The sequence below is a fragment of the Pseudomonas salomonii genome (genome assembly GCF_900107155.1).
GTDB lineage: Bacteria > Pseudomonadota > Gammaproteobacteria > Pseudomonadales > Pseudomonadaceae > Aquipseudomonas > Aquipseudomonas salomonii.
The window spans coordinates 154201-244034 of record NZ_FNOX01000012.1 but is presented as its reverse complement, the minus strand read 5'-3'; the positions used below and the strand labels follow the sequence as shown (position 1 = coordinate 244034).

Below are 89834 nucleotides of genomic sequence, written 5' to 3'. Positions count from 1 at the left end.
GCCCCGAATGGCACTTACTTAACGGCTAACCGGCTGATCTGACTACAAAAAAATGAAAAAAGGCCGCCCTTGGTCTACGGTGATAGTTGCGAACACACACCACTAGAACAAGGACAGCCCGCGTGAATCGTAGACGTCAAATCGTCAGGCATCAACAGCAGCGCATTCAGCAGCACGCAAAAAACAGCAATGCCCATGCGTTCTTTAAGCTGCTAGCCGATCCGGCGCTGCTACAGCGTGTCGAGTCAGTGATGCCCAAGCATCGTCAACGGTTGTTCCCGCCGACTGAAACGCTGTCGATGTTTCTGGCTCAAGCCATGAATGCCGACCGTTCTTGTCAGAAGGCCGTGAATGATTTTTCGATCAAACGCTGCTGTGATGGGCTAAGCCCCAGCAGCGTGTACACCGGCGCTTATTGCAAAGCACGGGCGCGGTTACCGGTAGAGATGGTTTCAACATTGTTGCGCTCCACGGGATCAACGATGAGTAACAACGCGTCACCATCCTGGCGCTGGATGGGGCGTCCGGTGCGCCTCGTAGATGGCACCACGGTGACCCTGCCAGACACTGCGGCGAACCAAGCTGCCTATCCGCAATCGCGTGGTCAGAAAGCAGGACTGGGTTTCCCCATCTGCCGTTTGGTAGGAATCATTTGCCTGGCCAGCGGTGCTGTTTTAGATGCCTCGCTGGGACGTTTTCGAGGCAAAGGTGGCGATGAGCAGACGTTGCTCAGGACGATGCTCGACACTCTGAATCAAGGCGACATTGTGTTGGGCGATGCCTACTACGCAACGTACTTTTTGCTGTGCGAACTGCAACGTCGTGGGATCGACGGTGTTTTCGAACAATATGGCGCTAGGCGACGCAGTACCGACTTTCGGCTCGGGCAATCGCTGGGGCCGGAAGATCATTTGGTTGAGCTGACAAAACCTAGGAATCGACCTTCCTGGATGAGCCAAACTTATTACGACGATGCGCCTGAAACACTGACAGTACGTGAGCTGAAAACCGGCGGAAAAATCCTGGTAACCACCTTGAACTGCCCGCAGCAAGTACCCAAAGCTGGGCTCAAATCACTGTACAAAGACCGTTGGCATGTTGAGCTGGATCTGCGCAATATCAAGACAACGCTGGGGCTTGAAACGTTGAGCTGCAAGACGCCTGGCATGGCTGTAAAAGAGTTATGGGTGTATCTGCTGGCGCATAATTTGATTCGGATGATCATGGCCAAATCCGCGCTATTAGCTGATTGCTTGCCACGCGAGCTTAGCTTTAAACATAGCCTTCAATTATTCCTTGCGATGCGGCAGTACAGCTGCGACGAACAAGACGATAGGGTGCAGGATTTACTCAAGTTGATCGCTAGGAAACGTGTCGGAAACCGGCCGGGACGGATTGAGCCTCGCGCCATAAAACGAAGGCCCAAGCCTTACCCGATGTTGATGCAGACGCGCTCGGCGGCAAGGGCCGAGGTCAGGAAAAATGGACACCCGAAGAAGGTTAAGTAAGTGCCATTCCCTCCGGCCCCCTATAAATACACCCACTTGTACATGTCTCGTGAATACGTATTGCGGATAGTTCGGGAAGCAATGGCTTTAGCTCCTGCCAAACCCAAACAGCTAAAACCTCGCTCGTCGGATTTTCCAGTCCGGGAATTTCATTAAGATAATTGTGATCTAAGCGTTCATACAGAGGCGCGAAAATTTCTTTTATCTCGGAAAAATCCCGGACCCAACCCGACGTTCTATCGACAGGGCCATCAATATATATTGCAATACGAAAGGAATGACCATGCAGACGCCCACATTTGTGCCCTTCTGGCACATTGGGCAGTCGATGAGCGGCCTCAAAAACGAACTCTTTAAAAATCTCCACTGATTCCTCCCGTATCTCACGCGACAAAAAACCAAACAGCTAGACTAAACCTTCCAAGACTCAAGATCGACGCATAACGTTTCAAACAAAAACTCTACAACTTTGGCTCGCCCCTCACCAAGCGCTGATGCAATGGTGATCACGGAAACCAAAATGGAGTTAACAGTGTGCAAATCGGTTACATCACTCAAACAATTCAATATTTCTTCGAATTTCCCCAACATAGCAGTTTGGGAAAAATCTAATGCCTGCACCACATGGGTAGATGGCGTCAGGTAGAGAATATTCGCACGCGTCCGCAAACCGTAAGCTTCAGTCAGCATGCCATACCCTTCCGAAGGGAAAGCTTCGTCCTGCCCTGCAAGCCTTCTCAATGCCTCCTGAAAAGCCATGGACAGATGAAGAATGACTTCTGAGAACTCTTTTACACTGGCGTCACTGGCCAGGGCTGGAGCCAGATCCGAGGAAACCAAAGTAGTCATAATGCCTCCTAAATATTAGTAATGAGCACCAGTTAGCTAGGTACGAGTTCCGAACTTCGAACCACCCTGGTCAAATGATCAGTCAAAAGATGAATATCACCATGTAAATTCTGAACTCCATTCCATGGCCGGTTGCCTGTTTTAAAGGACCACTCTCCCGAATCGAGCGTCCAAGCTGTATATCCTTGTAGCTTTCTAAGGCCTAACTTGAATACTGGGGCCAGTGGCGCTCCTGTAGCACACAACTGCTCCATGACGAACCCCATGGAAATAATCCCCGCGCTATGGACGAGACGAGAGCTTTTAGGTGTGTGACCATGCCAAGCATTTCCGAACACCTCCTGGACCGCCTGGAAAAACTCACTGATGGCCAAGAAACACCGATCCTCACCTCCCGACAACTCAATCACCTCCCGACAGTAACCGTCAGATAAGGAATTCATTACCAGTTTCTGGAGCGACGTATCACCGATGACCCCTGAGGGGTTGGTATGCTGCTTAATCTGTCCTTGCAAAGAAGATCGATCGTCATAATTCAGCATTTCCACGATGCGGGCTGCGCGGGCGCGGGAAGTCATTCTGAATGGAAGGCCGCTGACAGACGGGAGCAGTTCATATACCAGCGACTTCGGTAATGGACTGGTGTTGTTGACGAGAATGAATTGCCGGCGAAGCTCTTCCTGATTTTCACACACAAGAGCAGACACCAGTAACTGGAACGAACTCCCCTCGAGCCCAGCTAACGCAGATAGGCGCTGCTGACCATCCACAACGAACCCAGGAGGGCCGGATGAAATATCCACCTCAATTTCTGCATAGGCTCCATTTCCTTCCACCACCCGGACCCCACTGGTAAACGCTAACACCACAGCATTGGGCATTACCGCATCGGGACGGGAGAGGTAGTCGCGAATCTCTCGTATGTGCTTGGATACCTGTGGCCGCTGAAAGCCATGAAGGGCGCCACGATCATCACGCTTGACTCGGTCGATGCTAGCGATCGCCAAAATCTGCTCAACGGTAGCCGCAAACGATACCACTTGGTGGGTTGGGCTCTGTAACGCCTTGATTGCGCTGAACTTAAGCAATGAGTCTCTTCCTTCATCGAGCGGCCCCCAGAAAGAGGGTAGCAGCAGTATTGAGGCTCTTATACCAACCCTTCCGCATAAAAACTAGCCTAAGCGCATTGGCCCATACAGTTATTAAATGGTAAATTGTCAGCCTCAGATAAATGCAACACCCATCAAAACAGGCCTACAGTTTTCCCATGAGAACCGTCATCATCACCAACTGCACCAATCGAAAACGTCTCGACGGCCTGCCGCCGGTGGTGCTGAACGACGAGTGTTATTCATCGATTGCTGCCATGGCAAAGGCGTGGAAGGGGCAAATAGACGAGCGTCCCACCACTCTGATGGCATCTTCACTTTACGTGGGTAGAAGCGTTTCTGACGCGAGGCGCGTAGCAACGAAGTTGGACGCAAAGCTAATGTTTGCGTCGACCGGCTTAGGGTTGATTGAAGGCGATCAGAGATGTCCACCGTACAACCTGACGGTGGCTCAGGATCCGAATTCTATCATCCCACGTCTCGAAAAATTGGGTGTGTGCGCATCAGATTGGTGGGAAGCCGTGAATGTCACCCAATCAAAGGGAAGCGCCCTAGCGGACCTCGTCAGCCAACCCGACATCGACTTGGTGCTCATTGCCCTCTCTTCAAACTATGTCCAGTTGATAGGCGAAGACCTTGGAAAAATCGGGGACACGCAGATCGACAAGCTCAGAATATTCACTTCGCGCCCAGGCATCGAGATGCTTCCCAGCCATTTACGACGCATCGCGATGCCCTATGACGAACGCCTTGAAACCTCAACACTACCAGGCACTCGCAACGATTTCCCTCAGAGAGCCCTGCGTCATTTCATTGAGATTCTTGAACTGTCGAGTGCTCCTGCTGAGATCGCTCGAAAGAGCGTCAGCGCGGCGATGGATCTTTTATCCCTAGCAAAAACGACCATCCGGCGGCGCGCATCGGACAGTGAAATTGCCTACATGCTTGAGTGTGTGTGGGCTGACTACCAAGGCAGTTCCACCCGATTGTTACGCTACTTAAGGGACGACGCCCTGGTGTCGTGCGAGCAATCGCGCTTTCGGAGGATCTGGCAGGACATCAAAGGTCAAGACAGCATAGAGAGCAAAGCATGACGAGCGAAGATGCGATTGTGGTGCGTGCACTACGCACCACGCAAGGCGACAACCTTGATGTGTATGCATTATTCATCAGGGGATCTGACCTGGTCCGAATTGCCGACATCAGCCGCCTGTCGCGCGAAGACAGCAGCCCCCTCAAGGGTTTTCAGCGCCCCGAGATTAAGAGTCATGTCAAAGGGATCACTGAGTACCTCAATCAGGGAAATGTACTTTTTCCCAATGCAATTATCTTAGCGCTGTCTCCTGACCTGCGTTTTGTTGCAGCACGCGGAAGCAAGCCGACAGGCGACGCGGGGCTTTCGCAAGCGGGTACGCTGACGATCCCTATCAGGGAGGAAGGAATGAGGTCTGCCTGGATCGTGGACGGGCAACAACGCTCATTGGCGTTGGCGAAAGCGGCCAATTCGGATCTTCCTGTGCCAGTGATCGGTTTTGTATCCGACAGCCTGACCACCCAACGCGAGCAATTTATTTTGGTCAACAAGGCCAAACCCTTGCCCACTCGACTGATCAACGAACTACTGCCGGAGACAGGCAGCATCCTTTTGCCCCGCGAACTGAGTGCTCGCAAGGCACCAGCTGAGTTGTGCGGGCTTCTTAGCCGCGATCCCAACTCCCCTTTCCATAAACTCATAAAGCGGTCGTCCGAGCAAAATAGCAAAGCAGTGATCACTGACACCGCTGTAATAACGATGATCCGCAATAGCATCAGTAATCCGTTGGGGGCGTTGGCTCCCTACACCTCCAGCACCGACGGTGCGGCGAACGTTGAGTCCATGTACAACCTACTGACGACCTTCTGGCGGGCAGTGCGTGATACGTTTCCAGAGGCGTGGGCACTTGAATCCAAGAGCAGTCGACTCATGCACTCAGCGGGGATCATCGCCATGGGCGTGCTTATGGATCGGATCTACGCCAAAATCGGTGGTCAGCGCGAAACCTACGAAGCCGTGCTACAAGAACTGGCCAGAGTAGCCCCTTATTGCGCATGGACAACAGGTCAGTGGCCGATGATTAATGTCCAGTGGAATGAAATCCAAAGCACCCCTCAAGATATCAAGGCGCTGCAAGAAACCTTGATCCGCCTCTATATGACCAGCGCTCACCAATGAAATTTTTATACGCCGACACCCAAGACTACGTAGACCCGGACTACGATTTCATCAACGATCGAAATGCGCCGGGCCGGAAGAGATACTGGGATGACCAGTATGCGCACGAAATGATGACCCCCGTCCCTTATGATGGGCTCTTGGTCTCGATGAGCGCAGTGCGACCTGCAAATGGCGTCGCTAATTCAAAGGTTCGGTACTCGACTTCCGAGCAGCAGCGCTTCCTCAGAGAAGGCGCGCGCAAATTTCTACGACTCGATGGCATCCAGTTCAAAGATACGATGGTCCTAGGTGACTGCGGGGCTTTCGCCTATGTAGAGCACCCTACCCCTGCGTATAGCCCAAGCGAAGTAGTAGAGTTCTACTCAGACGCGGGATTCACCCACGGCTGCTCGCCGGACCACATCATATTCAACTGCGACTCCAGCAATCCTCCAGCATTGAGCCAGTCGGAAGATGTGCTGTTTCGGTACGAAATCACGCTCAAAAATGCGCAAGAGTTTCTGCGTTTAGTGAAGGAGGCGGAATGGCCTTTCGAACCTCTTGGAGCGGTACAGGGTTGGTCTCCTCAAAGCATGGCGAACGCTGCAAAACAACTCGAAGACATGGGTTATCGCTACTTGGCGATCGGAGGTCTAGTACCTTTGAAAGTCGATCAAATCCATGAGGTTCTGAAAGAGCTTCGAGCGGTCCTTAAGCCCGAGACAAATATTCATCTACTGGGGTTTGCTAAAGCCGAGAACATCCATGAATTCACCGGATATGGCATTACCAGTTTTGACTCAACCTCCCCCCTTATACGCGCATTTAAAGATGCGAAGTGTAATTATTACATGGGCAACAATACAAGCAAACTGGACTACTACACAGCTATCCGCATTCCTCAGGCGATTGAAAATCCGCGCCTGATGCAAGGAATAAAAAAAGGCACTCTGAGCGCAGAAGATTTACAAATCAAAGAAAAAGCGGCGTTGCTAGCGATCCGCGACTACGATAAAAACCTGCTCGACTTTGATTCAACTTTAGCCGTGCTAGTAGACTATCTCCGACTGACTCTTTCCGGATCGATATCATCATCAATAGAGATGGAAAAAGAAATCGCCAAGCATGTCCGACTAATCTCACCCACGCTGAGAGATAAACCGTGGCAAAAATGCCAATGTTCGATTTGTCAGTCAGCGGGTATTGAAACTATTATCTTTCGAGCCAGCAATCGAAACAAAAGACGCGGATTTCACAACTTAGGCGTGTACCACCGCCACCTTCAGAAAACTCTGGAACTTTCGAAACAATGATCTATCGATTTAAGGGTGTGCGCGCCCAACAGGCCTCCGGGCATGATGTATTTTCGTTTGCGGCCACTCCAAATGAAATTTTAGATTTTTCTGAAATTGAGAGAGTCGGCCGCGACGAAGAAGGCCACCTCAAAGGCTTTCAACGCCATCAAGTCGCGTCGCACATCAGAGATATTCGCGACTATCTTCAGCGCGACGATGCATTGCTCCCCAACGCAATTATCCTGGCTTTTCTCGACGGAGTCACGATCAAAGACCTTGGTGAGGGTATTGTAGAAATCGTTATTGATGCTACCGAAGCCAAACCAGGCTTCGTGGTCGATGGACAGCAACGACTGAGCGCCCTTGCGACGATGGAGAAACCGGGATTCCAGGTATTCGTATCGGCATTGATTTGTAAAGACTACAACGAACTGCGACAGCAGTTTGTACTCGTTAACAATACGCGACCGCTGCCAAAATCGCTGATCTATGAGCTTTTACCGACTGTTGACGGCCTGCCTGAACGGTTCACCAGTCGTAAGTTTGCTGCTCGCATTATTGATTTATTGAATTTTTTACCTAACTCCTCCTTATTTGGTGAGATCAAGCAACATACGAATCCTAGAGGAGTACTAAGCGACATGGCGATGCAAAAGTTCGTGATGAACTCTGCTAATGATGGCGCGATTCGTAGCTTCATGAAGTTTGATGACTTTGAGGGGCGCAGCATCGAACTCATCAACAACTTTTTCCATGCAGTTCGTGTAGTTTTCAAATCGGAATGGGAAGGACTAGCGCCCAGGAATTCACGTTTGAAGCATGGAGCGGGCCTGGTTTCTTTGAGCTTCGTTATGGAGTTGCTTTACTCCGATCAAGGCACGACCAGCAAGGAAGGCTTTATCAAAGGTCTAAAACTTTTGAAACCTCATACGGCATGGACAAGTGGCGATTGGCACATTTCTGAAACCGACCGCCGCCCCTGGAATGGTATCCAGAACACGCCCACTGATATCGGACTACTAACTAAATATCTGACCGAAAAACTCAAGCAAGAACTGAAACGGCGCTAAATCCAGACCCAACTCCGAGGAGAAAAGTATGCACACCAAAGCCTTAGTTTTATTCTCAGGCGGACAAGACTCAACCACTTGCCTCGCTTGGGCCTTGGAACGGTACGAGCACGTCGAGACCATTGGCTTCGACTATGGTCAAAGACATCGAATCGAACTCGAATGTCGGCTGAATATCCTGCAGGAGATACGTAACAGATTTCCGAATTGGGCCCAGCGACTCGGAGAGGATCATGTGCTCGACCTCAAGTTGCTCGGCCAAATCAGCGATACGGCAATGACCGCTGAGAAAACCATAGAATTTGAAGAAAATGGGCTTCCCAATACATTTGTACCCGGAAGAAATCTGCTGTTTTTGACGTTCGCAGCCACTATTGCGTACCGACGGGGCCTCACAGTGCTAGTCGGGGGAATGTGCGAAACCGACTACTCAGGCTACCCAGACTGCCGGGACAACGCCCTCAAGGCCACCCAGGTGGCCTTGAGCCTCGGAATGGATGCTCCGGTGATCATTGAAACTCCCTTGATGTGGCTCAATAAAGCTCAGACCTGGCGTTTGGCTGAAGACCTAGGCAGTCAAGATTTTGTCAAACTGATTCAAGAAGAGTCCCATACCTGCTACCTGGGAACTCGACAGCAGAAACATGAATGGGGCTACGGGTGTGGAACGTGCCCAGCTTGCGAACTGCGCAAAACTGGATATGAGCAGTACATTCAAGAACGAGATTGACGATGGTTCAGCGGTGGTGGATCAAAAAACCCGCCACCCATCTGAATCAGGTGAGTAAACCAAATGACTTACAGTATCAAAGAAATGTTTTACACCCTTCAGGGGGAAGGTAACCAAGCGGGTCGACCTTCGGTATTCTGCCGATTTTCAGGATGTAACCTCTGGTCGGGCCGGGAACAGGACAGAGCAAACGCGGTCTGCACATTCTGCGACACCGACTTTGTGGGAACAGATGGTGAAGGCGGGGGTAAATTCAAGAACGCTGAAGCCCTCGCCCATGCCATTGATTCGTTCTGGCCTATATCCCATCAAGATCATAAGTACGTGGTATTGACGGGGGGAGAACCACTGCTTCAGGTAGATGACGCATTGATAAACGCACTGTACAATCTTAACTTCTGCATTGCTGTTGAAACCAATGGCACCATCGTAGCTCCCTTAGGTATAGATTGGCTTTGTGTAAGCCCCAAATCGAATGCTGCACTTAAAATAACTACTGGAGACGAACTTAAACTTGTCTACCCACAAAAAAACTCAACACCAAGCATGTTTGAACATTTAGATTTCAAACACTTTTATCTTCAGCCTATGGACGGATTGAAAATCGTAGAAAACACTGAGACGGCGATACGATATTGCAAAAGCAATCCTAAATGGAAGCTTAGCTTACAATGTCACAAAATCTTAGCCATTCCTTAACCCCGACACTGCCCCCATAACAAAAAACACTAATTGCTCTCGCGATAGCCCCGCCTTCAAAAACACCGACTCCGTAGAAGCAACGAAAGCAATATATCCACTTTAGACTATCTACTATTAAAAACCATTACCTAAATAAACCAGTAAAAATCAACCCTCCACGCTCCAAAACGAACTTAAATAACCTAGATAGCAACATCGCGTAATTCAACATGAAAAACATCGTAGCGTGGAGTTTCACTAAAACGCTCCATAAAGATCATAACCGAGAGAAATTGAGCCTAAGAGATAATACTGCCTATTCGAAAATACATTTAAGATTTAGCTCAATTACCCCCTTGAATGTACCTATTTTTCGTGACTCCCAGACACCCCGAATTCTGGGTACAACCTTCGATTGGTAATGCCGGACTGCAACCCGCTCACACCGGAATCGCATCATAGCCACTGGTCACTACTGCGGATTCCACAATGGGTGATAGGACTGTAATGAAGCTTCGCTATTGAGGTCGCAACCCTTTTTTGATAAATTGGGAACCGAATACCGCCGAAATACCAAGTAACTATAAATCAACTTTTAAAAGCTCAATATAACTGCCATCAAAAGAGATTTTACGAATGCCTTTTCAGAAACCTCTATCCAGAATACTTACAACTTTAGGATCTTGGGCATTAACAATGGCAAAAAAACTCGCCCTGAACAATGCTCAGGAGGAGTTCAAAAATCGATTACGACATAAGCTATGGTTTGTCGTAGACATACCTCTTTTTATTGATGAAAAAGCCGTAAAAAAATTACACGACGCACTAAACCGCCCAGAATTCGAGATAAAATCAAGAAAGGCAAACATATCATCAGTAAACATGACCGAATACAATAGTGAAATTACAGGGGGTGGTGAAATAGGCCTCGCCCCCTTCATGAAGTCGTCAACCACTACAAAGTTTGGCCAAAAACGAAGCTCCAGCACAAGCAAAGGCGCCGAGATCAGCCAAGAAAAAAACGATTCCGCTGAAATGCAATTTGAAAAGATAATAAATTTTTATGCAAACAACTATCCAAACAGAATTTTTTGGGCAAAAACCGATCTTACGGAAGTGTTCAACACCGAAGGACTTTCTCTTTCGTGGACAGAAGTATCAGAACTAATAAATACTCCCGCCCCGCGCCCTCTCATAATATTTGAGGTACCTATCGGATCCAAAATAGTACCCATGGCGGCAGAAACAGAGGATGGTAAACTTATAGAAATCTATAAGGACTTTATAAACAACACAAAAAACGGCAAAAAAATCCCCCAATACAGTTCCATCCCTGCACAAGCACAGATATATTGGGGAAGTTTAGAAAAACACTTCGAGTCATCAGTCGCAATGAAATCCGTAGAAAACGCGACAAAAGACGGGGGCCGAATTGACTGGATAGACTATCGACTTATTTCTCGAGTTGGAAATCAAATTATACCAATTCATCTACACTTAGCCCCAAAAGGAGGATACAGTACTGGTACGTTCGCATATCAAACAATACGTCGCGGACATAAACATGGAATCAAGATAATCGGCACCCTAAAGCAAGGTGAAGACATTAACGTATTAGCAATTTACGAGAATTAAACATGACTATTCTCTGGGTAAGCGATGCTGACAATACTCTTTGGGACACTGATAATATTTATGCTGCAGCACAATTAAAATTACTATCAGAAATCGAAGAAAACCTTGGCATAAAATTCGATAAAGCCAACAAACTTAGTTATATAAGAGAAGTAGATCAGCATATTTCAAAACGACATCACCTAGGGCTAAGGTATCCTACAGAGCTATTGATATCGGCACTAAAAAAAAGACTTATCGGTACTCCCATACAGGCAGCAGTTAAGTACTCATTGGCTTCAGGGTTAGAAAGTAGCGATAGCTTTTCTAAACACACAGCCCAAATATTTTACAATGACATAAGCGTTACTCCACCATTAAGAAACGGGGTAACGGAGGGATTAGAAGCACTTCACAGTAACGGGGCGACAGTAGTTATTGCCACGGAAGGATCTATAACAAGAATCAAACGACATCTTAACGAACATAACATTTCGCACCTTGTGGCACTATCCCTTGAAGGCACCAAATCCGCAGTATTTTATCAAAGGATCGCCAAGCTATATCAAAGCAAAGAAGCATGGTCCATAGGTGATCAACTAACACGTGATGTTATCCCTGCATTGGAAGCCGGCTTTAACACAATTTATTTTCCTGGCGGCTTTAACCCTTTCTGGCAAAAAAATCACACTCTGCCGAATGAAACCATAGCAGTTACTAGTTACAATTCCGGCGTACAATCGGCAATAAACCCTTAAGTCAAATTATCTAAAAATATTAATTATCATTACCTCCCACAACTTGCAAAATAACTCTAGCCTCCTTCGAATAAAATCGTCAAAGACTAGTGCCGTAAAAACGGTTCGACGGACGCAGTTCGAATGAGCATTAGAATACCACTAAAAAACGCAACTAATTTGTATTGCTTGTGCTGCTCTCACCTTGCCCCCCCGATGCACAGCATGCCGCCTGTTATCTACAAGCATCTTTCGGGCTAGTGGCCCTCATCTCAATTGCTCAAGTTCGCTCATAACACAACTCAAGATGCTAGCACTTCCCTTCCCCATCGGGAGCAGGGTTTGCCGACTGCCACGTGCATCCTTCGCCGCATAATAAGCTTGGTGTTTGCTGCTCTTCCAAGCAAAGACGAAGATATCCGCGTTCGCCGCGAGATGCTTAAGCTTATCGGTTGCCGCCAAGTCCGCGTTCACTTCCACACGCGCCAAAGGCAAGAGTTTTCGAAGAAATTGCCGTGCGCGTTGCCCAGCGGGTTCAGTCAAGGTATAGATACCAATTAAACCGTCGAACTCAGAATACTCTGCTGTTTCGGCGCCCCCCTCTTCCTGAAAGGAGAAAGCCGTTAGCAAGTCGGCGCAACCGTAATCCTTTGCCAGCAGGGACAAGATCGCATGTTGCGCTTGATTGAGACGGTGAGTGTGGGTGCGTGCTAGCTCCACGACTGCCATAAAGAAACGCAATCGCGACTCATTGTCTAAGGAGACATATAGGGCGAGTACTTCAGTTGCATTGAGCGCCCAGTCGATGTTTCCAGGCGCGTTGTTAGCGTTAAGTATCTCTGTGTAGGCATCAAGCGCTTCGACGTAATCATCCCTCGACGGACCAAGACTGACCAACGCCTGCATGACGACAGAAGCCAACTCGAGTTCATTGGCCGACACCACCCCATTCCATGCGACGATGCGGATTAACATGGTGTAAAGCGGTATGAAGCCACGCACAGGATGTGCCTGGCGATCGACGAAGAACTCCACTAATGCACCGAAGGCATCGCGAAACACACATTCTGCCTCACCGCTCGCGTTGCCGATCTTCTCGGCCAACTGACGGCAGGCCTCTGGATTCGAAGCATAGGCCTCAGCACTCCAACGCGTGAGTGCCTCCTCCAGGATCTGCAGCGGAGGGCGCTCACAGCGCCCGGCTTCAACATAGCGAACCCAGGACATCCAATCGGTGTCAGGACGCTCTCGCGACGCTTCTGACGGCTCTGACTGCAACTGCTGCAGTCTGCTCAGATCACGTTTTGTCCATGTTACCCGCGCGGCTTTGGGTGCATTACCCACCGCTTCGAGCACTCGCCGAGTGGTTTCAATATCCTCTAGTTCCACTGCGCAACGCAGCATGGCAGTGTACGTCCAAGCGCTGGGGAAGGATTCAAAGGACAACTGCAGCGCCAACTCATAGTCGTCATCAGCTAAGGCCTGACGTGCCAATTCAAAGACATCGGAACACAACGACGGGGCAGACACCAAACGACTGGACCAATACTCGATCAGTTCTGGCCCGGCTTGAACCGGATAAGCGGCAGCAATGGCCCCGCAACGCGCCACATTTGGTTCGTCCTGCACAAGTTCATAAAGCAGGAAGGCCTTCAGTACATTAGGTTGACGAACACCTTTCCGTTCCTTAAACAGCAGGCCGAAGTGACGCACGATGTCATTTCGAAAAACTGTCAGGATGGCTTCGACATTCGGGTCATCCTCGATGGCTGCGATATAAGTTGCATAAAGCGCCTCGACCAAGTCGGTGATGGTCTGAGCAGGTAAAGACAGACCTAGAACAGACTTGATCAGCGAGTAATCGTGCGCCAGTTGATATTGGCGACCGAGACCGGCCAGCGTGCGAATATCCAAATACTTGTGCTGCTCAACATCAATACGGCCACTGGCAACCAATTCGTGGCGTAAACGTTGAGCATCTGCCTCGTTACCGGCCAGTAGCGCCCGATCAAACTCAGCACGGATCTTGCCGAACGGACGTTGCGTGCGGTCAGGGATGTCTGGGCGGCGGCGCAGCAAACTAAGATACAACTGCAAGGATTGTGTAACATCGCCGCGCGCTGCCGCATTCACTGGCCGCAAGCAGAATACGAAACGGCCAAAGCGTTTCTGCAAGGCACACTCGATTTCGTCGCCACAATCGACCTGCAGTGGTTGGCCACGGAAATCGCTGTAACTTGGGCCGACAACAGCTGTCAACTCCTGCACCAATGCAACTGCCGATGCCTCATTGCTAGCCATTGCATACCAATGAGACGGCCCATCAGCATCGAATACAGGCAGCACAATAGGCGATTGGTAGCCTTGAGTAACAAAAGTTGCGATCCACGGGTTTACCTGTTCCAGCCATGCCGCCGACGCGCTACCACCGACAATAGCTTCCCAGTGCAGGGCATTGCGCCCAAAGAAAAAACGCCCTAGCCAGGACTTTTCCTGAGAGGGCAAGACGTCAATCATGCAGCCTCCCTGTAGCGGGCGAATTCAAGGCGGGTTCGACCAAGATCGTGCTGATCGAGCGAGAACTCGACCCATTCGTCATTGATCATCATGCCGTTGTAAGTCAGGTTCATTGAACCCATCAACAGGCAACGCGTGAGCAGGATGCCCTTGGTATGCAATTGCCCGTGGATGTGCACCGCGAGTTGATCTTCCAGACTATGCTCACGAGTCAAATCGGCGATCCGGGTACGGAAGGCATCGTTGCTGGCTTCGCTCCGGGTGACGATATGCACCTTCGTACCGTAATTCATCAGTGTCACAAGGACATCGGCGAGGCGGATCTCTCGCCGCCCCCATTCGGGATTGAGGGCATCAAAGCTACCGGACCGATTGTCGATCAAGACAACATTGCTGATCCAAGGAGAAACGATCCAAATCTCGTGGCCGGGTTGTAACACTTCGGCCACGAACATAGTCTGCAATAATTCCTGGATCGTGGTGACGCCAGTGGTTTGCGTCTTGAAAATGCGCCGATGGAGAATGTTCATTGCACTGCCTCGACGAGTTCAATATCAGCTTCGATCATTGATTGGGTTTGGCGGATGCCCTGAAGGCGGGCATAAGCGCGCAAGTAGCCGGATTCGACCGGATTGGTTACCAGTGCATTGAGTGCGGAAGCTAGGCGAGCACGTTCGGTTTCCGGACAGGTCAACGTAACTTGGCGGCCGGCGTTGAGTTGTTCGGCGGCTCGCAGCAACCAGTCACGGTCCAGCAGCGAAATGCAGACACGGTCGTCGCCGATGGATTCCACCACCAAGAGGCGCTCGATCAAAGGCAATTCAATAAAGGGATTTCTTATCTTCAGTGCGGACTGGCGAATCGCCCGACCGCGGGGCCATAAGAGGCCATAGATAGCGCCAATGCGCCAGGCCGCGCGGTCGTTGCCTGGGGGGGAGCCGATGTCGGACACAATACGATCGATATCGTCCGATTGGCTTAGGTAATAACTCATAACGCGCAGATCGATCTCTATGCCGATACGCGCCTCCTCACCCTGCCAATGATCAAGCACTCGGAAAAGGTAGAGATCCGTCGCCGCGCCCGATCCCGGTCGCAGAACACGGTTACCAAGCGCCACTAAAAAGCCGTGGAAGGGGGAAAAACCTTCCTGCAACAACTTCCGACGTAAGCGTTGGAAGGACTGTGTCATTTCTTCCTGGCTGGCGGCGGCACGGAATTGGCGCGCCAGTGCGGCGCTTTCCGAATCTCCGTTACCATTGTCCTCGGCCAGCACGGTGACCATTTGTTTGAGTTGATGGTCGATCAACTCAAACTCGCCCATGCTCAGATTGGCGCGCACGGTAGCGAAGAAGCGGCGCGGGTCTTCCGCGTAGCGCCGCATAAATTCCTCGATCAGTCCGTTGCCCCCCGGACTACGCTCGGTAAACCACGCCTCCACCACTTCTGAGTCAAAGCCGACGGCTTGGCCGGGAAGTGCCGGGCCGCGTTCTAAGTCGACCGTCAGGTCTTCCGGATCGATGCTCGGGCATAGGTCGGTAATCGAACGTAGAAGTGCTGCAGCAAGCGTGGAATGGTAGACCCCACGTAGCCAAGGTTCCCAGCCGGAATCGATTGGCTCCCAAAGCATGGCGCCAAACTCGTGCAATTCCGCAATCACGATGGGATCGCGCAGATAGGCATCCAGTTCCTGGCGTAACTTTTCTGGACTGCCCACCGTCTCGTCGCCGCCCTGCACCTCGACCACTTGCGACTGAAATAACAGGCCCAGCACATCTGGAAGCGAGATCGATGCCTGACCCTGTCGAATAGAGGCATCGGCCTCGGCCAAGCCGATCTGTCGGTGCATCGCTTCATAGGTCATGGCAGACAGGTAGATCTGTGCTAACCACTCGCGCATGAAGGGGCTCGCAATCATGGCCAAACGCTCACCGCGCCAAGCAAGGTCAATGAACCGAGCGCTGCGTACTGCGCGCCACTTCGCTTCGTCGCCCAGAATCTGGCGTAGGTGCAAATCGGGGGGGATATCGATCTGGAACACCATACCGTCAGCGGCAAATTGCGCTCCCAGCCCCACCGCTTGGTTCTGACGTTGAAACACCGTGTCGGTCCGCACCTTCTCCGCGCCAACACCAATCTCCGCCGAAGCGCCCACCGCGAAGCGTCGAATCTCTACTGGAGCATGGCGCGAGTGCGTAAAAAAGCCGATACGGGTGACGATCTCTGCCCACCGGCTGCCTGCGGGCGGCGTCAGCCAGCCCGGTTCGATGGTGGCGACGATTTGGCTATGCCATTCCAAGGAGGCATTCGAAGAGTCTTTAACTGCCGCCGGGGGGGATTGCGGCGCCAGGCGTACCGGGCGGTAAACTGGCAGAGCTACCGTTTTACCGCCCCGGCGTACCAGATACTCCCCTAGCAGCACGTGGTTACCGATGGCATCGACATCGAGGCCGAAGACATCGCTGCAGATGCCCGATCCGCTTTGGAAGTCCGGCGACGGTGCGATCCAGTGGCGCTCAGTACGATAGCGCACGCCATAGCGCCGGCTGACGCGACCGGGCGCGAACTCGCGCAGTGCGGCGAATACTGACATAACAGATGCATTGGAAGGACTTGCCGAGTGCGACTCTGGCAGATCGATGGCGACCTCGGCTAAATTGAGGTCAGCGAAAAGAGAACCCGGAATAAAGTCCGGTAACGGAGTGTTGAAGGCTTTGTAATCCTCCTGCGGGTTACCGTCTGCACTCCAGTGGCTCGCTAGACGCCGGAGCGCGGTCGGCAGCACAGTTGTCAGCAACGGTCGCGGGTACTCCCACAGTATTGCCGACAACTCCTCGTCAGACAGGCGCAGCGCGCGGCGCAAATAGTCGGAGAGACGCCGGCTACCCGCTTCGGTTTCAAGAATACTACGCAGTTCACGTATTAGGCGCTGACGACGCTGCGCATTAAGCTTGTCGCCACCGCTCAGGTCGCTCCAAACGCTACCTGCAGGACCGTCCTGCAGTCGCAATGCCAGATAATCTATGGTGGCATACACTGCTTGCATTCGGGTGATGTATCGGTTCGCCAAGGGCAATGTACGGACAGGCAGTTCCGGATCGAACAGCAAATCGTAACTCTGGTAAGCAGCGCGATCGCGACCATAATCAGACAGCACGACCGCCGTCCAGGGCCGCATGCCGCGGGTGCGGCCGCCGCGGCCCTTACGCTGCAGAAAGCCCGCGATTCCGCGCGGCGCCTTGTGCTGGATCACTGCACCAACGACCGGATCGTCGAAACCCACTTCCAGGACGGCAGTGGCGACAATAACTTCCGCGCTGGCGTCAACACCACGATCCTGGGAGCTAACCCGCTTGATCACTAAACGGTGCTTGAGGCCCTTATGCAAGTCTTGGCAGAAGCGCCAGTCTTGCCCGTTGGCATAGCGCAAGAGAGAGGAGCCGGCCTCGCGCAGCACTGCCAAACCGCCGTCAGGCGCATGGCGCATGTCAGGGTCGCCATAGCTATTGCGTCCTTCAGCACTGAGCAAGTCGAAATACAAACGATTGATCACATCTAGGTTATCGGTGAAGACGAAGGTGCGCTGGCCAAAGACGCCGCGACTGACCGACTGTTCCGGCTGCGCGGCTTTTGGATCGAGGCAGCGCTGCAGCACCATGGCGGTCTGAATGGTTGTGGACAGCAATGCCGTGCGAGAGACCGGATCGCCGCGCAGGGCAATCATATACTCGGCACCTTCGGATTCGATCTCGTCAGCACGCGGTGACACTTCATCTACAAGGTTCGCGCGACAACCTGTTAGCGCCGCGAAGAACTGTGAAGCTTCGCGCAAGGTCGCCGACAAGCCGACGAAGCGCAACGATTGATCGAGTAGCCGCTGCCAGCGCCGCATCAGATATGCGACTTGCGCACCGTGCTTACCTTCGTAAGTATGCACTTCATCCATCAACACCAGTTCCGGTGCATGCAGCGCCTTGGGGCCAACGCCGAAAAGATGCATCATCGAGTTGTCCGAGAGGCGCTGGTTCAGCATCTCGGTGGTGGTGAACAGGATGTCCGGTACGGAGTGCTTGAGCGATTCCCGGGTCAGCGGGAACACAGTGCCGTCCAACACTGCTTCACAAACAGCGCACACCAAACGTTCGCGTCCCTCCTTACGATCCTTGTGCAACCAGCGCAACTCACCGCCACAGTCGAGACAGGCAAGAGTCGGACAGACCTGATCATTACCTATTTTTGTCCACTCACAGAACTGTGCGGAAAACGGGGTATCTCCATAGAGCGCACCAACGCGAATCGACACCTGATCCTTTTGCGGTAAACCTGCTTGAAGGCTACGGATGCGCTGCAAGACTTCGCGCAACTGATCCTTAAGCAGTTCGGTGCGGGGATACAAGGCGACCGCCTTGACCCAGCGCTCGGCCTTGCCTTCCACCAGCACATGGCGGTAAATCGACGCTAGCGCCGGTATGTAAAAGGCGAGAGTCTTACCACTGCCAGTACCCGCGCAAACGATGGTCGCCAAATCCTTCCCAGTTTCGATCGCGCGCAAAATGCGCTGGGCAGCGCGTACCTGGAAGCCGGACAGACGGACAGTACGATCGGGGGGCGTTAGCAGCGCTTTTACAGCTGCTAGCAGCGCCGGACTTGAGGCTGCCTCACCTATCATGGTCAACGCCTGCTCGACGGAGATGTCTCGCGCCGGATAACGACGACGACGGCGCAGAAAACGGAAGTCGGCAACTAAGCTAGGGGCCTGCTGCCATCCACTTGATCCTGAGTGTTTCGGGAACAGTTGCCGCAAGCGCTGCAGTAAGCGCACGGTTTCCGCCATGCGTGATCGGTAACCGATTGCGCCACCACTCCTGGGCACCTCGGCAATCCATTTGCGTCGTCGTAGTTCCTCCAGGACATCCTCAGCAGAGAAAAAGTCCTCGATGCCATCGTCGATGGCTTCGTCGATCAGGGGATTGAGCAAGTCGCTGAGCTCTTCATGACTGAAGACACCATCGACGATGCCCCAGACCAACAACCTTGCTTCACGCTCTTCGATGCGATCCAGCACCAAGGCAAGAAAACGTCCGCGTGCTTCCAAGATGACTCCGTTCAATTAGCGTGCCCGCACTACATAGTTAGCCAACATGTTATTCGTGCGCAGCCATTCAATGACTTCTTGGGTCAGCAGGTCGAGGTTAGCTCCGTTCCCAGTGGCGGTGGCATCAAAGAACGCCTTAACCGGAACTGGCACGTCGTCACTCTCGACAAACTGGATGTTCGCTAAGTCCTTCGAACACGCGAGCACCTCGCGCAAAGCCTCAACAGTAGCAGGCACGAGATTACGGTATTGATTGAAACGCTGATACAGGCGCGTATAACGATCCAAAGATATCTGGTTCTCCGGCAGTGCCTGCAGAATGGTCTGCTTGCGTTGCTCGGGAGGGACTCCACCAAACAACTTGCTGCTGAAGTAGACTTTCCAGTCCTGCTTCTGCTGTGCCTCTGCCGAAGCTCTGAACTCGGTTAGCGTCGACACCAACTTACTCCAGCGCTGCTTGTTCACCAAGGTAGTGGCCTTAGGTGACTCGACAAAGCGGGCATTGATCTGACTGATCAGTTGTTTCGCCTTATCGATGGCCTCAATTCGCGACAGGGGAACGTTCTCCTCCCGAAGCAAGGTGTTTCGGCGTGCCACGGTCACGATCCGGTTGGCCAGCTCCTGCAGTTCATTCCGCTTTGCCGCCAACGCCTCAGCTTCCTCGATGCCACTGCTGGCGGCTTCAGCATGCATCAAACGCACGCGGACATTTCGTGCATCGTTTAAGAGCATGCGGTTGCTCCTTCCAATTCCAGAGCATTCATTTCACTCATGAGGTTTTCGAACAAGATCTGGATCTCGCTAGCCTGCGCCTGGGGGTCCACGTCCTGGAACTGGTCCTCCAATCCCTTAGCGCGCTTCTCGGAAGCGCGTACCACCTTGCCCGCTGCTTCGACGAACCGCGACGCCACGATGAGCGGATGGACGTCAAAACGCCCCATACGACTGACCAACTGGCCATCGCTCTCCCCCGCTTCCCCTTCTCCGGAATTCACAAGCACGGACAGTGCCTCGAGCAGCGCGCCGCTGCGGAACTCTTCGCACAAATTCTTGAAGGCCAGGTGGCCCATGCCAATTTCATCCAAGTTCCAGACACCGGACTCCTTCAACTGATCTGCGAGCGCCTTGAGTTCTACTGCAATTTCTTGCTTGTCGAAGTTTTCGCCGAGTTCTGATGTTAATTTTGCTCGAATATTACCCGCCCCCTGTAATACTCTGCGCACTAGGAGCTTCACACGCGCTTCGCTCATCACCGCGAGCGCCTGCTTCAGCTCGGTAGAGATCAAGTCAAGCGAGTTCAGATTGGTCACTTCGCTCTCAGGCAGCAAGTAGTCGGTTACCCTCGCCATGTCTATGGCATATGGCGTCTTACCAGCGCCTTGGAAGCTGCCGCAGTAGAAGGCAACGAGTTGGAGTAACTCGGGACGTATTCGTAACGCCTGCTCCTGCAAGGCGCGCCAATCGCCGAATTCTGCAGGTACCCCGTCAGGCAAACGTTGGGGGATACTTGGCGCACCGAACAAGAATGCAGCGAGACTGGCTGGGGTGCGGTAGCGCTCCATAAGACCGAGAATCCTGCTATTTATGGATAGCAATCGTACTGCCATGCCGAGTTTCTGCCGTATTTTAGCCCGCAGGAGCGCCAGCGCCTGCGGCATCAGTCGGTCAACAAGATTGCCGATCCAAACCAGGTCGTCGTCAGCCCCTTCGTAGTACATCTTCCCGTCATTCAAATCGTAAAAACGAACCACGGCGGCCAGTTCTGTTCGCAATTGGCCGGAGGGATCAGTGTGATCGTCTGCCACCAATAACGCGTTTTCCCCCTTGTTACCTCCCCCCCCGGCGTTTGGTATGAATACATCCGTGTGCATAATAGGCGACTTGATGCAACGTTCGGCTGACCAATCGATCCGCTCATTGAGAGCGGACGCAATCGATTTCCGGATTTGGTTAGCAACTGGTTGCTGGGGTAGACGCTCACTCTTTTGCGCCCATCTCTCAAGAGCCTCAGTGAGGTACTCGTCCTTTGGCTTTGGTTGTGAATTCAGAGACGGTTGAATCGGATCAATCTTCGGCTTACGTTGTAGGGCACTGCGGAACTCGATGTTTGGCCGACTCAGCTTGAAGGCGTCGAATACCTCCTTCGGAATGCTGCCGATCTCCTCCGACGTACGAGGAGCATTGCCCCAGATCGCGACGACACGCCGGTAGCGCTCCCGCACTTCTTCAGACACTGGAAGCGAAGCTAGCCACTGCGTGACCTCCGCATTCGTCCCAGGGGCATTGATGTCAGGTGGCGGAAATTGCCCACGTTCGAATGCTGGCCTGCCTGGCAAAAGCAAGCCACGCAAAATATTGTCAATAATGAAACGTGGAGTAAAGACCAGGGCATTGTTCCGGGTGAGCACAGACCGCGCAAATTGTTCAATGGCTTGCTCCGTGTATGGGAATAGAGGAATCTCGCCTTCTTTCCCAAAAGCGGCCAACACACGGGCATCGCTGGTATCCTCATGGTCGGCATATGGCCCGATCCAGGTTTCCTGTCCGGCACGCGCACCACCGTTGATCTCAAAGTGATGCACTAACTCACGGTAGCCCCAGCGCGCAGCATTCAAGTAAGAAGCAACCAGCGCCTTAGTGCGGCGCAAGACTTCCTGCTCGCTGGATAATTCGCTTTCCACCTTCCACTCACGCTTCGCACGTGTTGCGATTGTGTCCTCGGAATCTAGATAGCCATCTGTCACTGCGATGACAGAACGCATCGTCGCCAACTCCCTAACCCCGTTGCGCACACCTTCCTGGATCAGCACCTTTAGCAATATATCCTGGATACCGGTGAGTGCCTTGAAGTCTTCCACAAAGATCACCAGTTCGCGCTGTTGCTGAAGTAACAGGCGGCGAATCTCCTGGATGACTTCTTGCAAAGTCATACCACCCAAGGATTGGTGCAAATTGAATAGCTGGCGAATCGCTTGGTCGACAACCTTGCTCTCGTTGAGCAGGCGAGTAGCTGTACGCATGCCTTCACCTTCCCGAACTAACAATGTCCGAGTGTAATAAGCGTGCGTGGGCGAAGCGGCCTTGCTGATGTCTATGGCATCTGGCAGTTGGAAGTCGCCTGCATCAAAGTCCTTGACGTATGCCTCCTGCTCAGCCTGATTCTGACCAGCGATAGCTCGCTGCACGAACCTTGGAAATACTTTCTCGCGAAAATAATCGACAAGTACTGGATCACCCATGAACTTAGGTAAATTAGCAGCATGGCCCCATTGCTCTTTCAATGCCGAATCTCGAGGATTAGCCCTAACACGAGCCTCTAACCCTTTCGTTAATTCGCCCAAAGCGATCTCTAGCTCTCTTTGGAACCTGATAACTGCAGTTTCGATGTTGAGTTCTTCAGTGAACGCCTTAGAAAACTCTGCCTTGACTGGCGCGTACTCCTCCCCCGGCAGTTTTTCCAGGATCAGTTCCACAACTCTCCGCAGACTGGCGCTCTTTGGGATGCGGATGATCACATACCGGTCATCCTCATTCGTGCTCTGCAGACGAGCCGTTAATATACGCACCATGTGCGATTTGCCGACACCGGATGCCCCTGTGATGGGAACAACGTGGACTCCGGAGGGTACATCCTTTGTGATCAAGTATTGGAATAGATCTTCTTCGCTAGCTTCGAACTTTACGCCCGAAGAAATCTGCTTATAACTTAGTGGCGAGGGTTTGTGTACAGCTAGCAAGACGGCATCGTGGGCGCCCTCAGCTTCGTGTTTGATGCAGTCATTAATTTCGTCAGCAGTAGGCCAATAACTCAGCAAACTCATGATGCGTCCCTCAACAAGCTGATATGGGTAAAGCTTTCCCATGTCCGCCCCCCCTGCCCGACGAGCGTTAGTCGTGAACCGGCATCAGCCAGAGTCACCAAGCCGATCATTCCCTGCTTCTGCAAACGCCGCAAAGCGAATGACAGCGCAGTCGACAAGTGTCCGGTAGCAGGTGCTGTCCAACTCTCAGGCCTCAGAACCTGTTCCACTTCAAGACGGTAGACGCCAGAATCCAACACCGGCAAACGTATGGCCAAGCGCGACACGAACTCGGCCGCAGGCACTGTTTCGCCCTTTCGAATCACCTCTTTTAATTCCGAGCGCACCGCTACTGTCGGGTCGAAGAAAAAGCTGGAGTCGTCGCCAGTGGCAAAGCCAAGGAATCTCGCCCAAGACCGGAAACCAGCCCAACGTGTGTCGTTCAGAAAGATGAATCGTCCTGTTTGCACCTGGGTTGTAATCAAACTTTCGATTTCACCATGCGTGCTTGGTAGCGCGTAGATATCCTGAGTCAGGCACCAGGCCAAACCGCGGCACAGGTCGGCCGTGCGCCCAACATCCTCTTCCGAAATGCTGCCATTGGCGGGCCACATGGGCATCCCGTACTCCAAGCGCAAGGCAAGGCCGCGGCAAATGGCGGGCAGGCGCTCCGTAAATGCGTCAACAGACTCCCCCCGTGTCAATTCAATATCCAAACGAACTTGGTCGCGGTCTTCGGCGAACAATCCGAGAGCGACCCAACGGAGCAGCGTTGCACGAGCCCGGGATGCCAGGTCCTTGCGTTTGTCGTTATCGGTTTCTTTGCCGCTTTCCTTATCGATGCCGGAATGCGGGACGCAGACATTAATCAGATCATCGCGAGAAATGGCTTTGTCTCGGGCGACCATTCTGGCCAGAGTCAGGAGTATCGGATGGAGACCATCGTTTTCACGGTTAAGAATGCTCATTGGGTTATCACTTGAATTAGTTTTTCCAGATACAGCGCATTCGGGGTGACGTCGGCAAGACGGCGCAAGCTATTACCAGGATCCGGCATGCCGAGCGGTAGCAGCACAACATGGAAGGGCCGCTGCAACATCTGGGTATCCATGATGAGTTCAGGGGAGGAGTCCGGTTCCAGCACCGTCAAACGGGCCAGCGGGGAGTAAGGCTCCAGATCGGAGTCCAAAACCGACCGATTTAGCAGTACCCGGTCGCGCGCGAACTGATATAACCGGGTCCACTCGGGAAGGCACACCAGTGGCGATTCAGGGTGGGCTGCCAACTCACGTACGCCGCATGACTGCACCAGCCATCTAGCGAATTGCAGGATGGCTTGTCGGACGCCGTCCCTGGGTCGACTCTCGTCGTAGAAGACATAGGCAAAAGCGGGGTCCACCCAAGGAAAATTTTTCCGCCAGGCGTCGGCCGACGACGATAAGACACGACTCACCGGCACGACGACCGGTTCGGCATAGTGCCTGCGATCCTCAGTGTCGAAGCGATCCGCCGGACAGCCGCCGCAAACCTGCGTTACCTGAACCGGCCAGCGCAACGACCGAATACGGTACAACTGTGTAAGCGTGGCACCGACTTCTTGACCGATCTGCTGGTCCAGGCCGCTGGACCGGGGCAGCAGTTTCCGCATCATTTGCAAGTTCCGCTCAGCCGCCTCCAGCGTCTTGTTTCGCGAGGCTCTGATCGCGTCTTCCCAGACTTTGGAAATAAGATGGCCGTCGTTTCGAATTCGTACGCGCACGTTTGCCATTGCCGCTAGCATTGACGAAGCATCCTCGCCCGGTTCGGTATCCTGCTCGTCGCGATTGACCTCTAGTTCGAGAGTTATTAGGCCAGCACGCGCCATCAGGATGAGGGTTCGCATGTTCCAGTTAACATTATGTTCGCTTCCCCCCGGTAAACCTTCGCGCACGGCGTCGATATTGATGCCCCACAAGTCCTCTTCAGTAGTTGGCTGGCGTGACAGGTACATGGCCTTCCAGCGGCTGAAGCCAAGCTCATCGGAAATTATCTTGGGCTTTGCGAGTCGCTCCGGCAAAGCCCAGTCGGTATCGTCGAATACCAACAGGCTGACCGATGACTTGCCGTCACGGCCACCGCGCCCCACTTCTTGATAGAAGCGATCCAGAGTTTCCGGAATCGTCGCGTGGATCACCGTGCGCACATCAGTCTTATCGAGACCAACGCCAAAAGCTGACGTGGCAACAATGCCATCGAGGCGATTGGCTGCCCACTCCAAAATGATTCGCTGCCGTTCGCGATCGGGCGTCCCACCGTCAAACGTGGCTAGGCGGCGCAGGCCTCCGCGAGAACGCAACACTGTGTTCCAAGACGCGATTTCTTCTCGCTTAGTGACGTAAAGAATGAACGGTCGCGGCGCATGTCGCAGTGCCTCAAGTACGCGTTCTTGCTTTTCGTACGTCGATGCAGCCTTGTAGAACCAATATTGCGGTTCCGGGCGAAGATGTACCGCCGATACCATTTGTACCCGTTCGGGGGGGCCGAATAGGCTAGCCAATGTTTCTACCGTTTCATCCGTGAAGGTGGCACTCATTAGCAAGGTTCGAAAACCACGCGGCGCCAACCGAAGCAGGCTGTGACGCAGACCTGCCAAGGCCTGAAAGGAAGGACGGAACTCGTCTCCCCACTGGGTGACCAGGTGAGCCTCATCAATCACGAAGTACCGCAACATGCCGTCGGTGGTGGCATCCGACACAACACGTAGTAGCGAAGTGGTGAGCGCTTCTGGTGAGGTGAACAGGATTCGCTGGGTACCATTGCGCAGACGCTGCCGAATCTCGGCACGCTTTTCTTTCGATAAGCCGCCGTACCAAGCCAGCGGCCAGTCGGGGCGGGAAGGACCATTACTTCGAAACAGTTGCTGCATAGCGCGCTCCTGGTCGAGAGCAAGGGCGACCGTCGGCACGACGAAGATGGTCAGATGGCCATCCTCTTTATTTACTAAAGCGGGGGCCTGCCCGACCAAGCTTTTTCCAGAGCCCGTCGGTAAATTGACCATCAGGGTATCGCCTTCTGGGATCAGAAAGGCGGCACGCACCGCCTCGCGTTGACCCGGAGACGAATAGTTCGTAAAGCCGGTTCCATCATGAATGAAGGGATCCACCTCGCAATGCACCATCCGACGTACTTTCTTGTCGGAAAAGGTATCGGCGAACACGCCATGTTCTCCGCTACCAAGCCACTCTGGATGCCACTCTCGAGCTGTTAGCAGATATGCAGTGGGTCCCGCTTCCATCGCTTCCACCCCATGGGCAGTCCAACTTGCCCGATCGGGCCACCCCCGACCGGCAGGCACACGCAGCCTCATATTCTTGCCCGCGCCGTCGCTGGCGCGGAGCAAAACATGCCGCAACAAGGGTTGCAGGTCGGCATGCCATGTTATGTCGCTAGGCTGGGCTTGCGCCGCACTCAACAACTGGAAAATCCGCTCCAGCAAGCTGTCATCTGCCTTTTCCGACCAATCAGTGGCTACTGGCCAAATCCCGAGGACAGTCTGTAATTCATCGAAACCGAAACTCATGCGCCTTCCTGTATGAAGCGTTGGATAAGGGATACAGGTTCGCTAGAGAGGAAGACCACGCCGGCGACGTCGACCTTTATCGAAGGGGACAAGATGCCCTGATGGAGAGCGCGGTTAAGCTCCTGTTCTAACATAAGCTGGTGTGCCTCGGCCTGCGCCTCCCGACCTTGCAAGGACTGGATACGGGTCTGCAACTGGGCGTAGCGTATCTCGTCTTCGGCCACCGCCCGATCCAGCGCGCGGTGCTGCCGCCCCTTCAATTCCGGCCTCGCCATCACAATACCCAGCGCGCGGTCGCGCATCCGCTCACAGCGCTCCTCCCAGTTGGCAAAAGTATCCGGCGCCACCCTCCGAAAAGCACGTAAGTAAGGTGTCTCAAGATTCTTGTCGATGTATCCCTTACCACCCTTTTTTGCATACTTAGCAATCAAAAAGCGCTCAATAAAATGTTGCGGCAGTTCATCTCCGTCCTCGTCCACCCAGACCTGCACCACCGCAGGGCTAAATAAGGAGTCTCCACGTCTTGCCAGTACAGCCTGTGCTGCTTCGCCCGATTGGCCATGATCGGCAGTCAGAACCGCGATGGCATTATCCAAGCACGCCTCCACCACAAAGTCGAAGCGGAAACAAAGTCGGATTTCTGAAGGCGAAAAATGGTCGAACACTTGCCGCCACATCACATAACTACGGCCACGGTCGTCCAAATCCGAAAATGACATGACAGCCTCGATAAACGCTGTTCCGTAACGCAATGGGCTCACTCTGCGCCTGACGGCAGTAGGACGGTGTACAGCATACGGATAGGATTTCGGTAGGGCAGCACGACTGCCTGGTGCTTCAAAATCAATAGCGCCCAAAAAATCGTTAATGAATCCAGACGAGGGAATGAGTGTCGGTGACTGATTGTTGCCATCCGGCGGGTAGTAGTGAAAGCGGAACGGATCGTCCACCGAATGCGTACCAGGAGTTCGCGGTTCATCTTCCTTGCGGAACAGAAGCGTATCTTCGATCCAATACATCATCGAGTCACGGATGGTCCTCCAATCCCCATCTACTTCGAACAAGTCGTCTAGATCCGCTTCAGGCAACGGCGACAGTTGGTCCAGCGCGTCTTGCTGATCAATCAGTTTGAGTTCGCGGGCCACTAAGCCGGAGGAACCCGCCAAACGATCACGCAACGCGTCAAGTGCTTCTACGCCGCCATGGATAAGTGCCCCCCTCAAAACATCTAGTTCAGCCTCAACCAGGTACTGCAGGCTCGAGATGGACTGGTTAAAAACGCCCCATCCCTGGTCGAGAATGCCGAACCATGCGGCTTGGAGCGGCGCGTCTTCATCGAGCAATACGTATGACTGCACCGAAGTGCCGGCGCCATAGCGGTCAACACGCCCCATGCGCTGTTCGATACGATTTGGTTGTAGGGGGAGGTCAAAATGCACCACGACCTTATCCCCGCCCTGCAGGTTGATGCCCTCTTCTGCCTGGCGGTCGCAGACAATGACCCGAATCGCGGAATTGGTTAGAAATTCTCGCCAACAATTAACCCCATCACTAACCTCGCCAACATCATGTCGTATCAGGCCGAGGTTGCTGCTCCTTAAGTGAGCAAAGACTTTGTCGGCGACACTCTCGCTGGCGCAGAAAACTACCGCCTTGGTCGACTCCGGCAACGTTCGCAACCCCACATACAACCGGTCGAGGCGGGTCTCCATCCACTCCTCGTCCTCAATCGCACGGATGACGGTCCTGAGGAGTACCTCCTCTCCGATAAAAGACTTAGACGCGTCGCTCTCTATACTGCGTTGGCGCTCCGCGCAAAGTTGGCGAAGGACACCTAGATCCTCCAAAATAGCGCAAGTCACGGTCCAGTAGAACGCCACGAGCCCCTGCGCCACAGCGGCATCCGCTGAGCCGATCGACAGCGAGGCACTAACGCGCCAGTCCTCTACAACTGATTCGAGACGCTTCATCGCTGAATCCTTAACCGCCCAGACTTGCGCTCCTTTGCGGTCGGGCGTTAAACCCTCTACTTGGCTACGGCGGTTGCGCAGGATGCGGCGATTGAGGCGGTAAGTCTCGGAGATATGAGCTCGCAGGTGCCGCACAGCAATGCAAAATTGCGCGTCATCCTCGTCGGGCAACTCGAGCAACTTCTCCTTCAGAGCTCGAGTCAACTGCGCCAAACGCAGGTCGTTCGGAATACGCTCAGTCAAATCATCGAGCGCAGCATCCATGAAAAAGAAATTGCTCGGATCTAGGGCAGCGACCGTCTCAGCGAGCGCCTGTCGATTGACGATCTTGGCATGAAAGTTCTCTAGATCATCGAGTTGGTAAACCACCGGATCCAGCAGATGAAGCATGCGCAGAAAGCCTTCCTCGTTACGCAAAATCGGCGTCGCCGACAGCAGGAGCAAACGGTCAGTACTCTGCGCCACTTCGCTAATTAGACGGTACAAGTCTTGCTTTGCATCGTCAGCGTGAGGGTCGGCCAAATGATGCGCTTCGTCGATGACAAGCAAAGATAGGTTGGACAGAACGTCGCGCAAACCCTCGTTATCTTCCTGGGGCAGCACAAATACCGATTCATCGATGAAATCGCGCAATCCAAAGCGAACGATTAACTCATCCCGCCATTGGGTCACCAAGGCATGCGGGACTAGCACGAGGACTCGATGCTTACGCAAATCATCGAGCACAACTTGGCGGATGATAACTCCCGCCTCGATCGTCTTACCGAGGCCAACCTCGTCCGCAAGCAGATAACGCTGGGAGTGATCGGTCAAAACGCGTCGCACTACATTAATCTGGTGAGATTCCAATTCGATAGCAGAGGACAGCAAGGCAGAAATGCCAAACGCAGCGCCTCGTTGATGAAGGTAATTCTGTAGGAAGCCAGACCGCGCATCAGCAAAGCGAGGCGTTTCGGTAACAAAGTTACCAAGGAAACTGACCGGGTCTTGGACCGGTCGCTTCCATCGAACAAAGACCTGCTCGTAGCCAAGATAAACGTCGACTTTGTCAGCCAAGCGGATCTCGACGCCTTCACCGTCGTCCTCGCGTACTCGCCCGATACGCCACTGACCATCTAGTTCGTCGTACGTAAAAACTCGGGTATTTCGTCCCAAGCGCTTTTGCTTGATTGAGGATAGAGGTACGTGAACCCGGTGTCGCATCGCGCTGGTCGGACAATCGAAATACTCAACGACACCTATCGAACCATCACGGTCAACGAGTTTACCCAAGCCATCACTTTGAAAATTTTTCACTAAACAGAACATGACACCTCTTGTCCGTGCAATAGGACACCGCAAGAGAAATGTCTTCAGCACTTCCTTGGCTGCCTCCAACGTTCGCGTTGAATTACCTCAAAGAGGATACAACCGCCACCAGTCAGAGTGAACGGATTTTTCAACGCATTAGTACCTGCTAACTGGGTCGTGCCACTTTCAGCCAAACACCATCATTGGGGAATCGGTCGGTGCTTTGACACCACCAAGCGCCATCCCGCGCCGCTCGTGGGATGGGTTCTGGCCTGCGTGTTGAGTAAGACGAAACCATCACCGCTCATTGCCTCTTTGTGTCGACAGTTGGGCATGTCGGAAAAATCCACGAACACAGCCTGGCGCAAGTTAGCAGCCAGCTCTTCCCTTTGTGATGAGATTCGAGCCGGTCCTCATAAAAGGAAAAGGACCCGAAGGTCCTGATTTCAATCGCCAACAGAATTCAGTGGAACTCAGCAGCGCAATATTTGGAGCGAGAAACGAAATTCGAACTGGCACCCCATATACAGACTTGCATCGCGACAGATGGTCCAATTTTTTCGTGGGGGTAAATGTGGGGGTATTTTTTAGACATGAAAAAGCCCAACCGTTTCAGATTGGGCTAAATCATTGAAAAATATGGTCGGGACGGAGTGATTCGAACACTCGACCCCTAGCACCCCATGCTAGTGCGCTACCGGACTGCGCTACGCCCCGACTAGGCGTGTTACTGGGTTTGCTTCGTAACGAAGCGATCCGGAATATACCGCAAGCTTTTGAAATGTGGAAGTATTTTAAAAGCTTGTATCACTTCTTCAACACCACCAGCACATCTTCGAGTTCGGAGATCATCTGGCGGATCAGTTGTTTGTATTGGGTGGTGTCGTCTTTGGCTTCATCACCGGACATACGCTGGCGTGCGCCGCTGATGGTGAACCCCTGGTCGTACAGCAACGCACGGATCTGTCGGATCATCAGCACATCCTGGCGCTGATAATACCGACGGTTCCCGGTGCGTTTGACGGGGTTGAGTTGAGGAAACTCCTGCTCCCAATAGCGCAGCACGTGCGGTTTGACCGCACAAAGCTCGCTGACTTCACCAATGGTGAAGTAGCGTTTGCCTGGGATGACGGGTAGTTCGTCGTTATGACTTGGTTCCAGCATAAGCCTCAACTCGGGCCTTCAACTTCTGCCCTGGACGAAAGGTGACCACACGGCGAGCCGTGATCGGGATTTCTTCTCCCGTTTTTGGATTGCGGCCAGGCCGCTGGCGTTTGTCCCGCAGGTCAAAATTGCCGAAACCGGACAATTTGACCTGTTCGTTGTCTTCCAGAGCGTGCCGAATTTCTTCAAAGAACAGTTCGACCAATTCCTTGGCTTCGCGTTTGTTCAGACCCAACTCTTCGTACAGACGTTCCGCCATCTCAGCTTTCGTCAAAGCCCCCATACGTCACTTCCTTAACGTGGCGTTCAACCTTTGTTCGAGCGAGGTGAGGATATTTTGTGTCGTGGTATTCACCTCATCGTCATTAAGAGTGCGCGATGGATGCTGCCAGGTCAAGCCAACTGCAAGGCTTTTTCTATGCGGATCAATGCCTTTACCCTGATAGACGTCAAATAGCCTGAGGTCTGTCAGCCATTCCCCTGCATTTTCACGGATTACGTCCAGAACGGCAGTGGCGGCCACTTCACGGTCGGCGATCAGCGCGAGGTCACGACGCACTTCAGGGAAGCGCGACAACTCGCTGAATTTAGGCATCTTGCCCGACGCCACTTCAGCCAGAACCAGCTCAAAAACGAATACCGGACGGTCCAGACCCAGGGTTTTCGACAGCTCTGGGTGGATGGCACCGACAAAACCCACCAAACGCCCTTCGCGCTCGATACGTGCAGTCTGGCCCGGGTGCAATGCCGGGTGGCTACCAGGCACAAACGTGAAGTCATCCAGTGCACCGGCAAAGCCCAGCACCGCTTCCACATCGGCTTTAACGTCGAAGAAGTCCACGCCATCGCGGCCCTGTGCCCAGCCTTCTGGCAGGCGGCTACCGCAGACAACACCCGCCAGCATCGGCTCTTGCTTGAGGCCGTCGAGTTGGCCGACAAAACGCAGGCCGCTTTCGAACATGCGCACGCGGTCTTGCTGACGGTTCAGGTTATGGGACAGTGCCTTGACCAGACCCGGCCACAGCGACGAACGCATGGCGGCCATGTCATTGGAGATCGGGTTGGCCAACAGCAACGGCTCAACACCTGGGTTGAACAGTTCAAACTGCTTTGGATCGATGAAGCTGTAAGTCACCGCTTCCTGGTAGCCACGGGCAACCAGCAGGCGACGCAACTCCGGCAGGTGCGCACGCGCTTCGGCCTTGGGTTGCGGTGCCAAACGCGCTTGCGGGTAGCGAACCGGCAGGCGGTTGTAGCCGTACAGGCGGGCCAGCTCTTCGATCAGGTCGACTTCCAGGCTGATGTCGAAACGATGGCTTGGCACTTCTACGTGCCACTGCCCTTCCCCACCGGCGGAAATACCCAGGCCGAGTGCGGACAGCAGTTGCTCGATTTGTGCAGGATCAATCACCAGGCCAAGCATTTGCTCGACGCTTTTGGCACGCAGAGTGATCGGTGCAACCGACGGCAGGAACTGCTCGTTGACGGTTTCGGTGATCGGGCCGGCTTCGCCGCCGGTGATTTCCAGCAGCAGGCCAGTGGCGCGCTCCATGGCTTCACGGGCCAGCTTCCAGTCCACACCACGCTCATAGCGGTGCGACGCATCGGTGTGCAGGCCGTAGGAACGGGCCTTGCCAGCGATGGCGATCTGGTCGAAGAACGCGCTCTCAAGAAAAATATCGCGGGTGGTTTCGGACACACCGCTGTGCTCGCCACCCATCACGCCGGCAATCGCCAGGGCGCGGGAATGGTCGGCAATTACCAGGGTATCGGCGCGCAGGCTGACTTCCTGGCCGTCGAGCAGTACCAGCTTTTCACCTTCTTCGGCCATGCGCACGCGGATGCCGCCATTGATTTCGGCGAGATCGAAGGCGTGCAGCGGTTGGCCCAGCTCCAGCATCACGTAGTTGGTGATGTCCACGGCAGCATCGATGCTGCGCACGTCGGCGCGACGCAGGCGCTCAACCATCCACAGCGGGGTTGGCTTGGACAGGTCGACGTTGCGGATCACACGACCCAGGTAACGTGGGCAGGCGTTTGGCGCCAGTACGTCGATAGGGCGCACTTCGTCATGCACTGCGGCGACTGCGGCAACCACTGGGCGGGTGACCGGGGCGTTGTACAGCGCGCCCACTTCACGGGCCAGACCAGCGAGAGACAGGCAGTCACCCCGGTTTGGGGTCAGGTCGACCTCAATGCTGGCGTCTTCCAGTTCCAGGTAGACACGAATGTCCTGGCCCACTGGCGCATCGGCCGGCAGTTCCATCAGGCCATCATTGCCCTCGCCGACTTGCAGTTCAGCCTGGGAGCACAGCATGCCGTTGGACTCAACGCCACGCAGCTTGGCTTTCTTGATTTTGAAGTCGCCCGGCAGTTCGGCGCCGATCATGGCAAAAGGGATCTTCAGGCCCGGGCGCACGTTAGGCGCTCCGCACACGACCTGGAAGGTTTCTGCGCCGTTACTGACCTGGCACACACGCAGCTTATCGGCATCGGGGTGCTGCTCGGTGCTCAGCACCTCGCCCACCACCACGCCGGTGAAAACACCGGCGGCCGGCGTGACGCTATCGACCTCAAGGCCGGCCATCGACAGACGAGCAACCAACTCGTCGCGATCTACCTGCGGGCTTACCCAGCCACGCAGCCATTGTTCACTGAATTTCATCCTGCTCTCCTAAAGATTCGTTACGACTAGCGAAATTGCGCGAGGAACCGCAAGTCGTTGTCGAAGAACAGACGCAAGTCGTTCACGCCGTAACGCAGCATGGCCAGGCGCTCAACGCCCATGCCGAAGGCAAAGCCCGAGAACTCTTCCGGGTCGATCCCGGACATGCGCAGCACGTTAGGGTGAACCATGCCGCAGCCCATCACTTCCAGCCAGCCGGTCTGCTTGCAGACGCGGCAGCCTTTGCCGCTGCACATCACGCATTCCATGTCGACTTCAGCGGATGGCTCGGTGAACGGGAAGAACGATGGACGGAAACGCACCGCCAGCTCTTTCTCGAAGAACACCCGCAGGAACTCTTCGATGGTGCCCTTGAGGTCGGCGAAATTGATGTCGCGATCGACCAGCAGGCCTTCGACCTGGTGGAACATCGGCGAGTGGGTGATATCCGAGTCGCTGCGGTACACACGGCCTGGGCAGACGATGCGGATCGGCGGTTTGTTCGCTTCCATGGTGCGGACCTGTACCGGCGAGGTATGGGTGCGCAACAGCATGTTCGCGTTGAAATAGAAGGTGTCGTGCATCGACCGGGCCGGGTGATGGCCTGGGATGTTGAGCGCCTCGAAGTTGTGATAGTCGTCTTCGACCTCGGGGCCTTCAGCAATGCCGTAGCCGATGTGGGTGAAGAACTGCTCGATACGTTCCAGAGTCCGGGTGATCGGATGCAGACCGCCCGAGGCCTGGCCACGACCAGGCAGGGTGACGTCAATGGACTCGGCGGCGAGCTTGGCCGCAAGATCGGCCTCCTCGAGCGACGCCTTGCGCGCATTGAGCACCTCGGTGACACGCTCCTTGGCAACGTTGATCAGCGCGCCGACTTGCGGGCGCTCTTCAGCCGGCAAATTCCCCAGGGTCTTCATCACCTGAGTCAATTCACCTTTTTTGCCAAGGTAGTGAACCCGGATTTGCTCCAGGGCATTTACATCTTCAGCGCTATGCACAGCCTCAAGAGCTTGGGCAACGAGCGCATCCAGGTTTTCCATGTACAGACTCCAGATACAAAATAGGGGAAGAGCTTGAAGGCTCTTCCCCTATTTATGACGTTTACCACCTTGGGCTACAGGAGCAGCCCAGGGTGACTGTCGGGGGTACTTAAGCCAAAGTGGCTTTAGCTTTCTCGACAATCGCAGCAAACACCGCTTTTTCGTTCACGGCCAGTTCAGCCAGAACCTTACGGTCGATTTCGATGGACGCTTTTTTCAGGCCAGCGATGAAACGGCTGTAGGACAGACCGTTAACACGTGCACCAGCGTTGATACGAGCGATCCACAGAGCGCGGAACTGACGTTTTTTCTGACGACGGTCGCGGTAGGCGTATTGGCCTGCCTTGATTACCGCTTGCTTGGCAACACGGAATACGCGTGAACGCGCGCCGTAGTAGCCTTTAGCAAGTTTCAGAATTTTTTTGTGACGCTTACGGGCAATGACGCCACGCTTTACACGAGCCATGAGTTATTCCTCTATTCTTGACTAAAATTAACGAAGGCGCAGCATGCGCTCGACTTTTGCCACGTCAGACGGATGCAGCAAGCTGCTACCGCGCAGTTGACGCTTACGCTTGGTCGACATTTTGGTCAGAATGTGGCTCTTGAAAGCGTGCTTGTGCTTGATACCGTTAGCAGTTTTCAGAAACCGCTTAGCAGCACCACTTTTAGTTTTCATCTTTGGCATGTTCGGTACTCCGCATTCAGTTGATAAACATAATCAGAAGGCCTGCCGTGCCCTGTTGATTACTTCTTCTTTTTCGGGGCGATGACCATAATAAGCTGGCGTCCTTCCATCTTAGGATGCTGTTCGACCGAACCGTACTCGAGCAGGTCAGCTTCAACCCGCTTGAGGAGTTCCATCCCCAGCTCCTGGTGGGCCATCTCACGGCCGCGGAATCGCAAGGATACCTTGGCCCTGTCCCCATCACTCAGGAAACGTACCAGGTTGCGCAGTTTTACCTGGTAATCCCCTTCCTCCGTCCCTGGACGAAACTTGATTTCTTTTACTTGAATCTGCTTCTGGTTCTTCTTCGCTGCGGCAACCTGTTTCTTCTTCTCGAAGATCGATTTGCCGTAGTCCATCACCCGACAAACAGGTGGGATTGCATCGGCGGAGATTTCCACCAGGTCCAATTTGGACTCTTCAGCAATACGAAGCGCTTCATCAATCGAGACGATGCCAATCTGCTCGCCGTCAGCGCCAATTAACCGAACCTCGCGTGCCGAGATATTCTCGTTGATCGGGGCTTTCGGTGCAGCTCGTTTATCTTGTCTCATTTCACGCTTAATAATAATTACTCCGAATCTGGGCGACCACGCCGGGAAACCGCTTGCGCGAGGAACTCAGCGAACTGGGCGACGGGCATCGAGCCCAGGTCAGCACCTTCACGAGTACGCACAGCGACAGTCTGCATCTCGACTTCCCGATCTCCGATAACCAAAAGATAGGGAACCTTGAGCAAAGTATGCTCACGGATTTTAAAGCCGATCTTTTCATTTCTCAAGTCGGACTTGGCACGAAATCCGCTTTCGTTGAGAGTTTTTTCAACTTCAGCGGCAAAATCGGCCTGTTTATCAGTGATATTCATGATCACTGCCTGGGTCGGAGCCAGCCACGCAGGGAATGCACCCTCGTAGTGCTCGATCAGGATACCGACGAACCGTTCGAACGAGCCGAGGATCGCCCGGTGCAGCATAACCGGGTGCTTACGGCTGTTATCTTCGGAGACGTATTCGGCTCCCAAACGGATCGGCAGGTTAAAATCGAGCTGCAGGGTACCACACTGCCAGACGCGACCAAGGCAATCTTTCAGCGAGAACTCGATCTTCGGACCGTAGAAGGCGCCCTCACCCGGCTGCAGATCGTACGCAAGGCCCGCGCTGTCTAGCGCAGCGGCCAGTGCGGATTCAGCGCGATCCCACAGTTCGTCGGAGCCAACACGTTTTTCCGGACGAGTGGACAGCTTCATCTCGACTTCGGTGAAGCCGAAATCGCGGTAAACGTCCATGGTCAGCTTGATGAACGCGGCGGATTCGGCCTGCATCTGCTCTTCGGTGCAGAAAATGTGGGCGTCGTCCTGGGTGAAGCCACGCACACGCATGATGCCGTGCAGCGCACCCGACGGCTCGTTACGGTGGCAGGCACCGAATTCGGCCAGGCGCATCGGCAACTCGCGGTAGCTCTTCAGGCCCTGATTGAACACCTGCACGTGGCACGGGCAGTTCATCGGCTTGATGGCGTAGTCGCGGTTTTCCGACTGAGTGGTGAACATGTTGTCGGCGTAGTTGGCCCAGTGCCCGGATTTCTCCCACAGGCTACGGTCAACAACCTGAGGCGTCTTGATCTCCAGGTAGCCGTTGTCGCGCTGAACCTTGCGCATGTACTGCTCGAGCACCTGGTACAGGGTCCAGCCGTTCGGGTGCCAGAACACCATGCCCGGCGCTTCTTCCTGGAGGTGGAACAGGTTCAGGCGCTTGCCGATTTTGCGGTGGTCGCGCTTTTCAGCTTCTTCGATGCGCTGGATGTAGGCCGCCAGCTGCTTCTTGTCAGCCCAGGCCGTGCCGTAGATCCGCTGCAATTGCTCGTTCTTCGCGTCACCGCGCCAGTAGGCACCCGACAGCTTGGTCAGCTTAAACGACTTGAGAAAGCGCGTGTTCGGCACGTGCGGGCCACGGCACATGTCGACATATTCTTCGTGGTAATACAGGCCCATGGCCTGCTCGTCCGGCATGTCTTCCACCAGACGCAGCTTGTAGTCTTCGCCACGGGCGGTAAACACGTCGATGACTTCGGCGCGTGGCGTGACCTTCTTGATCACGTCGTAATCTTTTTCGATCAGCGCGTGCATGCGCGCTTCGATAGCCGCCAGGTCGTCCGGAGTGAAGGGACGCTCATAGGCGATATCGTAATAGAAGCCTTCGTCAATGACGGGGCCGATCACCATTTTTGCCGTCGGGTAAAGCTGCTTGACCGCATGGCCGATCAGGTGCGCACAAGAGTGGCGAATGATCTCCAGCCCCTCTTGATCCTTGGGCGTGATGATTTGCAGACTGGCATCAGTGGTAATCAGGTCGCTGGCATCCACCAGCTTGCCGTCGACCTTGCCGGCCACGGTGGCCTTGGCAAGACCTGCACCAATGGATGCGGCGACCTCGGCTACGGAAACCGAATGATCGAATGAACGTTGACTGCCGTCGGGAAGAGTAATAGTTGGCATGGCGCCTCCTCTCCTAGTGGTGACCCCTACCAAAGGTCACGTGGGTTGGGATGAGCCAGTACAAGATCCAACACCAGGCCGTTCAGTGATGAACGCCTGCCTTACAGCGGCAGGAGCCTTTCGGCCAACCGATAATCGAACCAGAGTGACTGGAGTGAACTCAAAGAACATGGCAAGGCGGCAATGGGCGCGCCTGGAAATAGCCAAGCCGAGGATGCTAGCACAGATGAACGGTCATCGCGCCTGCCGCGCCTGATGAAACATAAAATCCCGTGTTTGATGCCTGCAAAAGTGAACTTGGGCTGTACGAAAGCCCTCAAACCCGCTGAGAATCGCTGTTTGCCCACGAATCAAAGGAGCACTTCATGATGCGCTTTACCTCGACCCTCGCTCTCGCCGCTTCCCTGACCCTCCTTTCCCTCGGCGCGCAGGCTGCCGCCCCGTCGAACTGGCCAGCCGGTGCCCGCGACAGCTTCATTGCAGATTGCAGTGCCGCCGCCAGCCAGAACGTTGATGCCAAAACCGCCAAAGACCATTGCGAATGCGGCGCCGACAAGATCAACGCCGAATTGAGCACTGCCGAAATCAAGGAACTCATGACCAACCAGAACGCCAAGCCGGAGCTGAAAAACAAAGCTGTCGCGGCGATTTCGTCCTGCAAAGTCGTGAAGAAAAAATAACCACGACCTCTGATCAGACGGCCATTTGACTGAAAAAACAGCCTGAAAACTGCCATTTCGCACAAATTACGCAGCTTTTACGGCTTTTTTTAACAGCTGATATTTCGCAGCAAAGCCCCGTAAATCGGGGCTTTCAGCCGACCAAGGCACTAAACGCAACGCTATTGATTAGCAAACAATGCCTTGGGGGGGCTTACAAGCCGAACATTTCGACTATGATACCCCGGTGTGCCCAGTTGGCCTGAGCAGCACAGCACTACTGAAAATATATGTTTCTTGGAGATACACCATGTCTAATCGCCAAACCGGCACCGTTAAATGGTTCAACGATGAAAAAGGCTTCGGCTTCATCACTCCTCAAGGTGGCGGTGACGACCTGTTCGTACACTTCAAAGCTATCGAAAGCGACGGTTTCAAAAGCCTGAAAGAAGGCCAAACCGTTTCCTTCGTGGCTGAGAAAGGCCAAAAGGGTATGCAAGCTGCACAGGTTCGCGGCGAGTAATTCTCCGCTGAGCTAAAAAAACCCCGTCCATGTGACGGGGTTTTTTATGGGCGCTGCAAAAGCCGCAGGGCGATCAGCCGCAGTTGACCCGCGTGATCACCAGGTTGTCGTCGGTGTTCAGGTTCAGACGGTCGGAGCGGTATTCCAGGGTGATCATGTCGTTAGGCTTGAGGATCCGTGCGTTCTGCGCGCCGGCACGGGTACGTGCCTGCTCCAGCAATTGAGGCGAGGCTTTCTGGCCGATGGCGAATTCGGCGGCCTTCGATTCGCAGCGGGTGTGACCTGCATCGGCAACGGCGGCATCTTTGCCTGGCTCAGGGGCACCCGGGGTGCTGCAACCCGCCAACGCGAGTGCTGCCAACAAAGTACCGAATGATGCGAGCTTCCAAGGCATGAAGCCTCCTATGAAAAAAATGGACAGAGATCGTGCGACAGCGATCTGGCGGTTTGGTTTCAAGACGTAAATCGCCGAAGGGTAAGTCTGCCTGACTCACGGCGAGCATTCGCCCGATCAATCGTCACCAGATATGAACGAATTCAGTAGATATCGATGTAGTCAAACGGTGGCTTTGGCCAGTTCTGCTGGAGCGCATTGAAAATCTGCCGGACCCAGACCTCATCGCTGGCGGCGACGTTACCAACATAACCCGAACCTTTGGCCCAGGTCTCGAGGCGAAACAGCAGGCCGTCGATGTCGACTCCGCCTACGGCCGTCCCGGACGAAATATAGGCGATTCCGCCCTTGGTCACGCGCAACTGGGTATGTTCGTCGTCACTGGCGCTGGCGAGCAATTGGCGCACGGCGTCCAGCGTGAGGTTATCGGGGTTGTTCAAATCGATCTGCACCTGGTGTCCCCGGTAGTTGAATAGGGCAACAGTGTCGCACAGCATCGGCCTCATCCCGAAACGTCTCATGCCTAAGTAGCACTGCCAAACGCTGCGCAAAAATGGTTAACTGCCCCGGTTAGAAGCGCGCTCCAGCGCACTGTCCAGCATTCCAGCCCCGCGAGCCCCGACCATGAGCACCGTAACCCTCCAAGCCGACATCAAAGCCAAGTGGCCTCAAGGACAAAGCTCCTACAGCCCCGGAAGCACGGAGGAGTTGGCCATCATCGGAATCGACCTGCTGGTCAAGGAACTCGGCACGCAAGCCGCACAGGCCTTCATCGGCCAGGTATTCGAGAAATACCCGGCCGACCACATGGGCGCCCACAACCCCGAGCGCGAATAAGACCCGGCCGGCGAGCGCCGACCGGCAAACAGCTTACTTCAGACGGGCCAGGCGCTCGGTCAGCAGATCGAAGAAGCCTTGGGCGTCGCCGTTCTCAACCCAAAATGCGTTCTTCGGCTGCTTGAGGCCGTCATACCAGTCGACGACGGTCTGGCCGAAGGTCGGGCCTTCGCGGCTGTCGATCACCACGTTGACTTCACGGCCGCTGAACAGGGAAGGCTTGAGCAGGTAGGCAATCACGGTAGCGTCATGCACCGGGCCACCCGGGATGCCGTAGTGTTCCATGTCGCCCTTGACGTATTCATTGAGAATATCGCCCACCACCTTGCTCGCATTGTTCTTGATGTCGGCAATCTGTTTCAGACGCGCATCACTGGTCAGTACTTTGTGGGTCACGTCCAGCGGCAGGTAAGTCAGCTTGACGCCACTCTTGAGCACGATTTCAGCCGCAACAGGGTCTGCGAACAGGTTGAACTCAGCTACCGGGGTGATATTGCCGCCATTAAAATGCGCCCCGCCCATCACCACCACTTCCTTGATGCCTTGGGTGATCTCCGGCGCCTGGGTCAACGCCAGTGCCAGGTTGGTCTGTGGGCCGAGCATGGCGATGGTGATGCTGTGAGGTTTGGCGGTGCTCAGGGTCTTGATCAGGTAGTCAACGGCATTGCCTTCGGCCAGGCCTTTTTTCGGCTCATGCACGGCGACACCGGAAATACCTTCCTTGCCGTGGATGTTCTCCGCATAGATCGGCGTGCGCAGCATGGGTTTTGGCGCGCCGGCGTATACCGGGATGTCCTCGCGCCCTGCCCACTCGCGGGCCAAGCGCGCGTTGCGGGAGGTCTTGTCGAGGCGCACATTGCCGGCAACGGTGGTCAGCGCACGAATGCTCAGCTCTTGCGGTGACGCCATGGCAAACAGCAACGCCACGACGTCATCGGCGCCTGGGTCGGTGTCGATGATCAGGTCGATTTTTTCCGCCGCTTGGGCGCTGGCTGCGGTGAGTGCGGACAAAAGCAGGACACTCCTAAACAGGTTTTTCAGGATTGGGAGACCACGTTGCATGAAGCACTCCTTGTCGTAGGGAAACTCTAGAAGGTAACGCCGGACACCAGCGCGATATTGCAATACGGCTGGCACTCGCCCGTGCGCACCACCGCGCGGGCCTTGCGGCTGAGCTGCTTGAACTCTTCATGGCTGACCAAACGACGCTCGCCCAGGGCGGCCTGTTCGGTCAACACATTGAGTGGCGTCAACGCAGGTGGCTGCTTGAGCAGGATTTCTTCAGCCAACACGTGGCTCTCTACCTGCATTTCGCTCAGCACGATGCGCAAGGTGCTGATGAAATCCGGAATGCCCTGGGTCAGCGCCAGGTCGATCAGCTCCACGCCCGGCGGTACCGGCAGGCCAGCATCACCGATCACCAGAATGTCACCATGGCCAAGGGATGCGATCACGCGCGACAGCGCAATATTGAGCAATGGTGTCTTTTTCATGAGGGCATAAAACCTTGTACGTCCTGCAGCGTAGGAATAGAGGGTTGCGCACCGGCCCGCGTGACCGACAGCGCGGCAGCCACCTGGCCGAACCGGATGGCCTCGGCTTCGCTTTTGCCGTTGGCCAGCGCCGCGGCAAAACCACCGACAAAGGTGTCACCGGCAGCCGTGGTGTCCACCGCCTTGACCTTGGGCGCCTGCAAATGCTCGAAGCCTTTGCCATCGGCAAACAACGCGCCCTGGGCACCCAGGGTGATGATGACTTTGCCGGCGCCCGCCTTGAGCAGCTGCGTCGCAGCCACCTTGGCGCTGTCGAGGGAATCGACCGTCACGCCACTCAGGGCGCTGGCTTCGCTTTCGTTGGGGATCAGGTAATCGATCGAGGCATACCATTCCTCCGGCAGCGGGCCACTGGCCGGCGCCGGGTTGAGGATCACGGTCTTGCCCAACTCATGACCGCGCTTGAGCGCCTGACCAACCGTGTCCATCGGCACTTCCAGCTGACAGACGATGACGTCTGCCGCCTGCACGACCGCATCAGCTGCCTGCAACGACGCAGGCGTGAGCTCACCGTTGCTGCCGGCCACGATCACAATCGCGTTCTGGCTGCTGTCATCGACCACGATCAACGCCACGCCGCTGGAGCCATCCACCGTGCTGACGGCCTGGCAATCGATACCCTCCACCAGCAACGCGTCACGCAATTGCGCGCCGTAGGCGTCCGTGCCCACACAGCCGATCATCGCCACCTCAGCGCCAAGGCGTGCAGAGGCCACCGCCTGGTTGGCGCCCTTGCCACCCGGAACGGTGGAGAACGTCTGGCCGATCAGGGTTTCACCGGCGCGCGGCAAGCGACTGGCGCGGGTCACCAGGTCCATGTTCAAGCTGCCTATTACCACTACTTTTGCTGGCATACATCAGTACTCATCAATTCGGTTCAGCGGTATTGGGCGAACACACCGGCAAACGACGCCGTCGACTCACGCAAAACAATGCTCGGCGTCACGATGCGCTGATCGATCGGCAGTTGGGGTGTTGCAATTCGTCGCAGTAAAAGCTCGGCCGCCGTCTCGCCCAGTTGCACGATCGACTGCCCGACCGTCGTCAGCGCCGGGTACACGTAACGGCCCATTTGAATATCGTCAAAACCAATCACCGACAGCTCGCCTGGCACGCGAATATTGCGTTCGGCTGCTGCACGCAACACGCCGAAACCAATCATATCGTTACTGGCGAAAATCGCGCTGGGCGGGTTTTCCGACAGCAGCTGTACCGCCGCCGCATAACCACCGGTGCTGGTGAAGTCGCTTTCCTGGGTGCGATTGGCTGCCACTTCCACGCCCGCCTCACGCAGCGCACGGTGATAGCCGGCCAGGCGCATTTGCGCCACGCGTGTATGACTGGGGCCACCAATGCAGGCGATGTCGCGGTGACCGAGCTCCAGCAAATGCCGGGTCGCCAGGTAGGCACCCTGCTCATGGTCAATGCGCACCAGGTCGACATCAATGCCGTCCAGTGCGCGGTCGACAATCACCATGGGCGTGCGCACCGCGCTCAAGCCTGCGGCGAGGCCACTGTCGTCGCCGCCTACCGAAGTCACGATCAGGCCGTCGATGCGCTTTTCCAGCAACACGCGCAAATAGCTGCGCTGCTTTTCGGCGTTGTCGTCGGAGTTGCAGAGGATCACGCAATAGCCATTACGCTCGCAGTAATCCTCGATACCCCGCGCCAGCTCGGCAAAATACGGGTTAAGGCTGTTGGGTACCAGCAGGCCGATGGTCGCAGTGGTCTTGGCCTTGAGCGAGCGCGCGACGGCACTCGGCACGTAGTCCAGTTGCTTGATCGCCGCTTCCACCTTGATGCGCACAGGCTCGCTGACCGGCCGCGTCTTGTTCACCACATGGGACACGGTGGTGTAGGAAATACCTGCAAGCGCGGCCACATCCTTGATCGTTGCCATGGTTCAGCCCCGCCGACTGGCGCGCTGGCTGCGGTAGGTGTCGAGGACCACGGCAATCACGATTACCGCGCCGGTAATGATGCGTTTGGTGGGCTCCGTCGCGCCGATCTGCGCAAGGCCGGCGGCCAGCACCGAAATAATCAGCACACCGAAGAAGGTGCTGATAACCGACCCACGCCCACCCATCAGGCTGGTGCCGCCGATCACCACGGCGGCGATCACTTGCAGCTCCAGGCCGGAGCCGGCATTCGGGTCTGCCGCTTCCAGTCGGGAAATCTGGAACAGTGCCGCGACCCCGGCCAACAGGCCCATCAGGCTGAACACCAGGATCTTGTAGGGCTTGGGGTTGATACCGGCCAGGCGCACGGCTTCTTCGTTGGTGCCGATGCCGATCAGGTAACGACCGAATACCGTACGGGTCAACACCAGCTGAGCGGCGATGATCACCAACAGGGCAATGATGAACGACGGCGAAATCCCGAAAGCCACCGGGTTTGACAGCCAGGCATAGGAGTCACCGATATAGGCGGTGCGCGAGCCGGTCATCTGGTAGGCCACGCCACGCGCCATTTCCAGCACACCAAGGGACACGATAAACGACGGAATGCGCCAGGCCACGGTAATCGAACCGGTGATGGTGCCTGCCAGTGCGGCGCAGCCCATCCCCAACAACGCGGCCGGCAACACACTCCAGCCCCAGCCGAGAATCGCCACACTGACCGCCGAGGCAGCCAATGCCAGCACCGAGCCCACCGACAGGTCGATGCCGCCGATGATCAGGATGAACGTCATGCCCACGGCCAGCACCATCAGGTCCGGGATCTGGTTGGCCAGGGTGCTGAAGGTGTCATAGGACAGGAAGTGGTCGCTGAGCACCGAGAACAGCGCAATCATCGCGAGCAAGGCGCCGGCCAGCCCCAGGTAGGTGCCCAGGCCGTAGAAGTTGCCGCCGGTTTTGCCCGGGGAAGAGGTGGTTTTCATGGGGTTTCCCTAAGCACTGCGTCGTTGAGCAGCGCGTCACGTTTCTGATAGCCGGCAAAGGCGGCGGCGAGCAATTCGTCCTGGGTCCAGCTGTCGCGCTCGAAGGTCTCGATCAGGCGCCCGGCGGACAGCACACCGATGCGATCACAGATCAACATCAATTCGCGCAGGTCACTCGATACCACCACCAGCGCTTTGCCCTGGCGCGTCAATTCGCCGAGCAAGGCATAAATGTCGAACTTGGCGCCGACGTCGATGCCACGGGTTGGCTCATCGAACAGCATGACCGCGCAGTCGCGCTCCAGCCAGCGGCCAATCACGACCTTCTGCTGGTTGCCGCCCGACAACTCGGACACCAACTGCGCCGGGCTGGAACTGCGGATGCGCATGGCGTCGATCTGGCGCTTGGCCAGGGCGGTTTCGTCGCGGCTGTTGACCACGCCGCCACCGGAGATTTCCGGCATGTTACCCAAGGCAATGTTGGCGCTGATGGATTGGGTCAGCAGCAGGCCTTCGCCCTTGCGGTCTTCGGTGATCAGCGCGATGCCATGGCCCACTGCGTCCACCGGCGAGCGAATGCTCACCACCTGGGCTGGCGAACCCAGAGCCACGGTGCCGCTGTCGGCCAGGTCGGCACCAAAGATAAGACGCAGCAACTCCGTACGGCCGGCGCCGATCAGGCCGGAAATGCCATAGATCTCACCGGCACGCACCTCAAAGGACACATCGCGAACCCTGTCCGAACGGGTCAAGCCTTTGACCGTCAGCGCCGGGCCGCCGATGGTGCGCGGCCCCAGGTCGATGTGCTCACCCAGCTCGCGGCCGACCATCAAGGTCACCAGCTGCTCGCTGTTGTAATTGGCCATCGGCTCGACGCACACCAGCTTGCCGTCGCGCAGTACTGCGATGCGCTGGGCAACCCGGGCGAGTTCTTCAAGCCGGTGGGAAATATAAATAATCGCCACGCCCCGAGCCTGCAGACGGGTGATTTGTTCAAAAAGCATCTCGACTTCACGGGCCGTGAGCATGGCCGTGGGCTCGTCGAGGATCAGTACATGGCAGTCGCCGATCAGGTTGCGGGCGATCTCGACCATCTGTTGATGGCCAATGCCCAGCGTCCCCACCAGGGTGTCCGGGTCGATCGCATCCAGGCCCACCTGGGCCATGGCTTCAATTGCGGCTTTACGCAGTTGTTTGCGGTTGATCCAGCCACAGTTGCGGGGCAGGTTGTCCAGGAACAGGTTTTCGGCCACGGTCAGGGTCGGCAACAGGTTGAGTTCCTGCATGACCATGCGCACGCCCAGCTCTTCAGCCTGGGTGCGGCTGCCGGGCCGGTAATCCTGGCCATTGAACTGCATGTGCCCGGTAGTCGGCGTGACCAGCCCGCCGATGATTTTCGACAAGGTGCTTTTACCTGCGCCGTTCTCACCGGTCAGCGCCAGCACTTCCCCGCGTTTGAGCGTCAGGGTGATGTCGGACAGCACCGGTTGGGCATAGGTCTTGCCGATACCGCTGACCGAGAGGACAGCGTTCGGGGCGGAAGATGACATAGGAAAATCTCCAGGCGCCCGCTCAGGACGAGCGGGCGCTGTTGGGTGCTGCCAGGATTACTTCTTGAGGACGAGTTCGACCGGGGTTTCGATCATGCCGTCAACCGCGTCGACTTTTTCACCCTTGATCAGCTTCAGCGCGTTCTGGATACCGAACACCGCTTGCTGGGCAGCAGCCTGGTCGGCCGTTGCGAGTACACGGCCGTCTTGCAGCATCGGCTTGATAGCTTCAATGTTGTCATAGCCTACAACCAGTACTTTGCCTGCCTTGCCTGCGCCACGCACGGCGGAGACGGCGCCCAGTGCCATGTTGTCGTTACCGGCCAGCAGTGCCTTGATGTTCGGGTTTGCCTGGAGCATCGCCGCGGCAATCGAGTTGCCCTTGTCGATTTCCCACTCACCGGACTGGGTAGACACGATTTTCATGCCAGCGGCATCCATCGCATCCTTGAACCCCGCGGTGCGTTGCTGGGCGTTGGTGGTGGTGGATACGCCTTCGATGATGGCAACTTCATCACCCTTGGTGAGGTGCTTGGCCAGTTCTTCACCGACCAGGCGCGCGCCCTTGCGGTTGTCAGGGCCTACGAAGGGGATATTCAAGGATTTGCTTTTCAGCACGTCGACATCCAGGCGGTTATCGATGTTGACGATTTTGATGCCTTTATCGGAGGCCTTTTTCAACACGGTGACCAGCGCCTTGGAATCAGCCGGAGCGATCACGATGGCGTTTACTTTGGCGAGGATCATCTGGTTGACGATATCGATCTGCGCGCTGGTGTCGGTTTCGTTCTTGATCCCGTTGGTGATCATGTCGAAATCGGCAGCGTGTTCTTTCTGATAAGTCTTGGCGCCGTCCTGCATGGTCACGAAAAATTCGTTGGCCAGGGACTTCATCACCAGGCCGACCTTGGGTTTGGCGGCGGCGTCATCGGCAAAGGCAGAGGAAAGGGGCAGAGCAGCGGATGCGGCGGCAAGCACAGCGACAGCAAGAAGACGTCCAGCAAATGGCAGCTTCATGGGTTCACTCCGATCTTATGATTATTGTGAGCAACGCTTGCACTGTGAAACATCTCGCAAACGTTTGCGTTGTTCAAACTATGAGAACCTTGTCGAGATTTGTCAACGGGTGAAAAGCGTCTTTCATCCAGACGCTCCTTTAGTTTCCCTTACACCCTGCGGGTCGCAGGATTAAACCTCAGCCTCTCCCCGTCCTTGTCTAAAACGACAGGCTATGGCGCCCAAGTCACACACTCACCGTTGATATTCCATCAGGGTTTTCGGACAACCGAACGCAATACCACCCTGCTGTTCGGAATGCCGGACGAGCATGTCGCCCACCCAGATTAAAATTCAATATAAGTTGTTTTAAATCAACACGTTAATTTATGACCGCGAACATCATGGGCTTGGTACAAATCCTGCTCTTTCCAAGCACCTCGTGGCATTCAGAACGGCCCGGGTGTTCTCGATGAACCTGCTACAGCACTCATCAAAAACCAGAGAGAAAAATAATGAAATCTGCACTGAAGACTTTTGTTCCGGGCGCCCTCGCCCTCCTGCTGCTGTTCCCCGTTGCCGCCCAGGCAAAGGAAGTTGAAACCAAGACCAAACTGTCCAATGTGGTAATCCTCGCCACCGGCGGCACCATTGCTGGCGCCGGCGCCAGTGCGGCCAACAGTGCCACGTACCAGGCGGCCAAAGTCGGCATCGAACAACTGATCGCCGGCGTTCCTGAGCTTAGTCAGATCGCCAACGTACGCGGCGAACAAGTGATGCAAATTGCGTCCGAAAGCATCAACAACGAAAATCTGCTGCAGCTGGGCCGCCGCGTTGCCGAGCTGGCCGACAGCAAGGACGTGGACGGTATCGTGATCACCCACGGCACCGACACCCTGGAAGAAACCGCTTACTTCCTCAACCTGGTGGAAAAAACCGACAAGCCAATCGTGGTGGTCGGTTCCATGCGCCCAGGCACCGCCATGTCGGCGGACGGCATGCTCAACCTGTACAACGCCGTGGCCGTTGCCGGCAGCAAAGACGCGCGCGGCAAGGGCGTGCTGGTGACCATGAACGACGAGATCCAATCGGGTCGCGACGTCAGCAAAATGATCAACATCAAGACTGAAGCGTTCAAGAGCCCATGGGGCCCGCTGGGCATGGTGGTTGAAGGCAAATCCTACTGGTTCCGCTTGCCTGCCAAGCGTCACACCATGGATTCCGAATTCGACATCAAGACCATCAAGAGCCTGCCGGATGTGGAAATCGCCTACGGTTACGGCAACGTGAGCGACAGCGCGGTCAAAGCCCTGGCCCAGGCCGGTGCCAAAGCCATCATCCATGCCGGTACCGGCAATGGTTCGGTGTCTTCCAAGGTCGTGCCGGCCCTGCAGGAACTGCGCAAGCAAGGCGTGCAGATCATTCGTTCTTCCCACGTGAATGCCGGCGGTTTCGTTCTGCGCAATGCCGAACAGCCTGACGACAAGTACGACTGGGTCGCCGCACATGATCTGAACCCACAAAAAGCCCGGATTCTGGCGATGGTTGCCCTGACCAAGACCCAGGACAGCAAAGAGCTGCAACGGATGTTCTGGGAATACTGATCCCCGGTAACACGGGTAGAGGCGGGTTCACCCGCTTCTACCTTTGCTCTTACACCTCGATACAACTCCCCGCGCTCAATCACCTCGCTGAAAACGCTGCCAGACAAACCTCCTGAATTTTAAGCAGTTGCGAAAATCGTAACAGTTAAATACTGTATGCCCGTACAGCACACTAAGGAATACTCCGTGGCAACGTCCTCTTCTGCAGCGCCAACCCCTGACGCGTACGCACGCCTTGCCGTTCGCGTGCAAAAAATCATCAATTCGACCAATGCCCAGAAAGCCAAGGCAGCCTTGATCTTCCGCTTGCCGGATGAGCCTGAGGAGGAATGGGCGCGCTTGCTGGAGGAGATTGCGGAGAACGACAACGTCACCCTCGCCTACCGGGATGACGGCGGCGTGCAGATTTTCTGGGTTGTGCCGAAGGAAGATTGATTCAATGAGTGGCCGTTTTATTGCTGTTTTTTGCCTGTTTTTTGCCGTTACCGCCAACGCCCAGGCGCCTCGAACCTTCAGCGAGGCCAAGAAAGTCGCCTGGAAGCTCTACGCCCCGCAATCCACGGAGTTCTACTGTGGCTGCAAATACACCGGTAACCGCGTGGATTTGAAAGCCTGCGGTTACGTACCGCGCAAAAATGCCAACCGGGCCGCACGCATCGAATGGGAACATATCGTCCCGGCCTGGCAGATCGGCCATCAACGCCAGTGCTGGCAAGCCGGCGGGCGCAAAAACTGCACGCGTCATGATGATGTGTTCAAGCGCGCCGAGGCCGACCTGCACAACCTGGTGCCGAGCATTGGCGAGGTCAATGGCGACCGTAACAACTTCAGTTTCGGCTGGCTGCCGGCGCAACGTGGGCAGTACGGTTCATGCCTGACCCAGGTAGATTTCAAGGCCAAAAAAGTCATGCCGCGCCCGTCTATTCGCGGAATGATCGCCCGAACGTATTTTTACATGAGCAAACAATACGGCTTGCGCCTGTCAAAACAGGACCGCCAGTTGTATGAAGCCTGGAACAAGACCTACCCGGTGCAACCCTGGGAGCGCCAGCGCAACCAGACTGTGGCGTGCGTGATGGGGCGCGGTAACGAATTTGTCGGCCCGGTGAACCTTAAGACCTGCGGTTAAGCGTGGGCGGGGTTGCCGCCCACTCTGCCTGTTATTGCGCAGCCTTGTGCTCGATAACCTCGGATTCGGTATCGTTTTTCTTGGCACGTGCGAGCTTTTCGGTCAGCAGCGCCTGCTTGGCTTCAGCCTCGGCCTTGCTCGCGAACGGGCCTAGATACACCTCGTCCTTGCCGTCTGTTTTGACGATATAAAAATTGAAACCATGTTCGAGCAACCAGGCGGTCAGGTCGGTGATTGCTTGCAGCTTATGGCCCGGCGGGCCTACCCACACGTCCCATTCCTGAGCGGCAATCGCCCCGGTTTGTGGCTGGCTTTCGGTCACGGCAGGCTTGGCCTTGGGAGCGTCGACCGGTTTACCTTCCCCGCAACCGGCCAACGCCAACACCGCAATTGCCATCGCTACTTTACGCACTGCCCTGCTCCTTTAAGGATAAAGAGGCAACTTTATCATTCACTGTCTATTCTGGCCGTCATAAACGTTGGCTTAAACAATGCGAATGATGTATCGCAGACCTGTATGATGCCGCCATGGGAATTAATGTCGCCTCTATGCGTCCTAAAAGAGGCAGTCACAGGGAAGCGCTTAGCAGTAAGCTACACACATCCGACACCTGCCCTGTCTGAAACATGTGTCCTTAAAAGTAATCAAGGAGAAGTCCATGCTGATACTCACCCGCAAAGTTGGTGAAAGCATAAACATCGGTGATGACATTACGATCACCATCCTGGGCGTCAGCGGCCAGCAAGTACGAATCGGCATCAACGCCCCCAAGGATGTTGCCGTGCATCGCGAGGAGATCTACCAGCGCATTCAGGCTGGCCTGACCGCTCCGGACAAAAACCAGACTCCTTGACGCTTCACTCAGTAGCCAGCCTTTTCGTTCACTGTGATGGCTGGCGAAAACCCTTCCTCACGCTCGCGGTTCCTGTATGACCGGCGCGCTCTGTGCTTTCAGCTACGCTGCAAGATGAAACCGTCTTGGCGACTGGAACTTGTTGCGTAATTCGCGGCCGAATCCACTGACTATAACCCTACCATCAGTGTGCGTTCAGGAGCACGTCGATGAGGCCGATTGCAAAACAACCGCTTGTCTCCAAGTCCTGGGGGATTGCCCTGCTGATTGGGCTGGCCTTCGTGGTGCTGGGATATGGCGTGAAGTTCGAGATCGAAACAGTCAGTGACCCCGGCAAGCGTTCGTCGATGGAACTTACACTCTTCTTGTGCGGTTACCTGTTCGTGTTCTGCCTGCAACCTATCCAGAAAGCCATTTTGCGCAAATTATGCCAGCGTGCCGCGCAACGCGAGCATCCGAAAACCGCACGTTGATGGCCGCGAATCTGCTATCAGATTGCCGGTATTTACAGGTCGGCGGCAGGATCTATGCTTGGGCTTGCACGGTTTCTGAAAGGCGTTGACGCAGATGGATACCCTGAGCAAATCTCAAATCGAAGCGGCCCTGGCGGCGCGTTTGCCCAGCTATGCGGTCACCTGCACGTTACACGCTGACGGCACCCTTTCCGCCATCCTGAGTGGCCCGGAAACCGACCATTTTGCGATTACCGGCATCGTGCGCGCGCACTACCGTGGCCCCGAGGCGATTGCCCGGCTTGCCAATGAAATCCTCAGGGAAATGGTGCTATCGCGCCAAGGCATGAAGAGCAGCCGACTGCAGGCGCCACCCCACTCCCCTTCCTGCTCACAAAGCCGAGACCGATAACGGGCTCGGCTTTTTCGTTTCAGCCTTCCAGACGCTGCAAGCGCAACGTGCCCTCAGAGTCGCGCAGAACCTGCAGCCGCTGATAGTCGTTAATGCAGGCATGCGCCGTGGCGATCGGCGTCAGGTGTGTAGCGGTGACGACCAGCACATCCGCGCCGGCCGCCTCCCCGGCACGAATCCCCACCGCAGCGTCTTCGAACACCAGGCAATCCTGCACCGGCACACCCAGACGCTGGGCGCCCAACACGTAACAAGCAGGATCCGGCTTGCCGCTGGCAACGTCCTCGGCCGTTACCAGCACAACTGGGGGCGCGATACCTGCCGCTGCCAGGCGACGTAACGCCAGCTCCTTGGGCGCAGACGTGACCAGTGCCCATTGATCACCGGGCACGCTATTGAGAAACTCGACAGCACCGGGAATCGCCACCACGCCCTCGACATCGTTGATTTCCGCCTCGGTAATCCACTGCGCTTCAACGTCGGGATCCACACCTGGCAGCGCCTGACGGGTAATGGTGTCAATGGCGCGTGCGCCATGAATGGTGGTCAGGAACGCCGCCACCTCCAGACCGTGGCGTTCAGCCCAGATGCTCCACACACGCTCGGCGGCGGCAATGGAGTTGAGCAAGGTACCGTCCATATCGAACAGGAAGGCGCGGTAACGCTGGTTAAACACAACTGAACCTCGGATGGACACTGCGTGGCTTCCTCATAGGCGGTAACAAATAATCGGCCCGATGCAATCTACGGGGCACCTTCTCGCTTGTAAACGCCAGTAGCACCTGGCGGACCTGGCGTTTGGATTACCGGTTTGTAATGAACCTGTAAGCGTTGTCAGCACCCTCGCTTCATACAGTGGCGTCGTCAGTCACCCGCACCGGGTGACACAACTTCCCACTGATGATGAAGGGCCGCACGATGAAAACTGCCAGCAAACTCTGCCTGATCGCCGCCAGCCTGTTGATGCTGGGCACCGGCACCGCCATGGCCGGCACTGTCGCGCCGGTCAAGGCCAACAACGTGGTGCTGGTGCACGGCTCCTGGGCTGACGGCTCGAGCTGGTCCGAGGTGATTACGCGCCTGCAGGCCGCCGGGCTGCATGTGACCGCCGTCCAGAACCCACTGACTTCGGTGGCCGATGACGTCGCTGCCACCAACCGCGTGCTGGACCAACAGGACGGCCCTACCGTGCTGGTCGGTCACTCCTACGCCGGCACCGTGGTCAGCGATGCCGGGGCGAACCCCAGGGTCAGCTCACTGGTGTATGTGGCCGCCCGCGCACCGGACGCCAACGAAGACTTCGTCGCCCTGTCTGCCAAGTACCCCAGCACGCCGGTGCGTGCCGGTGTCGTCGAGCACGACGGTTACCTGACGCTGAACCAGGACGCCTTCCTCAAGTACTTCGCCGCCGACGTGCCGCGCGCCAAAGCCCTGGAGCTGTACGCGGTACAACAGCCGATCGCCAAGACCCTGTTCAGCGGCCGCACGGTGAATGCCGCCTGGCACACCAAACCGTCCTGGTACGCGGTGTCGAGCAATGACCAGACCATCAACCCGGACCTTGAGCGTTTTCTGGCCAAGCGCATGAACGCCACCACCATCGAACTGCCGTCGAGCCACTTGTCGCTGGTGTCCCACGCCAAGGAAATCACCGACCTGATCCTTGAAGCGTCCGGCCGCCAGCCTTAAGCCACGCATTACAAACTTGTCATCATCCTGTTGGTTGGCTGTTTGGGGTGCCTGGTTACTGTGAACTCACTGCCAGCCCCGGCAGCCCACCCTTAAAGAGAGCTACTGCCATGAAACTGTTTATTTTCGGCTTTGCCGCTTTGCTTGCCACCGGTTCCGCGTTCGCTGCCGACACCGCCCCCGACACTAACGTGATCCACGACAAAACCGGCTTCTTCGTGCACCTGGACGTGGCCAAAGTGCTGTCGAGCACCGACACCTACGGCCAATGCGGAATCGTCCCGGCGCAACTCAAATACCTCGACTCCCAGGACCGCGAACACGTGCTGGACTACCAGGTACAAGGCATCGGTTGCCCCAGTGACAATTGATCCGGCTACACTTGCGCAACGCAACGAACCAGGGCATTTCCCATGAACATCCTCGTAGTCGAAGACGAACCCAAGGCCGGCAATTACCTGCTCAATGGCCTGCAGGAACTGGGGTACTCGGTGAGCCTCGCCCGCGACGGCGTAGACGGCTTGCACCAGGCACTGGAAACGCCCTTCGACGTGATCGTGCTGGATGTGATGATGCCGAAAATGGACGGCTGGGAAGTGCTGCGCCGCCTGCGCAAAGAGGCCGACACGCCGGTGCTGTTCCTCACCGCTCGCGATGACATCGCCGACCGCATCAAAGGCCTGGAACTGGGCGCCGACGATTACCTGATCAAGCCCTTCTCCTTCGCCGAACTGGTCGCGCGCTTGCGTACCCTGACGCGTCGCGGCCCGAGTCGCGAAGAAGAACAGCTGCACATCGCCGACCTGCAGATCGACGTGCTCAAGCGCCGCGTCACCCGCAGCGGCACGCGCATAACGCTGACCAACAAGGAGTTCGCCCTGTTGCACCTGTTCGCCACGCATCAGGACCAGGTGTTATCACGCTCGATGATTGCTTCGCGGGTCTGGGACATGAACTTCGACAGCGACACCAATGTGGTCGACGTCGCCGTGCGGCGCCTGCGCCTGAAAATCGACGACCCGTTCCAGCTCAAGTTGATCCACAGCGTGCGGGGCATCGGCTACCGCTTCGACACCCAGCCATGAACCGTCGCCGCCATTATTCGCTGACCCTGCGCCTGGCGTTGATCTTCGCCCTGCTCGCCTTTGCCCTGCTCGCCACCTTGGGCGTTGCGTTGTACCGCGAGCTTGAGCGTGAACTGATCAAGCGTGACGACGCCGCGCTGATCTATCGCGCCGACCAGTTGCGCAACCTGCTCAAGGACAGCAACACCCTGGACCTGATCAAGACCAAGCCGGAGCTGTTCCAGAACATGCTGGGCAACAGCGAGTCGGTGCTGAGCATCGCGGCGCCGGGGCAAAAGCCGTTGCTGCTGGTAAACCCGGGCAATATTGCAATGCCGGATGTGCCGCCTGTGCCCACCAACCGTGAACTGGGCTTTGCCGACGTGCACCATTTACCCGGTATCAATGGCGTGCCCTTCGCCACCGTGGCCGCGTCTATCGCCTCGGGCGACCTGGGCAGCCTGCAAGTCACCACCGGGCGCCTGATGACCGAACGCACGGCGATGCTCGCCAGCTATCGCTTAAGCGTGTTTATCCTCGCCAGCATCGCTGCAGTCATCCTCGCCATCGTCAGCTACCTGCTGGTGCACCGCGGGCTGGTGCCGCTGCGACGCCTGGCCGTGCACACCCAGGGCATCGGCGTGGGCAACCTGGCCGAACGCCTCGACAGCCACGGGGCGCCCAAAGAGCTGCTGCCGATGATCGACGCCTTCAACACCATGCTTGAACGGTTGGCCAAGGGCTTTGTACAACTGGGCCAGGTGTCCACCGACATGGCCCACGAGCTGCGCACGCCGATCAACAACTTGCTGGGAGAAACCCAGGTTGCCCTGCAACAGAGCCGTAACGTCGAGAGCTACCAGCAACTGCTGGCGTCCAATGTCGAAGAACTCGAACGCCTGGCGCGAATGCTCGACAACATGCTGTTTCTCGCCCGTACCGACCCGGCCAGCGCACTGCGCCAACGCCAGGAACTGAATGCGGCGGATGAAGTGGAGCGTATAGCGGACTACTTCGAAGGGTTGGCGAGCGATGTGGATATTCACATTCAGGCCGAGGGCGAAGGCCTGATCTGGGCCGAACCGATGCTGTTGCGCCGCGCCTTGGCAAATCTATGTGCAAACGCCATCAAGTACGGCGCACCCCGTTCGCAGTTGCTGATTCAGGCCATTCCAGAGGCCAAGGGTATCAACCTGCGCGTCAGCAACCAGGGGCAAACCATTCCCGCCGAGCATTTGCCGCGCCTGTTCGAGCGTTTTTACCGGGTGGATGAGTCGCGGGAACGTTCAGCCCAATCCAACGGGCTGGGGCTGTCGATCGTGGCGACCATCATGCAGCTGCACAACGGTCGCTACAGTGTCACCAGCGAGGCCGGAGTGACCTGTTTTGAGTTGTTTTTCCCCAGGCGCGAAGCCTGAACACCGCGAGCCGGGTCAACTGACCTGGCCACCGGCCTGCACCACATCCACCTGTGTGCTCCATGCCACCTGCACCGCCAGGCGCAGGCCTTCAACCGTTGTCACCAATGGCATCGATGCCAGCCCGGTTCCCACCACCTGCTCCGGCAGGTTCGGCACATGGATGAAGCCACTGCGCACGCCCGTGCCGGCCAGCGCATGCTGCAACAGATAAAACACCTGATTGCACACAAAAGTGCCCGCCGTCTGCGAAACCGCCGCAGGCACACCGGCCTCGCGCAGCGCCTTGACCATGGCCTTGATCGGCAATGTGCTGAAGTACGCGGCCGGCCCATCGACCACCACCGGCGTATCGACGGGTTGCGCACCCAGGTTGTCAGGGATGCGCGCGTCGTTAACGTTGATCGCCACCCGCTCCATGGAAATGCTGTCGCGCCCAGGCCCAAGCCCCGTGGCGATCACCATCGCCGGGCGCAATTGGGTGATCCACTCAGCCAGGCACTCCTCCACCAAGGCAAATGCACAAGGCAGTCGGCGCGCAACAATCTGCACACCCTCACCCAATAGCATCCCATCCAACTGGCGCACGGCCTCCCAGGACGGGTTGACCGGGTCTTGATCAAAGGGCTCGAAGCCCATCAACAGTAACGTTTGCATCCTCGCCTCACATCAACAGGTAGAGCAGCACAATATTGACCACCAGCATCATCAGTGCCGTGGGCAGCTGCGCCTTGATGACCGCGTTCTTGTCGGGCAACTCCAGCAAGGCTGCCGGGACAATATTGAAGTTGGCCGCCATCGGCGTCATCAACGTGCCGCAATAGCCGGAGAACATGCCAATCGCCGCCGGGTTGCCGCCATAGATGCCCACCAGCACCGGCACGCCGACACCGCCGGTCATCACCGGGAACGCGGCAAAACCATTGCCCATGATCACCGTAAACAGCGCCATGCCCAATACATACACCATCACCGCCACCAGCTTGAAATCCAGGTTGATGTAGGTGGTGGTGACATGGGCAACCGCGGTGCCGACCCCGGCCTCATTGAACAGCAAGCCGAGCATGGCGAGCATTTGCGGGAGCACCATGGCCCAGCCCAAGGCTTCGGTCAGGCGCCGGGACTCGCGCAAGGCTTGCACCGGTGTGTCGCGGGTCAACCAGCAGGCCAGGCCGAGGGCGATCAAGCAACCAATGCCCAGGGAGACAAACGTAGTGTTTTTCGGATCCAGCAGCGGCACACCGCCGATTTCGGTGTGCTTGAGCAATACCGAGCCAATCACGGTGGTCAGCGGAATGGCCAACGCCGGGATAAACAGCTTGTGGCCAAGCCGACCGGCACTGGCGCGGGCAGACTTGTCATGCAACTGGGCATGCGTACCACGCCCCACGCCGCCCAAACCTGCGATCAAGGCCATGATCACCACGCCCACGCCGATAACCACCGGTGGCAAACGCTCCCCGACCACGAACGGAATGGCGAATAACAGCCAGAACACCGCGCTGGACCAGCGTTTGGGATGAGTTCGATCCAGCAGAATCATGCCGGCGGTAATCAACAACAGAATGCCGGCCAGCCAGTACAGGTAATTGATGGAGATGATCATTGCGCAGCCTCCATCGGAGCAGCCGCGGGTGACATCTCGCGAGTCAGCCTGCGGTCAAATCGATGCAGACGAATCGCGTGGATGATAAACGCACAAATCGCCGTCGGAATGCCCCATACCGCAATGTGTAAAGGCTCCACATCAATTCCCGAACCGAGCAGGAAGGTGTGCATCAGCGCAATCGCACCAAAGGCGACAAAAATGTCTTCGCCGAAAAACAGCCCGACGTTGTCGGTCGCCGCACACATCGCCAACACCTTGTGGCGCACCTTGTCCGGCAGCTTGCCGTAGCGTTTTTCCGCGGCGCCCTCAGCCATCGGCGCCAACAACGGGCGCACCATCTGCGGATGCCCGCCCAGGCTGGTGAGGCCCATGGCTGCCGTGGACTCGCGCACAAATAGATACATGATCAACAAGCGCCCCACCGTGGCGCGCTCGAAGCGGGCGATCCAGTTCTGCGCATGCAGGCGCAGGCCATGGCGCTCCAGCAGGCCAATGACGGCCAGGGGCAGCAACAGGATCAATTGCAGGGCGCGGGTCTGAAGGAAACCTTCGCCCATGCTGGCGAGGATTTTTTCCAGCGGGAAGTGGGCGGCAAGCCCGGTGGCGATGGCGGCTGCGGTCACCACCAGCAACGGATTGAAGCGCAGGACGAAGCCAACCACGATGACAAGTACGCCGATCAACGGCCATAGGTTCACAACAGTTTGCATGACGATAAAGTCCTAGAATGCGCGCTGCGGCGCCATGACGGCAGGATGTGAACAAAGGGTTCACAGCATGAAAGTGGCGTGCAGCCCGACGTGGTTTTTTATTGTTGACCTGGAAGGTCGAGCGTCAGTGGCGGCAACTGTGCTGCTTGGGGGCGGGAGGTGTCCAACAAGAAAAATTGTTGCTGCAAACCAATAAATTTTGTCGGTGATTGGCGCCGGATGGCCCGGCGCTTTGCGGGCGTTCAGCTCAAGCGCTTGTGGAAAAAATGGCGTTTATGGCCCGGCGGGAAATCGGCAATGTGGCCAAACTCAGTGAAGCCCTGCTTGCGATAAAACCCGGGCGCCTGGAAGCTGAAAGTGTCCAGCCAGATGCCCTCGCATCCGCGCTCACGGGCCAAGTCCTCCGCCGCACGCATCAATCGTGTGCCCGTACCTTGGGTGCGCATCTGGTCGGGAATGCTCAAGAGCTCAATGAACAACCATCCAAAGGAAATCTCGCCGTAAAGACCGCCGACCACCTCTTGAGAAGCGGGATCACGCAGCAGAATGCCGACTGTTTCGGACGGCATCTTGCCGGTGTGGCTGCGGTTGTAAGCCCTCAGCGGCTTGAGGATGGCCTCACGCTCCTGCGCCGTCACGTCGAACGATACTTCCATTGCCAATGCCATCACAGACTCCCTGGGTTGAACTCAATCGCCGCTTAGTATGCCTTGGGCGCGGCAAACCTGGGTGGAACTGCGCCAGATTCATTAACCCAGCGGCGCTCAATAACCTTAAGTCGGCTCCACAGCATGGATCTCGTTCCATACCTATACTCAGCAGGGTGCTGCGCGATACGGCGCAGTAGTACCGACGGAGGCAAACGCTATGTACGCCGGACAACAAAGTATGGCGACAACAAATGGTGAGATACGCTGCCAGATGTTTGCACAGATTATCTGCCTGTTATCGGTGGCGACGCTTTTCTGTTAATCCACGTTTCAACGCAGTAACCCGCCAAGCGGTCCGGGCAGGTATTGCCAAAATTCCAGCCCAAAAAAAGAGCCCACCGTTCGGTGAGCCCTTCAACACTCAAGGTTTTGCACGTGCCGCAGATGCGAAACTCAGGCCAGCTCGGCCAAGTCTTTTACGTCAAAAGGCTTCAAGTCGGCCGAGTTACCCGATCGGATTTTCCTTACCCACTGCGCGTCACTCAGCAGTGCCCGTCCGACAGCGATCAAGTCAAACTCCTCGTTCTCCAATCGCTTTACCAAATTGTCGATCGCTGCCGGTTGGGAACTTTCGCCGCTGAAGGCGCCGAGGAAGTCGCCGGACAAGCCCACAGAGCCGACACTGATAGTCGCAGCGCCCGTCAGCTTTTTGGCCCAGCCCGCAAAATTCAAACCCTGTTCGCCGTCCAGTTCCGGAAATTCGGCTTCCCAGAAGCGCCGTTGAGAGCAATGCAAAACGTCCGCGCCGGCTTCCACCAGCGGCACCAGCCAATCGGACATGCTTTCAGGGGTTGTCGCCAAACGGGCGCTGTAATCCTGCTGCTTCCACTGACTCAGACGCAGAATCACCGGGAAATCCGGGCCTACGGCTGCGCGAATGGCCTTGACCACTTCCGCTGCGAACCGTGAGCGCTCCTTGATCGTTACGCCATTGAAACGGTCGGCGCGTTCGTTCGTACCCGGCCAGAAAAACTGGTCCAACAGGTATCCGTGGGCCCCATGTATTTCGACCGTATCAAAACCCAGTCGCTTGGAATCAGCGGCGGCCTTGGCGAACGCCGCAATGGTGTCGGCAATCGCCTCATCATTCATGGCCTGCCCCAATGGTTTCTGCGGGCCGGCAAGCCCGGACGGGCTCTCAAACCCACCGGCGGGTGCCCAGTCTTCCTGGAAACTGGGCGCAGCCCCTACGTGCCAAATCTGCGGCCCCATTTTGCCACCGGCACTGTGAACACTGTCGATGACTGCCTTCCAGCCGGCGAGTGATTCATCGCCATGGAAAAACGGAATCCCCGACATGTTACGCGCGCCAGGACGATCCACGACGGTCCCCTCAGACAGAATCAACCCGACCTGGTTTTCCGCGCGCTTGCGGTAATAGGCGGCAATTTGCTCGTCAGGCACACCGCCCTTGGCGAAAGCCCGCGTCATAGGGGCCATTACAATTCGATTCTTCAGGCTCAAAGACTTGATCGTGAACGGCTGAAACAGAGAGTCGAGCTGGGTAGAACTCATGGAAAGATGCTCCGAGCGAAAAGGAGATCTGATGGTATAAGATGTATACCTAATATCAATAAGGCACTTATAAGTGCTCAGGTTTACGCGAGGAAACCACATGCAGGAACAAGGTATTCAGGCGCTGGAACAAAACCGGAGCTCTCCCGTCGTCTACGCCGCTGATTGCTCAAGCCGGGTATTGCTCGATCAGATCGCGGACAAGTGGTCCGTATTGATACTGGCAACGCTGTGTAAAAGCCCGCTGCGCTTCAACGAAATCAAACGTCGACTCGATGGCATAACGCAAAAAGCGCTCACGCAAAGCCTGCGTCGCCTGGAGCGTAATGGCATTTTGTCGCGCCGGGTCATTCCTTCCTCTCAGGTGGCCGTCGAATACAGCGTTACCGACCTGGGGCATACGCTGGAGGAGCCATTTCGTGCGTTGTACAGGTGGACGCTCCAGTATTCTGACGCGGTCAAGAACGCCCAGGATGCCTTCGATAAGCGTGCAGAAGAGCAGTAACACGACGGGTAAACGCTTAACGATGGCGGCGCGAGTGCTGAGAAGGGAGTTTTACAAATCGCAGACAACAAAAAAGGGCTCACCTTTCGGTGAGCCCTTCCAGACCGCCCAGCAGAGCGGATTTTGTTTGGTAGGCGCGATTGGACTCGAACCAACGACCCCCACCATGTCAAGGTGGTGCTCTAACCAACTGAGCTACGTGCCTGCTGTGAGGCGGCATTCTACGGAATTCCGAAGGTGTGTCAACCTCTTTTTTGCAGCTAACCCTATGAATATGCAAATTTTTTATTTGTGAAAGGCATGCCTGGGATTTTTGGATGGCTGGCAGGCAATTTTCAACTCAGGTAGGATCGGCGCACTCGTAAAAAATATAAAACAGAGGTTCCAGGATGGCGAACACCCCCTACCCCCAGTCGTATTACGCCGCGTCCGCGAATGCGGCTCCGCCACGCCCGGTGCTGCAAGGTGAAGTCGAAACCGATGTGTGCGTGATTGGCGCCGGTTACACCGGCCTGTCCAGCGCGCTGTTTCTGCTGGAGAACGGTTTTCGCGTAACGGTACTGGAAGCCGCCAAGGTCGGGTTTGGCGCCTCGGGCCGTAATGGCGGGCAGATCGTCAACAGCTATAGCCGCGACATCGACGTGATCGAACGCAGCGTTGGCCCCAAGCAGGCGCAACTGTTGGGGCAGATGGCGTTTGAGGGCGGCAGGATCATTCGTGAGCGCGTGACCAAGTACCAGATCCAGTGCGACTTGAAGGACGGCGGCGTGTTCGCTGCACTCAACAGCAAGCACATGGGCCACCTGGAGTCGCAGCAGCGCCTGTGGGAGCGCTACGGCCATACGCAGCTTGAGCTGCTGGATGAGCGCCGTATCCGCGAAGTGGTGGCCTGTGACAACTATGTCGGCGGCCTGCTGGACATGAGCGGCGGGCACATTCACCCGCTCAACCTGGCACTGGGCGAAGCCGCGGCGGTGGAATCCCTGGGCGGCACGATTTACGAGCAATCGGCGGCGGTGCGCATCGAGCGCGGCGCCAACCCGGTGGTGCACACCGCCGAGGGCAAGGTCAGGGCCAAGTTCATCATCGTGGCGGGCAATGCCTACCTGGGCAATCTGGTGCCGGAGCTGGCGGCCAAGTCGATGCCGTGCGGCACCCAGGTCATCACCACCGCGCCGCTGGGCGATGAACTGGCCAAGACCTTGCTGCCGCAGGATTACTGCGTCGAGGACTGCAACTACTTGCTGGACTACTACCGCCTCACCAGTGACAAGCGCCTGATCTTCGGCGGCGGCGTGGTGTATGGCGCACGCGACCCGGCCAACATCGAAGCGATCATCCGCCCGAAGATGCTCAAGGCCTTCCCGCAGCTCAAAGATGTGAAGATTGACTACGCCTGGACCGGTAACTTCCTGCTGACCCTGTCGCGCCTGCCACAGGTGGGTCGCCTGGGCGACAACATCTATTATTCCCAGGGCTGCAGTGGCCACGGCGTGACCTACACGCACCTGGCTGGCAAGGTGCTGGCAGAGGCGTTGAGAGGCCAGGCAGAGCGTTTTGATGCGTTTGCCGACCTGCCGCATTACCCCTTCCCCGGTGGGCAACTGTTGCGCACACCGTTTGCGGCGCTGGGCGCGTGGTATTACGGGCTGCGGGATAAGTTGGGGTTCTGAGGCAATCCAACTGTGGGAGCGGCGGTGCGCCGCTCCCACATAAAGCCAAATCGCAGACACAAAAAACCCCGGTCTTTCGACCAGGGTGTTTGCTATCGGATCAAAGCAGCTTAACGCTTGCTTTGTGTTCCAAGGCGTTCAGTGGGCCTTGAAACAGATATGGCGCAGCGGACGGGACTCGAACCCGCGACCCCCGGCGTGACAGGCCGGTATTCTAACCGACTGAACTACCGCTGCGTATCGCTTGACCAGTTGAGCCTGAACGCTCAACCGTCTTTGAACATCTGACTGATCAGCCCAAGCTGTTCAATCTCAAACCCGACAAATCGGACCTGGAAAATATGGCGCAGCGGACGGGACTCGAACCCGCGACCCCCGGCGTGACAGGCCGGTATTCTAACCGACTGAACTACCGCTGCGCGTCGGTGCAACCTTTAACGTTGCGTCTTGCCCGAAGGCAAAACTCTCAAGAAGTGGTGGGTGATGACGGGATCGAACCGCCGACCCTCTGCTTGTAAGGCAGATGCTCTCCCAGCTGAGCTAATCACCCTTTGCTTCGTTGAGGCCGCGAAATTTACGCAGGTAGCGGACCTAAGTCAATAGCCCGCTTGAAGTTTTTCTGAAAAAGACAAAATTGCTTCAAGACGGCTACCCGCCCTACTCGCTGTAAATCATCTTCTTGCTCATGCCGCCGTCGACCACAAACTCTTGCCCGGTGACAAACCCCGCCTGACGCGACAGCAGCCACGCCACCATCGCCGCCACGTCCTCAACCGTGCCCACCCTGCCCGCCGGATGCTGGGCATGATCGGCATCGGTCAAAGGCTCGGCACGCCGCGCCGCAGGGTCACGCGCATCGATCCAGCCAGGGCTGACGGCATTGACCCGCACCTCCGGCCCAAGACTCATGGCCAAGGCATGCGTCAGGGCCAGCAGTCCGCCCTTGCTCGCCGCGTAGGCCTCGGTGTCGGGCTCCGATTGACGCGCGCGGGTCGAGGCCAGGTTGACGATCGCGCCGCCATGGGCACGCAGGTACGGCGCGCAGTGCTTGGCCAGCAGCATCGGCCCGCTGAGGTTTACCGCCAGTACGCGGTTCCAGTACGCCAGGTCGAGGCTTTCGAGGGTGATATTGCGCGGGTCGGCGACCGCTGCGTTGCACACCAACGCATCCAGGCGCCCAAACTGGCCGAGCACTTCGGCAACGCCCTGGGCGACCTGCTTCTCGTCGGCCACGTCCATGGTGATAAACCAGGCGTTGTCACCCAGCACCTTGGACACCTTGGAACCGCGCTCGCGGTCCAGGTCGGTCAACACCACCTGCCAGCCTTCGCTGATCAACCACGCCGCGATCCCGAGACCAATGCCCCGGGCGGCGCCCGTCACCAGCGCAACACGGCCGTTACCGGCCGCTGCCGTTTCCATGGACCACTCGATCACAAGGCCGCCAGCCCGCGAGCCAGGTCAGCTTGCAGGTCGGCTACGTCTTCCAGGCCGACGGCGATGCGGATCAGGCTGTCACGGATGCCCGCCGCTTCACGCTCCTGTGGCGCCAGGCGCCCGTGTGAGGTAGTGCTCGGGTGGGTGATGGTAGTTTTGCTGTCACCCAGGTTGGCCGTGATGGAGATCAGGCGCGTCGCGTCGATAAAGCGCCAGGCGCCGTCTTTGCCGCCTTTTACTTCAAAGCTCACCACCGCGCCGAAACCACGCTGCTGACGCTGGGCCAACGCGTGTTGCGGGTGGCTCTTGAGACCGGCGTAATGGACTTTCTCAATCCCGTCCTGCTGCTCCAGCCACTCGGCCAGGGCCTGGGCGTTGGCGCAATGGGCCTTCATCCGCAGGCTGAGGGTTTCCAGGCCTTTGAGGAAAATCCAGGCGTTAAACGGGCTCAGGGTCGGCCCGGCGGTGCGCAGGAAACCCACCACTTCCTTCATCTGCTCGCTGCGGCCGGCGACTACGCCGCCCATGCAACGGCCCTGGCCGTCGATGAACTTGGTGGCCGAGTGCACAACAATGTCCGCGCCCAGCTTCAACGGCTGTTGCAGCGCCGGCGTGCAGAAGCAGTTGTCGACCACCAGCATCGCGCCCTTGGCGTGGGCCACTTCGGACAACGCGGCGATATCCACCAACTCGGCCAGCGGGTTGGAAGGCGACTCGACGAACAACAACCTGGTGTTAGCCTTGATCGCCGCATCCCAGCCGGACAGGTCCGCCAGGGGCACATAATCCACTTCGATGCCGAAGCGCTTGAAGTACTTCTCGAACAGGCTGATGGTGGAGCCGAACACACTGCGCGACACCAGCACATGGTCGCCAGCACTGCACAGGCTCATCACCACTGCCAGGATCGCGGCCATGCCGGTCGCCGTGGCCACCGCCTGCTCGGCACCCTCAAGGGCGGCGATACGTTCTTCGAACGCACGCACGGTCGGGTTGGTGTAACGCGAATAGACGTTGCCCGGCACTTCACCGGCGAAGCGCGCAGCCGCGTCGGCAGCAGTGCGGAATACATAGCTGGAGGTGAAGAACATCGGGTCACCGTGCTCACCTTCCGGGGTGCGGTGCTGACCGGCGCGCACAGCCAGGGTATCGAAAGCTACGCCATCGAGGTCGCTGTCCAACCGACCGGCATCCCATTCCTGACTCATGCTGCGACTCCTTACTCAATACTCTGTTTAAGATACAAAACCGGCCCCTCAGGGCCGGTGTTTACTCAGTTGTTGTACAGATCGATGATCGCGCTGACCGCCTGGGTCTTGATCTTCGATGAATCGTTACGCGCCTGCTCGATCTTGTTCAGGTAGGCCTCGTCAACATCACCCGTCACGTACTTGCCGTCGAACACGGCGCAGTCAAACTCGGCGATCTTGATCTTGCCACCACCGACCGCCTCGATCAGGTCCGGCAGGTCCTGATAGATCAACCAGTCAGCACCGATCAGGTCGGCCACATCCTGGGTCGAACGGTTGTGAGCGATCAACTCGTGGGCGCTCGGCATGTCGATACCGTAAACGTTCGGATAACGCACGGCAGGTGCGGCGGAACAGAAGTACACGTTCTTCGCACCGGCTTCGCGGGCCATCTGGATGATCTGCTTGCAGGTGGTGCCGCGCACGATGGAATCGTCGACCAGCATCACGTTCTTGCCGCGGAATTCCAGCTCGATGGCGTTGAGCTTCTGGCGCACCGATTTCTTGCGGGCTGCCTGGCCAGGCATGATGAAGGTACGGCCGATGTAACGGTTCTTGACGAAGCCTTCGCGGAACTTGACGCCCAAGTGGTTGGCCAGCTCCAGCGCAGCGGTACGGCTGGTGTCCGGGATCGGGATCACCACGTCGATATCGTGCTCGGGACGCTCGCGCAGGATCTTCTCGGCCAGCTTCTCGCCCATGCGCAGGCGCGCCTTGTACACCGAAACACCGTCGATGATCGAGTCCGGACGCGCCAGGTAGACGTGTTCGAAGATGCACGGGGTGAGTTTCGGCGCAATCGCGCACTGACGGGTGTGCAGCTTGCCGTCTTCGGTGATGTACACCGCTTCGCCCGGCGCGAGGTCGCGGATCAGGGTGAAGCCCAGCACATCCAGGGACACGCTTTCGGAGGCAATCATGTACTCGACGCCTTCGTCGGTGTGACGCTGGCCGAACACGATTGGACGAATGCCGTGCGGGTCACGGAAACCGACGATGCCATAACCTGTGATCATTGCGACGACGGCATAACCACCGACACAACGGTTGTGCACGTCGGTCACGGCAGCGAACACATCTTCTTCGGTCGGCTGCAGCTTGCCGCGCTGGGCCAGCTCGTGGGCGAACACGTTGAGCAGCACTTCCGAATCGGAGTTGGTGTTGACGTGGCGCAGGTCAGATTCGTAAATCTCCTTGGCCAGCTGTTCAACGTTGGTCAGGTTACCGTTGTGCGCCAGGGTGATGCCGTAAGGCGAGTTGACGTAAAACGGTTGAGCTTCGGCCGAGGTCGAGCTACCGGCAGTCGGGTAACGCACATGACCAATGCCCATGTGCCCGACGAGGCGCTGCATGTGACGCTGATGGAACACGTCACGCACCAGGCCATTGTCCTTGCGCAGGAATAACCGGCCGTCGTGGCTGGTCACAATACCGGCAGCGTCCTGGCCGCGGTGCTGGAGGACGGTTAGCGCGTCATACAGCGCCTGATTGACGTTCGACTTACCGACGATACCGACGATGCCACACATGCGACGCAACCCCTACTTAATGAATCTTGACTGAACACTACTTACTGAGGCGTTTTGGCCGGCAAGAGGTGTTCCTTGAACGGAAGATCAGCGGGTACGCTGATTCCGCTGGCCAGCCACTGACTGCTCCACCCCAATATGAGGTTCTTGGACCAATCTGCAACCAATAGAAATTTTGGCACGAGTACCGACTCCTGCCACCACGAATCCTGCTGTACCGGCCCCAGGCTCAACAGCCCGACCGCCACAACCACCAGCAAGCCGCCACGTGCGGCGCCGAAGGCCATGCCGAGAAATCGATCGGTCCCTTCGATGCCGGTGACACGTATCAACTCGCCAATAAGATAATTGACCATTGCCCCCACCAACAGCGTGGCGATGAACATGATGGCGCAGCCCGCGATGACGCGAGCCGAAGGTGTTTCGATATACCCGGCCAGGTAAACCGACAGTGAACCACCGAACATCCAGGCTACAACTCCTGCGATGATCCAGGTCAGCAACGACAGTGCTTCTTTTACGAAGCCGCGGCTTAGACTGATCAAAGCGGAGATGGCGACGATTGCTACGATCGCCCAATCAACCCAGGTAAATGGCACAGTGAAGCCTACGTACGGATAAGGCGGCGCATTTTAGCAGAGCGCCGGGCTATCGGTAAGCTGTGATTGTGGGTGCTTTGCAAATCAATGGGTTGAGCAATCTCAACACCACCCAAACGCTGTGGGCGCTGGGCTTGTGTGGGAGCTGGCTCCCACATTTGGCCAGCATTCCAACCAGAAATCGGCAGTTACTCAGCCGCGCTCAGGCTGGAACCGCACCACAAACCCATTCAGGTTCTGCTGACGCCCCAGCAGGTCACGCAGGCGATCCGCCTCGGCGCGCTCGATCAGCGGTCCGATAAATACGCGATTTTTGCCGTCGGCACTGCGGATATAGGCGTTATAGCCCTGGGCACGCAGTTTTTTCTGCAAGGCATCGGCGCTTTCACGGTTGGCCAGGCTGGCGAGCTGGATCGACCAACTGATCGGCAGGCCATTCGGGTCGATACGGCTTTGACCGACATCCGGCTTGCCCGGCGCAGCAGGTTGTGGCGCTACCGGCTTGGGTGCAGGGGCTGGCGCTGCTGGCTTGGCAGCCACCACCGGAGCCGCTGGAGCGGGCGCCGGCTTGACCACCGGCACGCTCTGTTGCACCGGCGCTGCTGGCGCCGCTTGAGGCGTTTGCGCAGCCACCTCGTCATCGCTCGGCACAGGCTCTTCAGGCAGTGCCTGCGGCTCGGGCACCACCACCGGCTCTACCTGCACCTGCGGCATCGCCGGCGCCTGTGGCGCTGCCGGTGCCTCGACCACGACCTGACGCTGTTCGTCCTGGCGCGAAAACAGCATCGGCAGGAAAATCACCGCCAATGCCACCAATACCAGCGCTCCGACCATTCGCTGCTTGTATGCGCTATCCAGTAATGCCATGTGCAGCTTCCTCCGTGGAGCGCCGGGCCAACCACTCAAGCGCCTCGGCAACACAATAAAATGATCCGAACAACAGAATCTCGTCCTCGGCCGTCGCCACCGCACATTGCGCTTCAAGCGCTGCAGTGACGCTTGCATACGACGCCACCGGGGCGCCAAGGTTCTGCAAGGCCACTTGCAGTTCGGCAGCCGGGCGACTGCGCGGCGTGTCCAGCGGCCCTACCGCCCAAGCCTGGACATTGCCGAGTAACGGCGCAACCACACCGTCCAGGTCCTTGTCGGCCAACAAGCCGAACACCGCCAGGCGCCGACCCACTGGCGGCGTGCGCGCCAGGCGTTGCGCCAGGTATTCGGCGGCGTGCGGGTTGTGCCCCACATCCAGCAACAAGTTCAGGCGCTTGCCTTCCCACTCGAATGTGCGCCGATCCAGGCGCCCCACGACACGGGTAGCCAGCAACGTGGCAGCGAGCTGCTCGGGGTTCCACGGCAGGTCCATCAACAAATAGGCTTGCAGCGCCAGGGCGGCGTTTTCCATCGGCAGGTTCAGCAGCGGCAAATCCCGCAGCTCAACCACCTGACCGCGCGCATCACGCCCGCGCCACTGCCAATGCTGGTCGCCAACTTCGAGATTGAATTCGCGGCCGCGCAGGTAAAACGGGCAATCCAGCTCGCGCACCTTGTCCAGCAAAGGCTGGGGCGGGTCCAGGTCACCACACAGCGCCGGCTTGCCCTGACGGAAGATCCCGGCCTTTTCATAAGACACCGACTCGCGGGTGTTGCCCAGATAGTCCGCATGGTCGACGCCAATACTGGTCACCAGCGCAATATCGGCGTCCACCACGTTGACCGTATCCAGGCGCCCGCCAAGCCCGACTTCCAGCACGACCACATCCAACTGCGCACGCTCGAACAGCCAGAACGCCGCCAAGGTGCCCATTTCGAAGTAGGTCAGGGAAATTTCGCCACGCCCGGCCTCCAGTGCGGCGAAGGCTTCGCAGAGCTGCGCGTCAGTGGCTTCGACGCCATTGAGCTGCACCCGCTCGTTATAACGCAGCAGGTGCGGAGAATTGTAGACGCCTACTTTAAGCCCCTGGGCTTGCAGCAGCGCCGCGACAAAGGCACAGGTAGAGCCTTTGCCGTTGGTGCCGGTCACCGTGATCACACGCGGCGCCGGCCGGCCCAACCCGAGGCGGGCCGCTACCTGTTGCGAGCGCTCCAGGCCCATGTCGATGGCGGACGGATGCAACTGCTCAAGGTAGGCGAGCCATTCGCCCAGGGTACGTTGGGTCATAGGTTTGCTGGCACCGGCGGAACAACGATAGGTTCGATTTTTGGTGCGACATACACAGGCGTCGGCAAACCCATCATTTGCGCCAGCAGGTTACCCAGGCGTGGACGCAGTTCACCGCGCGGGATGATCAGGTCGATCGCACCATGTTCCAGCAGGAACTCGCTGCGCTGGAAGCCTTCCGGCAGTTTTTCACGCACGGTCTGCTCGATCACGCGTGGGCCGGCAAAGCCGATCAGTGCTTTGGGCTCGCCGACGATCACGTCGCCCAGCATCGCCAGGCTGGCGGAAACGCCGCCGTAAACCGGGTCGGTCAGCACCGAGATGAACGGGATGCCTTCTTCACGCAGACGCGCCAGCACCGCAGAGGTCTTGGCCATTTGCATCAGGGAGATCAGCGCTTCCTGCATGCGCGCACCACCGGAGGCGGCGAAGCAGATCATCGGGCAACGGTTTTCCAGCGCGTAGTTGGCGGCACGTACAAAACGCTCGCCGACGATGGCCCCCATGGAACCGCCCATGAAGGAGAACTCGAACGCGGACACCACAACCGGCATGCCCAGCAGCTTGCCGCTGACCGAAATCAGCGCGTCTTTTTCGCCGGTCTGCTTCTGCGCAGCGGTCAGGCGGTCCTTGTACTTCTTGCCGTCGCGGAACTTGAGACGGTCAACCGGCTCCAGGTCTGCGCCCAGCTCGTTACGGCCGTCGGCATCAAGGAAGATGTCGATGCGCGCGCGGGCGCCGATACGCATGTGGTGGTTGCACTTAGGGCAAACGTCCAGGGTCTTTTCCAGCTCCGGGCGGTACAGCACCGCGTCGCAGGATGGGCACTTGTGCCACAGACCTTCAGGAACCGAGCTTTTCTTCACCTCGGAACGCATGATCGAAGGGATCAGTTTGTCTACTAACCAGTTGCTCATGCTTTCTTTCTCCAGTACCGGTGGCTTGAACACAGCCCCGCGTATGCCCTTGAGCTAAATTCATATGTGGCGATGACACAGGCTGGACGGGGTCAGACGTTCGACCGGCCATTTCCCGCCTGTATCCTCAGCCTTCCAGACAACCTGCCAAAGCACGGTTGCCACTTCATTTCCGGGCCTCCCGCAGGCGGCGCCGGTGCTGTTCTACACAGTGGTAGTTATGGACGGCGGCAGACTGCCAGCCGTCACATCGCGCCCCTGCTGTTGCGCACGGCCTGCATGAATGCGCGAATCTTGTGGTGATCCTTGATGCCCTTGCCCTGCTCCACTCCGCCGCTGACGTCCACCGCATAAGGCCGGACCTGCTCGATGGCCGCCGCGACATTCGCGGGGTTGAGCCCTCCCGCGAGGATGATCGGCGTGCTCAAACCTTCCGGAATCAGCGTCCAGTCGAACGCCTCACCCGTACCGCCGGGCACGCCTTCGACATAGGTATCCAGCAAAATGCCGCGAGCGCCAGTATAGGCGGCGCACGCAGCAGCAATGTCATCCCCGGCCTTGACGCGCAGCGCCTTGATGTACGGGCGCTGATAGCTTTCGCATTCATCGGGGCTTTCGTCACCGTGAAATTGCAGCATATCCAGCGGCACGGCATCCAGGGTTTCGTTGAGTTCGCAACGGCTGGCGTTGACGAACAGCCCCACGGTGGTCACGAACGGCGGCAGTGCAGCGATGATCGCCCGCGCCTGCAACACATTCACCGCCCGCGGGCTCTTGGCATAGAACACGAAACCGATGGCATCCGCCCCCGCTTCGACTGCCGCCAGCGCGTCTTCTATGCGGGTAATCCCGCAAATCTTGCTGCGAACGGCTGGCATGGCGTGGAAACCTCAGGGGTTGGGCCGAGAAAGTCCCGGATGGTAACAAAAGCGCTTGCAGGCGTCAGCCGTCAAGTTCGCTGAAACCTGTGAGGAAATGTGGACCGATAAAGCGCTGCGGCAATTCAAACTCGTCGCGGTACTCCACATCCACCAGGTACAGGCCGAACGGATGCGCCGTGACGCCGCCGGTGCGGCGGACGCGGCTTTCGAGCACTTCCCGCGCCCACTCCACCGGGCGCTCGCCAGTGCCGATGGTCATCAGCACACCGGCAATATTGCGCACCATATGGTGCAGGAAGGCGCCGGCACGAATATCCAGCACGATCATCTTGCCGTGACGGGTCACGCGCAGGTGGTGGACTTCCTTGATGGGCGACTTGGCCTGGCACTGGCCTGCACGGAAGGCGCTGAAATCATGCACGCCGACCAGATGCCGGGCAGCCTCGGCCATGCGCTCGGCATCCAGCGGGCGGTGGTTCCAGGTAATTTCCTGATTCAGGTGCGCCGGGCGGATCTGATCGTTGTAGATCACGTAGCGGTAGCGCCGGGCAATGGCCTTGAAGCGCGCATGAAAATGCGCAGGCATGACCTTGGCCCAAGTCACGCTGACGTCATGGGGCAAATTGATATTGGCGCCCATCACCCAGGCTTTCAGCGTGCGCTCGGCCTGGGTGTCAAAGTGCACCACCTGGCCACAGGCGTGCACACCGGCATCGGTACGCCCGGCACACATCAGTGAAACCGGCGAATCCGCCACCTTCGACAATGCGTTTTCGAGGGTTTCCTGCACGGTCAGCACACCTGAAGCCTGGCGCTGCCAGCCGCGATAGCGCGAGCCTTTGTATTCCACGCCCAAGGCGATGCGATTAAAGCCTGCGGCCGCCATTTCGGCGGCCGCGTTATCTATATTTGCCAAGAACTGAGAGCCCGATGAGTTGCGCGAAGAGGCCATTATAAAGGCGGTGGAGAATATGCGCAGGCCTAATGTGGGAGCGGGCTGGCTCTCGAAGACGGCGTGTCAGTCGATGTATTCGTCAACTGGTACACCGCTTTCGCGAGCAAGCCCGCTCCCACAGGGGTTTTGCAGCGCCCTTTAGATCTTGCCGAGCATTTCCTTGGCTTCATCGCGCTGTTCTGCAGTGCCGCCGGTCAGCACCTCCTCCAGGATTTCCTTTGCACCATCCGTATCGCCCATGTCGATGTAGGCCTGAGCCAAGTCCAGCTTGGTGGCGACTTCGTCGGTACCGGAAAGGAAGTCGAATTCCGGCTCATCAGCACCCAACGCCGCATCTTCAGCGGTGAAGGAAGGCTCGATCGGCGGATGCTCCAGGCTCTGGGACAAGCGATCGAGTTCTGCGTTGACGTCATCGAGTTCCGAGGCGAAGGCATCCGGCTTGGCAGCGGCCGGGGCTTGTGGCTCATCGGCCAGAGACAGGTCGAAATCTTCCGGCAGGTCAAAATCGTCCAGCGCAGCAGGCGCCAGGGTCGGCGGCTCGACGGCCGGCACGTCCTTCATTTGATCTTCCAGGCCTGACAGGAAGTCGTCATCGGCCTGCGAAGACGGCGCCTCGAGTTGCAGATCAAGGTCGAAGTCCGACAGCTCATCCGGGCTGGTCTTGGCTTCGGTCTGCTGTTGCAGCACCGACTCAAAGCTCGGCGCGTCTTTCGGGCTGACCACCGCGGGTGACGCGGCTTCCAGGTCATCCAGGCTAAGGTCGAAGTCTGTGTCAAACGCTTCAGGCTCCGGGGCCGGCGCGGCGGGTTTGTCTTCGAGCAAGTCCTTGACGTACTGAGCATCCAGGGCCGCCGCTGCCACCGCAGCACTGACGCCCGCCGCCAACACAGCCATGGCCGGGAAGCGGTTTTTCAGCTGCTCGACCTGGGCATGGTTTTCACCATTGGCCACCAGTTGACGCTCCTGGGTGACGAAACCGTCCTTGTCGCCTTGCAGGCCATAGACTTCCATCAACTTCAGGCGCAGGTCGCTGCGCTTGGGTTCGCGTTTGATCGCCTGCTCCAGCACATCGGCGGCCTGGTTCAGGTGGCCACGGTCGATATGGGATTGCGCTTGCGCCAGTGCATCACTGGAGTTTACCGGGGCGACGGCAACGGCCAACGGCGCGAGTACGGAAGCGACCGATGGCACCACCACGGGCTCAGCAACAGCCGCCGGCGCGGGAGTGGCGGCCAATTTAACGTTCGGTGCTGCCACTTCAAGGCCTTCGAAGCTGTCCGCAGGCAGATCGTGATCCACATTTGGCGTAAATGCCGGCTCTTCGGCCAGCGCGCGCGCCATGCGCAGGTGCTTTTCCTCTTCGAGGCGCGCATTGCGATGGCGCGCCCACAGCAGCAGGAGCAACAACACCAGCAAGCCGGCCGCACCGCCGATCACACCGAGGACGATCGGGTTGGTCAGCAGCTCGTTGAACTTGCCTTCGCTGGTGGCTGGCGCGTCCTGCGCCTTGATTGGCTCGGGCGCGGGTGCTGCGGCAACGGGCGCAGCCTCAGCGGGTGCTGGCACAGGCGCAGGTTCAGTTGCCAATTGAGCCGGCATCGCCGCTGTCGCCGGTGCCGCAGGCTCCCCGTTACCGGCCTGCAACCTGGCGAGTTGATCGTTTTTCAGTTGAATGAGTTTTTGCAGCTTGTCCAGTTGGCTTTGCAGGTCGGCCGCACGGCTTTTGAGCTCTTCATTGTCGCGCCGGGTGGTGTCCAACTGCTCCTGGGTCATCGCCAGTTTGTCGCTCACCGCCCGGCTATCACCGGCCTTGCCCTTCGCGCCTTTTTTGGCCGACTCCGCCGACACCAGGCTCAAGTTGTCTTTGGCCGTGGTGCTCGACGGCGCATTGCCGGCCTGGGTGCGCTTGGTCGCGTCCAGCTGTTGCTTGCCCGCTACCGGGTTACTGGCTGTGCGACGGCCTTCGCGCCAGGCAGCATTTTGCGCAGTCACTTCGGCAATCGCCTCCGGCTGCGGCAAGCTGGTGGCTTGCTGGCGATCCGGCAGGCGCAGGACCTGGCCGGTTTTCAGGCGGTTGATGTTGCCGTCGACAAAGGCGTCAGGATTAAGCGCCTGAATGGCCAGCATGGTTTGCTGCACCGACGCACCGTTGCGGTTCTTTTCGGCAATTTCCCACAAGGTATCGTGAGAAGTCGTGGTGTGTTGAGCGGATTTGCTGGCCTTCGCTGTGGTGGGCGCCGTGCTGGCGGGCGCAGTGGTGGTCGGCGCGCTCAAACGCGGCGTGGGCGCGCTGGTGGCGGGCGCCGATTGCTCAAATTTGGCCGGGTCGAGCAAAACGCTGTAATCGCGCATGAGGCGGCCATTGGGCCACTTCACCTGCAGCAGGAAACGTACGTAGGAATCGGGCAGCGGTTTGCTGGAGGTGACGCGCACCACACTGCGGCCGCTGGGGTTGACCACCGGGGTAAACGTCAGGTCATTGAGGAACGCCCGGCGGTCCACGCCTGCATCGACAAACGCCTGGTCGGAGGCCAGGCTCGGGGTGATCTCGGCAGCCGTGAGGCCGCCCACGTCGAGCAATTCGATTTCCACCGACAACGGCTGGTTCAGCTGCGACTTGAGGGTCATCTCCCCAAGTTGCAGCGCCTGCGCCATACCGGAGGACAGCGCCGAGGCGGCCGCTATTGCTAACACCAGTTTGCGAACTTGAACCATAGCCTCATCCTTTGTCTGAACACTCCCCGGCCTGCGAGAAGGTTGGTAACCGCTGCCATAAGGCATGGCGAGCCGATAGGTTACCGACGCGCTTCTTTACCGCTTGGGACCAAGCATAGCGCCTGGCTAGAATCAATCTACAAATTGCCGCCAAGTATCTTTTACACAAGGCCTTTTATCAACAACTGCGCCAACTGTACGGCGTTGAGTGCCGCGCCCTTGCGTACGTTATCTGACGTCAGCCACAGATTTAGTTCCGCCGGGTCATCCACACCCGCACGCACACGGCCGACGTAGACCACATCCTGGCCGACCGCATCGCCCACCGCCGTGGGGTAATCGCCCTCTTCAACCAGCTCAATGCCCGGCGCCGCTTCCAATGCACGGTTCACCGCCGCCAGGTCGACCGGCGCGCCCAATTGCAGCGATACCGTCAGGCTATCGCCAAAAAATACCGGGGCTTGAACGCAGGTTGCAGAAATCTTCAGCAATGGAGTCTCCAGCACCGCGCGCAGTTCGTGTATGAGACGTTTCTCCAGAGCTGTATGACCTTTCGCATCTGGCGTACCGACTTGTGCCAAGAGGTTGAAGGCCATCTGCCGATCAAAGAACTGGGGTTCCAGCGGGCGCACGTTCAGCAGTTCGGCGGTCTGTCGCGCCAGCTCGCTGACGGCTTCACGGCCCTGGGCCGATACCGCCAGGTTGGCGGTGACGCTGACACGCTGGATCTCCAACAATTCACGCAACGGCGCCAGCACCACGGCCAGGTTGGTCGCCGATGGGCTTGGGCTGCTCAGTTGGAAGGGCTTTTTCAAACTGTCCAGGACATGGGCATTGGCTTCCGGCACCACATGAGGCGCCTGTTCAGCGGGCAAGGCGCCAGACAGGTCGATCACCGCGCAACCTGCAGCGGTGGCGCGCGGGGCGAAGCTCAAGGTAACGGCCGGGCCGGCCGCAAAGAAGGCGAGCTGCGCTTTTTTGAAATCGAATTCATCGACTTCCTTGACCCGCACGTTCTTGCCGCGAAACGGCACGGAGGCGCCGGCCGAATTGCTGCCCGCCAGCAGATAGAGGGTGCCCACCGGAAAATCCAGCTCTTCGAGAATCTGCACCAGGGTTTCACCGACGGTACCGGTGGCGCCGATCACGGCGATTTCAAAGGTCTGGGTCATGGGGGCTGCCTCGGGCATTGCGGGGGGAGCGGCACTTTACCGGCTGGTTCGGGGCGAGGCAATTAAGCTGGCCTTTGGTGTGTAGCTGGCTTGCCTGTGATGGCGGCCTCAAGGGCAAAAAAAAGCCCGCGCCTGTCACCAGAGCGCGGGTTTCTCTTACCGCTTCAAGCGATCAACGCTCGAGCAAGATCCGCAGCATGCGGCGCAACGGCTCGGCCGCGCCCCACAGCAGCTGGTCGCCAACGGTGAACGCGCCGAGGAACTGGCTGCCCATGTTCAGCTTGCGCAGACGGCCCACCGGTACATTCAGGGTGCCGGTGACCTTGGTCGGGCTCAGCTCCTGCATGCTGATGTCGCGGTTGTTCGGCACCAGCTTGACCCATGGGTTGTGCTGGCTGATCAGCCCTTCGATATCGGCGATCGGTACGTCTTTGTTCAGCTTGATGGTCAGCGCCTGGCTGTGGCAGCGCATGGCGCCGATGCGCACGCAGATGCCGTCCACCGGAATCGGGTTCTTGAAACGACCCAGAATCTTGTTGGTCTCGGCCTGGGCCTTCCACTCTTCGCGGCTCTGGCCGTTTGGCAGTTCCTTGTCGATCCACGGGATCAGGCTGCCGGCCAATGGCACACCGAAGTTTTCGGTCGGGTAAGCCTCGCTGCGCATGGCTTCGGCCACACGGCGGTCGATGTCGAGGATCGCGCTGGCAGGGTCGGCCAGTTGATCGGCGACAGCGGCGTGGGTGGCGCCCATTTGCTTGATCAGCTCGCGCATGTTCTGCGCGCCGGCGCCGGACGCCGCCTGATACGTCATGGCGCTCATCCACTCAACCAGGCCGGCTTCGAACAAGCCGCCCAAGCCCATCAGCATCAGGCTGACGGTGCAGTTGCCGCCGACGTAGTTCCTGGTGCCGGCATCCAGTTGCTGGTCGATGACCTTGCGGTTCACCGGGTCGAGGATGATCACCGCGTCGTCCTGCATGCGCAGGCTCGAGGCGGCGTCGATCCAGTAACCCTGCCAGCCGGCTTCACGCAGCTTGGGGAAAACTTCGCTGGTGTAGTCGCCACCCTGGCAGGTCAGAATCACGTCGAGGGTTTTCAGCTCTTCAATGCTGTAGGCGTCCTTGAGCGGGGCGATATCCTTGCCCACGGACGGCCCTTGGCCACCTACGTTCGAAGTGGTGAAAAACACCGGCTCAATAAGATCGAAATCCTGCTCTTCCAGCATCCGCTGCATGAGCACGGAACCGACCATACCGCGCCAACCGATCAGACCTACACGTTTCATCGCAACTACACCTTGTTAAAAAGTGGGCCGCCTTGCAGCAACAACTGCAAGCGGGCCGGAGAGATTACAGATTCCGCAGCGCGGCGACTACTGCGTCGCCCATTTCTTGCGTGCCGATTTTGCTGCAACCCTGTGACCAAATGTCACCGGTGCGCAAACCTTGATCCAGCACCAGGCTGACGGCCTTCTCGATGGCATCCGCCGCTTCGCTCAGGTTGAAGCTGTAACGCAGCATCATCGAGACCGACAAAATCGTCGCCAGCGGGTTGGCAATGCCTTGCCCGGCGATGTCCGGCGCCGAGCCGTGGCACGGCTCGTACATGCCTTTATTGTTGGTGTCCAGGGACGCCGACGGCAGCATGCCGATGGAGCCGGTGAGCATCGAGGCCTGGTCGGACAGGATGTCGCCGAACAGGTTGTCGGTAACGATCACGTCAAACTGCTTGGGCGCACGCACCAGTTGCATGGCAGCGTTGTCGACGTACATGTGGCTCAGCTCGACGTCCGGGTAGTCCTTGGCGACTTCCTCAACGATTTCGCGCCACAGTTGGCTGGAGGCCAGTACGTTGGCTTTATCCACCGAGCAGACCTTTTTGCCGCGCACCCGGGCCATGTCGAAACCGACACGGGCGATACGGCGGATTTCACTCTCGCTGTACGGCAGGGTGTCGTAGGCCTGACGCTCGCCATTTTCCAACTCGCGCACGCCCCGTGGCGAGCCGAAATAGATACCGCCGGTCAGTTCACGCACGATCAGGATGTCCAGGCCCGCCACCACTTCCGGCTTGAGGCTCGACGCGTCGGCCAGTTGCGGGTAGAGGATGGCCGGGCGCAGGTTGCCGAACAGGCCCAGTTGCGCGCGGATTTTCAGCAGGCCGCGCTCCGGGCGGATATCACGTTCGATCTTGTCCCATTTCGGGCCACCCACGGCGCCGAGCAGCACAGCATCGACCGCACGGGCGCGCTCCAGGGTTTCATCGGCCAGCGGCACGCCGTGCTTGTCGATGGCTGCGCCGCCGATCACATCGTGGCTCAGCTCAAAGCCCAGGTTGTACTTGCTGTTGGCCAGTTCCAGAACCTTGACCGCTTCGGCCATGATTTCCGGACCAATACCGTCGCCAGGGAGAATCAGAATCTGCTTGCTCATGCGTTCCTCATTTCATCAAGCGACCCGCCCGTGGGCAGGTCGGGAAAAATCAATCAGCGTTCAGCGAACACCACCAGCACGTCGGTGCTGAAGGTGCCGTCGGCTTGAATCTCGTAGTAATCGCGCACTTCCTGGCCCATTGCCTGTTGCAGCGCAAGGATCGCGGCGCGCAACACCTCTGGTGTGCGCATGCGCTCGACCCACGAGGTGTATTCCAGGCGCAGGCGCTGACGGCTGCTGGTGCGCACATGCAAGCCGGCTTCGCTGAGCTGTTGCATCCATTCGGCGGCGCAGTAATCGCGCACGTGGCTGGTGTCGCGCAGCACTTCGACGGTTTGCAGGTAAGTGTCCAACAGCGGGCTGCCCGGTGACAAGACGTCCACAAAGGCGGCCACGCCACCCGGTTTGAGCACCCGGCGCACTTCACGCAGCGCCAGGCCCAGGTCGCTCCAGTGGTGGGCCGAGTAGCGGCTGAACACGAAATCGAACTCGCCATCGGCGAATGGCAGGCGCTCGGCGGCACCGTGTACGGTGCGGATGTTGGCCAGATTGCGATCCAGCGCTGCACCCGCTACTACGTCGAGCATCTGTTGGGACAGGTCGTAGGCCACCACTTCTTTGACCAGCGGCGCTACATGGAAGCTCACATGACCGGCACCGCAGCCTAAATCCAGCAGTCGTGCAGCGCCCTGCCCGGCCAGTTCGGCCTGGAGCAGCGCGAATTCGGTGCCTTGGGCGTGCACGGCACTGCTCAGGTAGGCCGAGGCTTGCTCGCCGAATTGTTTTTGCACGACTTGGGTGTGGGCGGTGGTGGTCATGGTGGCTTTCCTTGGGTTTTGGGGTGGTTGTACGGGCGCTATCGCAGGCAAGCCAGCTCCCACAGTTGGAATGCATTCCAAGGTGGGAGTCGGGCTTGCCCGCGATGGGGCCGGCACGGTTACCGCCAATCAGGCGTCGCGAAACAACCAGGGCTGGCTCGCCCGGTGTTTGGCTTCAAACGCGGCAATCGCATCACCGTCCTGCAAGGTCAGGCCAATGTCGTCCAGGCCATTGATCAGGCAGTGCTTGCGGAACGCATCCACCTCAAAGTGATACACCTTGCCGTCCGGACGGGTCACGGTTTGCGCCGCCAGGTCAACGGTCAACTGGTAGCCCACATCGGCTTCCACCTGCTTGAACAACTCATCCACTTCGGCATCGCTCAAGATGATCGGCAGCAAGCCGTTCTTGAAGCTGTTGTTGAAGAAGATGTCGGCGTAGCTCGGCGCGATGATGCTGCGAAAGCCATATTCTTCCAGGGCCCACGGCGCATGTTCACGGCTGGAGCCGCAGCCGAAGTTCTCCCGCGCCAGCAATACACTGGCGCCCTGGTAGCGCTCGGCGTTGAGCACAAAATCCTTGTTCAGCGGGCGCTTGGAGTTGTCCTGGTAGGCGTAGCCCACGTCCAGGTAGCGCCACTCGTCGAACAGGTTTGGGCCGAAACCGGTGCGCTTGATCGACTTCAAGAACTGCTTGGGGATGATCTGGTCGGTGTCGACGTTGGCGCGATCCAAAGGGGCGACAAGGCCGGTGTGTTGGGTAAAAGCTCTCATCGGGTATTCCTCAGATCAATTCGCGAACGTCGATGAAACGACCGTTGACGGCAGCCGCAGCGGCCATGGCCGGGCTGACCAGGTGGGTACGGCCACCAGCGCCCTGACGCCCTTCGAAGTTACGGTTGGACGTGGACGCGCAATGCTCGCCCGACTCCAAACGATCCGGGTTCATCGCCAGGCACATCGAGCAGCCCGGCTCACGCCATTCAAAACCGGCTTCGAGGAAGATCTTGTCCAGGCCTTCGGCTTCAGCTTGAGCCTTCACCAGGCCTGAACCCGGCACCACGATGGCTTGCTTGATGGTCGAAGCCACTTTACGGCCCTTGGCGATCACCGCCGCAGCGCGCAGGTCTTCGATCCGCGAGTTGGTGCAGGAGCCGATAAACACGCGGTCCAGCTGGATGTCGGTGATCGCCTGGTTGGCCTTCAAGCCCATGTACTTCAGGGCGCGTTCGATGGAGCCACGCTTGACCAGGTCGGTTTCTTTAGCCGGGTCCGGCACGTTCTGGTCCACCGCCAGGACCATTTCCGGCGAGGTGCCCCAACTGACTTGCGGCTTGATCTGGGCCGCGTCGAGCTCGACCACGGTGTCGAACACCGCGTCGGCGTCGGAGACCAGGTCTTTCCAGGCCTCGACCGCAGCGTCCCAATCGGCGCCCGCCGGAGCAAATGGGCGACCTTTGACGTATTCAACGGTTTTTTCGTCCGCCGCCACCATGCCCACGCGGGCACCGGCTTCGATGGACATGTTGCAGATGGTCATGCGGCCTTCGATGGACAGGTCGCGAATCGCGCTGCCGGCAAACTCGATGGCGTGGCCATTACCGCCGGCGGTGCCGATCTTGCCGATCACGGCCAGCACGATGTCTTTGGCGGTCACGCCGAAGGGCAAGGTGCCTTCGACTTTGACCAACATATTTTTCATCTTTTTGGCGACCAGGCACTGGGTGGCGAACACATGTTCGACCTCCGAGGTGCCGATGCCATGGGCCAAAGCGCCGAATGCACCGTGGGTAGAGGTGTGGGAGTCGCCGCAGACCACGGTCATGCCCGGCAAGGTGGCGCCCTGCTCCGGGCCGATCACGTGGACGATGCCTTGACGCACGTCATTCATCTTGAATTCGGTGATGCCATATTCGTCGCAGTAGTCGTCGAGGGTCTGCACCTGAAGGCGCGACACGGTGTCGACAATGGCGTCGATCCCGCCTTTGCGTTCCGGGGTGGTCGGCACGTTGTGGTCCGGGGTGGCGATGATCGAGTCGACGCGCCAAGGCTTGCGCCCGGCCAGTCGCAGGCCTTCGAACGCTTGGGGCGAGGTCACTTCATGGATGATGTGACGGTCGATATAGATCAGCGACGAGCCATCGTCGCGCCGTTTCACTTCATGGGAATCCCAAAGCTTGTCGTAAAGCGTTTTGCCGGCCATCAGTCGGTCCTCATCACAGGTGCATCTATACGCCGGGCTTTTCAATAACCCTTTGGCTTGTGAGGCTGATGGTATGGCGCTACATTAAATAACTCAAATTCATATTTTTTATGCTTTGGATTACCAATTGGAATACCACCATGGACCTGGCCAACCTCAACGCCTTTATTGCCATCGCCGAGACCGGCAGCTTCTCCGGCGCCGGAGAACGCCTGCACCTGACACAGCCGGCGATCAGCAAACGCATCGCCGGGCTGGAGCAGCAACTAAAGGTGCGCCTGTTCGATCGCCTGGGCCGTGAAGTCGGCCTGACCGAGGCCGGACGCGCCCTGCTGCCGCGCGCTTATCAGATTCTGAATGTACTGGACGATACGCGCCGCGCGCTGACCAACCTGACCGGCGAAGTCAGCGGACGGCTGACATTGGCCACCAGCCATCACATCGGCCTGCACCGCCTGCCGCCGATTCTGCGCACCTTTACCCGGCAATATCCCAATGTGGCACTGGATATTCAGTTCCTTGATTCGGAAGTGGCCTACGAAGAAATCCTCCACGGCCGCGCCGAAGTGGCGGTCATCACCCTGGCGCCTGAACCGCACAACCTGGTGCGCGCCACGCCGGTGTGGGACGACCCGCTGGATTTTGTGGTGGCGCCGGAACACAGCTTGACCGGCAACGGCACGGTCAGCCTGGCCGACATTGCCAAACACCCGGCGGTTTTTCCCGGCGGCAACACCTTCACCCACCATATCGTCAGCCGACTGTTCGAAGCGCAAGGCCTTACGCCCAACATTGCGATGAGCACCAACTACCTGGAAACCATCAAGATGATGGTCTCCATCGGCCTGGCCTGGAGCGTGTTGCCGCGCACCATGCTCGATGATCAGGTGGCAAGCATCGCTTTGCCGGGCATACAGCTCAGTCGCCAGCTAGGCTATATCGTGCACACCGAAAGGACGCTGTCGAACGCTGCGCGGGCTTTCATGAGCCTATTGGATGCACAGGTCGATCTGCCAGGGACACCGGCATGAAGCTGTGCGGCCCATAAAGCCTGAATAGAACCGCGCCGAACGCCCATTGAGCCAAGGCCCTTTGATAATGCGCAACCCCCTCGATTCCGTGCCGCCCCTGCCGCGCATTTACGCCTTGGACCCTCAAGAGGCGGAACAAAGCTGGGAAAGCGCCCCGCAATTGCTGGCGGCCCTCAATGCTGCCCGCCTTGGCGCGTGGTGCTGGGAAATCGACACCGGCAGGATCAGTTGGTCACGCGGCACCCAGGCGCTGTTCGGCTACGACCCTCGGCAACCACTGCCCAAAGACCTGGACTACCTGGACCTGCTGGCGCCCCAGGACCGCGCCCGAGTGGTGCGCGCGTTTCATGCGGTGCTGGCCGGCGAGCCGTTCGAGCAGGCCATGCACCACCATATCCAATGGCCGGATGGCAGCCATCACTGGCTGGAAATCAACGGCAGCCTGGCGCCGGACAAAGCCGGCCGACGCCGCATGATCGGGGTGATTCGCGAAACCACCCGCCAGCGCGAGCGCGAACACGCCCTCATGCAATCGGAAAAACGCTTCGCTACGCTGTTTCACCTGTGCCCCAACATGGTGCTGCTCACCCGCCAGTCCGACGGCCGCATCAGCGAGGCCAACCAGTATTTCGAGATCCACTTTGGCTGGCCCGTGGCCGAGGCCATCGGCCGCACCACCCTGGAACTGGGGCTGTGGCGCCACCCCGAGGAGCGCGCGCTGCTGGTCAAGGCCACTCAGCGCAAGGGCGAACCGATCACCATGGACGTGCAGTTCTGCGCCAGCAACGGGCAAATTCACGATGGCACCCTGAGTGCACAAAAGGTCGAGCTTGAAGGCGAGGCTTACCTGATCAGCACCTTCCTCGACACCACCGACCGCAAGAACGCCGAGCAGGCCCTCAAGGACAGCCAGGAGCGCCTCGACCTGGCCCTGGATTCGGCGCAACTGGGCACCTGGGACTGGCACATTCCCACCGGCATGCTCTACGGCTCGGCCCGCGCCGCCCAGTTGCACGGCCTGCCGCCCGAGCCTTTCCACGAATCCTTCGACGCGTTTTTTGAAGGCATGTCCGATGCCGACCGCGAGGGCATGCGCAACGCCTACCGCAGCCTGCGCGAAGGCCCGGACGGTAACTACCAGTTGACCTACCGTGTGGAAATGGAAGATGGCAGCCCGCGCTACCTGGAAAGCCGCGCACGCCTGTATCGCGATGACGCCGGCAAGCCGCTGCGCATGGCCGGCACCTTGCTCGATATCACCGACCAGGTTGAACGCGAACAACGCCTGACCGCCTCCGAAGAAAAATTCGCCAGCCTGTTTCAGGCCAGCCCTGACCCGATCTGCGTAACCTGCCTGGACAGCGGCGTGTTTATCGAGATCAACCCGGCCTTTACCCAGACCTTCGGCTGGACAGCCGCCGACGTCATCGGCAACAGCGCCGAGCAGATCGGTCTGTGGGACGATTCGAGCCAGCGCCTGCAACGCATTGAGCAGGTGATTCGCGAACAGTCGTTGAGCAATGTGGCTCTGGTGGTACATCACCAGAACGGCCACAGCCTGACCTGCGTGATTTCCAGCCGGTTGATCAAGGTCGGCGATCAGCCGTGCATCGTCACCACACTGCGCGATATCACCCAGCAACAGCGCTCGGAGGCTGCGCTCAAAGCCAGTGAGGAGAAATTCGCCAAGGCTTTTCACTCCAGCCCCGATGCGATTTCCATCACCGAACGCGACACCGGCCGTTATGTTGAGGTCAACGACGGCTTTTGCCGCCTGACCGGCTACCGCGCCGAAGAGGCCATCGGCCTCACGCTCTACCAGATCGGCATCTGGGCCGATGAAAACCAGCGCGCGGCGTTGTTGGCCGAACTGCAGATCAAGGGCCGCATTCATCACCTGGAAATGCTCTGGCACAACAAGCGCGGCGACGTGTTGGCGGTGGAGGTCTCGGTGGAACCCATCACCCTCAATGAAACCCCGTGCCTGCTGTTGACTGCACGGGATGTGAGCCTGCTGAAAAACGCCCAGGCGCAGATTCGTCACCTGGCCTATCACGACCCACTGACCAACCTGCCCAACCGCGCGCTGCTGATGGACCGTCTGAGCCAGCAGATCGCCTTGCTCAAACGCCACAACCTGCGTGGCGCGTTGCTGTTCCTCGACCTTGACCACTTCAAACACATTAACGACTCCCTCGGTCACCCGGTGGGCGACACCGTGCTGAAAATAGTCACGGCGCGACTGGAAGCCAGCGTGCGCCTGGAAGACACCGTGGCGCGCCTGGGCGGTGATGAGTTCGTGGTGTTGCTCAGTGGACTGGAGGGCACACGTGCAGAGGTCGGCAGCCAGGTGCACCTATTGGCCGACACGCTGCGCGAACTGCTGTCGGAGCCGATGTTCCTCGATGGCCACCGCCTGCAAGTCACGCCGAGCATTGGGGTGGCGCTGATTCCCGATCATGGTTCCACGCCCGCCGACCTGCTCAAGCGCGCCGACATTGCGCTGTATCGCGCCAAAGACTCGGGGCGCAACACCACGCAAATGTTCCACAACAGCATGCAGAAAACCGCCAGCGAGCGCCTGCGCATGGAGACCGACCTGCGCCTGGCGCTGTCACGCGGTGAATTCAGCGTGCACTACCAGCCTCAAGTGGATGCACGCGGCAATAAAATTGTCGGCGCCGAGGCGCTGGTGCGCTGGGAGCACCCACAATTGGGCGCGCAGTCACCCACCGAATTTATCAAGGTCCTGGAAGACAGCGGCCTGATCCTGGAGGTCGGCACCTGGATCCTCGATGAAGCTTGCGGCGCCTTTGCGCAGCTGATTGCCGAGGGCCTGGTAGACCCGCTTAATTTCAGCCTGTGCGTGAATATCAGCCCCCGTCAGTTTCGCCAGAACGACTTTGTGGAACGGGTAGAACACAGCCTCAACCAACATCATCTGCCCTGCAGCCTGTTAAAGCTGGAGATCACCGAAGGCATCGTCATCCAGAACCTGGATGACACCGTGGCGAAGATGCGCCGCCTGAAAAAGCTCGGCGTGAGCTTTGCCATGGATGACTTCGGCACCGGCTATTCGTCGTTGACCTACCTCAAGCGCTTGCCGGTGGATGCGCTGAAGATCGACCAGTCCTTTGTGCGCGATGCCACCCATGACCCCAACGATGCGGAAATCATCCGCGCCATTGTGGCCATGGCCCGCAGCCTCAACCTGGAGGTGATCGCCGAGGGCGTGGAAACCCAGGAACAACTGGCGTTCCTGCAAAAGCTGGGGTGTCATTTATTCCAGGGGTATTTGCACAGTCGGCCGCTGCCGATCGAGGCGTTCAGGCTGTTACTGGTTCAACCGCCTTCAGGCGGTTTACACCAGCTTTAACGCATGAGCGCCTTGCTCCCAACCCGAACCGGCCAATTTCATTTTTGACCCATAAAAATCGATCACCCCATTAAAAACGCCTACGGAGTGGCCATGATTGGCAAGGGTGCCCGGAACGCCACTGGCCAATTCCTCGGCAGTGCTGCCACGGGTGAAGGCGTACAAGCCCAGACGCCGCAGTGCTTCGCCGGGGGTTTCCTTATCATTGAGCGTCCCCATAGCGGCCGCAAAACTGGCTTGGGCCCGAAACTCGTGATTTTCCATTTGTGCCCGCTTGGCACTCACGGCAAACAAGAAAATCGCGTCGTGTAAAAGGCCCCTATCTTCACCGAAGAAGTGCGAACCTTTTTGCGCCTGTTTCAACTCATCGTAGGTCAGTTGCACGGTGCATGAATCACGCATGGTCACGGTGTAACCTTCAGGTGTCTCAATGACGTGCTTGTAAATGCCCTGGGGGTTTTGACCGTACTTCATCATCGCGGCCTTGATCGCCGAGACCGTGACGCAATTGAGTTCGGAACCCTGGTAAAACCCACTCCAGATATTGTCGGGCTTGTCGCCCACCGGGCGATTGGAGAGGTTGGAAAGGGTGCTGTTCCGTTCTGCCGAGGCGGTGTGCGGCGCCTGCATGGCAAGCATATAGCCGTAATCTTTAACAACAGGCTGTTGCTTGCCGAGTTGGTGCTTGATGCCATCCAGTACGAGCTCACCGGCAAAACTGTCCAAAACCGCAACGGTGCCTTTTTTCTGCATCTTTTCAGGCTCGACAATGCGCAAGAAACCGATCATCCCCATGCCTTTCAATATCCGGTAGACCGTGTCATTAAGCATGACCCCGGATAGCGCGGCCTCAAAGTGCCCAGGGGTATCAGCGCCCGTACTGATCAGCTGCACACGTTTCACATAGGCCGCCAACATGAAGTTGGCGTCCATCACCGCACCGCTGTCACTTCCGGAAAACCGCGAGACCCCGGCCGTGCGACGCAATTCTTCTTTGGAAAGATGTAAAGAAAAGCCGTCCTTCATCGTGATGTCATAGCCATCTGCGGCTGCCACGACCTTGTCGAACACATCCAAAGGACGCTGGCCAAACCTCATCATCATCATTTTGATCACGGACGCATGCCGACGGGTGTCGCCCTCACCGAACCGTCGTTCTGCGACGTCAAAACTTCTTACTGTATCGTCCGGTGTCCGACCCACTGGCCAAGCATCGATGTCGGGAGTCGAATTGATCACTGGTTGCACGCCACGGACGGATGGCCTCTGGGGCTGGATCCTGACATTCACAGCGGGCGCATGACTCTGCGCATCAACGGATGCCTTGTCGTTAACCAGTACGTAAACATAGGGACGATCAACAGCTCGCATGTGCCCATATTCATGGCTGACACCCTCATACACCAAGCCTGCGCCAAATGTATGGGTTTCCATGACTCCGACGCCGCCGCTGCTTACCAACTGCGCCGAGGGTACCTGGCGTAAATAGCCGGCCATACCCAAGCCTTTAAGTAGATTGTAGGTCGTCTCACCACGCAAAGAGTTCGACAACACACGCTCAAACCCCTGGCTGTTACCCGCCTGCGCCCCCAAAAGTTGTTTACGTTTAACAAAAACAGCCAATGCAAAGTTCGCATCACTGATCACGGCCATGTCATTGCCCACAAACTTTGAGTGGGCAGCTGTTTGCCGTAACTCGAGCTCAGAGACTTGCACTGTATTGCCATCTCTAAGCGTGACCTCATACCCCTGCCCCGCACGCTTGACCTGCACAAACAAGTCCGCAGGGCGGTGGCCAAACGTGACCATCATCATTTTGATGACCGCCGCGTGAGCACTGGCATCATAATTCTCACCAAAGCGTCTTGGAGGGGCATTGAATGCGTTGACAACATCCCGCAATTTTACGTCTGCGGAGTTTGCTATCGGCCCTGTAAAAGGCAGGACAGGTACGCGTGTTGTAAGAGTAGAGAGATTGCGTTTGGCGATGTCCACACAGATGACTCCCGCAGCCTGTCAATCAATACACTTTAAAAAGAGCATTGAGTAATCAGTTGATATAAATTGAAAGTTGCCGCCAACGCTGATCTTTTATTGCCCGATCATTTGGCGCCGAGCAGTGGCCAGGCGTTGACAGCAAGGAGTGCGCTTGAGTGCCACAGCCTCTCCTCGCCGAGGCGCAGCCCCCGGACGCCCCCAGAGTTCTTCATGGCCATTGATGACCGCGACCGAGTGCCCCCCTCGATTACTCACGCCCAAGCGACCTTCTGCAAGTTCACGCACGCTGACGTTTTTCATATAGTGGCTCAACCCTAACCGCAGAAAACCCTCGCCAGGTTTTTCCTCGTCCTCACCATCATTCAAACTCTCCACACCCGCTTCAAAGCTCTCACCCGCGGTTGAGTCATTGTTTTCCTCGTGTGCACGCTTGGCACTGACGGCAAACAAAAAGTGCGCATCCTTGAGCATGCCCTTATCGGCGCCGATGAACTGCGAAGCACGCGAGGCGACTGCCAACTCCCGGTCGGTTAATGTGAGCGTGTAATTGTCGCGCATCGTTACTCGGTAACCGCCGTCCAGCCGCCTGACTTCGCGGTATATGTCTGTCGGGCTTTGACCGAACTTGTGCATGGCCGCCTTGATAGTCGCTACCGTGGCACAGTTACCGCCCGGCCCCTGACGGAAGCCACTCCAAATATTCAAAGGCTTTGCGCCATTACGCTTATTGGACAGGCCCGGGATATACCCTCTGCGCGACCCTGCAGGCTCGCAAGCCGCCACGGGTGCCGAGACAGCTGGCGCGGCCCGCCTCACCTGCGGGGCGTTCACCCGGGGTTGCGGGGGCACATCGGCAGAGGCCTTGGCCTTTTGCCGGTAGGGAACACTGGCCAACCGCGCCAAGAATGCGGCAACCCTGCGCTCCAGGCTGTCAGCCCTTTGGTGCCCAGGCCTGGCACTGAGCACCAGCACCGGGCTCGGCTGCGAACCGGCATGCCTTGGCGCGTTAAAGGGCGCCCGCTCTTGGGGCGCGTCTTGCAAATCCATGCCTGGCAGCTGACGCACACCTGGGTAACCGATGTTATCAATTCGGTAATACATCATGACTTGCTCCACGTTTTCTAACGTTTCCCCGAACCTTGGGGCCGGGGAAACGTGACGTTATCGGCGAAGTTAAAACACCCTGGCGGGTGTCAATTCCTCAGCCGGGAGCGGCTGGAGAAACCTTGGTTCCAACGATCACTCTCATTTTCAGCAGGACCTGGACTGGTCACGCCACGCTTGGTCCGGGGGTTTACCTGCGAGGTCGTCTCGCGCGAGCCGGAGGTGTCAGACTCGGCGACTTCATCACCGCTGCGGCGCGGACCGGTAAGGTGATCGGAATCATGCTCACCGTCCTTGCCATCAGTCTTGGTCGACTCGAGATGACCGTCCTTAGCCTCAGTAACGAGCCTGGCGTCCTCGCCGTCAGTCTTGGCCACCTCGACAGGACTGTCCTTAGCCTCAGTAACGAGC

At 57.5% G+C, this 89834-nt stretch carries 80 protein-coding genes and 5 tRNA genes; 26 read left to right on the top strand and 59 right to left on the bottom strand.

Annotated elements, in window-relative coordinates; translation table 11 throughout:
- Positions 1-122: 122 nt before the first annotated feature.
- On the top strand, positions 123-1508 hold the full coding sequence (locus BLV67_RS25745; RefSeq protein WP_069786347.1) for an IS4 family transposase: 1386 nt from the start codon (positions 123-125) through the stop codon (positions 1506-1508).
- On the opposite strand, the gene queD is transcribed toward BLV67_RS25745, so the two are convergent.
- Genes queD through dbpB (BLV67_RS25730) form a run of 3 tightly spaced genes read right to left on the bottom strand, consistent with a single transcriptional unit; the run spans position 1501 to position 3445 of the window.
- Positions 1501-1875 carry a 6-carboxytetrahydropterin synthase QueD gene (queD, locus tag BLV67_RS25740; RefSeq protein ID WP_074854548.1) on the bottom strand — a complete coding sequence of 125 codons (375 nt, stop codon included), beginning with the start codon at positions 1873-1875 and terminating at the stop codon, positions 1501-1503. The genes BLV67_RS25745 and queD overlap by 8 nt on opposite strands.
- 44 nt (positions 1876-1919) lie before the next feature.
- The gene (locus tag BLV67_RS25735; RefSeq protein ID WP_069786346.1) at positions 1920-2357 is read right to left on the bottom strand and encodes a hypothetical protein; all 438 of its coding nucleotides are present in this window, start codon (positions 2355-2357) and stop codon (positions 1920-1922) included.
- A gap of 32 nt (positions 2358-2389) precedes the next feature.
- The gene (gene dbpB / locus BLV67_RS25730) at positions 2390-3445 is read right to left on the bottom strand and encodes a DGQHR domain-containing protein DpdB (protein ID WP_095974524.1); all 1056 of its coding nucleotides are present in this window, start codon (positions 3443-3445) and stop codon (positions 2390-2392) included.
- A 179-nt stretch (positions 3446-3624) separates the two neighbouring features.
- On the opposite strand from dbpB (BLV67_RS25730), the gene BLV67_RS25725 reads away from it, so the two are divergent.
- The 8 genes from BLV67_RS25725 to BLV67_RS32710 all read left to right on the top strand — a co-directional run bounded on the left by BLV67_RS25725 (position 3625) and on the right by BLV67_RS32710 (position 11808).
- The gene (locus BLV67_RS25725) at positions 3625-4560 is read left to right on the top strand and encodes a hypothetical protein (protein ID WP_069786345.1); all 936 of its coding nucleotides are present in this window, start codon (positions 3625-3627) and stop codon (positions 4558-4560) included.
- Positions 4557-5678 carry a DGQHR domain-containing protein DpdB gene (dbpB, locus tag BLV67_RS25720; RefSeq protein ID WP_029290753.1) on the top strand — a complete coding sequence of 374 codons (1122 nt, stop codon included), beginning with the start codon at positions 4557-4559 and terminating at the stop codon, positions 5676-5678. The genes BLV67_RS25725 and dbpB (BLV67_RS25720) overlap by 4 nt, the downstream gene beginning before the upstream one ends.
- Positions 5675-6973: a tRNA-guanine transglycosylase DpdA gene (gene dpdA, locus BLV67_RS25715; protein WP_069786344.1), complete on the top strand. Its 1299-nt coding sequence runs from the start codon at positions 5675-5677 to the stop codon at positions 6971-6973. The genes dbpB (BLV67_RS25720) and dpdA overlap by 4 nt, the downstream gene beginning before the upstream one ends.
- Positions 6970-8025, top strand: a complete 1056-nt coding sequence (gene dbpB, locus BLV67_RS25710) for a DGQHR domain-containing protein DpdB (protein WP_069786343.1) — start codon at positions 6970-6972, stop codon at positions 8023-8025. Before dpdA ends, dbpB (BLV67_RS25710) begins: the two co-directional genes overlap by 4 nt.
- A 28-nt stretch (positions 8026-8053) precedes the next feature.
- On the top strand, positions 8054-8755 hold the full coding sequence (queC, locus tag BLV67_RS25705) for a 7-cyano-7-deazaguanine synthase QueC (protein WP_069786342.1): 702 nt from the start codon (positions 8054-8056) through the stop codon (positions 8753-8755).
- Between the two features lie 63 nt (positions 8756-8818).
- Complete coding sequence (queE, locus tag BLV67_RS25700) at positions 8819-9454, top strand: 7-carboxy-7-deazaguanine synthase (protein ID WP_074854547.1); 636 nt, start codon at positions 8819-8821, stop codon at positions 9452-9454.
- Positions 9455-10072: 618 nt separating this feature from the next.
- On the top strand, positions 10073-11071 hold the full coding sequence (locus BLV67_RS25695; protein ID WP_141722704.1) for a hypothetical protein: 999 nt from the start codon (positions 10073-10075) through the stop codon (positions 11069-11071).
- A gap of 2 nt (positions 11072-11073) precedes the next feature.
- Positions 11074-11808, top strand: coding sequence for an HAD family hydrolase (locus BLV67_RS32710; RefSeq protein ID WP_074854546.1), 735 nt, complete (start codon positions 11074-11076; stop codon positions 11806-11808).
- A 246-nt stretch (positions 11809-12054) separates the two neighbouring features.
- Here BLV67_RS32710 and dpdD read toward each other — a convergent pair whose 3' ends face one another.
- From dpdD to thrS, 17 genes are all read right to left on the bottom strand, one after another.
- On the bottom strand, positions 12055-14304 hold the full coding sequence (gene dpdD / locus BLV67_RS25685; RefSeq protein WP_069786639.1) for a protein DpdD: 2250 nt from the start codon (positions 14302-14304) through the stop codon (positions 12055-12057).
- Positions 14301-14834, bottom strand: a complete 534-nt coding sequence (gene dpdK, locus BLV67_RS25680) for a phospholipase D-like domain-containing protein DpdK (RefSeq protein ID WP_069786638.1) — start codon at positions 14832-14834, stop codon at positions 14301-14303. Before dpdK ends, dpdD begins: the two co-directional genes overlap by 4 nt.
- Positions 14831-19399, bottom strand: a complete 4569-nt coding sequence (gene dpdJ, locus BLV67_RS25675; RefSeq protein WP_176727918.1) for a protein DpdJ — start codon at positions 19397-19399, stop codon at positions 14831-14833. The genes dpdK and dpdJ overlap by 4 nt, the downstream gene beginning before the upstream one ends.
- 15 nt (positions 19400-19414) lie before the next feature.
- Positions 19415-20131, bottom strand: coding sequence for a protein DpdI (gene dpdI / locus BLV67_RS25670; RefSeq protein ID WP_069786637.1), 717 nt, complete (start codon positions 20129-20131; stop codon positions 19415-19417).
- Positions 20122-23262, bottom strand: a complete 3141-nt coding sequence (gene dpdH / locus BLV67_RS25665) for a protein DpdH (RefSeq protein WP_141722703.1) — start codon at positions 23260-23262, stop codon at positions 20122-20124. Before dpdH ends, dpdI begins: the two co-directional genes overlap by 10 nt.
- Positions 23217-24167 carry a protein DpdG gene (dpdG, locus tag BLV67_RS25660; protein WP_069786635.1) on the bottom strand — a complete coding sequence of 317 codons (951 nt, stop codon included), beginning with the start codon at positions 24165-24167 and terminating at the stop codon, positions 23217-23219. Before dpdG ends, dpdH begins: the two co-directional genes overlap by 46 nt.
- Entirely contained in the window at positions 24164-26758 is a 2595-nt protein-coding gene (gene dpdF, locus BLV67_RS25655) for a protein DpdF (RefSeq protein ID WP_069786634.1), read from the bottom strand. Before dpdF ends, dpdG begins: the two co-directional genes overlap by 4 nt.
- Positions 26755-30036 (bottom strand): protein DpdE, encoded by a 3282-nt coding sequence (dpdE, locus tag BLV67_RS25650; RefSeq protein WP_069786633.1) that lies wholly within the window; start codon positions 30034-30036, stop codon positions 26755-26757. Before dpdE ends, dpdF begins: the two co-directional genes overlap by 4 nt.
- Positions 30037-30658: 622 nt before the next feature.
- Positions 30659-30735, bottom strand: a tRNA-Pro gene (locus tag BLV67_RS25645).
- Positions 30736-30825: 90 nt separating this feature from the next.
- Positions 30826-31182: a MerR family transcriptional regulator gene (locus BLV67_RS25640; RefSeq protein WP_003174972.1), complete on the bottom strand. Its 357-nt coding sequence runs from the start codon at positions 31180-31182 to the stop codon at positions 30826-30828.
- Positions 31163-31465 carry an integration host factor subunit alpha gene (gene ihfA, locus BLV67_RS25635; protein ID WP_002553164.1) on the bottom strand — a complete coding sequence of 101 codons (303 nt, stop codon included), beginning with the start codon at positions 31463-31465 and terminating at the stop codon, positions 31163-31165. Before ihfA ends, BLV67_RS25640 begins: the two co-directional genes overlap by 20 nt.
- A 3-nt stretch (positions 31466-31468) precedes the next feature.
- Complete coding sequence (gene pheT, locus BLV67_RS25630; RefSeq protein WP_065911851.1) at positions 31469-33847, bottom strand: phenylalanine--tRNA ligase subunit beta; 2379 nt, start codon at positions 33845-33847, stop codon at positions 31469-31471.
- A gap of 26 nt (positions 33848-33873) precedes the next feature.
- Positions 33874-34890, bottom strand: a complete 1017-nt coding sequence (gene pheS, locus BLV67_RS25625; protein ID WP_034117607.1) for a phenylalanine--tRNA ligase subunit alpha — start codon at positions 34888-34890, stop codon at positions 33874-33876.
- A gap of 109 nt (positions 34891-34999) precedes the next feature.
- Complete coding sequence (rplT, locus tag BLV67_RS25620) at positions 35000-35356, bottom strand: 50S ribosomal protein L20 (protein ID WP_003174975.1); 357 nt, start codon at positions 35354-35356, stop codon at positions 35000-35002.
- A 27-nt stretch (positions 35357-35383) separates the two neighbouring features.
- On the bottom strand, positions 35384-35578 hold the full coding sequence (gene rpmI / locus BLV67_RS25615) for a 50S ribosomal protein L35 (protein ID WP_002553160.1): 195 nt from the start codon (positions 35576-35578) through the stop codon (positions 35384-35386).
- Between the two features lie 59 nt (positions 35579-35637).
- Positions 35638-36189, bottom strand: coding sequence for a translation initiation factor IF-3 (infC, locus tag BLV67_RS25610; protein ID WP_015884933.1), 552 nt, complete (start codon positions 36187-36189; stop codon positions 35638-35640).
- Complete coding sequence (thrS, locus tag BLV67_RS25605; protein WP_065911849.1) at positions 36189-38111, bottom strand: threonine--tRNA ligase; 1923 nt, start codon at positions 38109-38111, stop codon at positions 36189-36191. Before thrS ends, infC begins: the two co-directional genes overlap by 1 nt.
- Positions 38112-38476: 365 nt before the next feature.
- Here thrS and BLV67_RS25600 point away from each other — a divergent pair, with 365 nt between their 5' ends.
- Together BLV67_RS25600 and BLV67_RS25595 are read left to right on the top strand one after the other, a co-directional pair.
- Positions 38477-38791 carry a hypothetical protein gene (locus BLV67_RS25600; protein ID WP_083221690.1) on the top strand — a complete coding sequence of 105 codons (315 nt, stop codon included), beginning with the start codon at positions 38477-38479 and terminating at the stop codon, positions 38789-38791.
- A 289-nt stretch (positions 38792-39080) separates the two neighbouring features.
- Positions 39081-39293 (top strand): cold-shock protein, encoded by a 213-nt coding sequence (locus tag BLV67_RS25595; protein ID WP_003234260.1) that lies wholly within the window; start codon positions 39081-39083, stop codon positions 39291-39293.
- A gap of 73 nt (positions 39294-39366) precedes the next feature.
- Here the strand turns inward: BLV67_RS25595 and BLV67_RS25590 are convergent, their stop codons facing one another.
- Complete coding sequence (locus BLV67_RS25590; protein WP_017138776.1) at positions 39367-39687, bottom strand: I78 family peptidase inhibitor; 321 nt, start codon at positions 39685-39687, stop codon at positions 39367-39369.
- 143 nt (positions 39688-39830) lie between these two features.
- Positions 39831-40139, bottom strand: a complete 309-nt coding sequence (locus tag BLV67_RS25585; protein WP_065911918.1) for a hypothetical protein — start codon at positions 40137-40139, stop codon at positions 39831-39833.
- A gap of 172 nt (positions 40140-40311) precedes the next feature.
- Here BLV67_RS25585 and BLV67_RS25580 point away from each other — a divergent pair, with 172 nt between their 5' ends.
- Entirely contained in the window at positions 40312-40524 is a 213-nt protein-coding gene (locus BLV67_RS25580) for a hypothetical protein (protein ID WP_056861277.1), read from the top strand.
- A gap of 33 nt (positions 40525-40557) precedes the next feature.
- Here the strand turns inward: BLV67_RS25580 and BLV67_RS25575 are convergent, their stop codons facing one another.
- The 7 genes from BLV67_RS25575 to BLV67_RS25545 are packed head-to-tail and all read right to left on the bottom strand — an operon-like array spanning position 40558 to position 47525.
- A complete protein-coding gene (locus BLV67_RS25575; RefSeq protein ID WP_065911846.1) occupies positions 40558-41586 on the bottom strand; it encodes a nucleoside hydrolase in 1029 nt (342 codons plus the stop codon).
- A 26-nt stretch (positions 41587-41612) separates the two neighbouring features.
- Complete coding sequence (rbsD, locus tag BLV67_RS25570; protein ID WP_017138772.1) at positions 41613-42017, bottom strand: D-ribose pyranase; 405 nt, start codon at positions 42015-42017, stop codon at positions 41613-41615.
- A complete protein-coding gene (rbsK, locus tag BLV67_RS25565; RefSeq protein WP_069786632.1) occupies positions 42014-42931 on the bottom strand; it encodes a ribokinase in 918 nt (305 codons plus the stop codon). The genes rbsD and rbsK overlap by 4 nt, the downstream gene beginning before the upstream one ends.
- A 23-nt stretch (positions 42932-42954) precedes the next feature.
- Entirely contained in the window at positions 42955-43977 is a 1023-nt protein-coding gene (locus BLV67_RS25560; RefSeq protein WP_065911836.1) for a LacI family DNA-binding transcriptional regulator, read from the bottom strand.
- A gap of 3 nt (positions 43978-43980) precedes the next feature.
- The gene (locus BLV67_RS25555; protein ID WP_017138769.1) at positions 43981-44958 is read right to left on the bottom strand and encodes an ABC transporter permease; all 978 of its coding nucleotides are present in this window, start codon (positions 44956-44958) and stop codon (positions 43981-43983) included.
- Positions 44955-46508, bottom strand: a complete 1554-nt coding sequence (locus BLV67_RS25550) for a sugar ABC transporter ATP-binding protein (protein ID WP_069786631.1) — start codon at positions 46506-46508, stop codon at positions 44955-44957. Before BLV67_RS25550 ends, BLV67_RS25555 begins: the two co-directional genes overlap by 4 nt.
- Positions 46509-46565: 57 nt before the next feature.
- Positions 46566-47525 (bottom strand): sugar ABC transporter substrate-binding protein, encoded by a 960-nt coding sequence (locus BLV67_RS25545; RefSeq protein WP_065911831.1) that lies wholly within the window; start codon positions 47523-47525, stop codon positions 46566-46568.
- Between the two features lie 494 nt (positions 47526-48019).
- Between BLV67_RS25545 and BLV67_RS25540 the strand changes: the two genes are divergently transcribed.
- The 3 genes from BLV67_RS25540 to BLV67_RS25530 all read left to right on the top strand — a co-directional run bounded on the left by BLV67_RS25540 (position 48020) and on the right by BLV67_RS25530 (position 50237).
- Complete coding sequence (locus BLV67_RS25540; protein ID WP_069786630.1) at positions 48020-49108, top strand: asparaginase; 1089 nt, start codon at positions 48020-48022, stop codon at positions 49106-49108.
- A 186-nt stretch (positions 49109-49294) separates the two neighbouring features.
- Positions 49295-49543: a DUF1654 domain-containing protein gene (locus BLV67_RS25535; RefSeq protein ID WP_017138765.1), complete on the top strand. Its 249-nt coding sequence runs from the start codon at positions 49295-49297 to the stop codon at positions 49541-49543.
- Positions 49544-49547: 4 nt separating this feature from the next.
- On the top strand, positions 49548-50237 hold the full coding sequence (locus tag BLV67_RS25530; protein WP_058419836.1) for an endonuclease: 690 nt from the start codon (positions 49548-49550) through the stop codon (positions 50235-50237).
- Positions 50238-50268: 31 nt separating this feature from the next.
- On the opposite strand, the gene BLV67_RS25525 is transcribed toward BLV67_RS25530, so the two are convergent.
- Complete coding sequence (locus tag BLV67_RS25525; protein WP_069786629.1) at positions 50269-50634, bottom strand: SPOR domain-containing protein; 366 nt, start codon at positions 50632-50634, stop codon at positions 50269-50271.
- A gap of 262 nt (positions 50635-50896) precedes the next feature.
- Between BLV67_RS25525 and csrA the strand changes: the two genes are divergently transcribed.
- The 3 genes from csrA (at position 50897) to BLV67_RS25510 (ending at position 51955) form a co-directional block, all read left to right on the top strand.
- Complete coding sequence (gene csrA / locus BLV67_RS25520; RefSeq protein WP_003192511.1) at positions 50897-51091, top strand: carbon storage regulator CsrA; 195 nt, start codon at positions 50897-50899, stop codon at positions 51089-51091.
- Positions 51092-51300: 209 nt separating this feature from the next.
- Positions 51301-51564, top strand: a complete 264-nt coding sequence (locus BLV67_RS25515; RefSeq protein ID WP_065911830.1) for a hypothetical protein — start codon at positions 51301-51303, stop codon at positions 51562-51564.
- Between the two features lie 94 nt (positions 51565-51658).
- Positions 51659-51955 carry a hypothetical protein gene (locus BLV67_RS25510; RefSeq protein ID WP_065911828.1) on the top strand — a complete coding sequence of 99 codons (297 nt, stop codon included), beginning with the start codon at positions 51659-51661 and terminating at the stop codon, positions 51953-51955.
- Positions 51956-51974: 19 nt separating this feature from the next.
- Here BLV67_RS25510 and BLV67_RS25505 read toward each other — a convergent pair whose 3' ends face one another.
- Positions 51975-52652: an HAD family hydrolase gene (locus BLV67_RS25505; RefSeq protein WP_069786628.1), complete on the bottom strand. Its 678-nt coding sequence runs from the start codon at positions 52650-52652 to the stop codon at positions 51975-51977.
- Between the two features lie 221 nt (positions 52653-52873).
- Between BLV67_RS25505 and BLV67_RS25500 the strand changes: the two genes are divergently transcribed.
- The 4 genes from BLV67_RS25500 to BLV67_RS25485 all read left to right on the top strand — a co-directional run bounded on the left by BLV67_RS25500 (position 52874) and on the right by BLV67_RS25485 (position 56126).
- The gene (locus tag BLV67_RS25500) at positions 52874-53644 is read left to right on the top strand and encodes an alpha/beta fold hydrolase (protein WP_069786627.1); all 771 of its coding nucleotides are present in this window, start codon (positions 52874-52876) and stop codon (positions 53642-53644) included.
- Positions 53645-53754: 110 nt separating this feature from the next.
- Positions 53755-54015, top strand: a complete 261-nt coding sequence (locus tag BLV67_RS25495; RefSeq protein WP_069786626.1) for a DUF2790 domain-containing protein — start codon at positions 53755-53757, stop codon at positions 54013-54015.
- 42 nt (positions 54016-54057) lie between these two features.
- The gene (locus tag BLV67_RS25490) at positions 54058-54729 is read left to right on the top strand and encodes a heavy metal response regulator transcription factor (RefSeq protein ID WP_065911817.1); all 672 of its coding nucleotides are present in this window, start codon (positions 54058-54060) and stop codon (positions 54727-54729) included.
- Positions 54726-56126, top strand: a complete 1401-nt coding sequence (locus BLV67_RS25485) for a heavy metal sensor histidine kinase (RefSeq protein WP_069786625.1) — start codon at positions 54726-54728, stop codon at positions 56124-56126. Before BLV67_RS25490 ends, BLV67_RS25485 begins: the two co-directional genes overlap by 4 nt.
- 15 nt (positions 56127-56141) lie before the next feature.
- Here the strand turns inward: BLV67_RS25485 and pcp are convergent, their stop codons facing one another.
- The 5 genes from pcp to BLV67_RS25460 all read right to left on the bottom strand — a co-directional run bounded on the left by pcp (position 56142) and on the right by BLV67_RS25460 (position 60670).
- Positions 56142-56783: a pyroglutamyl-peptidase I gene (gene pcp / locus BLV67_RS25480; RefSeq protein WP_056861262.1), complete on the bottom strand. Its 642-nt coding sequence runs from the start codon at positions 56781-56783 to the stop codon at positions 56142-56144.
- Between the two features lie 7 nt (positions 56784-56790).
- Positions 56791-57732: a DUF979 domain-containing protein gene (locus BLV67_RS25475; protein WP_069786624.1), complete on the bottom strand. Its 942-nt coding sequence runs from the start codon at positions 57730-57732 to the stop codon at positions 56791-56793.
- Positions 57729-58445, bottom strand: a complete 717-nt coding sequence (locus BLV67_RS25470; RefSeq protein WP_069786623.1) for a DUF969 domain-containing protein — start codon at positions 58443-58445, stop codon at positions 57729-57731. Before BLV67_RS25470 ends, BLV67_RS25475 begins: the two co-directional genes overlap by 4 nt.
- 242 nt (positions 58446-58687) lie before the next feature.
- Positions 58688-59113, bottom strand: coding sequence for a GNAT family N-acetyltransferase (locus BLV67_RS25465; RefSeq protein ID WP_065911803.1), 426 nt, complete (start codon positions 59111-59113; stop codon positions 58688-58690).
- A gap of 435 nt (positions 59114-59548) precedes the next feature.
- Positions 59549-60670, bottom strand: coding sequence for an NADH:flavin oxidoreductase (locus tag BLV67_RS25460; RefSeq protein ID WP_069786622.1), 1122 nt, complete (start codon positions 60668-60670; stop codon positions 59549-59551).
- Between the two features lie 100 nt (positions 60671-60770).
- Between BLV67_RS25460 and BLV67_RS25455 the strand changes: the two genes are divergently transcribed.
- The gene (locus BLV67_RS25455; protein ID WP_069786621.1) at positions 60771-61175 is read left to right on the top strand and encodes a winged helix-turn-helix transcriptional regulator; all 405 of its coding nucleotides are present in this window, start codon (positions 60771-60773) and stop codon (positions 61173-61175) included.
- A gap of 128 nt (positions 61176-61303) precedes the next feature.
- Here the strand turns inward: BLV67_RS25455 and BLV67_RS25450 are convergent.
- Positions 61304-61380: transfer RNA gene (locus BLV67_RS25450), tRNA-Val, on the bottom strand.
- Between the two features lie 184 nt (positions 61381-61564).
- Between BLV67_RS25450 and BLV67_RS25445 the strand changes: the two genes are divergently transcribed.
- Positions 61565-62848, top strand: coding sequence for an NAD(P)/FAD-dependent oxidoreductase (locus BLV67_RS25445; protein ID WP_069786620.1), 1284 nt, complete (start codon positions 61565-61567; stop codon positions 62846-62848).
- A gap of 160 nt (positions 62849-63008) precedes the next feature.
- Here BLV67_RS25445 and BLV67_RS25440 read toward each other — a convergent pair.
- The 19 genes from BLV67_RS25440 to leuC all read right to left on the bottom strand — a co-directional run bounded on the left by BLV67_RS25440 (position 63009) and on the right by leuC (position 81914).
- Positions 63009-63085: transfer RNA gene (locus tag BLV67_RS25440), tRNA-Asp, on the bottom strand.
- 105 nt (positions 63086-63190) lie between these two features.
- Positions 63191-63267: transfer RNA gene (locus tag BLV67_RS25435), tRNA-Asp, on the bottom strand.
- Between the two features lie 55 nt (positions 63268-63322).
- Positions 63323-63398 (bottom strand) — tRNA-Val (locus tag BLV67_RS25430).
- A gap of 107 nt (positions 63399-63505) precedes the next feature.
- Positions 63506-64270: an SDR family oxidoreductase gene (locus BLV67_RS25425; protein WP_065911790.1), complete on the bottom strand. Its 765-nt coding sequence runs from the start codon at positions 64268-64270 to the stop codon at positions 63506-63508.
- An 11-nt stretch (positions 64271-64281) separates the two neighbouring features.
- Complete coding sequence (locus tag BLV67_RS25420) at positions 64282-65493, bottom strand: O-succinylhomoserine sulfhydrylase (RefSeq protein WP_058419756.1); 1212 nt, start codon at positions 65491-65493, stop codon at positions 64282-64284.
- A 65-nt stretch (positions 65494-65558) separates the two neighbouring features.
- Entirely contained in the window at positions 65559-67064 is a 1506-nt protein-coding gene (purF, locus tag BLV67_RS25415) for an amidophosphoribosyltransferase (RefSeq protein ID WP_017138746.1), read from the bottom strand.
- 41 nt (positions 67065-67105) lie between these two features.
- Positions 67106-67663: a CvpA family protein gene (locus BLV67_RS25410; RefSeq protein ID WP_065911782.1), complete on the bottom strand. Its 558-nt coding sequence runs from the start codon at positions 67661-67663 to the stop codon at positions 67106-67108.
- A 192-nt stretch (positions 67664-67855) separates the two neighbouring features.
- Complete coding sequence (locus BLV67_RS25405) at positions 67856-68530, bottom strand: SPOR domain-containing protein (RefSeq protein ID WP_065911780.1); 675 nt, start codon at positions 68528-68530, stop codon at positions 67856-67858.
- On the bottom strand, positions 68514-69821 hold the full coding sequence (gene folC / locus BLV67_RS25400) for a bifunctional tetrahydrofolate synthase/dihydrofolate synthase (protein ID WP_069786619.1): 1308 nt from the start codon (positions 69819-69821) through the stop codon (positions 68514-68516). The genes BLV67_RS25405 and folC overlap by 17 nt, the downstream gene beginning before the upstream one ends.
- Positions 69818-70738, bottom strand: a complete 921-nt coding sequence (gene accD, locus BLV67_RS25395; protein WP_003234319.1) for an acetyl-CoA carboxylase, carboxyltransferase subunit beta — start codon at positions 70736-70738, stop codon at positions 69818-69820. Before accD ends, folC begins: the two co-directional genes overlap by 4 nt.
- Positions 70739-70983: 245 nt before the next feature.
- Positions 70984-71616 (bottom strand): phosphoribosylanthranilate isomerase, encoded by a 633-nt coding sequence (locus BLV67_RS25390; protein WP_069786618.1) that lies wholly within the window; start codon positions 71614-71616, stop codon positions 70984-70986.
- Positions 71617-71680: 64 nt separating this feature from the next.
- Positions 71681-72505 (bottom strand): tRNA pseudouridine(38-40) synthase TruA, encoded by an 825-nt coding sequence (truA, locus tag BLV67_RS25385; protein ID WP_056861241.1) that lies wholly within the window; start codon positions 72503-72505, stop codon positions 71681-71683.
- Positions 72506-72712: 207 nt separating this feature from the next.
- A complete protein-coding gene (locus tag BLV67_RS25380; protein WP_069786617.1) occupies positions 72713-75289 on the bottom strand; it encodes a FimV/HubP family polar landmark protein in 2577 nt (858 codons plus the stop codon).
- 161 nt (positions 75290-75450) lie between these two features.
- The gene (locus BLV67_RS25375) at positions 75451-76461 is read right to left on the bottom strand and encodes an aspartate-semialdehyde dehydrogenase (RefSeq protein ID WP_065911774.1); all 1011 of its coding nucleotides are present in this window, start codon (positions 76459-76461) and stop codon (positions 75451-75453) included.
- A 172-nt stretch (positions 76462-76633) separates the two neighbouring features.
- Positions 76634-77746: an aspartate-semialdehyde dehydrogenase gene (gene asd, locus BLV67_RS25370; RefSeq protein ID WP_069786616.1), complete on the bottom strand. Its 1113-nt coding sequence runs from the start codon at positions 77744-77746 to the stop codon at positions 76634-76636.
- Positions 77747-77810: 64 nt separating this feature from the next.
- Positions 77811-78893 carry a 3-isopropylmalate dehydrogenase gene (gene leuB, locus BLV67_RS25365; RefSeq protein ID WP_069786615.1) on the bottom strand — a complete coding sequence of 361 codons (1083 nt, stop codon included), beginning with the start codon at positions 78891-78893 and terminating at the stop codon, positions 77811-77813.
- Positions 78894-78946: 53 nt separating this feature from the next.
- The gene (locus BLV67_RS25360) at positions 78947-79711 is read right to left on the bottom strand and encodes a class I SAM-dependent methyltransferase (protein ID WP_069786614.1); all 765 of its coding nucleotides are present in this window, start codon (positions 79709-79711) and stop codon (positions 78947-78949) included.
- A 129-nt stretch (positions 79712-79840) separates the two neighbouring features.
- Positions 79841-80485 carry a 3-isopropylmalate dehydratase small subunit gene (gene leuD / locus BLV67_RS25355; RefSeq protein ID WP_003234333.1) on the bottom strand — a complete coding sequence of 215 codons (645 nt, stop codon included), beginning with the start codon at positions 80483-80485 and terminating at the stop codon, positions 79841-79843.
- Between the two features lie 10 nt (positions 80486-80495).
- Entirely contained in the window at positions 80496-81914 is a 1419-nt protein-coding gene (gene leuC, locus BLV67_RS25350) for a 3-isopropylmalate dehydratase large subunit (RefSeq protein WP_065911766.1), read from the bottom strand.
- 140 nt (positions 81915-82054) lie between these two features.
- Between leuC and BLV67_RS25345 the strand changes: the two genes are divergently transcribed.
- Together BLV67_RS25345 and BLV67_RS25340 are read left to right on the top strand one after the other, a co-directional pair.
- Positions 82055-82945, top strand: a complete 891-nt coding sequence (locus BLV67_RS25345; protein ID WP_058419748.1) for a LysR family transcriptional regulator — start codon at positions 82055-82057, stop codon at positions 82943-82945.
- A 67-nt stretch (positions 82946-83012) separates the two neighbouring features.
- Positions 83013-86321, top strand: a complete 3309-nt coding sequence (locus BLV67_RS25340) for an EAL domain-containing protein (protein WP_065911764.1) — start codon at positions 83013-83015, stop codon at positions 86319-86321.
- Here the strand turns inward: BLV67_RS25340 and BLV67_RS25335 are convergent.
- The 3 genes from BLV67_RS25335 to BLV67_RS33165 form a co-directional block, all read right to left on the bottom strand.
- The gene (locus BLV67_RS25335; RefSeq protein WP_069786613.1) at positions 86307-88316 is read right to left on the bottom strand and encodes a hypothetical protein; all 2010 of its coding nucleotides are present in this window, start codon (positions 88314-88316) and stop codon (positions 86307-86309) included. The genes BLV67_RS25340 and BLV67_RS25335 overlap by 15 nt on opposite strands.
- A gap of 96 nt (positions 88317-88412) precedes the next feature.
- Complete coding sequence (locus BLV67_RS25330; RefSeq protein WP_341865595.1) at positions 88413-88952, bottom strand: hypothetical protein; 540 nt, start codon at positions 88950-88952, stop codon at positions 88413-88415.
- A gap of 560 nt (positions 88953-89512) precedes the next feature.
- The coding region (locus BLV67_RS33165) for a hypothetical protein (RefSeq protein WP_208604504.1) at positions 89513-89834 on the bottom strand (322 nt) is incomplete at its 5' end.

Coding starts and splice junctions, on each gene's coding strand:
- dpdK (WP_069786638.1), bottom strand. CDS start 14,834: ATGAACATTCTCCATCGGCGCATTTTCAAGACGCAAACCACTGGCGTC.
- BLV67_RS25455 (WP_069786621.1), top strand. CDS start 60,771: ATGCAGGAACAAGGTATTCAGGCGCTGGAACAAAACCGGAGCTCTCCC.
- BLV67_RS25510 (WP_065911828.1), top strand. CDS start 51,659: ATGGATACCCTGAGCAAATCTCAAATCGAAGCGGCCCTGGCGGCGCGT.
- BLV67_RS25375 (WP_065911774.1), bottom strand. CDS start 76,461: ATGACCCAGACCTTTGAAATCGCCGTGATCGGCGCCACCGGTACCGTC.
- BLV67_RS25340 (WP_065911764.1), top strand. CDS start 83,013: ATGCGCAACCCCCTCGATTCCGTGCCGCCCCTGCCGCGCATTTACGCC.
- BLV67_RS25330 (WP_341865595.1), bottom strand. CDS start 88,952: ATGCACAAGTTCGGTCAAAGCCCGACAGACATATACCGCGAAGTCAGG.
- truA (WP_056861241.1), bottom strand. CDS start 72,505: ATGGCGGCCGCAGGCTTTAATCGCATCGCCTTGGGCGTGGAATACAAA.
- BLV67_RS32710 (WP_074854546.1), top strand. CDS start 11,074: ATGACTATTCTCTGGGTAAGCGATGCTGACAATACTCTTTGGGACACT.
- leuD (WP_003234333.1), bottom strand. CDS start 80,485: ATGAGAGCTTTTACCCAACACACCGGCCTTGTCGCCCCTTTGGATCGC.
- BLV67_RS25495 (WP_069786626.1), top strand. CDS start 53,755: ATGAAACTGTTTATTTTCGGCTTTGCCGCTTTGCTTGCCACCGGTTCC.
- BLV67_RS25695 (WP_141722704.1), top strand. CDS start 10,073: ATGCCTTTTCAGAAACCTCTATCCAGAATACTTACAACTTTAGGATCT.
- asd (WP_069786616.1), bottom strand. CDS start 77,746: ATGAAACGTGTAGGTCTGATCGGTTGGCGCGGTATGGTCGGTTCCGTG.
- rpmI (WP_002553160.1), bottom strand. CDS start 35,578: ATGCCAAAGATGAAAACTAAAAGTGGTGCTGCTAAGCGGTTTCTGAAA.
- queE (WP_074854547.1), top strand. CDS start 8,819: ATGACTTACAGTATCAAAGAAATGTTTTACACCCTTCAGGGGGAAGGT.
- queC (WP_069786342.1), top strand. CDS start 8,054: ATGCACACCAAAGCCTTAGTTTTATTCTCAGGCGGACAAGACTCAACC.
- BLV67_RS25460 (WP_069786622.1), bottom strand. CDS start 60,670: ATGAGTTCTACCCAGCTCGACTCTCTGTTTCAGCCGTTCACGATCAAG.
- BLV67_RS25425 (WP_065911790.1), bottom strand. CDS start 64,270: ATGGAAACGGCAGCGGCCGGTAACGGCCGTGTTGCGCTGGTGACGGGC.
- BLV67_RS25360 (WP_069786614.1), bottom strand. CDS start 79,711: ATGACCACCACCGCCCACACCCAAGTCGTGCAAAAACAATTCGGCGAG.
- dpdG (WP_069786635.1), bottom strand. CDS start 24,167: ATGAGCATTCTTAACCGTGAAAACGATGGTCTCCATCCGATACTCCTG.
- BLV67_RS25590 (WP_017138776.1), bottom strand. CDS start 39,687: ATGCCTTGGAAGCTCGCATCATTCGGTACTTTGTTGGCAGCACTCGCG.
- dbpB (WP_069786343.1), top strand. CDS start 6,970: ATGATCTATCGATTTAAGGGTGTGCGCGCCCAACAGGCCTCCGGGCAT.
- rbsK (WP_069786632.1), bottom strand. CDS start 42,931: ATGCCAGCAAAAGTAGTGGTAATAGGCAGCTTGAACATGGACCTGGTG.
- BLV67_RS25555 (WP_017138769.1), bottom strand. CDS start 44,958: ATGAAAACCACCTCTTCCCCGGGCAAAACCGGCGGCAACTTCTACGGC.
- rbsD (WP_017138772.1), bottom strand. CDS start 42,017: ATGAAAAAGACACCATTGCTCAATATTGCGCTGTCGCGCGTGATCGCA.
- leuB (WP_069786615.1), bottom strand. CDS start 78,893: ATGAGCAAGCAGATTCTGATTCTCCCTGGCGACGGTATTGGTCCGGAA.
- BLV67_RS25485 (WP_069786625.1), top strand. CDS start 54,726: ATGAACCGTCGCCGCCATTATTCGCTGACCCTGCGCCTGGCGTTGATC.
- BLV67_RS25545 (WP_065911831.1), bottom strand. CDS start 47,525: ATGAAGCTGCCATTTGCTGGACGTCTTCTTGCTGTCGCTGTGCTTGCC.
- pheT (WP_065911851.1), bottom strand. CDS start 33,847: ATGAAATTCAGTGAACAATGGCTGCGTGGCTGGGTAAGCCCGCAGGTA.
- csrA (WP_003192511.1), top strand. CDS start 50,897: ATGCTGATACTCACCCGCAAAGTTGGTGAAAGCATAAACATCGGTGAT.
- BLV67_RS25390 (WP_069786618.1), bottom strand. CDS start 71,616: ATGCCAGCCGTTCGCAGCAAGATTTGCGGGATTACCCGCATAGAAGAC.
- purF (WP_017138746.1), bottom strand. CDS start 67,064: ATGTGTGGCATCGTCGGTATCGTCGGTAAGTCGAACGTCAATCAGGCG.
- BLV67_RS25500 (WP_069786627.1), top strand. CDS start 52,874: ATGAAAACTGCCAGCAAACTCTGCCTGATCGCCGCCAGCCTGTTGATG.
- BLV67_RS25600 (WP_083221690.1), top strand. CDS start 38,477: ATGATGCGCTTTACCTCGACCCTCGCTCTCGCCGCTTCCCTGACCCTC.
- dpdE (WP_069786633.1), bottom strand. CDS start 30,036: ATGTTCTGTTTAGTGAAAAATTTTCAAAGTGATGGCTTGGGTAAACTC.
- thrS (WP_065911849.1), bottom strand. CDS start 38,111: ATGCCAACTATTACTCTTCCCGACGGCAGTCAACGTTCATTCGATCAT.
- folC (WP_069786619.1), bottom strand. CDS start 69,821: ATGACCCAACGTACCCTGGGCGAATGGCTCGCCTACCTTGAGCAGTTG.
- BLV67_RS25540 (WP_069786630.1), top strand. CDS start 48,020: ATGAAATCTGCACTGAAGACTTTTGTTCCGGGCGCCCTCGCCCTCCTG.
- dpdI (WP_069786637.1), bottom strand. CDS start 20,131: ATGCTCTTAAACGATGCACGAAATGTCCGCGTGCGTTTGATGCATGCT.
- leuC (WP_065911766.1), bottom strand. CDS start 81,914: ATGGCCGGCAAAACGCTTTACGACAAGCTTTGGGATTCCCATGAAGTG.
- BLV67_RS25345 (WP_058419748.1), top strand. CDS start 82,055: ATGGACCTGGCCAACCTCAACGCCTTTATTGCCATCGCCGAGACCGGC.
- pheS (WP_034117607.1), bottom strand. CDS start 34,890: ATGGAAAACCTGGATGCGCTCGTTGCCCAAGCTCTTGAGGCTGTGCAT.
- BLV67_RS25735 (WP_069786346.1), bottom strand. CDS start 2,357: ATGACTACTTTGGTTTCCTCGGATCTGGCTCCAGCCCTGGCCAGTGAC.
- BLV67_RS25725 (WP_069786345.1), top strand. CDS start 3,625: ATGAGAACCGTCATCATCACCAACTGCACCAATCGAAAACGTCTCGAC.
- dpdA (WP_069786344.1), top strand. CDS start 5,675: ATGAAATTTTTATACGCCGACACCCAAGACTACGTAGACCCGGACTAC.
- BLV67_RS25475 (WP_069786624.1), bottom strand. CDS start 57,732: ATGATCATCTCCATCAATTACCTGTACTGGCTGGCCGGCATTCTGTTG.
- BLV67_RS25575 (WP_065911846.1), bottom strand. CDS start 41,586: ATGCAACGTGGTCTCCCAATCCTGAAAAACCTGTTTAGGAGTGTCCTG.
- pcp (WP_056861262.1), bottom strand. CDS start 56,783: ATGCAAACGTTACTGTTGATGGGCTTCGAGCCCTTTGATCAAGACCCG.
- BLV67_RS25490 (WP_065911817.1), top strand. CDS start 54,058: ATGAACATCCTCGTAGTCGAAGACGAACCCAAGGCCGGCAATTACCTG.
- BLV67_RS25445 (WP_069786620.1), top strand. CDS start 61,565: ATGGCGAACACCCCCTACCCCCAGTCGTATTACGCCGCGTCCGCGAAT.
- BLV67_RS25470 (WP_069786623.1), bottom strand. CDS start 58,445: ATGCAAACTGTTGTGAACCTATGGCCGTTGATCGGCGTACTTGTCATC.
- rplT (WP_003174975.1), bottom strand. CDS start 35,356: ATGGCTCGTGTAAAGCGTGGCGTCATTGCCCGTAAGCGTCACAAAAAA.
- BLV67_RS25550 (WP_069786631.1), bottom strand. CDS start 46,508: ATGTCATCTTCCGCCCCGAACGCTGTCCTCTCGGTCAGCGGTATCGGC.
- BLV67_RS25560 (WP_065911836.1), bottom strand. CDS start 43,977: ATGGCAACGATCAAGGATGTGGCCGCGCTTGCAGGTATTTCCTACACC.
- dpdH (WP_141722703.1), bottom strand. CDS start 23,262: ATGGGAAAGCTTTACCCATATCAGCTTGTTGAGGGACGCATCATGAGT.
- BLV67_RS25405 (WP_065911780.1), bottom strand. CDS start 68,530: ATGGCATTACTGGATAGCGCATACAAGCAGCGAATGGTCGGAGCGCTG.
- dbpB (WP_029290753.1), top strand. CDS start 4,557: ATGACGAGCGAAGATGCGATTGTGGTGCGTGCACTACGCACCACGCAA.
- BLV67_RS25515 (WP_065911830.1), top strand. CDS start 51,301: ATGAGGCCGATTGCAAAACAACCGCTTGTCTCCAAGTCCTGGGGGATT.
- BLV67_RS25380 (WP_069786617.1), bottom strand. CDS start 75,289: ATGGTTCAAGTTCGCAAACTGGTGTTAGCAATAGCGGCCGCCTCGGCG.
- dpdD (WP_069786639.1), bottom strand. CDS start 14,304: ATGATTGACGTCTTGCCCTCTCAGGAAAAGTCCTGGCTAGGGCGTTTT.
- BLV67_RS25640 (WP_003174972.1), bottom strand. CDS start 31,182: ATGCTGGAACCAAGTCATAACGACGAACTACCCGTCATCCCAGGCAAA.
- BLV67_RS25465 (WP_065911803.1), bottom strand. CDS start 59,113: ATGGCATTGGCAATGGAAGTATCGTTCGACGTGACGGCGCAGGAGCGT.
- BLV67_RS25595 (WP_003234260.1), top strand. CDS start 39,081: ATGTCTAATCGCCAAACCGGCACCGTTAAATGGTTCAACGATGAAAAA.
- dpdF (WP_069786634.1), bottom strand. CDS start 26,758: ATGAGTTTCGGTTTCGATGAATTACAGACTGTCCTCGGGATTTGGCCA.
- BLV67_RS25525 (WP_069786629.1), bottom strand. CDS start 50,634: ATGGCAATTGCGGTGTTGGCGTTGGCCGGTTGCGGGGAAGGTAAACCG.
- accD (WP_003234319.1), bottom strand. CDS start 70,738: ATGAGCAACTGGTTAGTAGACAAACTGATCCCTTCGATCATGCGTTCC.
- ihfA (WP_002553164.1), bottom strand. CDS start 31,465: ATGGGGGCTTTGACGAAAGCTGAGATGGCGGAACGTCTGTACGAAGAG.
- BLV67_RS25580 (WP_056861277.1), top strand. CDS start 40,312: ATGAGCACCGTAACCCTCCAAGCCGACATCAAAGCCAAGTGGCCTCAA.
- BLV67_RS25420 (WP_058419756.1), bottom strand. CDS start 65,493: ATGAGTCAGGAATGGGATGCCGGTCGGTTGGACAGCGACCTCGATGGC.
- BLV67_RS25530 (WP_058419836.1), top strand. CDS start 49,548: ATGAGTGGCCGTTTTATTGCTGTTTTTTGCCTGTTTTTTGCCGTTACC.